General features: G+C 63.8%; 116 protein-coding genes, 1 tRNA gene and 3 pseudogenes (1 of these 120 cut by a window edge). 38 read left to right on the top strand and 82 right to left on the bottom strand.

What is annotated here, in order from left to right; genetic code table 11:
• Positions 1-393, bottom strand: partial view of an ABC transporter ATP-binding protein gene (locus tag AC58NV_RS06955; protein WP_497226478.1) — the 5' portion only. 720 nt of this gene lie to the left of the window's left edge; the window shows 393 of its 1,113 coding nt (coding positions 1-393); its start codon is at positions 391-393; the stop codon falls past the left edge of the window.
• 156 nt (positions 394-549) lie between these two features.
• Positions 550-1,674 carry an extracellular solute-binding protein gene (locus tag AC58NV_RS06950; RefSeq protein WP_497226477.1) on the bottom strand — a complete coding sequence of 375 codons (1,125 nt, stop codon included), beginning with the start codon at positions 1,672-1,674 and terminating at the stop codon, positions 550-552.
• Positions 1,675-2,178: 504 nt separating this feature from the next.
• Here AC58NV_RS06950 and AC58NV_RS06945 point away from each other — a divergent pair.
• The 3 genes and pseudogenes from AC58NV_RS06945 to AC58NV_RS06935 all read left to right on the top strand — a co-directional run bounded on the left by AC58NV_RS06945 (position 2,179) and on the right by AC58NV_RS06935 (position 4,611).
• Positions 2,179-2,940: pseudogene (locus AC58NV_RS06945) on the top strand (NAD(P)/FAD-dependent oxidoreductase).
• Positions 2,941-2,964: 24 nt separating this feature from the next.
• On the top strand, positions 2,965-4,452 hold the full coding sequence (locus AC58NV_RS06940; RefSeq protein ID WP_497226476.1) for a hypothetical protein: 1,488 nt from the start codon (positions 2,965-2,967) through the stop codon (positions 4,450-4,452).
• 9 nt (positions 4,453-4,461) lie between these two features.
• Positions 4,462-4,611, top strand: a complete 150-nt coding sequence (locus AC58NV_RS06935; protein ID WP_497226475.1) for a glycine cleavage T C-terminal barrel domain-containing protein — start codon at positions 4,462-4,464, stop codon at positions 4,609-4,611.
• Between the two features lie 68 nt (positions 4,612-4,679).
• On the opposite strand, the gene AC58NV_RS06930 is transcribed toward AC58NV_RS06935, so the two are convergent.
• From AC58NV_RS06930 to AC58NV_RS06920, 3 genes are all read right to left on the bottom strand, one after another.
• The gene (locus AC58NV_RS06930; RefSeq protein WP_497226474.1) at positions 4,680-5,945 is read right to left on the bottom strand and encodes an ABC transporter permease; all 1,266 of its coding nucleotides are present in this window, start codon (positions 5,943-5,945) and stop codon (positions 4,680-4,682) included.
• Complete coding sequence (locus AC58NV_RS06925; protein WP_366660730.1) at positions 5,942-6,748, bottom strand: taurine ABC transporter ATP-binding protein; 807 nt, start codon at positions 6,746-6,748, stop codon at positions 5,942-5,944. Before AC58NV_RS06925 ends, AC58NV_RS06930 begins: the two co-directional genes overlap by 4 nt.
• Positions 6,749-6,848: 100 nt before the next feature.
• On the bottom strand, positions 6,849-7,844 hold the full coding sequence (locus AC58NV_RS06920) for a taurine ABC transporter substrate-binding protein (protein ID WP_497226473.1): 996 nt from the start codon (positions 7,842-7,844) through the stop codon (positions 6,849-6,851).
• A 207-nt stretch (positions 7,845-8,051) separates the two neighbouring features.
• Between AC58NV_RS06920 and AC58NV_RS06915 the strand changes: the two genes are divergently transcribed.
• Together AC58NV_RS06915 and hisD are read left to right on the top strand one after the other, a co-directional pair.
• Positions 8,052-9,023, top strand: coding sequence for a LysR family transcriptional regulator (locus tag AC58NV_RS06915; RefSeq protein ID WP_174145828.1), 972 nt, complete (start codon positions 8,052-8,054; stop codon positions 9,021-9,023).
• Between the two features lie 147 nt (positions 9,024-9,170).
• Positions 9,171-10,448, top strand: a complete 1,278-nt coding sequence (gene hisD, locus AC58NV_RS06910; RefSeq protein ID WP_497226472.1) for a histidinol dehydrogenase — start codon at positions 9,171-9,173, stop codon at positions 10,446-10,448.
• A 21-nt stretch (positions 10,449-10,469) separates the two neighbouring features.
• Here the strand turns inward: hisD and AC58NV_RS06905 are convergent, their stop codons facing one another.
• The 11 genes from AC58NV_RS06905 to AC58NV_RS06855 all read right to left on the bottom strand — a co-directional run bounded on the left by AC58NV_RS06905 (position 10,470) and on the right by AC58NV_RS06855 (position 21,781).
• The gene (locus tag AC58NV_RS06905; protein ID WP_497226471.1) at positions 10,470-10,988 is read right to left on the bottom strand and encodes a nitrous oxide reductase accessory protein NosL; all 519 of its coding nucleotides are present in this window, start codon (positions 10,986-10,988) and stop codon (positions 10,470-10,472) included.
• Complete coding sequence (locus AC58NV_RS06900) at positions 10,985-11,806, bottom strand: ABC transporter permease (RefSeq protein ID WP_497226470.1); 822 nt, start codon at positions 11,804-11,806, stop codon at positions 10,985-10,987. Before AC58NV_RS06900 ends, AC58NV_RS06905 begins: the two co-directional genes overlap by 4 nt.
• On the bottom strand, positions 11,803-12,699 hold the full coding sequence (locus AC58NV_RS06895) for an ABC transporter ATP-binding protein (protein WP_497226469.1): 897 nt from the start codon (positions 12,697-12,699) through the stop codon (positions 11,803-11,805). The genes AC58NV_RS06900 and AC58NV_RS06895 overlap by 4 nt, the downstream gene beginning before the upstream one ends.
• Positions 12,692-13,960, bottom strand: coding sequence for a nitrous oxide reductase family maturation protein NosD (locus AC58NV_RS06890; RefSeq protein ID WP_497226468.1), 1,269 nt, complete (start codon positions 13,958-13,960; stop codon positions 12,692-12,694). The genes AC58NV_RS06895 and AC58NV_RS06890 overlap by 8 nt, the downstream gene beginning before the upstream one ends.
• A gap of 2 nt (positions 13,961-13,962) precedes the next feature.
• Positions 13,963-15,870, bottom strand: a complete 1,908-nt coding sequence (gene nosZ, locus AC58NV_RS06885) for a TAT-dependent nitrous-oxide reductase (protein WP_497226467.1) — start codon at positions 15,868-15,870, stop codon at positions 13,963-13,965.
• Between the two features lie 11 nt (positions 15,871-15,881).
• The gene (locus AC58NV_RS06880) at positions 15,882-18,071 is read right to left on the bottom strand and encodes a 4Fe-4S binding protein (protein WP_497226466.1); all 2,190 of its coding nucleotides are present in this window, start codon (positions 18,069-18,071) and stop codon (positions 15,882-15,884) included.
• A complete protein-coding gene (locus tag AC58NV_RS06875) occupies positions 18,062-18,448 on the bottom strand; it encodes a hypothetical protein (RefSeq protein WP_497226465.1) in 387 nt (128 codons plus the stop codon). Before AC58NV_RS06875 ends, AC58NV_RS06880 begins: the two co-directional genes overlap by 10 nt.
• 217 nt (positions 18,449-18,665) lie before the next feature.
• A complete protein-coding gene (locus AC58NV_RS06870) occupies positions 18,666-19,427 on the bottom strand; it encodes an ABC transporter permease (protein WP_497226464.1) in 762 nt (253 codons plus the stop codon).
• Positions 19,424-20,170 carry an ABC transporter permease gene (locus AC58NV_RS06865; protein ID WP_497226463.1) on the bottom strand — a complete coding sequence of 249 codons (747 nt, stop codon included), beginning with the start codon at positions 20,168-20,170 and terminating at the stop codon, positions 19,424-19,426. Before AC58NV_RS06865 ends, AC58NV_RS06870 begins: the two co-directional genes overlap by 4 nt.
• Before the next feature lie 9 nt (positions 20,171-20,179).
• Positions 20,180-20,944, bottom strand: a complete 765-nt coding sequence (locus AC58NV_RS06860; protein WP_366660743.1) for a transporter substrate-binding domain-containing protein — start codon at positions 20,942-20,944, stop codon at positions 20,180-20,182.
• A gap of 39 nt (positions 20,945-20,983) precedes the next feature.
• Complete coding sequence (locus AC58NV_RS06855) at positions 20,984-21,781, bottom strand: ABC transporter ATP-binding protein (RefSeq protein WP_497226462.1); 798 nt, start codon at positions 21,779-21,781, stop codon at positions 20,984-20,986.
• A 97-nt stretch (positions 21,782-21,878) separates the two neighbouring features.
• Here AC58NV_RS06855 and AC58NV_RS06850 point away from each other — a divergent pair, with 97 nt between their 5' ends.
• Genes AC58NV_RS06850 through AC58NV_RS06835 form a run of 4 tightly spaced genes read left to right on the top strand, consistent with a single transcriptional unit; the run spans position 21,879 to position 26,096 of the window.
• Positions 21,879-22,526 (top strand): TetR/AcrR family transcriptional regulator, encoded by a 648-nt coding sequence (locus AC58NV_RS06850; RefSeq protein ID WP_497226461.1) that lies wholly within the window; start codon positions 21,879-21,881, stop codon positions 22,524-22,526.
• Entirely contained in the window at positions 22,523-23,707 is a 1,185-nt protein-coding gene (locus AC58NV_RS06845; RefSeq protein ID WP_497226460.1) for a pyridoxal phosphate-dependent aminotransferase, read from the top strand. The genes AC58NV_RS06850 and AC58NV_RS06845 overlap by 4 nt, the downstream gene beginning before the upstream one ends.
• On the top strand, positions 23,704-25,308 hold the full coding sequence (locus AC58NV_RS06840) for a 5-guanidino-2-oxopentanoate decarboxylase (RefSeq protein WP_497226459.1): 1,605 nt from the start codon (positions 23,704-23,706) through the stop codon (positions 25,306-25,308). Before AC58NV_RS06845 ends, AC58NV_RS06840 begins: the two co-directional genes overlap by 4 nt.
• A 5-nt stretch (positions 25,309-25,313) precedes the next feature.
• Positions 25,314-26,096 (top strand): arginine deiminase family protein, encoded by a 783-nt coding sequence (locus tag AC58NV_RS06835; protein ID WP_497226458.1) that lies wholly within the window; start codon positions 25,314-25,316, stop codon positions 26,094-26,096.
• A 119-nt stretch (positions 26,097-26,215) separates the two neighbouring features.
• Here the strand turns inward: AC58NV_RS06835 and AC58NV_RS06830 are convergent, their stop codons facing one another.
• Positions 26,216-26,671: a MarR family winged helix-turn-helix transcriptional regulator gene (locus tag AC58NV_RS06830; RefSeq protein WP_497226457.1), complete on the bottom strand. Its 456-nt coding sequence runs from the start codon at positions 26,669-26,671 to the stop codon at positions 26,216-26,218.
• A gap of 340 nt (positions 26,672-27,011) precedes the next feature.
• Between AC58NV_RS06830 and AC58NV_RS06825 the strand changes: the two genes are divergently transcribed.
• The 5 genes and pseudogenes from AC58NV_RS06825 to AC58NV_RS06805 all read left to right on the top strand — a co-directional run bounded on the left by AC58NV_RS06825 (position 27,012) and on the right by AC58NV_RS06805 (position 30,375).
• Positions 27,012-27,263, top strand: coding sequence for a GNAT family N-acetyltransferase (locus AC58NV_RS06825; RefSeq protein ID WP_497227034.1), 252 nt, complete (start codon positions 27,012-27,014; stop codon positions 27,261-27,263).
• 589 nt (positions 27,264-27,852) lie between these two features.
• Positions 27,853-28,017, top strand: coding sequence for an aminotransferase class III-fold pyridoxal phosphate-dependent enzyme (locus AC58NV_RS06820; protein WP_497226456.1), 165 nt, complete (start codon positions 27,853-27,855; stop codon positions 28,015-28,017).
• A complete protein-coding gene (locus tag AC58NV_RS06815) occupies positions 28,014-28,370 on the top strand; it encodes an aminotransferase class III-fold pyridoxal phosphate-dependent enzyme (protein ID WP_497226455.1) in 357 nt (118 codons plus the stop codon). The genes AC58NV_RS06820 and AC58NV_RS06815 overlap by 4 nt, the downstream gene beginning before the upstream one ends.
• A 147-nt stretch (positions 28,371-28,517) precedes the next feature.
• Positions 28,518-28,910, top strand: a pseudogene (locus AC58NV_RS06810) (ectoine synthase).
• A 31-nt stretch (positions 28,911-28,941) separates the two neighbouring features.
• Positions 28,942-30,375, top strand: a pseudogene (locus tag AC58NV_RS06805) (amino acid kinase family protein).
• Positions 30,376-30,571: 196 nt separating this feature from the next.
• On the opposite strand, the gene AC58NV_RS06800 reads toward AC58NV_RS06805, so the two are convergent.
• The 14 genes from AC58NV_RS06800 to AC58NV_RS06735 form a co-directional block, all read right to left on the bottom strand.
• A complete protein-coding gene (locus tag AC58NV_RS06800) occupies positions 30,572-31,357 on the bottom strand; it encodes an SDR family NAD(P)-dependent oxidoreductase (RefSeq protein WP_497226454.1) in 786 nt (261 codons plus the stop codon).
• On the bottom strand, positions 31,354-32,304 hold the full coding sequence (locus tag AC58NV_RS06795; RefSeq protein WP_497226453.1) for a phosphotransferase enzyme family protein: 951 nt from the start codon (positions 32,302-32,304) through the stop codon (positions 31,354-31,356). The genes AC58NV_RS06800 and AC58NV_RS06795 overlap by 4 nt, the downstream gene beginning before the upstream one ends.
• Positions 32,301-33,596, bottom strand: a complete 1,296-nt coding sequence (locus AC58NV_RS06790; RefSeq protein WP_497226452.1) for an aspartate aminotransferase family protein — start codon at positions 33,594-33,596, stop codon at positions 32,301-32,303. Before AC58NV_RS06790 ends, AC58NV_RS06795 begins: the two co-directional genes overlap by 4 nt.
• A gap of 14 nt (positions 33,597-33,610) precedes the next feature.
• Positions 33,611-35,098 carry an aldehyde dehydrogenase gene (locus tag AC58NV_RS06785; RefSeq protein ID WP_497226451.1) on the bottom strand — a complete coding sequence of 496 codons (1,488 nt, stop codon included), beginning with the start codon at positions 35,096-35,098 and terminating at the stop codon, positions 33,611-33,613.
• A gap of 4 nt (positions 35,099-35,102) precedes the next feature.
• Positions 35,103-36,629 carry a tripartite tricarboxylate transporter permease gene (locus AC58NV_RS06780; protein WP_497226450.1) on the bottom strand — a complete coding sequence of 509 codons (1,527 nt, stop codon included), beginning with the start codon at positions 36,627-36,629 and terminating at the stop codon, positions 35,103-35,105.
• Positions 36,630-36,636: 7 nt separating this feature from the next.
• Positions 36,637-37,176, bottom strand: coding sequence for a tripartite tricarboxylate transporter TctB family protein (locus AC58NV_RS06775; protein ID WP_497226449.1), 540 nt, complete (start codon positions 37,174-37,176; stop codon positions 36,637-36,639).
• A gap of 60 nt (positions 37,177-37,236) precedes the next feature.
• On the bottom strand, positions 37,237-38,166 hold the full coding sequence (locus AC58NV_RS06770; protein WP_174145780.1) for a tripartite tricarboxylate transporter substrate-binding protein: 930 nt from the start codon (positions 38,164-38,166) through the stop codon (positions 37,237-37,239).
• Between the two features lie 37 nt (positions 38,167-38,203).
• Complete coding sequence (locus AC58NV_RS06765; protein ID WP_497226448.1) at positions 38,204-39,445, bottom strand: Tm-1-like ATP-binding domain-containing protein; 1,242 nt, start codon at positions 39,443-39,445, stop codon at positions 38,204-38,206.
• A gap of 24 nt (positions 39,446-39,469) precedes the next feature.
• On the bottom strand, positions 39,470-41,932 hold the full coding sequence (locus AC58NV_RS06760; RefSeq protein ID WP_497226447.1) for an FAD-dependent oxidoreductase: 2,463 nt from the start codon (positions 41,930-41,932) through the stop codon (positions 39,470-39,472).
• 164 nt (positions 41,933-42,096) lie between these two features.
• Positions 42,097-42,858 (bottom strand): IclR family transcriptional regulator, encoded by a 762-nt coding sequence (locus AC58NV_RS06755; protein WP_497226446.1) that lies wholly within the window; start codon positions 42,856-42,858, stop codon positions 42,097-42,099.
• 888 nt (positions 42,859-43,746) lie between these two features.
• Positions 43,747-43,823: transfer RNA gene (locus AC58NV_RS06750), tRNA-Arg, on the bottom strand.
• Positions 43,824-43,923: 100 nt separating this feature from the next.
• Positions 43,924-45,309 carry a sensor histidine kinase gene (locus AC58NV_RS06745; protein ID WP_497226445.1) on the bottom strand — a complete coding sequence of 462 codons (1,386 nt, stop codon included), beginning with the start codon at positions 45,307-45,309 and terminating at the stop codon, positions 43,924-43,926.
• 15 nt (positions 45,310-45,324) lie between these two features.
• Positions 45,325-46,743 (bottom strand): dihydrolipoyl dehydrogenase family protein, encoded by a 1,419-nt coding sequence (locus AC58NV_RS06740; protein ID WP_497226444.1) that lies wholly within the window; start codon positions 46,741-46,743, stop codon positions 45,325-45,327.
• Positions 46,744-46,745: 2 nt separating this feature from the next.
• The gene (locus AC58NV_RS06735; protein WP_497226443.1) at positions 46,746-47,531 is read right to left on the bottom strand and encodes a TVP38/TMEM64 family protein; all 786 of its coding nucleotides are present in this window, start codon (positions 47,529-47,531) and stop codon (positions 46,746-46,748) included.
• 365 nt (positions 47,532-47,896) lie between these two features.
• Here AC58NV_RS06735 and rpmH point away from each other — a divergent pair, with 365 nt between their 5' ends.
• The 3 genes from rpmH (at position 47,897) to yidD (ending at position 48,842) form a co-directional block, all read left to right on the top strand.
• Positions 47,897-48,031 (top strand): 50S ribosomal protein L34, encoded by a 135-nt coding sequence (gene rpmH / locus AC58NV_RS06730; RefSeq protein ID WP_008554144.1) that lies wholly within the window; start codon positions 47,897-47,899, stop codon positions 48,029-48,031.
• A 23-nt stretch (positions 48,032-48,054) separates the two neighbouring features.
• Complete coding sequence (gene rnpA, locus AC58NV_RS06725; RefSeq protein WP_497226442.1) at positions 48,055-48,480, top strand: ribonuclease P protein component; 426 nt, start codon at positions 48,055-48,057, stop codon at positions 48,478-48,480.
• Positions 48,481-48,554: 74 nt separating this feature from the next.
• A complete protein-coding gene (gene yidD / locus AC58NV_RS06720; RefSeq protein WP_497227033.1) occupies positions 48,555-48,842 on the top strand; it encodes a membrane protein insertion efficiency factor YidD in 288 nt (95 codons plus the stop codon).
• A 6-nt stretch (positions 48,843-48,848) separates the two neighbouring features.
• On the opposite strand, the gene AC58NV_RS06715 is transcribed toward yidD, so the two are convergent.
• On the bottom strand, positions 48,849-49,421 hold the full coding sequence (locus tag AC58NV_RS06715) for a DUF3833 domain-containing protein (RefSeq protein WP_497226441.1): 573 nt from the start codon (positions 49,419-49,421) through the stop codon (positions 48,849-48,851).
• A gap of 157 nt (positions 49,422-49,578) precedes the next feature.
• Here AC58NV_RS06715 and ttcA point away from each other — a divergent pair, with 157 nt between their 5' ends.
• From ttcA to AC58NV_RS06680, 7 genes are all read left to right on the top strand, one after another.
• Positions 49,579-50,466: a tRNA 2-thiocytidine(32) synthetase TtcA gene (gene ttcA / locus AC58NV_RS06710; RefSeq protein ID WP_497226440.1), complete on the top strand. Its 888-nt coding sequence runs from the start codon at positions 49,579-49,581 to the stop codon at positions 50,464-50,466.
• A gap of 66 nt (positions 50,467-50,532) precedes the next feature.
• Entirely contained in the window at positions 50,533-52,077 is a 1,545-nt protein-coding gene (locus tag AC58NV_RS06705; protein WP_497226439.1) for a putative bifunctional diguanylate cyclase/phosphodiesterase, read from the top strand.
• A 133-nt stretch (positions 52,078-52,210) separates the two neighbouring features.
• The gene (yidC, locus tag AC58NV_RS06700) at positions 52,211-54,019 is read left to right on the top strand and encodes a membrane protein insertase YidC (protein WP_497226438.1); all 1,809 of its coding nucleotides are present in this window, start codon (positions 52,211-52,213) and stop codon (positions 54,017-54,019) included.
• Entirely contained in the window at positions 54,016-54,768 is a 753-nt protein-coding gene (locus AC58NV_RS06695) for an MOSC domain-containing protein (protein WP_497226437.1), read from the top strand. The genes yidC and AC58NV_RS06695 overlap by 4 nt, the downstream gene beginning before the upstream one ends.
• The gene (yihA, locus tag AC58NV_RS06690; protein ID WP_019298036.1) at positions 54,768-55,415 is read left to right on the top strand and encodes a ribosome biogenesis GTP-binding protein YihA/YsxC; all 648 of its coding nucleotides are present in this window, start codon (positions 54,768-54,770) and stop codon (positions 55,413-55,415) included. Before AC58NV_RS06695 ends, yihA begins: the two co-directional genes overlap by 1 nt.
• 6 nt (positions 55,416-55,421) lie before the next feature.
• Positions 55,422-55,787, top strand: coding sequence for a DUF2946 family protein (locus AC58NV_RS06685; protein WP_497226436.1), 366 nt, complete (start codon positions 55,422-55,424; stop codon positions 55,785-55,787).
• A gap of 70 nt (positions 55,788-55,857) precedes the next feature.
• The gene (locus AC58NV_RS06680; RefSeq protein ID WP_497226435.1) at positions 55,858-57,255 is read left to right on the top strand and encodes a PepSY-associated TM helix domain-containing protein; all 1,398 of its coding nucleotides are present in this window, start codon (positions 55,858-55,860) and stop codon (positions 57,253-57,255) included.
• Between the two features lie 238 nt (positions 57,256-57,493).
• Here AC58NV_RS06680 and AC58NV_RS06675 read toward each other — a convergent pair whose 3' ends face one another.
• Positions 57,494-58,222, bottom strand: coding sequence for an SDR family NAD(P)-dependent oxidoreductase (locus tag AC58NV_RS06675; RefSeq protein ID WP_497226434.1), 729 nt, complete (start codon positions 58,220-58,222; stop codon positions 57,494-57,496).
• Positions 58,223-58,356: 134 nt separating this feature from the next.
• Here AC58NV_RS06675 and argB point away from each other — a divergent pair, with 134 nt between their 5' ends.
• Entirely contained in the window at positions 58,357-59,217 is an 861-nt protein-coding gene (argB, locus tag AC58NV_RS06670) for an acetylglutamate kinase (RefSeq protein WP_226431678.1), read from the top strand.
• Between the two features lie 101 nt (positions 59,218-59,318).
• Here the strand turns inward: argB and AC58NV_RS06665 are convergent, their stop codons facing one another.
• Positions 59,319-59,651, bottom strand: a complete 333-nt coding sequence (locus tag AC58NV_RS06665) for a GYD domain-containing protein (RefSeq protein ID WP_366662133.1) — start codon at positions 59,649-59,651, stop codon at positions 59,319-59,321.
• 172 nt (positions 59,652-59,823) lie between these two features.
• Between AC58NV_RS06665 and AC58NV_RS06660 the strand changes: the two genes are divergently transcribed.
• The 4 genes from AC58NV_RS06660 to AC58NV_RS06645 all read left to right on the top strand — a co-directional run bounded on the left by AC58NV_RS06660 (position 59,824) and on the right by AC58NV_RS06645 (position 62,480).
• Positions 59,824-60,618: a sterol desaturase family protein gene (locus tag AC58NV_RS06660; RefSeq protein WP_497226433.1), complete on the top strand. Its 795-nt coding sequence runs from the start codon at positions 59,824-59,826 to the stop codon at positions 60,616-60,618.
• Between the two features lie 108 nt (positions 60,619-60,726).
• On the top strand, positions 60,727-61,428 hold the full coding sequence (locus AC58NV_RS06655; RefSeq protein WP_497226432.1) for a ferredoxin: 702 nt from the start codon (positions 60,727-60,729) through the stop codon (positions 61,426-61,428).
• Positions 61,425-61,922, top strand: a complete 498-nt coding sequence (locus AC58NV_RS06650) for a SixA phosphatase family protein (RefSeq protein ID WP_497226431.1) — start codon at positions 61,425-61,427, stop codon at positions 61,920-61,922. Before AC58NV_RS06655 ends, AC58NV_RS06650 begins: the two co-directional genes overlap by 4 nt.
• Before the next feature lie 105 nt (positions 61,923-62,027).
• Positions 62,028-62,480 carry a DUF411 domain-containing protein gene (locus AC58NV_RS06645; protein ID WP_497226430.1) on the top strand — a complete coding sequence of 151 codons (453 nt, stop codon included), beginning with the start codon at positions 62,028-62,030 and terminating at the stop codon, positions 62,478-62,480.
• Between the two features lie 100 nt (positions 62,481-62,580).
• Here AC58NV_RS06645 and AC58NV_RS06640 read toward each other — a convergent pair whose 3' ends face one another.
• From AC58NV_RS06640 to crcB, 8 genes are all read right to left on the bottom strand, one after another.
• Positions 62,581-63,372 carry an amino acid ABC transporter ATP-binding protein gene (locus AC58NV_RS06640; protein WP_366662128.1) on the bottom strand — a complete coding sequence of 264 codons (792 nt, stop codon included), beginning with the start codon at positions 63,370-63,372 and terminating at the stop codon, positions 62,581-62,583.
• A 12-nt stretch (positions 63,373-63,384) separates the two neighbouring features.
• Entirely contained in the window at positions 63,385-64,683 is a 1,299-nt protein-coding gene (locus tag AC58NV_RS06635) for an amino acid ABC transporter permease (RefSeq protein ID WP_497226429.1), read from the bottom strand.
• A 3-nt stretch (positions 64,684-64,686) separates the two neighbouring features.
• Entirely contained in the window at positions 64,687-65,919 is a 1,233-nt protein-coding gene (locus AC58NV_RS06630) for an amino acid ABC transporter permease (RefSeq protein WP_497226428.1), read from the bottom strand.
• Positions 65,920-66,045: 126 nt separating this feature from the next.
• Positions 66,046-67,062, bottom strand: coding sequence for an amino acid ABC transporter substrate-binding protein (locus AC58NV_RS06625; protein WP_366662125.1), 1,017 nt, complete (start codon positions 67,060-67,062; stop codon positions 66,046-66,048).
• Positions 67,063-67,294: 232 nt separating this feature from the next.
• Entirely contained in the window at positions 67,295-67,999 is a 705-nt protein-coding gene (locus AC58NV_RS06620) for an ATP12 family chaperone protein (RefSeq protein WP_497226427.1), read from the bottom strand.
• 3 nt (positions 68,000-68,002) lie between these two features.
• Entirely contained in the window at positions 68,003-68,671 is a 669-nt protein-coding gene (locus AC58NV_RS06615; protein ID WP_497226426.1) for an HAD family hydrolase, read from the bottom strand.
• Complete coding sequence (locus tag AC58NV_RS06610) at positions 68,668-69,714, bottom strand: RluA family pseudouridine synthase (RefSeq protein WP_497226425.1); 1,047 nt, start codon at positions 69,712-69,714, stop codon at positions 68,668-68,670. The genes AC58NV_RS06615 and AC58NV_RS06610 overlap by 4 nt, the downstream gene beginning before the upstream one ends.
• Positions 69,711-70,091: a fluoride efflux transporter CrcB gene (gene crcB, locus AC58NV_RS06605; RefSeq protein ID WP_271906644.1), complete on the bottom strand. Its 381-nt coding sequence runs from the start codon at positions 70,089-70,091 to the stop codon at positions 69,711-69,713. The genes AC58NV_RS06610 and crcB overlap by 4 nt, the downstream gene beginning before the upstream one ends.
• A 123-nt stretch (positions 70,092-70,214) precedes the next feature.
• On the opposite strand from crcB, the gene AC58NV_RS06600 reads away from it, so the two are divergent.
• Positions 70,215-70,604 (top strand): hypothetical protein, encoded by a 390-nt coding sequence (locus AC58NV_RS06600; protein ID WP_222508048.1) that lies wholly within the window; start codon positions 70,215-70,217, stop codon positions 70,602-70,604.
• Between the two features lie 67 nt (positions 70,605-70,671).
• Here the strand turns inward: AC58NV_RS06600 and AC58NV_RS06595 are convergent, their stop codons facing one another.
• The 13 genes from AC58NV_RS06595 to rplO all read right to left on the bottom strand — a co-directional run bounded on the left by AC58NV_RS06595 (position 70,672) and on the right by rplO (position 84,511).
• The gene (locus AC58NV_RS06595) at positions 70,672-71,994 is read right to left on the bottom strand and encodes a replication-associated recombination protein A (protein WP_497226424.1); all 1,323 of its coding nucleotides are present in this window, start codon (positions 71,992-71,994) and stop codon (positions 70,672-70,674) included.
• A complete protein-coding gene (locus AC58NV_RS06590) occupies positions 71,994-73,400 on the bottom strand; it encodes a trypsin-like peptidase domain-containing protein (protein WP_497226423.1) in 1,407 nt (468 codons plus the stop codon). The genes AC58NV_RS06595 and AC58NV_RS06590 overlap by 1 nt, the downstream gene beginning before the upstream one ends.
• 158 nt (positions 73,401-73,558) lie before the next feature.
• Complete coding sequence (locus AC58NV_RS06585; protein ID WP_497226422.1) at positions 73,559-74,608, bottom strand: TauD/TfdA family dioxygenase; 1,050 nt, start codon at positions 74,606-74,608, stop codon at positions 73,559-73,561.
• 141 nt (positions 74,609-74,749) lie between these two features.
• Positions 74,750-75,829: a 3-deoxy-7-phosphoheptulonate synthase gene (locus AC58NV_RS06580; RefSeq protein ID WP_497226421.1), complete on the bottom strand. Its 1,080-nt coding sequence runs from the start codon at positions 75,827-75,829 to the stop codon at positions 74,750-74,752.
• Positions 75,830-76,127: 298 nt separating this feature from the next.
• Positions 76,128-78,551, bottom strand: a complete 2,424-nt coding sequence (locus AC58NV_RS06575; RefSeq protein ID WP_497226420.1) for a CHASE3 domain-containing protein — start codon at positions 78,549-78,551, stop codon at positions 76,128-76,130.
• Between the two features lie 171 nt (positions 78,552-78,722).
• Positions 78,723-79,151 (bottom strand): 50S ribosomal protein L17, encoded by a 429-nt coding sequence (gene rplQ / locus AC58NV_RS06570; RefSeq protein WP_019298015.1) that lies wholly within the window; start codon positions 79,149-79,151, stop codon positions 78,723-78,725.
• Between the two features lie 173 nt (positions 79,152-79,324).
• Entirely contained in the window at positions 79,325-80,341 is a 1,017-nt protein-coding gene (locus AC58NV_RS06565; RefSeq protein WP_019298014.1) for a DNA-directed RNA polymerase subunit alpha, read from the bottom strand.
• Positions 80,342-80,454: 113 nt separating this feature from the next.
• Complete coding sequence (gene rpsK, locus AC58NV_RS06560; RefSeq protein WP_065268163.1) at positions 80,455-80,844, bottom strand: 30S ribosomal protein S11; 390 nt, start codon at positions 80,842-80,844, stop codon at positions 80,455-80,457.
• 14 nt (positions 80,845-80,858) lie between these two features.
• Positions 80,859-81,227 carry a 30S ribosomal protein S13 gene (gene rpsM, locus AC58NV_RS06555; protein WP_019298012.1) on the bottom strand — a complete coding sequence of 123 codons (369 nt, stop codon included), beginning with the start codon at positions 81,225-81,227 and terminating at the stop codon, positions 80,859-80,861.
• Positions 81,228-81,453: 226 nt separating this feature from the next.
• Positions 81,454-81,849 (bottom strand): hypothetical protein, encoded by a 396-nt coding sequence (locus AC58NV_RS06550; protein ID WP_497226419.1) that lies wholly within the window; start codon positions 81,847-81,849, stop codon positions 81,454-81,456.
• Positions 81,850-81,920: 71 nt separating this feature from the next.
• Entirely contained in the window at positions 81,921-82,568 is a 648-nt protein-coding gene (locus AC58NV_RS06545; protein ID WP_497226418.1) for an adenylate kinase, read from the bottom strand.
• Positions 82,565-83,929, bottom strand: a complete 1,365-nt coding sequence (gene secY / locus AC58NV_RS06540; RefSeq protein WP_497226417.1) for a preprotein translocase subunit SecY — start codon at positions 83,927-83,929, stop codon at positions 82,565-82,567. Before secY ends, AC58NV_RS06545 begins: the two co-directional genes overlap by 4 nt.
• A 111-nt stretch (positions 83,930-84,040) precedes the next feature.
• The gene (rplO, locus tag AC58NV_RS06535) at positions 84,041-84,511 is read right to left on the bottom strand and encodes a 50S ribosomal protein L15 (RefSeq protein WP_019298008.1); all 471 of its coding nucleotides are present in this window, start codon (positions 84,509-84,511) and stop codon (positions 84,041-84,043) included.
• Positions 84,512-84,704: 193 nt separating this feature from the next.
• Here rplO and AC58NV_RS06530 point away from each other — a divergent pair, with 193 nt between their 5' ends.
• Positions 84,705-85,292, top strand: a complete 588-nt coding sequence (locus AC58NV_RS06530; protein WP_497226416.1) for a hypothetical protein — start codon at positions 84,705-84,707, stop codon at positions 85,290-85,292.
• Positions 85,293-85,873: 581 nt separating this feature from the next.
• Here the strand turns inward: AC58NV_RS06530 and AC58NV_RS06525 are convergent.
• The 16 genes from AC58NV_RS06525 to AC58NV_RS06450 form a co-directional block, all read right to left on the bottom strand.
• Positions 85,874-86,089 (bottom strand): DUF1127 domain-containing protein, encoded by a 216-nt coding sequence (locus AC58NV_RS06525; RefSeq protein WP_174148067.1) that lies wholly within the window; start codon positions 86,087-86,089, stop codon positions 85,874-85,876.
• Between the two features lie 268 nt (positions 86,090-86,357).
• A complete protein-coding gene (locus AC58NV_RS06520) occupies positions 86,358-86,570 on the bottom strand; it encodes a DUF1127 domain-containing protein (protein WP_497226415.1) in 213 nt (70 codons plus the stop codon).
• A gap of 259 nt (positions 86,571-86,829) precedes the next feature.
• Complete coding sequence (locus tag AC58NV_RS06515) at positions 86,830-87,750, bottom strand: hypothetical protein (RefSeq protein WP_497226414.1); 921 nt, start codon at positions 87,748-87,750, stop codon at positions 86,830-86,832.
• 179 nt (positions 87,751-87,929) lie between these two features.
• Positions 87,930-88,118, bottom strand: a complete 189-nt coding sequence (rpmD, locus tag AC58NV_RS06510) for a 50S ribosomal protein L30 (protein WP_019298002.1) — start codon at positions 88,116-88,118, stop codon at positions 87,930-87,932.
• Positions 88,119-88,131: 13 nt separating this feature from the next.
• The gene (rpsE, locus tag AC58NV_RS06505) at positions 88,132-88,701 is read right to left on the bottom strand and encodes a 30S ribosomal protein S5 (RefSeq protein WP_065268166.1); all 570 of its coding nucleotides are present in this window, start codon (positions 88,699-88,701) and stop codon (positions 88,132-88,134) included.
• A gap of 118 nt (positions 88,702-88,819) precedes the next feature.
• Positions 88,820-89,179, bottom strand: coding sequence for a 50S ribosomal protein L18 (rplR, locus tag AC58NV_RS06500; RefSeq protein ID WP_174148065.1), 360 nt, complete (start codon positions 89,177-89,179; stop codon positions 88,820-88,822).
• Positions 89,180-89,190: 11 nt separating this feature from the next.
• Positions 89,191-89,724, bottom strand: a complete 534-nt coding sequence (gene rplF / locus AC58NV_RS06495; RefSeq protein ID WP_039191295.1) for a 50S ribosomal protein L6 — start codon at positions 89,722-89,724, stop codon at positions 89,191-89,193.
• Positions 89,725-89,736: 12 nt separating this feature from the next.
• Positions 89,737-90,129 carry a 30S ribosomal protein S8 gene (rpsH, locus tag AC58NV_RS06490; protein ID WP_019297998.1) on the bottom strand — a complete coding sequence of 131 codons (393 nt, stop codon included), beginning with the start codon at positions 90,127-90,129 and terminating at the stop codon, positions 89,737-89,739.
• Positions 90,130-90,142: 13 nt separating this feature from the next.
• Entirely contained in the window at positions 90,143-90,448 is a 306-nt protein-coding gene (rpsN, locus tag AC58NV_RS06485) for a 30S ribosomal protein S14 (protein WP_019297997.1), read from the bottom strand.
• 20 nt (positions 90,449-90,468) lie between these two features.
• The gene (gene rplE / locus AC58NV_RS06480) at positions 90,469-91,032 is read right to left on the bottom strand and encodes a 50S ribosomal protein L5 (RefSeq protein WP_019297996.1); all 564 of its coding nucleotides are present in this window, start codon (positions 91,030-91,032) and stop codon (positions 90,469-90,471) included.
• Entirely contained in the window at positions 91,032-91,337 is a 306-nt protein-coding gene (rplX, locus tag AC58NV_RS06475; protein ID WP_019297995.1) for a 50S ribosomal protein L24, read from the bottom strand. The genes rplE and rplX overlap by 1 nt, the downstream gene beginning before the upstream one ends.
• Before the next feature lie 2 nt (positions 91,338-91,339).
• A complete protein-coding gene (gene rplN / locus AC58NV_RS06470; protein WP_005621870.1) occupies positions 91,340-91,708 on the bottom strand; it encodes a 50S ribosomal protein L14 in 369 nt (122 codons plus the stop codon).
• A gap of 99 nt (positions 91,709-91,807) precedes the next feature.
• On the bottom strand, positions 91,808-92,038 hold the full coding sequence (rpsQ, locus tag AC58NV_RS06465; protein ID WP_005621877.1) for a 30S ribosomal protein S17: 231 nt from the start codon (positions 92,036-92,038) through the stop codon (positions 91,808-91,810).
• An 11-nt stretch (positions 92,039-92,049) separates the two neighbouring features.
• Positions 92,050-92,250, bottom strand: a complete 201-nt coding sequence (rpmC, locus tag AC58NV_RS06460) for a 50S ribosomal protein L29 (RefSeq protein WP_019297994.1) — start codon at positions 92,248-92,250, stop codon at positions 92,050-92,052.
• Between the two features lie 198 nt (positions 92,251-92,448).
• The gene (locus tag AC58NV_RS06455) at positions 92,449-93,492 is read right to left on the bottom strand and encodes a succinylglutamate desuccinylase/aspartoacylase family protein (protein WP_497226413.1); all 1,044 of its coding nucleotides are present in this window, start codon (positions 93,490-93,492) and stop codon (positions 92,449-92,451) included.
• A 455-nt stretch (positions 93,493-93,947) separates the two neighbouring features.
• Positions 93,948-94,568, bottom strand: a complete 621-nt coding sequence (locus tag AC58NV_RS06450) for a 2OG-Fe(II) oxygenase family protein (protein ID WP_497226412.1) — start codon at positions 94,566-94,568, stop codon at positions 93,948-93,950.
• 207 nt (positions 94,569-94,775) lie between these two features.
• Between AC58NV_RS06450 and AC58NV_RS06445 the strand changes: the two genes are divergently transcribed.
• On the top strand, positions 94,776-96,938 hold the full coding sequence (locus AC58NV_RS06445) for a methyl-accepting chemotaxis protein (protein ID WP_497226411.1): 2,163 nt from the start codon (positions 94,776-94,778) through the stop codon (positions 96,936-96,938).
• A 61-nt stretch (positions 96,939-96,999) separates the two neighbouring features.
• Here the strand turns inward: AC58NV_RS06445 and AC58NV_RS06440 are convergent, their stop codons facing one another.
• Positions 97,000-97,332, bottom strand: a complete 333-nt coding sequence (locus AC58NV_RS06440; protein ID WP_497226410.1) for a hypothetical protein — start codon at positions 97,330-97,332, stop codon at positions 97,000-97,002.
• Positions 97,333-97,437: 105 nt separating this feature from the next.
• Here AC58NV_RS06440 and AC58NV_RS06435 point away from each other — a divergent pair, with 105 nt between their 5' ends.
• The gene (locus tag AC58NV_RS06435; RefSeq protein WP_497226409.1) at positions 97,438-98,271 is read left to right on the top strand and encodes a DUF2711 family protein; all 834 of its coding nucleotides are present in this window, start codon (positions 97,438-97,440) and stop codon (positions 98,269-98,271) included.
• A 63-nt stretch (positions 98,272-98,334) separates the two neighbouring features.
• On the opposite strand, the gene rplP is transcribed toward AC58NV_RS06435, so the two are convergent.
• The 8 genes from rplP to AC58NV_RS06395 all read right to left on the bottom strand — a co-directional run bounded on the left by rplP (position 98,335) and on the right by AC58NV_RS06395 (position 104,381).
• The gene (gene rplP / locus AC58NV_RS06430) at positions 98,335-98,748 is read right to left on the bottom strand and encodes a 50S ribosomal protein L16 (RefSeq protein ID WP_019297988.1); all 414 of its coding nucleotides are present in this window, start codon (positions 98,746-98,748) and stop codon (positions 98,335-98,337) included.
• 12 nt (positions 98,749-98,760) lie between these two features.
• Complete coding sequence (gene rpsC, locus AC58NV_RS06425; protein WP_019297987.1) at positions 98,761-99,471, bottom strand: 30S ribosomal protein S3; 711 nt, start codon at positions 99,469-99,471, stop codon at positions 98,761-98,763.
• On the bottom strand, positions 99,471-99,851 hold the full coding sequence (rplV, locus tag AC58NV_RS06420; RefSeq protein ID WP_008557868.1) for a 50S ribosomal protein L22: 381 nt from the start codon (positions 99,849-99,851) through the stop codon (positions 99,471-99,473). The genes rpsC and rplV overlap by 1 nt, the downstream gene beginning before the upstream one ends.
• Before the next feature lie 3 nt (positions 99,852-99,854).
• Positions 99,855-100,133, bottom strand: a complete 279-nt coding sequence (gene rpsS / locus AC58NV_RS06415; protein WP_008554066.1) for a 30S ribosomal protein S19 — start codon at positions 100,131-100,133, stop codon at positions 99,855-99,857.
• Positions 100,134-100,136: 3 nt separating this feature from the next.
• Positions 100,137-100,979, bottom strand: coding sequence for a 50S ribosomal protein L2 (gene rplB / locus AC58NV_RS06410; RefSeq protein WP_019297986.1), 843 nt, complete (start codon positions 100,977-100,979; stop codon positions 100,137-100,139).
• Between the two features lie 309 nt (positions 100,980-101,288).
• The gene (locus AC58NV_RS06405; protein ID WP_497226408.1) at positions 101,289-102,329 is read right to left on the bottom strand and encodes an ABC transporter substrate-binding protein; all 1,041 of its coding nucleotides are present in this window, start codon (positions 102,327-102,329) and stop codon (positions 101,289-101,291) included.
• On the bottom strand, positions 102,326-103,717 hold the full coding sequence (locus AC58NV_RS06400; protein ID WP_497226407.1) for a sensor histidine kinase: 1,392 nt from the start codon (positions 103,715-103,717) through the stop codon (positions 102,326-102,328). The genes AC58NV_RS06405 and AC58NV_RS06400 overlap by 4 nt, the downstream gene beginning before the upstream one ends.
• Positions 103,710-104,381 (bottom strand): response regulator transcription factor, encoded by a 672-nt coding sequence (locus AC58NV_RS06395; protein WP_366663070.1) that lies wholly within the window; start codon positions 104,379-104,381, stop codon positions 103,710-103,712. The genes AC58NV_RS06400 and AC58NV_RS06395 overlap by 8 nt, the downstream gene beginning before the upstream one ends.
• Positions 104,382-104,538: 157 nt before the next feature.
• On the opposite strand from AC58NV_RS06395, the gene AC58NV_RS06390 reads away from it, so the two are divergent.
• The 3 genes from AC58NV_RS06390 to AC58NV_RS06380 all read left to right on the top strand — a co-directional run bounded on the left by AC58NV_RS06390 (position 104,539) and on the right by AC58NV_RS06380 (position 107,588).
• Positions 104,539-105,516 (top strand): Bug family tripartite tricarboxylate transporter substrate binding protein, encoded by a 978-nt coding sequence (locus AC58NV_RS06390; protein WP_497226406.1) that lies wholly within the window; start codon positions 104,539-104,541, stop codon positions 105,514-105,516.
• Positions 105,517-105,605: 89 nt separating this feature from the next.
• Positions 105,606-106,037 carry a tripartite tricarboxylate transporter TctB family protein gene (locus tag AC58NV_RS06385; RefSeq protein WP_174145711.1) on the top strand — a complete coding sequence of 144 codons (432 nt, stop codon included), beginning with the start codon at positions 105,606-105,608 and terminating at the stop codon, positions 106,035-106,037.
• Between the two features lie 12 nt (positions 106,038-106,049).
• Complete coding sequence (locus AC58NV_RS06380) at positions 106,050-107,588, top strand: tripartite tricarboxylate transporter permease (RefSeq protein ID WP_366663068.1); 1,539 nt, start codon at positions 106,050-106,052, stop codon at positions 107,586-107,588.
• Positions 107,589-107,726: 138 nt separating this feature from the next.
• Here AC58NV_RS06380 and AC58NV_RS06375 read toward each other — a convergent pair whose 3' ends face one another.
• Positions 107,727-107,897 (bottom strand): hypothetical protein, encoded by a 171-nt coding sequence (locus tag AC58NV_RS06375; protein WP_497226405.1) that lies wholly within the window; start codon positions 107,895-107,897, stop codon positions 107,727-107,729.
• On the bottom strand, positions 107,894-108,232 hold the full coding sequence (locus tag AC58NV_RS06370; protein ID WP_497226404.1) for an oligopeptide/dipeptide ABC transporter ATP-binding protein: 339 nt from the start codon (positions 108,230-108,232) through the stop codon (positions 107,894-107,896). Before AC58NV_RS06370 ends, AC58NV_RS06375 begins: the two co-directional genes overlap by 4 nt.
• A 158-nt stretch (positions 108,233-108,390) precedes the next feature.
• Here AC58NV_RS06370 and AC58NV_RS06365 point away from each other — a divergent pair, with 158 nt between their 5' ends.
• Both AC58NV_RS06365 and AC58NV_RS06360 read left to right on the top strand, forming a co-directional pair.
• Positions 108,391-109,110, top strand: coding sequence for a recombinase family protein (locus tag AC58NV_RS06365; RefSeq protein ID WP_497226403.1), 720 nt, complete (start codon positions 108,391-108,393; stop codon positions 109,108-109,110).
• 17 nt (positions 109,111-109,127) lie between these two features.
• The gene (locus AC58NV_RS06360; protein WP_497226402.1) at positions 109,128-109,643 is read left to right on the top strand and encodes a hypothetical protein; all 516 of its coding nucleotides are present in this window, start codon (positions 109,128-109,130) and stop codon (positions 109,641-109,643) included.
• Positions 109,644-110,266: the final 623 nt, after the last annotated feature.

Here is a 110,266-nt window from a genome sequence, read left to right as displayed (position 1 = left end):
GTCGCCCTGCCCTGGCAACGCAATCATGTCCAGAAGCTCATCGGCACGCTTGCGGCGCTCCTTGGCAGAGGCGCCCTTGATCTCCATCGAGAAGGTGATGTTCTCCCAGATCTTCATCAGCGGGAACAGCGCCAGGTTCTGGAAGATCAGCGCCGTGGGGCGCTTGTTCGGCCCGATCCCCTTCATGTCGTTGCCGCCGATCAGCACCTTGCCGTCGCTTGGCTCCAGAAAACCCGAAACCGCGCGCAGAATCGTCGTCTTGCCGCAGCCCGACGGGCCCAGGAAGGAGAAGAAATCCCCCCCATTGATGTTCACATTGGCATCGCGCACGGCGACAAAGTCACCGAAGCGGATCCAGAGGTTCTCGAGATCAACGCCGACCCCAGCACTCATTTGGCTTCTCCCTAAGGTACAGGTCCCCATTCCGGTGGCATGCCACCGGCCCCGCTAGGCCTGCTTCCTATTTCTGTTCGTGTTTGATTGCGCCGGACGGCACATGACTGGCCCCCGGAAAAATCCCGGGGGCCAAGTGTTTCAGGCGCTTAGGCTTCAAGCGCTCTTGAATTTGTTGACGAACTCAGTGCGCACGTCGGCATACCAGGGCGCCTCGGCCGGCCAGGGGTTCAGGTTGGCCAGTGAATTGCCAGGATAGGCCTCTGCAAAGTTTTTCTTGTAGACATCGCCCGAGAAGCTGTCGGCACCCAGCACCGGCGAATTGTAGCCGTGGCTGTCAATCGCCTTGCCTGCCGGCTCCTGCTCGTAGGCATAGGAGATGAAGGCGTAGACCTGCTCTTCGTTCTGCGCACCCACTGGCATCGACATGCCGTCGACCCAGGCCATCGCCCCTTCGACCGGCGCCTGGTAATGCACCGGCTCGCCGGCGGATTTCAGGGCCAGCGGCGGGCCGTCCCAGGTCTGGCCGACCACCACGCCTTCGTTCAGCAGGCCGTTCTTCTGAGTGTCGGCATCGTTCCAGATCAGCTTGATCCGGTCCTTGCGCGCCACGCACCAGTCGGTGACCTGGCCCCAGACCTTGCGCATGGTTTCCTCGTCGTCATAGGCGGCCCAGATCGAACCCGGCTCCATTTCGCCCGAGGCTTCCATGTAAAGGCCTGCACCCAGCATCATCGAATGTGCCCGGCCCATGGTTTTGCCGGCATTCTCTTCCGACCAGACATCGCCATAAGACGGCGCATCACCTTCCGGCAGCCACAGGTCGGTGCGGTAAGCGATGCCCTCGGTGCCCCAGATGTGCGGCAGCCAGTGCACGCCTGCACCGCCGAAGTTCCAGGCATCGGTGCCGATCTTGGCCATCGCCGGGTTCACTGCGTCGATGCTGACCTTGCTCATGTCGAAAGGCTTGAGCAGTTCCAGCGGCCCCCACTGCAGCGAGCGGTTGTTGGTCGGCGAAACGATGTCGAAGCCCTGGCCTTTGGTGGCCTTCATCTTGTTGATGATTTCTTCGTTCGACCCGATGCCGGTGTAGTTTACCTTGATGCCGGTCTTGGCTTCAAAGCCCGAAATGAACTCCGGTGGCAAATAGTCCGACCACATCAGGATGTTGATCTCGCCCGAAGACGCCAGCGCGCTTTTTGAGTAGAGCGGCGCCGCCAGTGCAGCGGCGCCGGCACTCTTCAAAATGCTCCGCCGCGTCAGCTTACCAGTGTTTGTCATTGATCCAATTCTCCCTTTGGACTGCAAATTGTTATTCTTGTTGTTTCAACGGTGAAACCTTGCGAAGGCTTGCCCGCATCCAACAGTGACAGTTTTAGAAAACGATAAGACCAGATCACCCATCAACCTGCGCAACATGGTGCCAGTTTTGGCACAGTTTGAGAACTCCCGCGACAAAATGCGATGAGAAACTATTCCTTTAGCAGCACTGTGCGCGCCGTGGCGCGGGCCGTCAACGCTCCTGCGCCTCCAGCCAGCACAAAGCTGCAACGTACAGTCAGGTAAAACATCGTGACTCAGCTGGGTTTTAACAGACGCCCCCGCAGGTAAAGGCGCATCGGGCGGCCGCCGTTGCCGTTGTTGCTCCCGCCGCCGCGCGTTCCAGCGGCATCCTCGCAATTGGCTCAACCGCGCTTTCGATTTTTTGCGAAATGCGTTCCTCCGTCTTGCCGACGCTGCCATCCCGCCGCTTAGTTAATAGGGAACTGTCAGGAGGTCCGTTTCATGAAATCGCGCACCAAGGTTGTGGTCATTGGCGGCGGCATTGCCGGCTGCTCCACCCCTTTCCACCTCACCCAGGAAGGCTGGAGCGACGTCGTTCTGGTAGAACGCAATGAATTAACCCGCGGTACCACCTGGCACTCGGCGGCGCAGGTCACGAACTTCGGCATGAACCAGACCATGGGCGGTTTGAAAAGCCATTCTATCGCGCTCTACAAAAAGCTGGCTGAAAACCCTAATATCCGATCAACTACCACCACGGCGATGGCGGCATCAGGCTCGCCAACACGCCGGAGCAGATGCAGGGGTACCGCCACTTCGCCTCGATGGCGCGGCATAGAGGTGCATTTTGAGATGATCGACGCGGCAGAATGCGCCCGCCGTCACCCGCTGATTTCAACGGACAATCTGGTGGGTGCTTGGTAGGATCCGCTGGATGGCGACATCGACCCGGCGCAGCTATGCCAGGCGCTGGCCTATCACGCGCGCAAGGCAGGCGCTGAGGTCTACCGCAACACGCCGGTTACGGCCCTCACCCAGCACAAGGATGACACTTGGACAGTGCATAGGGAACACGGCGACATCGACTGCGATATCGTGGTCAATGCCTGCGGCTACCGGGTGAATGAGGTCGGCGCGATGATGGATGTGCACCATCCGGTCGCCTCGATGGAGCATCAGTATTTCCTGACCGAAGACATCCAAGGCATTGTAGAGGCAGGCCACCGGATGCCGCTGATCCGCTGCCCGATCTCAGACTACTAATGCCGCCAAGAAAAGAACGGTCTGTTGATCGGATTCTACGAGCAGGACTGCAAAACGTGGGGTATGGACGGCATTGACCCGAATTTCGTCAATGCCCTTTGCCCCGATGATCTTGAACGGGTGATGGACGTGCTGGAGGGCGCGTTCGAGCGGATGCCTGCGTTGCGCGAAACCGGCATCCGATCCATCGTGAACGGCCCGATCACCTATAACATCGAGGGCGCGCCGCTGATCGGCCCGATCCCGGGCAAGCGCAACGCTTTCTGCGCCATCGGTTTGCGCGCAGGACTGTGTGAAGGCGGCGGTCACGGCTGGCTGCTGGCGCAGATGATCGTGCATGGCGAGGCCTGCTATGACACCTGGTGCATCGACCCGCGCCGCTTTACCGGCCACACCAATGTGGAGCTGACTGCGCTGAAGGCGATCGAGGATTACCAGAACGAATTCCGCTTCCACTTCCCGCATGAGCACCGCCCGGCGGGCCGCCCGGCCAAGACCACGCCGCTCACTCCTGTGCTGGCAGCCGAGGGTGCGGAGTTCACGGTGGTAAACGGCTGGGAAAGGATGGACTACATCAAGCCGTCAACGGACTTCCATCCCACGCTTAGCTTCACCTTCGACGAGGCCTTCGACGTGGTCGCGGCGGAAGTGAAGAACGTGCAGGAGAACGTGGGCCTGACAGAGGCCAACGGTTTCAACCGGTTTGAAATCACGGGTGCGGACCGCAACAGCTTTCTCGACCGCATATTCTGCGGCACCGTCACCAGACGCGCAAACCGCGTGGGTCTTGGATACCTGCTGAACCACCACGGCATGATCAAGTGTAAGGCCATCGTGGCCAACCTCCCCGCCTCGGACCGTGGGCCGGAACCGGTCTGGTACGGCTCGGCCGCCGCAAGCGAATTCCACGACATGGGCTGTCTGCAAGGCCAGATCCGCGCGGATGAGGAGGTTCAGGTCCGCTCCCTCACCAATGACCAAACCATTCTGGTCCTGGCCGGTCCCCGGGCCCGGGACGTGCTTTCTGCCGGCGCCCGGGGCGATTGGTCGGCTGAGGCCTTCCCCTGGCTGTCGGTACGCGAATGCTTCATTGGCTTTGCCCCGGCCACGGTGATGGGCGTCAGCTTCTCTGGCGAGCTGGCGTATGAGATCCACGTCCCCAACGCCTCGCTCTACGCCGCCTATCTGGCACTGCGGAAGGCCGGTGAGGGGCACGGGCTCAAACTCTTCGGCGCCCGCGCGGTCGAGTCGATGCGCATGGAGAAAGGCTTCCTGCATTGGAAGGCCGACCTGATCACCGAGTTCGATCCTTTCGAGACCGGGCTGGACCGGTTCGTGAAGCTGGAAAAAGGCGATTTCATCGGCCGCGACGCTCTGCTGAAACGTCAGTCCGAAGGCGCCCGCAAGAAGCTGGTCACGCTGCAGATCCACGCCACCCACTCCCCAGCCCACGGCGGTGCCTCACTGATGCAGGGCGACAAGGTCGTAGGCACCGTGACCTCGGGCGATTGAGGCCACCGGGTGGGCAAGAACCTGGCCTATGCCTTTGTTGAGCCGGAACTGGCGGCGGAGGGCAGCACCATGCAGCTCGACCTCTGCGGCGATCTGATTGGTGCAACGGTCATCGCCCCCTCTCCCTATGATCCCGGCTTCGACCGCATCCGCGGCTGAGCTCTTCCCAAACAATAAAACGCCCGGGGCTTTCCCCGGGCGTCTTCCTTGCGAAACTCAGCGTCAGATCAGCTGCGGCCCTTCCACGGCACCAGCCAGTTCTCGGCCTTGCGCATCAGGATGTCGATGCCATAGCCGATGATGCCGATCAGCACGATGCCCATGATCACGATATCGGTCAGCTGGAATTTGGACGCGGCAATGATCATCATGCCCGCGCCCTTCTGCGCGGCAACCAGTTCAGCCGCCACAACTGTGCCCCAGCAGACGCCCATTGCAACCCGCGCGCCGGTGAAGATTTCCGGCAGCGAGTTCGGCACGATGACATGGCGCATGATCTGCCACTTGGAGGCGCCCAGCGAATAGGCCGCGTGGATTTTCGAGATGTTCACCCCGGACACCCCGGCCCGCGCCGCAATCGTCATGATCCAGAGCGCCGCCAGGAACAGCAGAACGATCTTGCCGGTCTCCCAGATGCCGAACCAGATGATCACCAGCGGAATCAATGCCAGCGGCGGCACCGGGCGCATGAACTCGACAATCGGATCGAACCAGCCGCGGAACCAGCCGGATAGGCCCATGGCATAGCCCAGCGGGATACCGACTATGGCGCCGGTCACAAAGCCCGCCACAACCCGCAAGAGCGACCAGCCCAAGTGCTGCCACAGCGAAAAATTCTGATAACCCTCGCTGGCAATTTCAAAGAACCGCGCCACGACTGTTTCAGGTGCCGGAAGCCAGATCGGGTTCATCTGCATTCCACCATGCGGGGTAAAACTGATCGCGCCTTTGCCGGTTAGCGTCACGGTGCCATCACCGGTATCCACCGCACCGCCAGCCGCAATCGGCTCGCCGTTGATCGCAACGATCTTTGCGCCATCCCTGCGTTTGGCCTCGTCATTCTTGTCAAACAGCAGCGTGGTAGACCGCCCGGCCTGTGCTGCCAGCGCGTCGTTCATGGCAAAGCCGCCGCCGCCCTCGACCTCGAACTTCTGGACGTCCTCGCCAAATCCGAAGACCCGCACGGTGACATCCGCGTTATCCGTGGCGCCATCGGCGTCTTCCAGCGTGTAGGTGAAGGTGGTCTCGCCGGTGAACGGCCCTGGCACGTGGATCGGGAACAGTTTGGAGCCTGTGAAGGCCGCCCAGATCACAAAGATCACCAGAACCGAGATGATCGAAGCTGCCCGGTCCGGGCTCACGGCGCTTTCGTCACCGAAGGTCACGGTCTTGAGGCTGGTGAAATCCTGACGCGACTGCATCCCCTTACGGATTATCTGCACCAGGAAGAAGGCGCCGGCAAACAGCGCGATATAAAACAGAAGAACGCTCATGCCACTTGCTCCGTCCGGCCCATGATCTCCTCTTCCATTTCCCAGATCATCGAGAGGATCTCATCGCGGGTTTCGGCAAAGCCTTCAGATTTCTTGACGTCGCGCAGGTCTGCATTCACGCCGCGCTCTGCAAAGGGCAGGTTGTATTCGCGGTGGATGCGGCCGGGCCGCGGCGCCATCACGATCAGCCGCTCGCCCAGCAGCAACGCCTCCTCAACGGAGTGGGTGATCAGGATGATGGTCTTGCCGGTCTCTTTCCAAAGCTTCAGCACCAAGCCCTGCATCTTCTCGCGCGTCAGCGCATCCAGCGCGCCCAGCGGTTCGTCCATCAGGATCACGTCCGGCTCATTGGCCAGGCAGCGGGCCAGTGCCACACGCTGCTGCATGCCGCCCGACAGCTCATAGACCGCCTTTTCCTTGAAGTCCTGAAGACCAACGATTTCCAGCAGATGGTTGGAAATTTTCTCCCGCTCTGCCCGGCCCATGCCCTTCATCCGGGGGCCGAATTCGACATTGTCGCGCACGTTCATCCATTCGAAAAGCGCGCCTTTCTGGAACACCATGCCGCGCTCGGCGTCAGGGCCGGTCACCACATGGCCATTAAGCTCCACCTTGCCTTCGGTAGGAGCCAGAAACCCGGCGAGGATGTTCAGCAGCGTGGTCTTGCCGCAGCCTGACGGGCCCAGCACCGACAGCAGCTCCCCCGCCTGCAAATTCAAAGAAACGTCTTTCAGCGCCTGAACCGAACTGCCGTTGGGCAGGTCAAAACGCATGGAGACACTCTTGATGTCCAGTCCCGACATCGCTTCCCCTTCCTGTTAGCGCCCGTTTGCAGCCGGCCTGCAACGGCGGATGCGGACGGCCCGGAATCCGAGCCGTCCGTCTTTGCCAGATCGTTCTGGCTCAGTTCAACGCGGCTGCCAGCGGTGCACTGTCCACAGCGCCGTCATAGGAATCCAGCGCAGCCTCGATGCTTCCTGCGTTCACGAACACATCCGCCACGCCTTTCATGAAGCTCTGAGCGCCGCCGCCCAGCCATTTCTCGGACAGCTGGTCCTCAGCGGAGGGGAAGCTGAAGGTTGCGATGGTGGCCTCGGCATCGGCCAGATCCATGCCCGCATCCTTGGCAATTACCGGCAGCATCTCGTCCTTGCTGTCGCCTGCATTCCACATTGCGTTGGCATCTGCGGTCACCTTCAGGAACTTGCTTAGAAGAGCGCCCTCATCGGCGATAAAGCCCGCCGGCGCGCTGGTTACGTCGAACACCAGAATGCCCAGCTCTTCCTTCTCGGCGCCTGTCAGCAGCACATTGCCGTGCTCCAGCATCCGCCGCAGCGCACCGCCCCAGCCGCAGACCATGTCCAGGTTGCCCTGGGCAAATGCCGCCGCGCCATCCGCAGGTGCCATGTCGACGATCTCCATCGAGCCGACATCAACACCGAAATGCGCCATCTGCGACAGGAAGCCGTAGTGCGCAGCGGTGCCGATCGGCACACCCACTTTCTTGCCAGTCAGCTCGCCGGCGTTGTCCTTGTCGATTTCCAGCGCTTCAGCCACCACGCAGTTGTCGTTGTCGGAGTAGCTGACCGCCACATCTACCGTCTGGATGTCCTGCCCGGCAGAGGTCGCAACCACAAAGGGCGGCACACCTTGGCTTACCGCAATCTGCACATCGCCCGAGGCCATTGCCGCAGACATCGCGGTACCGGTGTCAAAGGAGACCCAGTTGATCTTGACCCCCATTTCTTCTTCATAAGTGCCATTGGCCTTGGCAAACTGGAACGGCATCGGCCATTCCAGGAAATAGGCCACTGTGATTTCATCCAGGGCCGAGGCCTGTGTCGCTGAAAACGCAGCAGCGGCTGCGCAGGCTGTTGAAAGCAGATACTTTTTGATCATATTAATCGTTCTCCCAGTTGTCACGCCTGGCTCGTTCCATGCGGGCCTTAAGGCTCTGATTTTTGCACGGCAAACCTTATCCGGGAAGAGAATTCGCTGTAGAATAAAATTACTCTTGCAGAGAAAGTAAAACTCAGTTTCGATTTTTTCGCATGTATTGGCGCATTTCTGTGGATAGCATAAGCAAACCGCTAGGGAGGGCTGAAAATGCAAAAGACGCTGAGTCTGCGCTGGCTGGAAGTTTTCCAGCTGATCTCGAAGTCCGGGTCGATACAGAAAGTCGCGGCGGAAACCGGGCTCTCGATCAGTACTGTGTCCAACCATCTTCGAAGTCTTGAAAACGCGCTTGGCGTAGACTTGGTGGACCACACCCGGCGCCCGATGGGGTTGACTCCCGCAGGGGTGGTCTTTGCCCGTTATGTCTACGACGGGCTGATGACGCTAAGGCGCGGCGAGGCGGAAATGCGTTCCGGCAGCTGGCAGCATGCTACCGACCTGCGCATGGCGCTGCTGGATGATTTTGACAATGAGGTCGGCCCGGAACTGTTCCAGTTCCTCTCCACTGCTCTGCCGCGCTGCAGTTTCCGGCACTACACCCGCCCCAGCCACGAGATCATCGAAAAGCTGCAGGCGCAGAAGCTGGACGCAGGCGTTGCCACCCGACCGTCAGGGCTGCTGCCCGATCTGATCGAATACCCGCTGATGCGCGACCCGTTCATTCTAGTGGTGCCGGCAGGCTACACAGGCAGCGTCGATGAACTGACCAAACACGGAGCACCGTTGCCCTTCTTACGCTATTCCCGCGATCACACCATCGGCAAGCAGATCGAGACCCAGCTGACCCGGCTCAAAATCGCGCTGCCCAACAGGTTTGAGCTGGAATGCAACCAGTCGATCATCGGCCTGGTGTCCGAGGGAAGCGGCTGGACCGTCACCACCGCCGCCAGCTACCACCGCGCCCAGCGCTTCCACGAAAAAGTCAAAGTGGTGCGCTTTCCGGGGAAAAGCTTTGCCCGAACAGTGTCTCTGTTCACCACCAGCGTCTATCCCGCTGCCACGTCGCAGCTGATTCACGAGGCCCTGCAGAAGTCCCTGCGGCATCACTTTACCGACCCGATCATCCAGCGCTTTCCTTGGCTGGGCGAGGAATTCCGGACGCTGCCCTCAGGCGCAGGCTGACCGCTAGGGCAATTAGAAACAAACATCCGTGTTTTTCGAAACCCTTGGGTCGCGGCTTGACCGTCCGGCCCGCCAGCCGCTGTCTTAGGCGCAATCCGCGCTGTGCGCTTCCCGCGCATCCGGCGGCTGTTCGAGGAATTTGGAAACATGGCAATCACCTATCTGAAACAGGCACCGGCGCGCCCCGCCGCTGAAAGCAGCGACATCCGTGACACCGTCGCCGTGATGCTCGCCAACATCCAGCGCGAAGGCGAGGAAGCGGTGCGCCGCTATGCGGAAAAGCTGGACGGCTGGACCGGCCCGATCGTGGTGACAGACACCCAGCGCCGGGCCGCCTGCAACCGGGTTTCGCAGCAGACCAAGGAAGACATCCAGTTCGCACACGCCAATATCCGCCGCTTTGCCGAGGCGCAGAAGGCCACGATGGGTGAATGCGAAGTGGAAGTGATCCCCGGCCTGATCGCGGGCCAGAAGCAGATTCCGGTGTCCAGTGCCGGCTGCTATGTGCCGGGCGGCCGCTACAGTCATATCGCCAGCGCGCTGATGACCATCACCACCGCCAAGGTGGCCGGCGTGCCGCATATCACCGCGGTCTCCCCGCCGCGCCCCGGCAGCGGCATTCCCGACGCCATCGTCTATGCCATGGACCTGTGCGGTGCTGATCTGGTCCTGAACCTCGGCGGGGTGCAAGGCATTGCCGCCTTGGCCCGGGGCCTGTTTGGCGCCCAGCCAGCCGACATCCTGGTCGGCCCCGGCAATTCCTATGTGGCAGAGGCCAAGCGGATGCTGTTCGGCGAGGTCGGCATCGACATGTTTGCAGGCCCCACCGACTCTCTGGTCATCGCCGACCACACCGCCGATGTGGAAACCGTCGCCTGGGATCTGGTCAGCCAGGCCGAACACGGCGCTGACAGCCCGGTCTGGCTGGTCACCACCAGCGAAGCGCTGGCCAAGGGCGTCATGGCCCGCGCGCAGGCGCTGATTGACCGGCTTCCGGAACCCAACCTCTCTGCCGCCCACCGCGCCTGGCACGAACGCGCTGAGGTGGTCCTGTGCGGCAACCGGGAAGAGGCCGCTCTGGTGGCTGACCGCTACGCGCCTGAGCATTTGCAGGTGCAGGCCGAGGGTCTCGACTGGTGGCTGGACCGCCTCACCGCCTATGGCTCGCTGTTTCTGGGCAAGGAGACCACGGTGTCCTTCGGCGACAAGACCTCAGGTCCCAACCACGTGCTGCCCACCAGCGGTGCTGCGCGCTATACCGGCGGGCTGTCGGTGCACAAGTTCACAAAGACCGTTACCTGGCAGCGCTGCAACGCCGCCGCCTCGCATGAGCTGGCCCAGCGAACAGCCCGCATCAGCCGGATGGAAGGCATGGAGGGCCACGCCATCGCCGCTGAGATGCGGCTGCATCCGGAGACGGTTTGAGGCCCTATAGAGACGCTCGTCTCAGGACGGTGTCTCTAGCTGCTGGTCCAGATCAACCGGCCCCAGCACCGCCTCGTCAGGAATCCCCTCGAACCCGGCGACAGAGCCACCATAGCGCTCAGCAAACCGCGCGGCGCCCTCAGGCGAAGCAAAGGGGACGACTTCCGGCGCCCCCATGCCGCCGGCGACGTTGGAGCCGACCACGAAATGCGCCTGCCTGGCATCGATCCAATTCTTGGTGCCAGGATGTTCCCAGCTTGGTGCCGCACCCATGTCGCTCACGTAGATGGCGGTGATTTCCGCATCGCGCTCCGGGCTTTTCACGTAGGCCGCCAGATCGCGCACCTGGGCAAAGAACAGAGGTGCCGGGAAGCCGTCCAGATGGATTTGCCCCTTCGGGCCGCCGTGTTCAGCGACATTCATCTGGCAGAAGTAACTGAGCGCAACTTCGGTCAGCTCCACCGGCGCAGGCGCCGCTTTTGACTCTTCCTCCTGGCAGGCAGACACCACCAATGCGGCAGCAAGGATCAGACGTTTCATGGCTCCACCCTCCGGAATGCGGCGCAGGCCAGCAGGAAACCCAGCACAGGCCATAACAGGAGCGACAGAGGCGCGGCCCAGCCCGGCAGCGCACTCGCCGCCCCTGCCATGCCGCTGGACAAGGCCACACTTTTCGAGGCCGCTACATTCCACAGCCGGAACGCATCCGCCGGGTTGGCAACCATCACCCACGGGAAAATCTTCTGGGTGAATAGCCCGCCGGTGTCCATCACTACGGCCCCAAGCAGGCCAAGGTCATAGAGCACCACAAACACCAGCCACACGCCTGCCGACAGGCCGGCCGCAGCCGTGGCTCCGCTGGAAAGCGCCGACAAAGCATAGCCCAGCACCAGGAACACCGCGCCCAACAGGATCGAGGTCAGCACCAGCCGCCCCAGCGCCAGCAGGCTCTCGGGACCGGCGCCGCCAAACCAGGCGGCCACGGCTCCGGCTGCGCCAAAACCGATGCACATTGCCACCGCAAGGGCCGCCAGATGCGCCATCAGCTTGCCCAAGAGGATCTCGGCCCGTCCCGCCGGATAGGCCAGGAGCAGGGCAAGGCTGCCCCGGTCCCGGTCGCCCGCCACCGCGTCAAACCCCATCATCAGCGCCAGAAGCGGCGCCAGATAGACTGACAGGGTAGTCATCGAGGCCACCGAGACCGTCAGCATGTCCACCCCCAGCGTCCCCGTCGGCGCAGAGCCGGCAAAGGACAGCGCCAGCGCGAAGGCCAGCATGATCAGCGTCGCCATGACCAGCCAGCGGTTGCGGCGCAGGATCAGCATCTCGGCACGGGCAATGGCAAAGGCACGTCTCATTTGCGGTCCTCCCCTGAATAATGGCGATATAGGTCTTCCAGCCGCGGCGGGACCATGTCGATATCGGCTACTGCGTCACCCATGGCGGCAATCCTGCGCAGCTCGGTCATCTTGTCCTGCGGCGCGCACAGGATTTCGACCGAGGCGCCGTTAATCCGCCGCCCGCCCGTTTCAGTCGCGATCCGGTCAGCTTGCGCGCCGCTGGCCTGCACCCGCAGCTTGACCGGAAGCCCGGCCTGCGCCGACAGGCCCGCCAGCGTGTCGTCCGCCACCTTCACGCCTTTGCGCAGAATCGCGATGCGGTCGGTGCGCGCCTCCACCTCCGTCAGCGCGTGGGAGGCGATCAGCACTGCCGCACCCTGCTCTGCCAGTTCGTTGATGATGGCATAAAGGTCCTGGCGCGAGATCGGGTCCAACCCGCTGGTGGGTTCATCCAGCAGCGCCAGTTTCGGGCGGCCTAGCAACACCTGCGCCAGCCCCAGCCGCTGCCGCATCCCCTTGGAATAAGCGCCGATGCGGCGGTGCATCGCCTCGCCCAGCCCGACCCGCTCCAGGAGGACCTCGATGTCTGCGCGTTCCCCGGCAAGGCGGGCAAACAGCGCCAGCTGTTCATACCCGGTCAGCGCCGGGTGAAAACTGACTGCCTCGGGCAGAAAGGCCGTGGCCGCCCGTGCCGCCGCACTGCCAGGCGCCGCGCCGCAGATGCGGATGCTGCCGCCCTCATGCCGGATCAGCCCCAGCACCGCCTTGATCAAGGTCGACTTTCCCGCGCCGTTGTGCCCCAGCAGCGCCAGCCGCTCACCTGGCGCAATGTCCAGGTCGATGCCATGCAGCACCTGCGTTTTGCCGCGGAATTTGTCCAGCGTGCGGATTTGCAGGGGAGAGTTATCCATCCTGTTCAACCTTTCTGGCGGCCCCGGGCCGCTCTGGCCGCATCAGCGGGTGGCTGTCGATCACCCCGCCGGGCAGCAGCGCGGGAAACGCCGACTGCGACCAGCGCACCAGCTGCACCGCGGGCGATCCCATCAGCAGCTTCGCCGCCGGCTGGGTCCACAGCACGTGGTCCATGCTGTCATTCGGACGGTAGGGCGCATCGGCGATGCCATCCCCGTCCACATCAAAACCTGCGAAATCAGACCAGTAGTTGCCCTGGCCTTCCTCGCTCCATTCCACCCATTTGGTGGAGACGAATTTCACCTGATGCCGGTTGCCGACAAAGGCGTTCCCGACCATCCAGTTGCCGTCGCTGCCTGCGGTGAAGTGAATGCCGATGCCGCAACCCTCGAACCAGTTGCCGGAGAAATCATTCTTGTGCGCGTTATAGAGGAAGGTGCATTTGTCCTTGGCGCCCTTCACATAGTTGCCGCGCACCTCGCCCTGGTTGGCATAGTTCAGCATCACCCCGTGATCGCGGTCATTCAGCGAGACATTCCCGGTCACCTTGACCCGTTTCGAGAACATCACCGCATAACCCAGGTGATTGCCGATCGAGACATTCCCCGACACCTCGGAATTATCGGCATACATGTAATGCACCGCGAAACGCAGATCGCGGAAAGTGTTGTTAGTGAAGCTGTTCTTCTTGGAACTGTTCACAAAGATCCCGTCACGGCCAAAGCGGATGTCGTTGCCGTCCACCACCGCACCCGGCGCGTTCCAGACATAGACCCCGTTGCCGCGGGCATTCATGTGCCGGTCCAGGCGCCCCTCGATCCGGTTGCCCTGCACCAGGCTGTCCCGGGCGCCGTGAATATCCACACCGTACAGGTTGCTCAGCAGCACGTTATTGAGGATCTGCGGCGCCTTTGCGGTCTTGGTCAGCTTAATGCCGCTGTCGATCTCCTGATGCGAAGAGCCGGAGCCAACAACGGTCAGGTTCTGAACGGTCACGCCCGGCCCAGTCACGGTGATCACCGATCCCTTGCCCTGCCCGTCCAGCGTGGCGTGGCCCTGCCCGTCCAGAATGACAGGCCGGTCCAGCACCAGGGTTTCGGCATAGTCGCCGGGGGCGAGGCGGAGGGTGTCGCCATCCGCTGCCTGCGCCAGTGTTTCAGCGATGGCCCCTGCCCGGTTGGGCACATCCCAATCCGCCGCCCAGGCGGGCGCCAGGCCGGCAAGGGCCGCAACCAGAGATATGGGCAGGAGCCGTTTCATGGTTACGCGCTCCGCGGCTCGACCAGCATCCGGCCGCGCATCTCCATGTGTAGCGCGTGGCAGAACCACTGGCAGTAGTACCAGTGCACGCCGGGACGCTCAGCCACAAAGGTGACAGAGGCGGTGGCCATCGGGCCCACTTCCATCGCGATGCCGAAGTTCGACAGGCAGAAGCCGTGGGTCAGGTCGTCAATATCATCCAGGTTGGTGACATAAACGGTGACCTCGTCGCCCTGTTTGACGGTGAACTTCTCAAGGCTGAAGTTCGGCGCCTGGCTGGACATGTAGACCCTTACCTTGTCGCCATCGCGCACGATGGTGTCCTGATAGTCGTCCAGATCGACGCCATCCGCCTCTGCCTGCTTACGAGCGTCTTCCCACATCGGGTCGTTGCGGTCCCAGATGCTGGCCGGGTTCACCTTAGAGCGGTGCACGATGATCGAGTCATGCGGCTCAGCAAAGGTCGGCCCGTCGTGCACCACCTTCATCTTGTCGCCGGAGATGTCGATCAGCTGCTCGTTCTCGGGCTTCAGCGGACCGACGTTCAGGAACCGGTCCTTGGAGAACTTGTTCATAGAAATCAGCCACTTGCCGTCCGCCTCGGCGGTTTCACCCATCGAGGTGGAGTTGTGGCCCGGCTGATACTGCACATCGACCTTGTCGAGGATCGGGTCCACGTCGGCGCCCGCATAGGCCTCGATCGCCTTGGCGATGTCCCATTTCACCACCTGGCTGTCCAGGAACAGGGTGGTGTAGGCATAGCCGCGGTTGTCGAAGGCGGTGTGAAGCGGGCCAAGGCCCAGCTGCGGTTCCGCCACAATTGCCGAGCGCGGATCGGCGTCCGCATCAAACAGCGCGTCCAGCTTCTCGACGTCGATCACCGAAACGGTCGGCGACAGCTTGCCGTTGACGCAGACGTGCTTTTTGTCCGGTGCGGTGTTGATGCCGTGCGGCGAATTCGGGATCGGAATGTAGCGGGTCAGCTTGCCTGGCGCGCCCTTGCGGCCATCAACCACCTTGGCGCCGTTCAGCTCCTCATACTCGCCGGCCTCAATCGCTGCCTCGATGGCTGCGATGTTGAAGACAACAACGTGGTCCAGCTCGTTCTCGGTCATCTCGGCCAGGGTCATACCCATTTCCGAGTTGTAAGAGGTCGAGTAGGCGTATTTGCCCTGATAGTCGCAGTCGGTGTTGTCCAGGTTGCCCGAGACAATCACCTGCCAGGCGACTTCCATGGTGTCGCCATCGATGGCGGAGAAGATGTTCACATACTGCGACGGATCATCCAGGATCTGGCCGTCGTTGATCAGCGGCGCCTCGTGCTCGCCGTTGGCAAAGACATAACCGGTGCGCGGGAATTTCTGCGGGCGCAGGCCGTGGATGTCCTTGGCGTTGGGGATCTCGATGATCTTGTCGCATTTCATCACATCGCAACGCACGCGGGCGACGCGGGTGTTGGCCTTGTCGTTCATGAACAGGTAGCGGCCGTCATAGGTGCCATCGGTGAACGACATATGCGGGTGGTGCAGGTCGCCGTTGTCGTAGGTTTCCTTGCCGTTTGCGGCCAGGAATTCCTTGGTGTCTGGAAGCAGGCCTTCGGTCAGGATCTTCTTGGATTCGTTGGTCTGGCCCCAGCCGGTGGCAGAGCAGCGGTTGAACACCGGGATCCGCATCAGCTCGCGCATCGACGGCACGCCCAGAATGCGCAACTCGCCGGTCTGGCCCGAGGACCAGAAGCCATAATATTCATCCAGTTCGCCTGGCGCCAGGTTGACGCCGGCGGCTTGTGCAGGCTTGGCGCCCAGCAGGGCGGAGCCGGCACCGGTGGCCGCCAGAACGGCACCAGAGGCAGTGGCCCCCAGAAGGCCGCGGCGGGTGACGGGCAGTTTGTTTTTCAGGTCTTCAGACATGATGTCCTCCTTCAGGAAACTTTGATCCTGTTCGCGTTGGGGTGATTGGTCGGCGGTCGGCCCAAAGTTACGTCTGGCGCAGGGCTGCCGGTCTTGGCCCGGCGTTTCAGCTGTTTGATCACAACCGGGCATTTGGCTTCGGATTGATACAGAACCTGGCAATGCAGGCAGTTCACGCATTCGTTCGGGTTGATCTCACCGGTGGGGTGGATGGCCTGAACGGGGCACTCGTTGGCACAGGTCTGGCAGGGGCTGCCGCATTCCTTGTAGCGGCGCAGCCAGTCAAACATGCGCACCCGGGCCGGGATCGCCAGCGCGGCGCCCAGCGGGCACAGGTAGCGGCAATAGAACCGTTCAATGAACAGGCCGGCCAGCAGCAGCACCACAGCAAAGACCACAAACGGCCAGTCGCGCACGAACTTCAGGATGATCGCGGTCTTGAACGGCTCCACTTCGGCATAAGTCTCCGCCAGCGGGATCGAGACCATCGAGATGCCGAACAGACCAAGAAAGATCATGTATTTTGCAGGCCACAGGCGCTCATGCAGGCCCCACGGCAGGGTGATCTGCGGCACCTTGAAGGCACGGGCGATCTTGTTGGTCAGCTCCTGCAGGGCACCGAACGGGCACAGCCAGCCGCAATAGGCGCCCCGGCCCCAAAACAGCAGTGCTGCGGCAACAGCAAACCATTGGATGAAGACCAGCGGATCCAGCAGAAAGGCATCCCAGGAGAAACCGCTGCGCAAGGACCCAGCCAGCGCCATCAGGTTCACCACGCTCAGCTGTGCATTGGCGTACCAGCCCAGGAACACCAGGGTGACGGTCAGGTATCCGACACGGAACCAGTAGAAGGTGCGCGCATTCACGGTCGCCTGGAACTGGAAGAAAAATACCCCCGTCAGCACCAGAAGCATCACGCCCAGCACACCGATCTCGACGGTGCGGTCCTTCCAGATCCGCTGCCACAGCGCCGCCTTGGCCGCAGCTTCGCCGGTGTCGTCCTCCACGACCTTGGGTGCAGGCGCGGCGGGCAGAAGGTACTGCTCCGGCAGCTTGTAGCCCAGGTCAAAGGTCAGGAACGCCCGCTCCAGCGCGCCCACGGACCGCTGCACCAAAAGCTGCAGGCGGAACGGCTCAGCCGGATCGAATTCCGCATCCGCCGGAATTTTGAACAGGTCCAGCTCACCGAAGCTGGGGCTGTCCGCAGTGGCCAGCTCGCCCAGCCGCTTGTGCTGGCGGTCGAAGAAGCGCACCGAAGCATCGCCCTGGATCAGCTGGATGCGGTCAAAGATACCGCCTCGGACATAGCCGGAGCCCTTGAAGCTGTAGCTGCCCCGTCCCAGCACCAGAATGGCGTGCTCGCCCTTGTCCAGCCAGGCCTTGAGGTTCTGGTACTCCGCTTCGCCCAGCAGCGACTTGCCAATCGAGGGCACGGAAACCAGCGCCATTTGCATGTCGATGAAGGTCTCATCCGGCGCGCCACGCTCACGCCGCCGGATCGCGCGCTGATCGCCGGTGGCTTCAAATGCTGCGTTGATCTGGCCAACGTCCAGTGTCATCCGCCGCACAGAGCCGTCGCCGGCCAGCGTGGTCCAATCCGCGACCTCCTCGCGGGCCATGTCGACCTCGCGCTTCGGCCCGTCCGGCTGCACCGGAGACAGCCCGCCCAGCCCCAGCGCGCGGGCCACTTTTATGCCGGCCCGGACCAAGCTGTCGTCGATAACCATGATGGTCACCGTCGCACCCGAGATGATGTCGAGATCATGAGCATCGCCGCCTGCCGCCGCTTCGGCCTTCAGGTCCAGCCCGGCATAGCTTTCGGTCAGCTTGACCATCTTGGAATTGGGGATGCCGATCAGCACGATGGGTTCGGAGTGCTTGACCAGCTTCACGCCCGTCAGCACCGCATCGGTGTCAATCGCCGCTACTACATGGATCGGCTTGCCGCTGTATCCGGTGGTGCCGACAAAATCGGAGGTCAGGAAGGCATAGGCGACCGTTTCGCCTGCCTTCAGCACCGGCGCCACCGGCACATCGGCGCGAACTGGGCCGAACGCCTCGGCGCCGGGCATCAGATCATTGGGTGTCAGTTCTGTCAGGAAGGAGTCGAGGCTGTCTGCCTCAGCCACCGCTGCAAAAAGGGCGGCGAATGTCATCACAAGGGCTGTCAGCCAGCCCCGGAAGGCGCGTGTCAGGACCATGGCGCCTCTCCTTTGTCTTGAGTGGCTGCCACGGACGCGCGGAACGCGCGTTCGGATTCTATCTCTGTCACCAGCGGAGGCCCGCGGCCGTCATGCCAGTATTGCGCAGGATTCGGCTGCACCCCGGTTCCTGCAGGCAATAGCACGGCGCAATCTGCCGCCCGGCTGATGCCGGATGGCTGCAGGCTTACCTTCCCTGCCCCATTTTCTGCCGCGCAGAGGGCGCATGTGCTGCACTTGGGGCAATCCTGCTTTTCTTCGCTGCCCTCGGCAACGACTTGAATCTCCACCACGCCGAATTCGCCGCAAATCTCGATCCACTCGCCACCAGCTGCTGCCTGCCCCGCACTAGGGAAGGCCACCTGCAGCACCAGCATGAAAACCGCGCACATTCCCGCCAGCCGCCGGGCAAACCCGGCGCGACAGGCAGAAGATGTGAAAAGGGTGCGCGGCATCTGTTACAAGATTCTCTTGCTGCATTCGCCGCCGACACTAGAGGGAACGTCAGTGCCGTTATTTGATGTATGTCAGATAAACCTGATTTTTTCTGAACGTTCTCCGGCCGCCCGCAGAACAGCCTAACCCTCCGGCATTTCAGCCTTTCTCAAGCCGCCGGAAGGCCAGGGCAATCACGCCAGCAATCGCCATGTAGACCAGCGCCAGCAGCAACAGCGGTTCATAGACAATGAACGTATCGGCCCGCACGCGCGAAGATACCGCATAGATTTCCATCACCGTGATCGTCGCCACCAGCGGCGTCGCCTTCAGTTGCAGGATAGTCTCGCCGCCCAGGGTCGGCAGCACGTTGCGCACAGCCTGCGGCAGCCAGATCCGGCGGAACATGGTGAAGCGCGGCATGCCGAATGATTTCGCGGCCTCCAGCTGCCCCTTGGCCACGCCGGAAAACGCGCCCCGCATGACCTCTCCCTCATAGCCCGCATAAGACAGCGTCAGCGCCAGCACCGCGTAGGGCCAGGCCTGACGCAGATAGGGCCACAGTTCAGAGGAGCGGATCCAGGGAAACTGCGGAAACAGCGAGCCCAGCCCGTAATAGAGCAGCCAGATTTGCAGCAGCAGCGGTGTGCCGCGGATGATAGTGCAGAAAGTGCGCGCCGGGATCGACAGGTACCATGGGCCAACCGCCTGCGCCAATCCCAGTGGCACCGCCAGCAGGAAGCCCAGAAAGGTCGAGACCGCCAGGATCCAGACCGTGGCCCACAGCCCCTCCAGCGCCAGGGGCGCGTATTTCGGGATCCAGTCCCAGCGCAGCGCAAAAGTGCACCACATCACCAGCGCCGCAAAGCCCAGCATCATCACGATGCGGTGAGGCTGCATCAGGTCCTTCAGGCTGATCATCGCGCGCCCCCCTTCAGCGAGGGCTGGCCGCGCCGTGCCCATTTCTCAACCCGTGCAAAGACCGCGCCGGAGCACAAAGTCACCACCAGATACAGAAAACCCGCCGCCAGGAAGAAGGTGAAATAGGCCCGTGTACTGCTCGCCGCCTGACGGGTCTCCAGGGTCAGCTCATTAAAGCCGACCACCGCCAGCAGCGCCGTGTCCTTGGTGGCAATCAGCCACAGATTCGCCAGCCCCGGCACCGCAAAGCTCATCATCGCCGGGATCGTCACCCGCCGCATGATCATGAAGGCGGGCATGCCATAGGATTTCGCCGCCTCGATCTGACCCACAGGCACCGCCTTGATAGCACCGCGCAGCACTTCGGTGGCATAAGCTCCCTGCACTACACCCAGCACCCAGATGCCGGCCGCAACGCCGTTGATTTCGATCCGGCCGCCGCCCATCGCCTCAGAGATCTTGTTGATGATGTCGCTGCCCACGTAATAGAGGATCAGGATCAGCACCAGTTCCGGCACCGCCCGGATCACCGTGGTGTAGATGGCGAGAAGGTCACGCGTGACCTTCCCGCCGTAGAGTTTGCCATAGGCTCCGAACAGCCCGATCACCAGCCCCAGCCCAAAAGCGCCAAAGGCGATCTGCAGGGAGTTGGCAAGCCCGCGCAGCAGGTTGCCCCCCCAGCCCGACAGCGACAGCAGCTCCGCGCTGGCGCCGAAGCCCAGCAGTTCGAACAGTCCGGTCACGTCAGCGCCTTAGTAGATGCTGGTGGTGAAATATTTGGCAGTGATCTTCTCGTGGGTGCCATCGGCCAGGATCGCCGCGATGCCCTTGTTCAGCGCTTCGCGCAGCGCGTCGTCACCCTTGCGCACGCCAGCACCCACACCGCGGCCCAGGATCGCCGGGTCATCCGCCACCGCGCCCTTGATCTCGCAGCAGCCGCCGGTGTCGGATCCGACGAAATCCGCCATTGCGATGCTGTCCGCCTGTGTCGCGTCGATACGTCCCGCAAACAGATCCTGGTTGGCCTCATCCTGGGTCTGGTAAACCTTCAGCTCGGCATCCTTGAAGTATTCCTGCGCATAGGCCTGGTGGATGGTCGAGGCCTGGATGCCGACAATCTTGCCCGCCAGAGATTCCGGCGTCGGCGCAATGTCCATCGACTTGTCCGCCACGATCACCGCCGGGGTGTTGTAATAGGGATCGGAGAAATCGATTGTCTTCATCCGCTCCTCGGTGATCGACATAGAGGCCATGATGGCGTCGATCTGCTGGCCGGTCAGCGACGGAATGATGCCGTCCCAGGCCACCGGCGTGATCACGCAGTCCAGTTCAGCCGCGGCGCAGACGGCGCCAATCACCTCGACCTCCCAGCCGACCCAGTTGCCGGAGCTGTCGAGCGACGCAAACGGCGGATAGGGTTCGGCAGCGATGCCGATTTTCACTTGTTCAGCAGCAGCCGCACCAGCGGACAGAGCGGCAGCCGCGGTTGCCGCGGCAAGCAATGCTTTCAGTTTCATCTTCTTCTCCCAGTTGGTTTTTATTTTGGTGGTAGTGGATCAGGCAACCGAGCTCAGGAATTGCTTCAGCCGGTCTGATTGCGGATTGCCAAAGACCTCGGCAGGTGGCCCCTGCTCTTCAATGCGGCCCTGGTAAAGGTAGACAACGTGGTTCGCGACTTCGCGGGCGAATTTCATCTCATGGGTCACCAGCAGCATGGTGCGCCCCTCGGCGGCCAGATCGCGGATCACCGTCAGCACCTCGCCCACCAGTTCAGGGTCAAGGGCAGAGGTCGGTTCATCAAACAACATCGCGGACGGGTCCACCGCCAGTGCGCGGGCAATCGCCGCCCGCTGCTGCTGGCCGCCGGACAGATAGGCGGGATAAGTGTCCTCTTTGCCGCCCAGCCCCACCCGGTTCAGCAGCTCATGCGCCCGCGCGACGGCCTCGGCCTTAGGCACCTTCAGCACATGCACCGGCACCTCGATCACGTTTTCCAGTAGCGTGCGGTGAGTCCACAAGTTGAACTGCTGGAACACCATCGCCAGCTTGGTCCGGATGCGTTCGATCTGCTTCTGGTTTGCCGGGCTGCCATCACCCCGCATCGCCACTTCCTCGTCGCCGATCACGATCTTGCCGGAGCTCGGCGTCTCCAGAAAATTGATGCAGCGCAGCATGGTGGATTTGCCGGAGCCGGAGCCGCCGATGATCGCCACCACATCGCCCTGATGCGCGGTCAGATCAACACCCTTCAGCACTTCCAGATTGCCGAACGACTTGTGCAGATCCTCGACCCGGATCGCCTCCCGGCGCGTATCGGTTTCCGGAACTGATGCGGCTGCTGCGGCTGTGTCCATCTTTGCGTCTTCCCGAATTTTCCGATTGCAGTAAGCCGCGACTCGAGTAATTATGCAAGTGTATAATTTCTCCGCCAGCACAAAAACAGGAGCTGAGGTGACCGACGAGCGCCGCAAATTCAAACGCGAATCCGCCGAAGCCCGGAAGGAAGCGCTGATTCTCGCCACGCTGGAACTGGTGGCGGAGAACGGTGTGCGCGGTGCCACGGTGCGGGGCATTGCCGAGCGCGCCGACGTCACCCAGGGACTGATCCGGCACTACTTCAGCTCCAAGGAAGAGCTGATCATCGCCGCCTATGAACATCACATGACCGCCATGACCGATCAGACATTTGCCCCCGCGGCGGGGGTGGACGGCACAGCACTGGCCAGGCTCACCGCCTTTGTGAATGCCTCGCTGACGCCGCCGGTTGTGGATCCGCGGTCCATCGCGCTCTGGGCCAGTTTCCTCAACAAGGTGCAGCAGGACCCGCAGATGAAGGCCACGCACGAACGCACCTATGCCTATTTCCGCGACTTTCTGGAAGGGCTGATCGACGCCGCGCTGGAAGAAGCCTACCGCCCCGCCGCTCCTGCCCGGCTGCGGCAGCTGGCGATTGCCTGCAACGCGGTGATCGACGGGCTGTGGCTGGAGGGCGGCGCCCTTCCGGATGCCTTTGCGCCGGGTGAACTGGCAGACATCGGACGGCAGTCGGTTGCCGCAATCACTGGTTTGAATTTGGAGCAGGAGGCTGAAAAGACATGAGGCTGACAGCAATCACTGAACGGCTGGCCGGACTGGGCGGCGGCAAATGGGAAGTGCATCTGAAGGCCCGGCAGATGGCCGCAGCCGGTGCCGACCTGGTGGAAATGACCATTGGCGAGCCGGACGTGCCCACTCCGCCGGAACTGGTGGAAGCCGCTGCGCAGGCGATGCACGCAGGCCGCACCGGCTATTCCGACGGCCGCGGCGAGGCGCATCTGCGCGCCGCATTGGCTGAATCCTACAGCGCCAGCCGCGGGCGGGATTTCGGGCCGGAAAATATCCTCTGCTTCCCCGGCACCCAGACCGCGCTGTACGCGGTGCTGCAGGGCGTTGCCGAACCCGGCACCGAAGTGCTGGTAGGCGATCCGATGTATGCCACCTACGAGGGCGTGATCCGCGCCTCTGGAGCGGACATGGTGCCGGTGCCGCTGCGCCCGGAAGCCGGGTTCCGGATGCAGGCCAGCGATATTGCCGCCCGCATCACCCCGCGCAGCCGCGCCATCCTGCTCACCACCCCGCACAACCCGACCGGCGCCATCCTGACGCCGCAGGACTTGCGCGAAATCGGCGAGCTGGCAGTGCAGTATGACCTCTGGGTCATCTCCGACGAGGTCTATGAGCACTTGGTGTTTGAGGGTGCGGAATTTGCCTCGCCGCTCTCCGATCCAGAACTGGCCGACCGGGTCATCGCGGTCTCCTCGATCTCCAAGTCCCACGCCGCACCGGGTTTCCGCAGCGGCTGGTGCGCCGGGCCAGAGGCCTTCTGCTCCGCCCTGCTGCCGGTCTCGGAAACTATGCTGTTCGGCAACCAGCCCTTCATCGCCGACATGACTGAAAGGGCGGTGCGCGAGGGCTCCTCGGTGGCCGCGGGCATGGCGTCCCGCTTTGCCGCACGCGCTGCCCTGCTGGAACAGCGCCTGCATGGCGAGACCCGGCTGCACGTCCACCACCCCGAGGCAGGCATGTTTGCCCTAATTGATGTATCCTCAACCGGAATGGACGGCGACGCCTATGCCTGGGACCTGCTGAACAGCGGCGTTGCCGTGATGCCTGGCTCGGCCTTCGGCGAAGGCCTCAAGGACTGGGTGCGCGTTGCCCTGACAATTGATGACGCCAGCTTTACGACCGCCCTCGACCGGATCGTGGCGCACGCAAACTCCAAGGCACGAGGTGCAGCATGACCCGCAAGACAGTTGGCGAAGCCCTGGTCGCAGGGCTGAAGGCGCGCGGTGTTTCCTGCGTGTTCGGCATCCCCGGCGTCCACACGGTTGAGCTGTACCGCGGCCTGGCCGCCTCTGGTATCCGCCATATCACCCCTCGCCACGAACAGGGCGCGGGCTTCATGGCAGACGGCTACGCCCGCGTGTCCGGCCAGCTGGGTGTGGCCTTTGTCATCACCGGCCCCGGCCTCACCAACACGCTCACCCCGATGGCCCAGGCCCGCGCAGATTCGGTGCCGATGCTGGTGGTGTCCGGCGTCAACACCAGCAGCACACTTGGAAGGGGCCACGGCCACCTGCATGAGCTGCCGGATCAGCACGCGCTGGCGAAAACCGTGGCACTGATCTCGGCACACGTTGCCCAGCCAGAAGAGCTGGAGGCCGCGCTCGACCGCGCCTTTGCCCCCTTCTCCGTCGGCCGTCCAGGTCCCACACACGTCCAGATCCCGCTGGACGTGGCAGGCACCACCTCCCAGAACGGCCCCGAAGTTTCGGTCCCCGCCCAGCCGCCGCTCGACCCGGCTCAGATCTCTGCAGCGGCAGGTCGGCTTTCTGCGGCAAGCAAAGTGGTGATCCTTGGCGGCGGCGGCGCCAAAGGTGCTGGCAGGGACTTGCAAGCACTTGCCGAACGCCTCGACGCGCCGGTGGTGCAGACAGTCAACGCCCGCGGGTTGATGCACGGCCACCCGCTGACCGTTCCGGCCAGCCCCAGCCTGCAAGCCGTCCGAGCGCTCATCGAGGAGGCCGATTGCGTGTTGGCCTTGGGAACGGAGCTGGGGCCGACGGACTACGATATGTACGCCACTGGCAGCATGCCAGCCATGGCCGGGCTGATCCGGGTCGACATTTGCCAGGACCAACTGGCCCGCCACGAAACGGAGCTCGCCATCCACAGCCGGGCGGGTGACACCATCTCCGCCCTGCTCGCTACCCTGCCCGCACCCCAGAAGCAAAGCCGGGGCGCGGCGCGCGCTGAGCACACGCGCGCCGCTGCCTTTGAAGAGATCGGAGCGGACTACCGCGCGCAGGTCGAGGTGCTGAACGCCATGCGCGCCGCAGTACCAAATGCTCTAATGGTGGGAGATTCCACTCAGCCGATTTATGCCGGCAACCTCTACTACGACCACGACCGCCCCGGCGGCTGGTTCAATGCCGCCACCGGCTACGGCGCGCTCGGCTACGGCATCTCCGCAGCCATCGGCGCAGCAATTGCAGCCCCCGACACCCCGGTGATCTGCATCGCGGGCGACGGCGGCGCCCAGTTCTCCCTGCCGGAGATCATGGCCGCCGTGGACGAAAACCTGCCCATCACCTTCGTGATCTGGAACAACCGGGGCTACGGCGAAATTGCCACCTCGATGCAGGACGCCGGCGTCCCCGTCGTGGGCTGCGACCCCACCCCGCCGGAGTTCGGCCCCGCAGCCGCCTCTTTTGGAATTCCTTACTCCCGCGTGCCGATGGAGCCTCAGGCAGTTGCCGCCGCACTGCGGGAAACCAGCAAAAGCGGCACACCCTCCATCCTCGAAATCGAAATCACCGGACCCGCTCCGGACCAGGAGTAACCCCTATGCGAAACCCCACCTTCGAATTCACCCGCGCCATCACCCGCCGTCCAGCCTCAACCATCGCTGCTGGCCTTCGTGCCGAGGACGTCGGCAACCCCAACCTCAGCAGCATGCTGCAGGCCCACGCCGGTTATGCCACCGCACTGCGCAGCACCGGCGCCGAGGTGATCGAGCTTGAGCCGCTGGAGGCCTTCCCCGACGCCCAGTTTGTCGAGGACACTGCCCTCTGCCTGCCGCAGGGCGCCATCCTGATGCGACCGGGTGCGCCGTCCCGTCTGGGCGAGGTGGCGGAAATGGCCCCCACCCTGCGCGCCTGCTACGACGACGTCCGCGAAATCACCGGCCCCGGCCATATCGAAGGCGGCGACATCCTGGTGACCGGCAAGGAGATCCTGGTCGGCCGTTCCGACCGCACCGATGCCGCCGGCGTTGCCGAATTGGCGGAGATTGCTGCTGAATGGGGCCACTCCCTGCGTGAGGTTTTCACCCCCGAGGGCGTGTTGCATTTTAAAACTGACTGCTCACTGATGGACGCCGAGACAATCCTGTCAACCAAACGTCTTGGCGCCTCCGGCTGTTTCGAAGGCTACCGGGTGCTGCATGTGGCCGAGGGCGAGGAAGCCGCTGCCAACGCCATTCGCTTCAACAATCTGGTGCTGATGGCCGCCGGCTTCCCCCGTACCGCCGAAATGCTGGACAAGGCGGGATACCAGATCGTCGAGATCGACAACACTGATTGCGCCAAACTGGACGGCGGCATGTCCTGCCTGTCGCTGCGGTTCTGAATCCCCCCTGCCGCGCAGCCGCACCAATGCCGCGCCGATTCTCCTGTATCCACACGACAACTTTGCCACAGGCAACAGCACACTCAGAACAGTCAGCTTCAGGGAGTAGTCAGGGGCTCTCAAGTGACCAGCCCCGGCGCCGCATCAATGTCCGCTGTATCTAGCATGGATGCAACGCGTTCAAGCGCCGCGATCAGCGACGCCTGCTCCCAGCCCTCCATTGACGTAAACTTACGCACGAAACGCTGCTGCAGTGGATCCGGCGACTCGGCAATCGCCTGACGCCCCCTTCCGGTGACAAGGATATTTGTCTGCCGCCGGTCAGTCAGCGACTTCTCCCGCAGCACCATCTCCTTGCGGACTAGCTTGTCGACCAGAGAGGTGACTGTTGCCTGGGAAATCCGCATCTGCTGGGAAATCGCCTTGGCGGTGCAGTTCTCGCTGGCAGCGATGATCTGAAGCACCCGGAACTGCGCTGCAGTCAGCTCAACCGACTGTGATAGCTCTCGGCTAAACAGGTCAGTTGCACGCAGAATACGGCGCAGGGCGATCAGGCTTGCATTAATGCGGTCCATATCCCGGTTCCGATAGAGCGCAACGGGACAGTAAAGGTTTACACACTAATTTAATTCGACAACCAAAATATAAAGCCCAGCGAAATCGCGGCAAAGAACCTCCTTTTGCAGCACGCCACTAAATAAAAGCAAAAACTCCAGACAACTTGAAATTACCTCAACACCAATATGCTTTGATTAGCGAAGCAATTACGGAGGCGCCAGAACACATGCGACATGCATAAGAGTTATGCTGGAAAGCAGCCCCACGCTGCGCGAGCCCGCGGCAAACGACGGCCCCGAAATCTGGGAGCTGGTAAGGGCCTGCAAGCCGCTCGACGAGAACTCAATGTACTGAAATCTGATCCAGTGCGATCACTTCCGGGATACCTGCGTTGTGGCAGAGTTCAATGGCGAGATTGCAGGCTGGGTGTCCGCCAATGTTTTGCCAGAGGACCCGGACACGCTGTTTATTTGGCAGGTAGCGGTGTCGGAAAAGGCCCGCGGCACCGGCCTCAGCTCGCTGATGCTGACCGGACTGCCGCGCCGCAAGGCCTGCGAAATAATCAAACGGCTGCAAACAACCATCACGCAGGAAAACAAGGCATACTGAGCATTGTCCCACAAATTCGCAGCCAACCAGGGCGCGCCGCTGAAGAGCCAGCCCCACTTCACTCAGGGCCAGCATTTCCGGGACCGGCAGAGCACCGAACATATGGTCACGATCGATTTCTCGAAGGCGCCCAGCTGGGCAGCCTGAGGCCGGTTTATCCGATGTGTTGCATGCCTGCTCTGATCTGCACAATTCCAAAAGGACATACGATGCCGACTGACACGTCAGCCAAAATCTCTATTTAAAAACGCCGCGAGTCTGAGGCGCGCAGCTATTGCCACAGCTGTGACACGGTTTTCTCCTAGGCCCAAGGTACCGAGCTGAAAGACAGCCTTGGGCGCTAATTCTGGCCCGCAAGGTGACTGGGCGCAGCAATGTCATCGCCTTCACCAACGGCTTTCACGGCGCCCCCCCTAGGCCCCCTGGCAGCCACCGGCAGCAGCTGCCACCGCGGCGATGCCGGGACTTCGCTGCACGGCGTCACCCGGATGCCCTAGAACGGGTACTTCGGTACGGACACCGATACCGCCCGCTATCTCGAAACTATCCTGCACGACTCCAGCGGTGCCGATGCCCAGCTGCGTTCCTCTTGGAAACCGCGCAGGGTGAAGGTGGCCTGAATGCTGCAAGCCCCGAATGGGTGCAGTGCATTGCCACGCTGGCCAAGGAGCACGGCGCCCTGCTGACCATCGACGAAATCCAGGCCGGCTGCGGCCGCACCAGCGGCTTTTCTCCTTCGAGGAGATGGGAGTGACGCCAGACATCGTGACGATGGCGAGATCGGTTTCGGGCTTCGGCCTGCCGTTAGCGCTGATGCTGGCCCGCCCGCAGCACGACATCTTAGGTCCGGCAGAGCACAACGGCACTTACCGCGGCAACACCCACGCCATCATCACCGCCACCACGGCAATCCGAAAGTTCTGGTCGGACACCGGCTTCCAGCAAAACACCGCCGCCAAGGCCCGGCTGCTGACCGCCGCGCTGGAGGAAATGTCCGGGCTGATCCCTGACTCCAGGCTTAAGGGCCGTGGTATGATGCAGGGGCTGGATGTGGGCTCAGGTGAACTTGCTGCCAGCATCTGGCTCACGCCTTCGACAACGGACTGATCATCAAGACCTCCGGAAACGAGGTTCAGGTGGTCAAGTTTCTGCCCCCTGACCACGCCCCAGGACACCTTCATCAAAGGCCTGAACATCCTGCGCAGCGCAATCCGCGGCGTGACAGTTTCCAGCAAATTTGCTGCGGAGTAAGAAATCAATGTTCGTGACTACAACGACACTATTACAAGTGACCGCAGCCGCGTCGTATAGGACGCAAATTGGTCTTCGGTGCGGATGCTGCTGGCCGAAGACGGGATGGGATTCTCCTTCCACATCACTTTTCTCGAAGCCGGGTCCGAACACACGTTCGAATACAAGAACAACTTGGAGAGTGCCTATTGCATGCAAGGCTCAGGCTCGATCGCAGACCTGGCCACTGGCGAGACGCACTTGATCCGGCCCGGCGTTATGAATGCGCTGGACAAGCATGACTGCCACAACCTGCGGGCCGAGGAAGAGCTGGTCATGGCCTGCGTGTTCAATCCGCCCGTGACCGGCACCGAAGTGCACCGTGATAACGGCTCCTACGCGCTGGAAACCACCTGAAGAGGCGCCAACAGAAGCCGGGTGAAACATTTTGAATTTCTTTGACCACACCGTCCAAAAAATCGGCGTACGTCGACGAGCCGCATCCGCGAGCTGCGAGATACACTCATCATCGGCGGCCGCAACAGCGCGTCGCTCTATCACCTCATATTTGTGATCTCCGCCTTCGGCGGGATCACAAACCTGTTGCTGGAGCACAAGAAGTCCGGCGAACCCCGCGTCTATGCGCTGTTTGCCAATGACGTCAACAACCACGGCTGGCTGGATGCGCTGATCCGCGTGGGTGAAGCCATGACCGAGGCCCACATCGGCGTGCTGGAAAATCAGGAAGACCGCACCCGGGCGAAGGAATTCGTGCGCTACCGCATTGAGGGTACCCGCAGCTGCCTGTTCGACCTGTAGCGCCTGTCCTCCTACGGCCATTTCCGCCTGTCGAGCCAGTTGACGCTGGTGCGCGTGCTGCTGTCCGGCCCGGACAAGGCGCATTCCGCCTTTGTCACCACGCTGTTTCTTCAGCGCGCCGGCGTGAACGCCCGTTTCGTCGACCTCAGCGGCTGGCACTACTAAAGCGAATGCACGCTGGTGGAACGGGTCGCCACCGGCCTGCGCGATCTCGACCTGGCCGCGGAGCTACCTGTCGTGACGGCTATGCCCAGTGCCGCGGGGGGCTGATGCGGGCATACGACCGCTGCTATTTCGAGGTCACCTTTTCCAGCATCGCCGCCTATACCAAGGCATAAGAGGCAATCATCTATAAGGGATTTCACCTGTCTTCCGCCGATCCAGCGATGGTAGCCACAGAAGCCGTGCGCGAACTGGGTCACACGAACTACGACGTGGTCGACCGGCTATCGAACATGGGGATGGAAGCCATCCACCCAATTGCCGCCAAGACCCTGCTTCAGTCAAATGTGGCTCTGCGCGTGACCAACGCCTTCGAACCTTCTGACCCCGGCACCCTCATCTACAGCCAGCCGGCCGATCCCCACGTGTCGAGATCGTGACCAGCATCGATGTGGTGGCGCTGGAGCTGTTCAAACAGGAAATGGTCGGTGTTAAAGGCTATGATGCCGCCGTGCTGAAGCCTCTGCGTCGCCGCCGGGTCCGGATCGTCTCCAAAAGTTCGAACACCAATACCATCACTCACTATGTCGAGGCCTCGCTGAAAACGGTGCGATGTATTGTGAACGACCTAGAGGCCGCCAACTCCTCAGCCCACGTCGGCGCCCGCACGCTCGCCATCGCCTCCGCGATCGGGCAGGATCTATCCGGGATGAACGCCCCTCGCCGCGGCCTTGCTGCCTTTGACTGAGCAAATTTCGATGTGATCGGTGCGGACCAGACGCCGCGCAACGTCGACATCCAGGTTGCGGTTCCGCGGAAGGCCGCAGACGCAGCGGTCTTGGTTTTACACGCACCGCTTATTTCCGGGCTGGACAACTTGGCAGGAGCCAAAGCCACCTGAACCGCTGCCCCGGAACTTGGACCTGCTTTACCCGCAACCAGTCTGATACGCGTAGCACCATGAGCGATGAAGGATCCTAAAATTATACTGCCGTTAGCTAGCAAGATCCGGGCTGCGATGCCGGCCCGGCACAGCACCCATTCCATACGCTCCGTATCTGAACCAGCGGCGCAACAGGCCTGCAAGCGGACCGGTGCTAGAACGCCAATGTCGGGACATCGACAATCGTCGCACCGCCATCGACCGTCAGAGCGGCCCCGGTTATCATGGCAGCCTCCTGCGAGCAAAGGAACGCAACGGCGGCGGCAACCTCTTCGCCCGTGGCCGGGCGGCCCAGCGGCACGTCGCGCGTGACCAGGCTGTAGGCGTCCTCGATGGAAGCAAGACCCCGGCGCTCCACCAGCTCTGCCATCTCGGCATCGGCCATTTCGGTGCGGACCCAGCCGGGGCAGATCGCGTTGCAGCGCACGCCGTGCCTGCCATAGTCGCGGGCAATCGACCGGGTCAGCCCCAGCAGCCCGTGTTTCATGGTGACATAGCCGCAAGCCTCTGGCCCGGCCGCCAGGGCAGCTATCGACGCCATCATCAGGATGCTGCCGCGCCGTTCCCTCAGCGCCGGCATGGCGGCGCGGGCAGAAACCATTGCCGTGTTCAAATTAGCCTGCACCGCGGCGCCCCAGTCTTCATCACTGATCCCGGTGAGGGTGCCGAAGCCAAAGCCGCCCGCATTGCAGACCATCACGTCCAGCCCGCCCCATTGGTCGCGGGCCAGCTCCACCAGAGACTCCATATGCTCTGCACTGGCGGCATCTCCTGCCACGGCAATGCCGCTGCAGCTGTCCGCCACTTTTTCGATCGGCTCCAGCCGGCGGCCGGTCAGGATCACATTGCCGCCCTCGGCCGCAATCCGGCGGGCGGTGGCGGCACCGATGCCTGTGCCCGCGCCGGTGATAATCGCGGCCTTGCCTTCAAAGCGCGTCATGGCTGGATACCCTTTCTTGCCAGATATTCCTGCGCCAGCGTCCGGGTGGACCTGATGAACCGCTGATTGCGATCGGCGGCTCCGGGTTCGTCCATGCGGGTAATGATCCAGCCCGCATAGGTTGCCGAGCGCAGCACGATGAACAGATCGAGCGCCGCCAGGTCGATCGCCCGTTCCGACAGGTAACCGGCAATCAGCGCGCCGCGCAGCGCCGGGTAGTCGGCCTCCCGCATGTTCTTGAGCAGCGTGGTGGCCAGATCGAACAGCCGGAAACCGAAGCCGCTGTCGTCAAAGTCGATCAACTGCAGCTTGTCGCCGTCCGCCATCACGTTTTCGCGCACCAGATCGGCGTGGATCAGGCCATAATCAAGTTTGCCCTCCAGCTGCTGCAGCTCGGCACCGGCTTCCCTGCGCAGGGCAAGGAACAGCGCGCGGTCCTCTGCCGTCAGAGAAGGGTTTTCCCAGAACCGGCCCCAGACCGGGTTTTCGCCAAGCAAGCCGTCCCGGTCCCAGGACCAGCGGCTGAAGCCCTCTGGCGGCGTCCAGCGGTCGGAGACCGCGTGCAGCCGCGCCATCTCCCGGCCGATGCCGTGCAGCAGCCCGGCGCGGTCGGCTGCGGCCAGATCCTCGCCCGTCTTGCCAACCGGGGCGCCGGAGAGCCAGGTCAGCACATCGACCTGGACTCCGCCGGCCACGTGCAGGAAGCCACCCGAAGCCGAGGGGATTGGGGCGGGCACATTCAGGCCGCCCTCCGCCGCGGCGTTCATCCACTGCAGTTCCGACCACAGCTCTGCGTCCGTCCGGTAGCCGGGGCGGTGCAAGCGCAGCGCATAAGACCGGCTGCCGTGATCCACCCGGTAGACCTGGTTTTCGCGGGTGGCAATCAGGCGGGCAGCCGCGCCCTCCATCCCCCATAGCGCCAGGGATTTCTCCACTGCGGCGGTCACGGCTGTACCGGGATTTCGGCCAGAACTTCGTCCAGCGTATCGAACAGCAGGTCGGCGTTTTCCCTGGAGAACGGCATCGGCGGGCGGATTTTCAGGGTGTTCTTGTGGCGGCCCAGCTTGGAATGGATGATGCCACGGTGGCGCATGGCGTTGATCACCCGGTCGGTGAAGGCGCTGGCCGGCTCCTTGGTGGCGCGGTCCAGCACCATTTCGGCACCAAACACCATGCCGGAGCCGCGCACATCGCCGATGACATCATATTTTTCCTGCAGCGCTGTAAGCCGGGCGCGGGCATGGGCGCCGACAGCCTCGGCATGGGCCAGCAGGTTCTTGTCCTCGATCTCCTCCAGCACCGCCATCGCCGCGGCACAGGACACCGGGTTGCCACCGAAGGTGTTGAAGTAACGGTAGCCCGAGCGGAAGGTTGCCAGGATTTCACCGCGGGTGACGACACCGCCGACCGGATGGCCATTGGCCATCGGCTTGCCCAGCGTCATCACATCCGGCACCACACCCATCTTCTGATGCGCCCACATATGGGTGCCTGTGCGGCCAAAGCCGGACTGCACCTCGTCGCAGATCAGCAAGCCGCCAGCATTGCGCACCACCTCTGCCGTGGGCTTCAGCCATCCGCCGGGATGGTTCGGGAAGCCCTCGTTCAGGAAAAAGGGGCAGATCACCAGCGCGGCAAAGCCGGTGCCCGCCGCTTCATGCGCGGCGATCTGTTCCGCCACGGCGGCGGCGAATTTGGTGCCGTCCGGATCCGGGTTCCGGTAGCTGTCCGGCGCCTCGGCAAAGCGGAAGTACTGCGCCAGCCCGAACCCGACCGTTGGCGTGTTCGAGCAGCTGAGCTGGCTGACCAGCGCAGTGTTTCCGTGATATGTCGCGTCGGTTGCCACGATGCCACGCTTGCCGGTCATTGCCTCGGCCATGCGCAGGGCAATGTCGTTGGCCTCCGAACCCGTGCAGGTCAGGATGGCGGTGTCGAGCGAGGCATCCATGGTAGCGGTCAGCTTCTCCGTGTAGTCGAGAATGCCATCGTGCAGGTAGCGCGTGTGGGTGTTGAGCGTGGCTGCCTGGCGGCAGATCGCCTCCACCACCCGCGGGTTGCAGTGGCCCACATGCGGCACGTTGTTGTAGCAGTCCAGGTATTTGCGCCCCTCCGCATCCCACAGCCAGACGCCCTCGCCCCTGACGATATGCAGCGGCTCATCATAAAAGGTGGAGACATTCGGCCCCAGCAGCCGGGCGCGCCGGTTGATGAGATCCTGGGATCTGGGGGACAGTGTCATGGCGTTTCCTCGTGTCAAAGCTGAATCCAGGCGGACTTGAGGTCGGAATATTTCTCCAGAGCGTGCAGGGATTTGTCATGGCCGTTGCCGGACTGCTTGACCCCGCCCAAAGGCACCGTCAGGTCAGAGCCGCCGTAGGTGTTCACATGCACGATGCCGGCGCGGATGCCCGAAACCATCCGGTGCGCCCGGCTGAGGTTGGCGGTCCAGACCCCGGCGGAGAGGCCGTAGGTGGTGGCATTGGCGAGGCGGACCGCTTCCTCTTCATCCTTGAAGGTGGTGACGGCCAGCACCGGGCCGAACACCTCATTCTGGAACAGATTGTCCTGCGGTTTCACCCCGGCCATGATGGTGGGCTGCATGTAGAAGCCGCCGGTCTCTTCCAGGATGCGCTGGCCGCCGCTGCGCAATTCGGCCCCCTCAGCCTCGGCGCGGGCGGCGAACTCCAGGTTGGCCTCCAGCTCCGCCAGCGAATGTACCGCGCCGATCTGGCTGGCGAGATCGAGCGGGTCGCCGACGCGGAAAGCCTCGGCATGGCGGGCCATTTCTGCGATGAAATCCTCGGCGATGTCTTCCTGCACCAGCAGCCGCGACCCGGCCACGCAGACCTGGCCAGAATTGCGGAAGATGCCCGCTGCCGAAACCTTGGCCGCCTCGGCCAGGTCCGGCGCATCGCTGAAGACGATGTTGGGGGATTTGCCGCCCAGCTCCAGATAGCAGCGCTTGAGGTTGGAGCGCGCCGAGTATTCCAGCAGCCGCCGCCCGGTGGCGCCGGAGCCGGTGAAGACCATGATGTCCACGTCCATGCTGAGCGCCAGGGTTTCGCCAACCACGCTGCCCTTGCCGGTGACCACATTGAAGACGCCCGGCGGCAGGCCGGCCTCGACCGCCAGTTCGGCGATCTTCAACAGGCTGAGCGAGGCGCTTTCAGCAGGTTTCAGGACAATCGAGTTGCCCGCCGCCAGCGCCGGGGCGACTTTCCAAGCGCCGATCATCAGCGGAAAGTTCCAGGGCACGATGGCCCCCACCACCCCGACCGGCGCGTGATGCACCAGGGCCAGCACGTTCTCTGCCGTGGGGGCAACCTGGCCATAGACCTTGTCGATTGCCTCGCCGTAGTAGCGGAAGGTGGCGGCGGCCGACAGCGCTTCGGCCTTGATCGCCATGCTGATTTCGGTGCCGTTGTCGCGAACCCCCAGAACCGCCAGCTCCAGCGCCCGGTCCTCGATCAGGTCGCCCAGCTTCATCAGCACCTTCTTGCGGGCAGCAGGGGCCATGCGGGACCAGCGGCCCGCCTCAAAGGACGCCCGGGCGGAGGCGACGGCACGCTCCATATCGGCAGGGGTTCCTTCGGCCAGGAGGGTCAGCGGCCGGCCGTCAATCGGGGAAATCACCTCCAGCGTGCCGCCGGTCAGAGATGCCTGCGGCCCGCCATCGATGAAATGGCCCTGCGCCAGCACCTCCAGCTGGCGGAGGGCGTTGATATCGTTCTGGTTCAGCATGCTGTTACCCTTGCTGGCTGGAATGTTCGTAGTCAGGCCCGACTGGCTCCGGCTTTTGCTTGGCCTTCTGCTCACGGATCAGGGTGCGGACGTGCAGCACCAGGATCCCGATGATCATCACAAAGATGATCGCGGCGATGGGGCGGCTGATGAAATCGATGGGGGTTTTCACCGCCGCCATCGCGGCGCGCAGCTTGACCTCCATGATGCCGCCCAGAACCATGCCCAGGATGATCGGCACGATCGGCAGGTTCAGCCGCTTGAGGATCAGCCCGAACACGCCGAAGCCCGCGGCGATGGCGCAATCCGTGATCGAATTGCGCAGCGAATAGACGCCGATGAAGGACAGCGTCAGGATCATCATGCCCAGGAAACGGGTCGGGATCTGAATGATCTTCAGCAGCAGGTTGGTGGAGAACAGCAGAAACACAAGCACGATCACATTGAGCAGGATCAGCGCCAGATACAGTGCCATCACGAAATCCAGCTGGGTTTCGAACAGCTGCGGCCCCGGGATCACGTTGTGCACATAGAACACCGACAGCATCATTGCGGTCAGCGCCTCGCCGGGGATGCCCAGCGCCAGAAGCGGGATCATTGCCGCACCTGGAACAGCGTTGTTTGCTGCCTCAGATGCGACAAGGCCTTCGGGAGAGCCGTTGCCGAAGGCGTCCGGGTTTTTCGAGGTTTTCTGCGCATAGGTGTAGGAAAGGAACTGCGCGGTGAACTCGCCGACGCCGGGGATCATGCCCATCAGCACACCAAGGGAGGAGGAGACGGTGGCAATGCGCTTGATCCCCAGCAGCTCTTTCATGCCCGCAAGCATGCTGCCCTGCACATGGGCATCGCCGGGGGCATGGTCTTTTTCGATCAGCAGCAGGAACGCCTGGCTGAGGGCAAAGAGACCCAGCACCACGACAATCAGGTCAAATCCGGAAGACAGCCAGGACTGGTCGAAGGTGAAGCGTTTGGTGTATTTTACCGGCTCCAGCCCGACGGTGTTCAGGAAGATGCCGAAACAGGCCAGCATGCCGGCGGCAAAGGTCTGACCGCGGTGCGCAACCACCACCAGCAGGATGCCCATGAACGCGGCGAGAAAGATCTCGCGGCTGCCGAAGTGCGGGGCAATCACCGCCAGCAGCGGCGACAGCAGGATCAGGCAGATGACAGAAAAGATGCCGCCGAAGAACGACGCCGTATAGGCCAGCGACAGCGCCCTGTGGCCCTCCTTGCGCCTGGTCATCGGGTAGCCGTCATAGGTGGTCAGCGCATTGACCGGCGTGCCCGGGGTATTGATCAGAATGGCGGGAATGGCACCGCCGTACATCGAGCTGCCGTAAATACCCAGCAGCAGGGTCAGCCCGACGATGGGCTCAAAGGCAAAGGTGGCGGGCAGCAGGATGGCGATGGCGACTGCGGGTCCGACCCCCGGCAGCGCGCCGATGATGACGCCGCCGATGGAGCCGATGGCCAGCGCCATCAGGACTTCCCATTGGGCCAGGATCTGAAAACCGGAAAGAAGCGTGTCCATGGCGGCCTCACAAATAGGTCAGCGCAAAGGCGCGGATCGCCTCGGGCAGATACTGGTAGATTTCGCCTGCAGGGATCTTCACCTGCAGGAACCCGCGGAAGATCAGCGCGACGCAGACAGCAAACAGCGCAGCAAGCGTCAGGTGCTGCAGGCGGCGGAAGCCTGCGCGCAACGTCAGGAACAGGGCAAACAGGATCGTTGACGGCAGGTAGCCGCAAAGCGGGACAATGGTGACATAGGCCAGGAAGTACAGGACGTACTCAAGCGATCGCAGCCAGAACACGACTTCCTTCAGCCGGCCGTAAATGCGCGGAGAAACGATCGAGCCCAGCAAATGGAAGGCGCCGAAGATCACCATGCCCCAAACCGCAATGCCGGGCCACAGCGACGGCTGTCCGAACCATTTGGTGCGTTTCACCCATTTGGTCTGCTCGCCCAGCTGGCTCAGCAGGAACAGCGCGAACAGCAGGAACACCACGGCAAAGACCAGGTCGCCGGGCCGCCGGTAACGCTGAAACAGCTCCTGAAAATACTTGATGCGTGTCATCGCAGCGCCCTCCTCAAGCCGCGGCGGTTGCCGGGGCGCAGCGCGGCGCCCCGGTCCCTGTTATTCGCCGACCAGCGCGTTGACCTCGGCCAGGTCGGTGATGTCCTTCTCGATCTGGCTGGCAGAGGCCTCAGCGTCCTTCCAGTAGAGCAGCACACCGGTTTCCTTCATCAGGTTCTGCGCGGCTTCGGTCTCCAGCGCAGCCTGGGCGGCGGCGGCGATCTTTTCGCGCGCATCCGCCGGGGTGTCCTTGTGCACGAACAGCCCGTTCCACAGCGACAGCTCCAGGCCCGGAACAACCTCGGCCATGGTCGGGACATCCGGGGTGAGCGCAGTGCGCTCGGAACCGATGCTGGCCAGGATCTTGATGCTGTCCATACAGGGCAGCAGGGTCTGCAGGGTGCCGTTCACCACATCCACGTCGCCCGAGGCCAGCACGTTGCAGTCCAACAGGTCGTAGGCCGCTTCGCTGGTGAAATCGAAGCCGGATTTGATGGCCGCGGCAAAGGTCACCTTGGTCGGTGCCAGGAAGGAGCCGTAGTGGCCCAACGAGACGTCATTCTCCGCGCCGTAGGCCGACAGCTCTTCCCAGGTGTCATAGGGCTTGTCCGCCAGGGTCGCGACCACAAACGGATAGGTCAGGAAGATGCCGACAGGATCAAAGGGGTTCGGGCTCAGCTCCGGAATGCCGATCTCAGGACCGACCACGGGCACCCCGATCACGAAGGAGCCGACCGTATAGCCGTCCGCCGGTGCGTTGGCCACTTCGACAGCGCCGGGGAACGGGCCGCCGCCGCCGCCCGGCTTGTTCACCACCGCCGCAGGAACGCCGTACATTTCCTGGAATTTGTCGGCGATCATCCGGGTCAGCACGTCCTCGAGGTCGCCCGGCGGCCAGGGCACCACGAAGGAAACCGGTTTTTCCGGATACTCCGCCATGGCGGCGGTAGCACTGAGTAAGGCCGCAGCGGCTGCTAGTTTGAGTTTCATTTGGTCCTCCCTTTTGATGTTTATTTTGTTCGGCCGGTTATGCCTTGCCCGGCGGGACAGTCCCTTCCGCCACCCAGCGGTCGAGGATCTCCAGCGCTGTATGCGCGAAGGCAGTGTCGTTGATGTGGGCATCCAATCCGGTTGCCTGAACAGAGGGCGCCACAGTGGCGCTCAGCTCGCTGATGAAAGCTGCCAGCCCTTCAGGGTCGTGGCAGTCGCCGCCGGGGCGGTCCCATTCCTCGATCCCGCCCTTGGGGATGATCAGATGCGTCGGGAATTTGCTTTCGCCCAGCCGGCGGTTCAGTTCGCGGGCGATCTCGCGGCGCTCTTCGGCATTGTAAAACGTGTTCTTGACCAGCTTGTTATGGGTGTGGATCGGGCGGCCCTCGAACTGGGCCGGGATTTCCTGCCAGCCGGCAAAGTCGATCAGATCCATGCAGCCAGGCGCAACGATCTGCGGGATGCCTGCACGGCCTGCCGACAGGTGCCGGTCACGGCCGGCGTTGACCACCGAACCGGCCATCAGGTTGCCCAGTTCGCAGCCGGCAAAATCCATCACGCAGACAAAGCCGTTCTGCGCCGCAATCTGCTCGAACGCCACGCCGCCCATGCCCATGGCGTGGAACACCGCCACCTCGTAGCCGCGCTGCTCCAGCTCCGGTTTCAGGATCTTGATGTACTTCAGGCAGGAGGTGCCGAGCGATGTGACGCCGATCACCGGCCGCCCGCTGACCGCAGGTTCGGCAGCCCGCGCAGCACCCAGCACGGCCCCCGCCGCCTGGGCAAGGGAGGACCGGCAAATGCTGTTCAGCCCGTAGAGACCGCCTGCCCAGAGGATCATCTGGATATCCGGCGACAGCCGTTCCGCCGGGATCAGCGCCGAGAAGGAGACGGTGGAAACCACATATTTCGGCACCCCGACCGGCAGCGCCTGGCAGACATCCAGCGCCAGGTCGGTGCCCATGGTGCCGCCCAGGATGATCACCCCGTCGATGCCGCCGTCACCGTGCAGCTCCCGGGCCAGCGCGCAGGCGCCTGCCGACATGATGTTCATCGCCACATGCTCGCTGCCGCTGTCGATCGCAGCCTGGATAGAGCTGCCGCCGGCCCTGGCCACATCATGCTTGGAGAAGTCGGTGGGCTGCTCCGGGTCGCCCAGCACGCTGACATCCAGGGTCAGAACCCCGCCGCCCAGGTCGCGGATCTTATGTGCCAGAAATTCCAGCTCGGCGTTCTTGGTATCATAAGTGCCGATGACCAGAATGGTCTTGTTGGTCATGTCGTCTTCCCTCCCAGTCGCGGCTCAGCCCCGCATGATCTCGCCCCTAGGGTCATAGAAAGGTGCCAATTGCACCTTCAGCGGGTACATCCTGCCAGCGATCTGCACCTCGAATCCACCCTCGTCGATCCAGGACCTGCTGACGCCGCCCTCACGGTGGAGGCTTGCCAGCCCCACCATTGCCTGCAGACGGAACCCCCAGTCGCCCGAGGTAACATGGCCCACGATCCCGCCATCCTTCCACACAGGTTCATTGTGGATCAGATAGGGCCCGTCCTTGGCGCCGACACCTTCGGCGATGCAGGAGACGGTCCGGTAAGGCGTTGCCGGGCCGGCTGCCTTCTGCGCAGCGAGCCTGGCTTTGCCGAGGAAATCGTCGTCCTTGCCAAGCGCCACTGCAAAACCGAGCCCGGTTTCATAGGGGGTGTCGTCCTCGCCGATGTCGTGCCCGAAGTGGCGGAAGCCCTTTTCCAGCCGGCAGGCGTTCATCGCAAACATGCCCATGTGCCGCAGGCCCAGCGGTTCACCCGCCTCCATCAGCGCCTCATACACGCCTGCCACAAATTCGGTCGGCATCATCAGCTCATAGCCCAGCTCGCCCAGGAACGACCGGCGGATGGCCCAGCCGCGGGCATAGCCCATGTCGATCTCCTGCGCCGCGCCAAAGGGGAACGCCGCGTTCGACAGGTCGTCGCCAGAAATCGCGGACAGGATTTCACGCGACTTCGGCCCGTGGATGGAGATCAGGCCATAAGCAGAGGTGGCGTCGAAGATCTCAAACCGCCACTCCGGGTCGGCGTGGTCGCGGATCCAGGCCTGATCGCGGATCTGGCTGGGGTGGCCGGTGATCACCATGAAGCTCTCCGGCGCAGTGCGGGTGATGGTGACATCGGCCTCAATACCGCCGCGGCTGTTCAGGAACTGGGTATAGACAGAGGTGCCGGTATCCACGTCCATCTCGGCGCCGCAGACCCGGTTCAGAGCGCGCACCGCACCGGGCCCCTGGACCTGGATCTTGGCGTACATCGACTGGTCGATCAGCACTGCCGCGTCCCGCGCCGCCAGGCATTCCGCCTCGACATGCGGCGACCAGTCCTTCCACCACAGGTTCGGCTCTTCGTTCCAGCCCTTCTGGTCCGGATCGTAATACATGGGCATTTCCCAGCCGATCCGTTCGGCAAACGTGGCGCCGGCGGCCTGCAGGCGGTCATGCAGCGGCACCCGGCGCACGCCGCGGGCGCTGTAGACCTGGCGCCCCGCCCAGGAGACACCGTAGTGAAAGCCCACCGATTCCGCGCTGCGGTCGTGGTTGTATTTCGTGTTGCGCTGGAACGGATGCGCCCGCCGCGCCAGCATCGGCCCCATGCCGCGGGACGGCTCGCCGCCGGTCATCCATTCCGCCATCGTCAGCCCGACGCCTCCGGAATTGAGGATACCGTTGGAGTTCATCCCGGCGGCCACATACAGCCCCTTGATCTCGCTGGCCGGCCCCAGGTAGGGGCGGCCGTCGGGGGTGAAGCTTTCGGGGCCGTTAAAGAAGGTCTGGATACCCATCCCGCCCAGCGCCGGCATCCGTTCGAACATCTTCTCCAGGTTCGGCTCCACATGCTCCATGTCGAAAGGCAGCTCGTCGAATTCGAAATCCTCGGGGATGCCGTCAGCGCCATAGGGCTTGCCGTGTTTCTCGAAAGAGCCGATCAGAAGCTTGCCGGTGTCTTCCTTCCAATAGGTCCGCTCCTCGGCGATGTTGAGTATCGGCTGATCCTTCGGCAGCGCGTCGACCGGCTCGGTCACGATGTAGAAATGCTCGGTTGCGTGCAGCGGCACGGTGACGCCATGCGCCTTGGCAAACAGGTGGCTCCACATGCCGCCGGCCAAAAGCACCTTGTCCGTTGCAATCACGCCCTGATCAGTTTCAACGCCTGCGACCTTGCCGCCGCGGACAACCAGCTTCGTGACCTTGGTGTCCTCGAACAGCCGGGCGCCCAGAACCTTGGCGCCCTTGACCATGGCAACGGTCACGTCCAGCGGGTTCACCTGGCCGTTGGACGGCACGAAGAACGCGGATTTCACGTCTTCGGTTTCGATCCAGGGCCATTTCTCCTGCAGCTCTCCGCGGGACAGCAGGAAGCTTTCGATCCCCATGCGGACGGCGTGGTCGTGGCTGCGCAACAGCTGCTCGTGCCGGACGTCACCGATGGCCAGGTTGATGGTGCCGTTGGGCTTATAGCCGGTGCCCTGGCCGGTTTCCTCCTCCAGCTCGCGGAACAGCCGGGCCGTGTATTTGCCCAGCTCGGTCTGCGCGGTGCTGTCGCGCAGCTGGCCGACAATCCCTGCCGCGTGCCAGGTGGTGCCGCTGGCGACCTTGCGCCGTTCGATCAGAACAGTCGGCACTCCGCGTTTCGCCAGGTGGTATAGCGTCGAGACACCGATGATACCGCCGCCGATGATCACCACAGGGGCGTGGTCCGGGAGTTTGTGAGCCATCAAATCTCTCTTTCAGCCCGCCGGTGCAGGCGATCCGCAGGTTTCAGACCGGAAGCAGGAAAGCACTGCGGGGGCAGGTTTCAGCCGCTCAGCTGCAGATCTTGTGACAGAGAGAATCGGTTTCCCAAAATTTTCCGCACCAATGGTGCGTTTATTGCACCATCCTAGACAGCTTGACCGGAAGGTGCACCCGTCAATGCGGTCTCCAGTTTCCCGATGGCCGTTCTCAGCAGCCCGGCCAATTCCTCCTGCCGGTCTTCGTCCAGGTTCAGGGCGGGAACCGCGATGGCAACGGTGCCGGCCGGGTCCTTGCCGCCGGTGAAAAACGGCATCGCAACGCTGGCGACCCCGATCTCGACCGTGTTGCGGGCACAGGCATAGCCGCGGCTGCGGGTTTCACGGATGACATCCCTCAGTTCGTCTTCATCGGTCACCGTGAACCGCGTCAGCTTCTCCCGTTTCAGTTTCAGCAGCCGTTCGCGGGTTTCCGAAGAACAGAACGACAGGAACGCCAGCCCGGATGAGGAAGAATGGTACGGATAGGTTTCCGCAGGCCTCAGGTTGATCACGTTGCCCCGCGCAGGCAGGGTGAAGGAGGCCGTCGCCAGCCCGGTTTCGCCGGGGATGCCGACATGCACGGTTTCATTTGCCTGCGCCGACAGCCACTGCGTCACCACTTGGGTGGCCTTGACCATCGGCACCGTCGCCTCGCGCAGCCGCGCCAGCGCCAGGAACTCGTGCCCCAGCCGGTATTTCCGGGTTTCCGGGTTCTGCTCAATGAACCCGTGCTTGCTCAGAGCCAGCAGCAGCCTGCGCGTCACCGCCTTGTCCTGCCCGGTGGCGCGGGCCAAATCGTTCAAGCCGATTTCCAGGCTCTCCAATGAAAACTGGCGCAGCAGCAGCATCGCCTTGTCTACGGTTTTCATGGCCCGGCTCCTCTGCCTGATTGTGGCGCCGGCGGATTGGCCAGTGCCCGGTGTCTTTTCCGGGCGTACCATATTACCCCCAAAACCGCCCTGAATATTGCACCCCAAGTGCATTTATCGCACCACCTCCGGGCAATGCACTATCTTCGCATATGCCATCTTAGGGCAATTCCCATTGGAAGGCCTGATGGGAAGCAGGCTTGGACGCCACGGTGCCAGACCGGTCTTTGGCAAACTGTTAGACTATCTCGTCTTGACGCTCTGTCCCCGGAAAGCCGCTGTTGCCGCATGCATCCAGTATATGGCGCCGTACCGCCGCAACTGCGGAGCGGCCAAACGCTCTGGGCGGCAAAGCAAAGTCAGTGACACTGGCTCGGCAGACCAGTCAGAAATCAGGCATACGAGATTGCCTGCCTGGACATTCTCCTGTGTCGGCAAGGACGGTAACAGGTCCGCTCCTTGCCCCGCCAGGACGGCCGCAAAGGCAAGCTCCATCGCCTTGACGCGCAGGCCGATCAGCGGCTCGACAATCTGCTGTATCCCTTCCTTGTTCCGAAACGCCCATTTACCGGGTTCTTGCGCTCAAAACAGCGGGCAACCTGGCCAAGTCAGCAGGCCGGGAGAGAGGGGCATCCCTTCCGCAACGGCCGGATTGGCATAAGGAGCGCGCTTGTCTGGCGCGGGTCCCTCCCAATTTCACCGCTCCGGCCCCGTGTGTCAGATCACCGTCCGGCCGCAGTCCGGAAGACACGAGGTCTTCCGAAGTGAAAATCAGGGAAGGCTTCGCCACTGGCGGAACAGGAGGCGCGAGCGGGGATGTTGGAGACACGAAAAAGGAAAGGTTTTGTCGCAAATGGCAAAACTATGTGTCGCCCGACATTTGGGAAGTGGCGGACCGAGGAGGATTCGAACCCCCGACCCCTTGATTCGTAGTCAAGTACTCTATCCAGCTGAGCTATCGGTCCACTGCGGCGGGGTTTAATCATAGCATCGGGGAGTCGCAACCCCAAAAACAAAAATAGTGCCACCCGCCTGCTGCTTTCCTGCGCCGGGGCTCCAGCGGGGTCAGAGCGTGCCGTCGCCCTTGGGCAGGCAGATCTCGAACACGGTGCCTTCGGGGCCGGTTGCCTGCAGCTTCACGGTGCCGCCGTGTCCGCGGGCAAGCTCGCCGGCAATCGCCAGCCCCAGACCGGAGCCGCCTTTGCGGGCGCCGCCCTGGAACGGGGTGAACAGGTTGTCCTGCGCCTTCTTCGGCAGGCCCGGTCCGGTATCGGCCACGGTGATATACCAGGCATCGTCCTCTTCGCGCGCGTCCACCGTGATCCGCCCGGGCTGGCCGGCGGCGGCAATCGCCTGGCGGGCATTGCGCACTAGGTTCAGGACGATGCGGAACAGCTGCTCCGGATCGGCGCGCAGCATCATCGGCTTGGGCACCGCGTTGACGATCTCCACGTTGCCGCTGTCCGCCGCCAGCAGCTCGCTCTCGGCGATGTCGGCGGTGATTTCATGCAGGCAGACCACGCCGAATGTGGGCGACGGCTCCTCCGCCTTGCCGAACGCCAATGTGCCCTCGCACAGGGACACCGCACGGGTTATCGAATTCACCAGCTTCGGCGCCAGGCGGCGCACCAGCGGGTCCTCGCTCATCTCGATGCGGTCGGTGAACAGCTGCGCCGAGGTCAGGATGTTGCGCAGGTCGTGGCTCACCTTGGCCACCGCGCCGCCCAGCTGTGCCAGCCGCTCGCGCTGCTTCAGCGCCTGGGTCAGTTCTGTCTGCAGCTGCATCAGCGCCTCCTCCGCCTCGCGCAGCTCCACCACGCTGGAGCTGGGATGGATGATGCCGCGCGCATCCTCCGGCGCCGCCGCATAGCGCTGCATGTAGCCGACCACGCTCTTGATCGGCTTCACCAGCACGATCCGCACCGCCCCGAACAGCAGCACCGCGGTAATGATCGAGATCACCGCGGAGAGAATCAGGATCCGCACCCCGTAGTCGATCATCGCCGTCCGCAGCGGTGCGGTTTCCATAGTGACCTCGATCAGCAGCCCGGCCTCGCGCACCGGCGCGCCGATCACCCGGATGATCTCATTCTCCGGGCGGGCCAGCCGCAGCATCGCGTCGCGGATCAGGGTCATCGCACCTGCCATGCGCAGATCATAGGTGCCGGTGATCTCCCGCGGGATCGGCGAGGCCAGCATCAGCTGGCGGATCTCGTCGCGGCGCAGCACCACGTTGTAGACGCCTGCGTTCTCCAAGAGCTCCGCTTCCAGCTCGGTCTCCAGCATGTCATCGGCCAAGAGCGCCAGCGACGCGATCTGCGCCCGCTCCAGCCGGTCGGCCAGGTAATCCTCGCGGAACCGCGCAATCGACGGCACAAAGATCAGCACCTCGGCCAGCATCACGAAGACCGTGGTCAGGATCAGAAATCGGCCCGAGAGCGTGTTGAGCATAAAGCGGCCTTCAGTTCATGAAATCCAGCGCTGAACAAAGCGCACTGCGCGTTTAACAAGGCTGCTTTCAAACAGCCGCGGAGAGAAATAGGCCCCTGCCGCCCGTTTGTTAATCTCGCTGATCGAGGGATAAGGTGCAACCATTGCCGCCACTTGGCTCATTTTCAGATTGCTGGCGATGGCCATCGACCACAGCCCGATCAGCTCGCCCGCCTGATGGCCTGCAATGGTGGCGCCGACCGGGCGGCCCTTGACCACCATCACCTTGATGAAGCCCCTGGTCTTGCGCTCGGCAATGGCGCGATCGTTGTGATGATAGTCGAACCGCGCCACCTCCAGCTTGACGCCATAGCGGTCGCGCGCCTGCAATTCAGTCAGACCCACCTGCGCCAGCTCCGGGTCGGTATAGGTGACCCAGGGGATATGGGCGGTCTTCGCCTTCGACGGCAGGCCGAACAGGGCGGAGCGGATGATGACGCTGGCGTGGTAACCCGCCACATGGGTGAACTGCATGCCCCCCGCCACATCGCCGATGGCATAGACGCGCTTGTTGGTGGTCAGCAGGCTCTCATTCACCTTGATGCCGTTGCCTTGCGTGTCAATTCCCGCCGCAGCCAGGTTCAGCCGCTCCGTATTGGCCTTGCGCCCCACCGCCATCAGCAGGTGGCTGCCCTTGAACCGGCTGCCATCCTTGGTCTCGACCTCGATCGCGCCCGCCTGACCGGAGACGCGGGAGACCATGGCGCCTTCGACAATCTCCACACCTTCGGCGCGCAGCGCATCCAGCACCAGCGCCGCGGCCTCGGGATCATCCTTGCCCAGCGCCTTGTAGCCCTCGATCACGGTGACCTTGCAGCCCAGCCGCACATGCGCCTGCGCCATCTCCATGCCGATCGGGCCGCCGCCGACGATCAGCAAATACTCCGGCTTCTCGCGCAGGTCGAACAGCGTCTCGTTGGTCTCATAGGGGACCTTGTCCAGCCCCGGGACCGGCGGCACCAGCGGCGCCGAACCGGTGGCAATCACCACCCGCCGCGCTGTGATACGGTAGTCTCCGGCGGCCACCTCGGTTTCCGAGACAAAATGCCCGAACTCGCGGATCACCCGCACACCCAGGCCCTCGAACCGCTCCTGGCTGTCCACCGGGGCGATGGTTTCGATGACCTGATGCACATGATCCTTGGCCGCCGCGTAATCCGCCTGCGGCACCTGGTCCGCCACGCCGAACGCCGCCGTGTGCGCCTGGCCATAAGCCGCCTTGCCGCTCGCCAGCAGCGCCTTGGAGGGCACACAGCCGTAGTTCAGGCAGTCGCCGCCCATCTTGTGGCCTTCCAGCAGCACCACGTCAGCCCCCATCTGGCTGGCCCCTGCCGCCACCGACAGCCCGCCGGAGCCCGCTCCGATCACCAGAAGATCGCATGTGATGCTGTTCATGTTCAGCTGTCCCTCTTCGCTTGGCCGCGCAGGTTGCCGCGCACCGCTTTCACCAGGATCGGCATCGCCGCCAGCACGCACAGTCCCAGGATCGGCCCGATCACATGCGGCTCCCACAACAGGCTCAGGTCGGGATCGCCGCCGCGGTCAAAGACAGAGCCGACGCCCACGCCGATCCAGGTAAAGACAATGGCCCCGGGGATGATCCCCGCCGCGGTGGTCCACAGGAAGTTGCGGAACTTCACGCCGACCAGCGCCGGCAGCAGGTTCGCCACGAAAAACGGCACCGCCGGCACCAGCCGCAAAAGCAAGAGCACCTCGATCTCGTTTTCCCGCAGCGCCTGTTTCAGCATCCGCACCCGGCCCTCGGCGGCCTCGATTCGTGCCGTCAGAACCGCCCCCAGCCCCATGCGCGCGGCCAGAAAGATGCCCGCCGCGCCGATGGTGGCTGAGACCACATTGAACGCGGTGCCCGCTGCCAGTCCGAACAGGAAGCCGCCGGTGACAGAGGCCACCGCCGCCCCAGGCAGCGAAAACACCACAATCACGATGTAAATCCCCATGAACAGCGCCACCAGGCCCGGGTAATTCTGGTCCCGGAACGCCATCAGCGCCTCGCGGTTGTCGCGCAGCGTGTCAAAGGTCAGGTAATCCTTCAGTACCACCGCCCCGATCAGCGCCACCGCCACCACCGCAACCAGCGGCAGATGCCGCGCAACGCCCGGTTTTCCGCCGTCCTGTTCCCTGGCCTCGGATTCTGTTTCCGGTGTATCTGTCATGCCGCCCATCTGGTCCGTGTCTGTTCCGCTCTGTCTGTTGCTACGTGTTAAATGGCTCTTTCGCGAGGGCGGTTCCGCCCGCCTCACAGGCGCTTGATCGCAACTGCGGATTCCGTGAGCTTTATGGCAGAATCACCGCCCCCGTGTTACAGCCGCTCTGTCCGGACAGGCCGTCCGGGGGCAGTTTTCGGCAGAAATGTTGCATATTGCCCAGGGCTGCCATCATAGCTGGGTATGATTTTTCACCTCAAAAGGTGATTTCCCGCCCCGCAGGGTTTGACTTACCCGCCATTCCCTCCTAAAGACCGGGCTTCGAGATAGACCCCGGGCGGGCGATTCCGCGCACCCGAAGAAAAAATGTGGAGACCGGAGCGATGAAACGCACCTATCAGCCTTCGAACCTGGTTCGCAAACGCCGCCACGGCTTCCGTGCGCGCATGGCCACCAAGGCAGGCCGCAAGATCCTGAACGCACGCCGCGCCCGCGGCCGCAAAGAACTGAGCGCATAAGCTCAGTTCCCGTTCTGACGGACATGACACCGCCGGAGGCCCCCAAGGACGGCAACGCTGCCCGCGGGGACACGCCTCCGGCGGTGTCCGTTTGCGCATCGGATGCGCAAAAGCTTGAGGTCATGGCCAAGCGCCGTGATTTCCTCGCCTGCGCCCGCCCGCCTGCCCGCAAGCAGGGCACCAAGGCGATGATGGTGCAGGGCCGCAACCGCAAGGACGATGGCGGCATCCGCATCGGCTTCACCTGCTCCAAGAAGGTCGGCAACGCGGTGGCCCGCAACCGCGCCAAGCGCAGATTGCGCGAGGCCGCCCGGATGATTCTGCCAGCCCATGGCCGCCCCGGCTGGGACTACGTGCTGATCGGCCGCGCCGTGGAAACCGCCCAGCGCCCCTTCGAGGAGCTGAAGCGCGACCTGATCTACGCGCTGAAAAAGATCCACGGGCAGTAAGGCGGGGCAGCGCTTTCGGCGTGTTCCGGGCCTTGTCCATTGCTCAACAGCCGCCCTGCCCCTATCTATCCGCCATGACCCCGCTGGCCCATATCTTTGCCTTGCCTGTGCGCGCCTACCGGCTGCTGTTCTCGCCCTGGGTCGGCTTCAACTGCCGCTACCAGCCCACCTGCTCGGCTTATGCCTTGGAAGCGCTGGAGAAACACGGCGCCATCAAAGGCGCCTGGCTGACCGCACGGCGCATCGGCCGCTGCCATCCCCTGGGCGGCGACGGCTATGACCCGGTGCCTGGCTGCGACCCGTCCCATGACCACGCCAAAGCCATCCGTAAAGACAGCGCGCAGGACCGCCCGGGCAGCTGAGCCCCGCTACTTCTTCTCAAAAAAGATCGTGACCTCCCCCAAGGTCACGCCAAAGCGGCTCATATAGGCCTTGTTCAGCAGGCGGCCATCCTCCAGCAGCCACATCCAGTCATCAAAGGACACCCGCATGGTGCCGCCCCGCGGCACCGGCAGGTCGATAGTGTAGGCCCAATTGAAGGTGTCGCCGCGCTCCTCCCCGCGCGCGACCCCCTGCACGCCGTCTGCAGCGCCTTCCCAGGTGTCCTCGCCGGTCTTGGTCAGGGTCCAGATCCGCTGCTCGGTGGTGCCGTCGGAATAGCGGAAATCCTCCGTCAGGGTCAGCCTCTCACCATCCCATTCACCGGTGATATCCACCACAAACCGCCGCCGCACGGTGCCGAAGCGGTCCGCGAACTGCCCGTATGCCACCGTGCGCCCGTCGAAAAACTCCTCGAGGTTCAGGCTCCTGCTGCTCAGCTTGCCGTCCGACAGGCTGGGCCGCCCGCAGGCAGTCAGCGCCGAAAGCCCCGCTGCCCCGACCCCAAGTGCTGCCCAGCGCACCCACCGGCGCCGGGTTTCGGGTTTGTTTGCAGCCGTCATCCCACGCCCCTTTCTCCGCGATTTTTATTTTGCATCTCCCATCAGCTACGCAGCCGCCGCAGGTTTGGATGACTTTGCATGCGCGGTGCACGGCCCGGACCGCCGCCGCACGCCTTTTTTCCTTGGCAAAACGCCCGTCCTCGGCTAGGGCGCGCCCATGCTTGATGATGATCTGGACGAAATCCATCCACTGTTTGCCGGCGCCCCCGCGACCACCGAGTTCAAGAAGCTCCGCAAGCGCATCGTGCGCTATGCCCGCGAAGCGATCGAACAATACGGCATGGTCGAACGCCGCGCGGACGGCAGCACGCCCAAGTGGCTGGTCTGCCTGTCGGGCGGCAAGGACAGCTATACCCTGCTGGCGGTTCTCTATGAACTGAAGTGGCGCGGCCTGCTGCCGGTGGATCTCTTGGCCTGCAACCTGGATCAGGGCCAGCCCGGCTTCCCGGCGACAGTGCTGCCGGAGTTCCTGGAAAAAATGGGCGTGCCGCACCGGATCGAATACCAGGACACTTATTCCATTGTCGTCGACAAGGTGCCGCAGGGACGCACCTACTGCGCGCTGTGCTCACGCCTGCGCCGCGGCAACCTCTACCGCATCGCCCGCGAGGAAGGCTGCTCGGCGGTGGTGCTGGGCCATCACCGCGACGACATCCTGGAAACCTTCTTCATGAACCTGTTCCACGGCGGCCGCCTGGCGACCATGCCGCCCAAGCTGGTGAACGAGGAAGGAGATCTGTTCGTGTTCCGCCCGCTGGCCCATGTGGCAGAGGCAGATTGCGAAAAGTTCGCGCGTTCCATGAATTACCCGATCATCCCCTGCGACCTTTGCGGCAGCCAGGACGGGCTGCAGCGCCAGCAGGTGAAACAGATCCTGGATCAGTGGGAATCAAATTCGCCCGGCCGCCGCCAGGTGATGTTCCGGGCGCTGATGAATGCGCGGCCTTCGCATCTTCTGGACCCGAAACTATTCGATTTCGCGGGTCTTGAGCTGAAGAATGCCGATTCCGCGGGCGAAAAACCCGAAATTCCCCGGCTGCGTTAACTCCCGGGTTATATCAGGGCCTTAGTCTCATGCCGGAACGAACGGCTGCAGACGAAAGGTCTGGGAATGACAAATACGGGTTCAGGCTTTCTGGCACGCCTCCGGCGGACCCTTGCCCCCGCGCTTGCGGGGCCGCCGATGCTTGCCTTTCTGCCTGCCCTGACCCTCGCCACTTTCTGGCTCGGCGGCGAAACCGCGCTGCTGGCCGTTGCCCTGGGCCTGCCGGTGCTGATCGCCGCGGCCGGCGGCTTCAGCAAACTGGGCGGCAGCGCCGTGCCGCGCGACGCCGTCACCGGCATGATGCTGCGCGACGGGTTTGAGCGGGAGGCCGCCCGGATCTTCGGCGAATGCAGCGAGGCCGGATTGCGCTCTGCCGTGTTCGTGCTGGAGCTGGATGAGTACAAGGAACTGACAGACCGTCACGGCCAGGAAGCCGGCGACCGTGTCATGCAGCATTGCGGCGCGCAGATCGTGTCGGTGCTGCGCCAGAATGACACCATTGCCCGGATCGGCGACGGCCGCTTTGCCGTCTGCCTGGCGCCGACCCTGCAGCTGGACCTTGAGCTGTGCATTCAGCTGGCCGGACGGATGCAGGCCGCAACCGAGGAACCGGTGGCGCTGGACGGCACCACGCTTTACATGACCTCCTCGATCGGCTTCTGCCAGCAGGGCCGGGCGCCCGGCGGCTCCAGCGCTGAATGGTTCAGCGCCGCCACCGCCGCCCTGTCGGAGGCGCAAAGCAACGGACCCGGCGGCATCCGCGCCTATTCCGCCGACATGCCGGGCCACGCCGGCACCCGCTCCAACCTGCGCGACGAAGCCGCGGCGGCGCTGGAAAACGGCCAGATCCAGGCCTGGTTCCAGCCGCAGATCTGCACCGACACCGGCCGGGTCTCGGGGTTTGAGGCGCTGGCGCGCTGGCTGCACCCGGTGCAGGGGCTGATCCCGCCCTCCACCTTCCTGCCCGCGCTCGAGGAGGCCGGGCTGATGGACCGGCTCAGCCAGGTGATGCTCTATAACTCAATGGTCGCCGTCAGGGCCTGGGACGAAGCCGGGGTGAAGGTTCCCTGCGTCGGCGTCAACTTTGCCACCCAGGAACTGCGCAACCCGGGGCTGGCCGACCGCGTCAAATGGGAGCTGGAGCGTTTCGGCCTGCCCGCGGACCGCCTGTGCGTGGAAATCCTGGAAACCGTGATGACCGACCAGCCCGACGACGTGGTCACCCGCAACATCCTCGCCCTCAGCGAGCTGGGCTGCCCGATCGACCTGGATGACTTCGGCACCGGCCACGCCTCGATCTCTGCCGTTCGCCGCTTCAGCATCTCCCGCATCAAGATCGACCGTTCCTTCGTGATGAAGGCGGACCAGGATCCGGAACAGCAGAAACTGATCTCCGCCATCCTGACCATGGCCGAGCGGCTGGAGCTCGACACCCTGGCCGAAGGGGTGGAAACCGCGGGCGAGCATGCGCTGCTGGCGCAGCTGGGCTGCGGCCATGTGCAGGGCTTCGGCATCGGCCGCCCGATGCCGTTCGACCAGACGCTGGACTGGATCGCCGCCCATGAGGCCAAGCTGCAGGATGCCCCGGTGATCGGCCGCCAGACGCCCTGAACGCTCAATTCCTTTGATTTTCTGCCGCACCGGGACCGCATGACGCCCCGGTGCGCCGCGATTCTGCTTGACCTTTGCGGCCCACCTCTGTTGAACCCCTCGTGTCCTTCCCTACACGAGGTGGCAGTCCCCAATGGACGATCAGAACAAAAATCTTATTCTCGCAACCGTACTCAGCTTTCTGGTGATCCTCGGGTGGTATACCTTTTTCCCGCCGCCGGAACCGGAACAGGCGCCGGAGACCGCGGTCACTGAAACCGCCCCGGCCGGCGACACCGCCGCTGCACCCAGCGCCGCCGGCGCCGATGCAGTTGCCGATACCGCGCCGGAACAGGCCGCCGCGCCGGACGCGCCGCGCGTCGCCATCGACACGCCGCGGGTCACCGGCAGCATCTCGCTGCAGGGCGGCCGGATCGACGACCTGTCGCTGAAGGACTACCGCGAGACGCTGGATGAAGATTCCCCGATCGTCAAACTGCTGAAACCGGTGGGTGAGGCCGGCGCCTATTACGCGCTTTACGGCTGGGCCCCGGGTGCGGGCCTGACGCTCAGCGACGTGCCGGGCGCCAACACCATCTGGTCTGCCCCGGACGGCGCCACCCTGTCCCCGGACAGCCCGGTCACCCTGACCTGGGACAACGGCAAGGGCCTGACCTTCTCCCGCACCATCGCGGTCGATCAGGACTACATGTTCTCGGTCACCCAGTCGGTTGCCAATGCCTCCGGCGGCACCGTGTCGCTGGCGCCCTACGGCACCCTGGCCCGCCACGGCCAGCCCGAGGGCCTGAAGAACTTCTTCATCCTGCACGAGGGCCTGGTCGGCATGACCGACGGCGAGCTGGCCGAGACCGACTATGACGACATGGCCGACTTCGACCCGGACCCGCGCGACGGCTCCAAGTCCAGCGTCAAGCAGGTCGAAGCCAACGGCTGGATCGGCTTCACCGACCACTACTGGATGTCCACCCTGGTGCCCGCGCCGGGCCAGGGCTTCCGCTCGATCGCCAAGTTCGACGAGCGCCGCGAGATCTACCAGACCGACATCGTGCTGCCGACTGTCACCGTGGCAGAGGGCCAGTCGTCTGAAGTCACCACCCAGCTGTTTGCCGGCGCCAAGGAATGGGAAGCCATCCGCGGGTACGAGAAGGCAGGCATCGAGGGCTTCCTGGACGTGATCGACTGGGGCTGGTTCTTCTTCCTGACCAAGCCTATGTTCTGGCTGCTGCACAACCTGAACGTCCTGATCGGCAACATGGGCTGGGCGATCATTGGCCTGACCGTGGTGATCAAGATCCTGGTGTTCCCGTTGGCCTATAAATCCTATGCCTCGATGGCGAAGATGAAAGAGCTTCAGCCGGAGATGGAGAAGCTCAAGGAGCGCGCCGGCGACGACCGCCAGAAGATGCAGAAGGAGATGATGGAGCTCTACAAGAAGGAGAAGGTGAACCCCGCCGCGGGCTGTCTGCCGATCCTGATCCAGATCCCGATCTTCTTCTCGCTCTACAAGGTGATCTTCGTCACCCTGGAACTGCGCCACGCCCCGTTCTTCGGCCCGTTCCAGGACCTCAGCGCGCCGGATCCGACCTCGATCATGAACCTGTTCGGCCTGCTGCCCTTTGCGGCCCCGGCGCCGGAAAGCATCCTGGCCCTGGTCTTCATCGGCATCCTGCCGATCCTGCTGGGCGTCTCGATGTGGCTGCAGCAGAAGCTGAACCCGGCGCCCACCGACCCGACCCAGCAGATGATCTTTGCCTGGATGCCCTGGGTGTTCATGTTCATGCTCGGCGGCTTCGCCTCCGGCCTGGTGGTCTACTGGATTGCCAACAACACGATCACCTTCACCCAGCAGTATCTGATCATGCGCAGCCACGGCTATACGCCGGACGTGTTCGGCAACATCAAGTCGAGCTTCAAGAAGAAGCCGAAAGCTGAGAAGGAATGACCGCACAGGTCACAGACATCTGGCGCCACCCGCTCAAATCCCATGGGCGGGAGGCACTGGATAGCGTCACCATGATCGCCGGGCAGACCATGCCCGGCGACCGCGTTTGGGCGGTTGCAAACGCGCAGTCCAAGGCCGACGGCAGCAAATGGGTGGTCTGCGGCAACTTCTCCCGCGGGTCGCAGTCCCCCGCCCTGATGGCAATCGACGCGCGGCTGGACGACGCCACCGGACTTCTCACGCTAACCCACCCGCAACGGCCCGAAATCACGTTTGCCCCCGATGACCCGGCGGACCTGCAACGCTTTCTCGATTGGGAAAAGCCGCTGCTGCCCAGTACCGCGCGGGCCTCAGCCCGCATCATCCGGGTGCCGGGCCGCGGCATGACCGACACCGATTTCCCCTCCGTCACCCTGTGCAACCGGGCCTCCCACCGCGCGGTGGAGCAGGCCATCGGCCATGACCTCTCCCCCCTGCGCTGGCGCGGCAATATCTGGTTCGACCTGGATGAGCCCTGGGCCGAAAACGAATGGATCGGCCGCGAGGTGCAGATCGGCGAAGCCGTCTTTGCGGTGCGCGAGCGTGTGGTGCGCTGCAAGGCGACCACTGCCAACCCCGAAACCGGCGAACGCGACGCCGATACGCTCAAGACCCTCAAGGACACTTGGGGCCACCAGGATTTCTCGGTCTACGCCGAGGTGGTGCGCGGCGGCGAGATCCGCCTGGGCGACGCGGTAAAGGTGCTGTGATGCAGATGCAATTTTCCCTGGCCGAAGCGCCGGACGACATTTCCGCCGAGAAGGGCCGCAAGCTGTTCGCGGGCGAGACCGAGTTCCTCAAGGGCGTGGTGGCGATGAACGGCCTGCCGGACGCCGACCGGGTGGAGGTCTGCTTTGCCGGCCGTTCCAACGTCGGCAAGTCGAGCCTGATCAACGCGCTGACCGGCACCAAGGGCATCGCGCGGGCCTCCAACACCCCGGGCCGCACGCAAGAGATCAACTTCTTCACCCAAGGGCCGGAGCTCTATCTGGTCGACCTGCCCGGCTATGGCTATGCCAACGCGCCGCTGAAGGTGGTGGAGCAATGGCAAAAGCTGCTGAAACGCTATCTGTCAGGCCGCCAGAACCTGCGCCGCGCCTTTGTGCTGATCGACAGCCGCCACGGCGTGAAGGCGGTGGATGACGAAATCATGAAGCTCCTGGACAGCTCCGCCGTCACCTTCCAATGCGTGATGACCAAGGCCGACAAGGTCAAGGAAAAGGACCGCGCCAAGGTGCTGGAGCAGGTGAAGGGCGCGCTGGCCAAACACCCCGCCGCCTACCCTGAGATCGTGCTGACCTCCTCCGAGAAGGGTGACGGCATCGCCACCCTGCGCTCGATCATCGCGGGGCTCTGAACACCCGTGCTCAGCCGCCTGCCCTCCCTGCTGGTTGTGATCGCCCTGGCCGTCGCCGGGCTGATCCCATCCGGCTGGATGCCGGGCACGGCGCAAGACGGCAAGGTGCTTCTGGTGATCTGTACCGGCCACGGGCCGGTGGAAACCTGGGTCGATCTGGACAGCGGCGACCCCCATGCGCCCGCCGAGCAGATGGAGGACCGCAGCTGTCCTTTCGCCGCGCTTAGTGCCGCGGCGCTGCTGCCGGACAATCTGATTGATCTCGACCTGAACGAACCTCTTAGCGACCGCTGGTCGCGCGAGGCCTTCACCCATCACACCGCAGGCTTCCACTGGCGCTATGACGCCCGCGGCCCGCCCGCACTCTCCTGATTTTCCGAACAAACTGACATTTCCGCCGGCGCCCCGCGCGTCCGGCCCCGTTCCGGTATGGAGAGACCCAATGGCAACCAGCCAACCGCATTCCGCGGACCAATCACGTCCGCTTTCCCAAAAATTTTACGCCGCCGTCTGGCGCTGGCACTTCTATGCAGGCCTGTTCGTGATCCCCTTCCTGATCATGCTGGCCGTCACTGGCCTGATGATGATGTTCATCACCCAATTCGACGGCCGCGACGGCGAAAAAATCACCGTCACCCAAGGCGCAACCGAGCTGAGCCTGCCGGAGCAGGAGGCCGCCGTATTGGCCGCGCAGCCCGGCACCATCGCTGAATGGATCGGCCCCAAGGCCCCCGATCTGGCCGCCGTGTTCCGGGTGAAAACCGATGACGGCCAGCGCCTGGTAGCGCTGGACCAGTACAGCGGCGAGGTGATCGAGGTCTGGGACCGCCGCGCAGGCTGGTACGATCTGGCCGACAACATCCACTCTACCCTGCTGATCGGCGACACCGGCGACCGGCTGATCGAAATCGCCGCCGGTTTGGGCATCGTGCTGGTGCTGACCGGGCTTTACCTGTGGTGGCCGCGCGGCAATGCCGTCAGCGCCTTTGTCCCCAACCTCCGCGCCCGCGGCCGCGCCCTGTGGAAGAACCTGCACGCGGTGACCGGCTTCTGGATGTCGGCGCTTTTGGTCATCTTCCTGATCTCCGGCCTGTCGTGGACCGGCATCTGGGGCGGCCAGATGATGCAGGCCTGGAGCACCTTCCCGGCAGCAAAATGGGACAACGTGCCCCTGTCGGACGACATCCACGCCAGCATGAACCACGGGTCCACCAACGATGTGCCCTGGGCGCTGGAGCAGACGCCGATGCCCGCCTCCGGCTCTGACGCAGGGATCACCGGCACGACCGAGGGCGCACCCGTGGATGCTGCAAGCCTGATTGCCCTGGGCCGCGCCTTGGGGATGGAGGGCCGCTTCCGCCTCGCCTACCCGGGCGGCGAAACCGGCGTCTGGACCCTCAACCGCGACAGCATGAGCGGCGACGGCGACAGCCCCTTCATCGACCGCACCGTGCATGTCGACCAGTACAGCGGCAGGATCCTGGCCGACGTGAAGTACGAGAACTACTCCTGGGCCGGTAAGGCGATGGCCGTCAGCATCCCCTTCCACATGGGGCTGATGGGCACCTGGAGTTTCATCCTGAACGTGGTGTTCTGCATCGCGGTGATCTTTGTCTGCATCTCCGGCCTGGTGATGTGGGTCAAGCGCCGCCCCGCCGGTGCCGCCCGCCTGGCCGCGCCGCCGGAACCGGCAGAGATGCCGTTCTGGAAGGGCGCTGCACTGATCGCCGTTCTGGTCTCGCTGGCCTTCCCGCTGACCGGCCTGGCGCTGCTGGCCGCGCTAGCGTTCGACGTGCTGCTGCTCGGCAACTTACCGGTGCTGAAACGCGCGGTCTCCTGATCACGGGATCAGATGCCCGCCAATCCCTCACCGGTGGGCATCTGGCAGGCATGTGCTGCGGATTTGCGTCCCTGCCCCCGGCCAACGGCTCTTTCTTGTCCTGAGGAAGCCTGCGGACGGCTAAGGACCGCGGTACATGCCCCTAGTCCGGCCTTGTCCCGTCTTTGGCGAGGCCGGCACCTGCGCGGTGCCCCTTGCGTCCTTTGAGGCGCCGCGCAGCCTTTACCTTAGCCCCCCCCTAGACGTGCTGCGCGCCGTTCACCTCTATCTCGGCGCCCGAGATGTAGGAACTGCCCTCCGAGCACAGGAAATAGATCGCCGAGGCCACCTCCTCCGGCTGGCCCAGCCGCTGCATCGGCAGCTTCTCGACAATCTTCTCGGTGCCGGGCGACAGGATCGAGGTCTCCACCTCCCCCGGCGCAATTGCGTTGACCCGCACGCCCATCGGCCCGAAGTCATGCGCCATCTCCCGCGTCAGCGCCGCCAGCGCCGCCTTGGAGGTGGCATAGGCTGCGCCCGCAAAGGGATGCACCCGGCTGCCCGCGATCGAGGTCACGTTGACCACCGACCCCTTGGCCGCTGCCAGTTCGTCCTTCAACCCGCGCGCGAGCACCACTGAAGCAAAGAAATTCACGTGAAACACCTTGCCCCAGTCCATCAGGTCGGTGTTGAGCGTGCTGAGCCGCTCCCCCTCCGGACCCTTGGGCGAAATGCCTGCGTTGTTGACCAGGGCGTCCAGCCGCCCGTCCAGCATCTCCTGGATCCGGCCCACCGCGTTGATCGTGTCCGACGGGTCCGACAGGTCCAGCTGCACATGGTTCTCCTGGCCGCCGCCCCAGGGGCATTCCTGCGGGATCGGCTGGCGCGAGCAGGTGATGACCCGCCAGCCCTCGGCGTTGAAACGGCGCACGGTGGCATGGCCGATGCCGCGGCTGGCGCCTGTCAGCAGTAATGTCTTCTGGCGCATGGCGCCCTCCTGATGAGAGAATCTGCGCCGAGCCTAGCATCCGCGCCGCCATCTGCAACGGGCTGCGCCAAAGCCTCCCCTTGGCAGCGGCGCCGGAACCCCGTAACACATTCTGACCAAGGGATGATGCAGCAATGAAGAAACAAGACATGAACCGCGATTGGATTGCCACCGCCGAAACCCTCTCCAGCGCGCTGCCGTATTTCCAGCGCTTTGCAGGGGCGATTGTCGTCATCAAGCTGGGTGGCCACGCCATGGGCAGCGACGAGGCGATGGAGACCTTTGCCCGCGACATCGTGCTGATGCGCCAGGTGGGCGTAAACCCGGTGATCGTGCATGGCGGCGGGCCGATGATCAACGCGATGCTGGAAAAGCTGCAGATCAAGTCGGAATTCGTCAACGGCAAGCGGGTGACCGATGCCGCCACCATGGAAGTGGTGGAGATGGTGCTGTCCGGCGTCGTCAACAAGCGCATCGTGCAGGCGATCAACAGCCAGGGCGGCCGCGCCGTCGGCCTGTCGGGCAAGGACGCCAACCTGATCACCTGCGACCAGGCCGACCCGGACCTCGGCTTTGTCGGCGCGCCGGCCGAAATGGACCCCAAGGTGCTGCACGGGCTGTTCGAGAAGAACATGATCCCGGTGATCGCCCCCATCGGCGCCGGCCGGGGCGGCGAGACCTACAACATCAACGGCGACACCGCCGCCGGCGCCATTGCCAAGGCGCTGCAGGCCGACCGCCTGCTGCTGCTGACCGATGTGGCCGGCGTCAAGAACGCCGAGGGCGAAGTGGTGACCGAGCTGAAGGCGGCGGATGTCGAGGAAATGACTGCCAGCGGCGTCATCGCCGGCGGCATGATCCCCAAGACCGAAACCGCGCTGGACGCGGTCCGCGGCGGCGTGCGCGCCTGCATCATCGTCGACGGGCGGGTGCAGAACGCGGTGCTGCTGGAACTTTACACCGACCACGGCGCAGGCTCGATGATCCGCGCCTGACGGCGCGGCAGGCGGGACTCAAGAGGGGCGCCGCCCCTCTTGGCTCTCCCGGGCCAATCCGCCTCGGGATATCTTCAGTCAGAAGAACGGGAATGCGCCCGTCAGCTTCCCGGCGCCTTGTAGGCGCCTGCGAACCGGCCCGCTTTCTCCTGCATTTCCTTGAATTCATCCGCGGTGAACGCCCGGATGGTCTTGAGGTTGCTGACCGCGCCGCTGGCGCCGGTCGCCAGCAGGGCTGCCAGCAGGTTGGAGACGTCGTCAATCGTGACCTTGATCGCGAAATCATGGTCCCCCGTGGTCAGATAGAAGCTCTCCAGCGTGCCGCCTGCCGCTTCGACAAGGGCACGGGCCGCGGCCTCGCGGTCGCTGGGGCTGTCGATCATCGCCTTCATCGCAGAAGACGTGTAGTTCCCGGTCACGATAAATCTTGGCATTCAGTCTCTCCCTGGGGCGGAAGATGCAGGCCGGCTGCAGGCACGATGCCGGATATTCCGGCCTGCATGCCCCGCGCGGATCATAGCATGGATCACGCTTCCGGCATATGAGGAAGCCCGGCCCGGCCTGCGGGGGCTTGCCTTTGGCCCGATATTGCGCATCGCTGGCGGTATGGAGCATGAAACCCTGATCCGCCTGGGGGTCTTCCTGGGCCTGTTTGCGCTGTTCGCGGCGGCCGAGGCCCGGGCGCCGCGGCGCGCCCGCAGCCTGCCGCGGCAGCGGCGCTGGCTGACCAACCTGTCGATTTCGGTGCTCAACACGCTGACCCTGCGGGCGCTGGCGGTTGGGCTGCCGCTGCTGGCGGTGGGCGCAGCGCTGGATGCGGCAGAGCACGGCTGGGGGCTGCTGAACGCGGTGCGCTGGCCGGCCTGGGCAGAGGTGCTGCTGGCGGTGCTGGTGCTGGACTTCGCAATCTGGCTGCAGCATCTGATCACCCACAAGGTGCCCATCCTGTGGCGGCTGCACCGGGTGCATCATGCCGACCGCGACATGGACGTGACCACCGCGGTGCGCTTCCACCCGGTGGAGATCGCGCTGTCGATGCTGGTGAAATGCGGGCTGGTCTATCTGCTGGGGCCCTCGGCCCTGGCAGTGGTGCTGTTCGAGATCCTGCTGAACGGCACCGCATTGTTCAACCACGCCAACCTGGCCCTGCCCCGCAGGGCGGACGGGCTGCTGCGGCTGCTGCTGGTGACACCGGACATGCACCGGGTGCATCATTCGCAGCTGCGGGCCGAGCATGACAGCAACTACGGCTTTGCGCTGTCGGTCTGGGACCGGGTCTTCGGCACCTATACTGCCCAGCCCGGCCAGGGGCATGACGGCATGACCGTGGGGCTGGAGTGGCAGGACAGGCGGCCCGCACGGCTGGGCTGGAGCCTGCTGCTGCCGTTCCGCCGCCGCTGAGATCCGGCAGCAGGAAGACGCCGGCAGGCCAGAGTCGGGCGTTTTTGCCCTGCGCCGTCCCCGGCCGGCTGCTAGGCTCGCCCCAAGCCACCACACCGGACGCCGCACATGACCCTGACTGACCTGCCAGACCATCCTGCCCCGGATGCGCATCTTTACTCACGGATCGAGGACGGGGCCGCGCAGGCCGGTCTGGCAGTTCAGGGTGCGCTGCACCCCGCCCGCCAGCCGGTCAAGGCACTGGACGGTGGAACCCTGCTGCTGCTGGGAACCTCTGGCGCGTTCTGGCCGCTGTTCCAGTCCAGCCCGGAATTCCTTGACGGGGCCCCGGATCCGGTCGACCGCTGGTCCGTGCGGGTGATTGGCGCGCTGGCGGAGACGCTGGGTGGCACCCCCTATTTCCCCTTTGGCGGGCCGCCCTACACCCCCTTCATCAACTGGGCGCTGGCCTCGGGGCGGTTTTTCACATCGCCGTCACAGATGCTGGTGCATGATAGCGCCGGCATGATGATTTCCTTGCGGGGGGCCATTCATTTCAAACAGGAATTTGACATTCCCCCTCCGCCTTTGGCAGAGTCGCCCTGCGACAGCTGCCCCTCGCGTCCCTGCCTTGCCGCCTGCCCCGTCAGCGCCCTGGCCGACGGAGGCCCCTACGACCTGGCGGCCTGCCATGCGTATCTCGACACCAGCGCAGGCGCCGGCTGCATGTCCGGCGGCTGCCTTGCCCGGCGGGCCTGCCCGCTGAGCTTCGCCGCCAGCCGCGACCCAGACCAAACCGCACACCACATGAGGCATTTTCACCCGCAATGACCTGCACGCTGATCCTGACCCGCCACGCCAAATCCGCCTGGGACACCAATGTGCCCAGCGACCACGCCCGCCCGCTGAACAAGCGCGGGCGCCGCTCAGCTCCGGCCATCGCCGCCTGGCTGCGCGAATGCGGCTACCTGCCGGACCAGGTGATCTGCTCCTCTGCCCAGCGCACCCGCGAAACCTGCGAGCTGATGGATCTGGGGGTGCCCGCCAGATTTACCGAGCGGCTCTATCACGCCAATTCCGACATCATGTTCAAGGAACTGAGCGCGGCGGAGCAGAACCGGGTCATGCTGATCGGCCACAATCCCGGCATTGCCGCCTTTGCCCATTCCATCGTCGCCAGCCCGCCGGACCATTCCCGGTTCGACGATTATCCCACCGGCGCGACGCTGGTGGTGGAGTTCGATATCAGCAGCTGGAAAGATCTGGCCTGGAGCAGCGGCAAGGCCATCGACTTTGCCGTCCCGCGGGAGCTTCTGGGCGAATGATCCCTGCGGCAAGCTGGCGCATCCCGCGCGGGAGGCCTCTGGCGCCCGCGCGAAGGCGTGACTAGATAGTCAGCCGCACAGACATTTGCCGGACTGGAGACCGTCATGCACCGCCGTTCACTGCTGCTGGCCGCAGCCGCCCTGCCCCTCACCGCCCTGCCAGGTTTCGCCGCGGCACCGGAGGCCATCCGGATCATGAAGTCGCCCACCTGCGGCTGCTGCACTGCCTGGGCCGATCACCTGGCCGCCGCCGGTTTCCGGACCGAGGTGCGCAATGTGCCGAACGAGGATCTGTGGGCGATGAAGGAGCGGCTAGGCGTCACCGGCGATCTGGCCTCCTGCCACACCGCAATGGCCGGGCCTTACGTGATCGAGGGGCATGTGCCCGCCGCAGACATCCAGCGGCTGCTGGCGGAACAGCCCGCCGCGCTGGGGCTGACCGTGCCGGGCATGCCGGTCGGCTCGCCGGGGATGGAAATGGGCGATGAGCGCGAGGCGTTTGACACCCTGCTGATCCTGGCAGACGGCACGACAGAAGTGTTCGCCAGCCATTCCTGACCGAGACCCCTGGAACAAAAAAGGCCGGGCGCAGTGCCCGGCCTTTCTGTTTTGCGGTGTTCCGCAGGGGCGGCGTTTGCGCCCGCCGCCAAATGGGGCTTCAGTGACCCAGGATCTGGCTGAGGAACAGCTTGGTGCGGTCGCTCTTCGGGTTGTTGAAGAACTCTTCCGGCTCGTTCTGTTCGACGATCTGCCCCGCGTCCATGAAGATCACCCGGTTCGCCACCTGGCGGGCAAAGCCCATCTCGTGGGTCACGCAGAGCATGGTCATGCCTTCCTCGGCCAGTTCGATCATGGTGTCGAGCACCTCCTTGATCATCTCCGGGTCGAGCGCCGACGTGGGTTCATCGAACAGCATGATGCGCGGCATCATGCAGAGCGAGCGCGCGATCGCCACACGCTGCTGCTGGCCGCCCGACAGCATGCCCGGGTACTTGTGGGCCTGCTCCGGGATTTTCACCTTCTCCAGGAAGTGCATCGCCCGCTCTTCGGCTTCCTTCTTGGGGGTCTTGCGGACCCAGATCGGCGCCAGGGTGCAGTTCTCCAGGATGGTCAGATGCGGAAACAGGTTGAAGTGCTGGAACACCATGCCGACCTCGGAACGGATCTTGTCGATGTTCTTGAGGTCGTTGGACAGCTCGGTGCCGTCCACCACGATCTTGCCCTGCTGGTGCTCTTCCAGCGCGTTGAGGCAGCGGATCAGGGTGGATTTGCCGGAGCCGGACGGGCCCGCGATCACAATCCGTTCGCCGCGGTTGACGGTCAGATTGATGTCGCGCAGCACGTGGAAGGACCCGTACCACTTGTTCATGTTGTTGATTTCAATGGCGACCTCGTCGCTCACGGTCATCTTGGAGCGGTCGATTGCGCGGTCGGACATAAGTTCAGACATATGTTGAACTCCTTAACGGTGGTCGGTGGCGAGACGGCGCTCGAGCCACTGTGAGTATTGAGAAATGCCGTAGCAGACGACGAAGAACAGAAGCGCGGCAAAGCCCAGAAGCTCCCAATAGACCCCGTTCCACTCGGTGGAGGCGAGGATCGGGCCGCGGATCATGCCAACCAGGTCGAACATCGAAATGACCGAGACCAGGGTGGTGTCCTTGAACAGGCCGACGGCCACGTTCACGATGCCCGGGATGGAGATCTTCAGCGCCTGCGGCAGGATGATCAGACGCATCGCCTGGGGATAGTCCAGGCCAAGGCTGTCAGCTGCTTCGTACTGTCCCTTCGGCAGGGCCGCGAGACCGCCGCGGATCACCTCGGCGATATAGGCTGCCGAGAACATGGTGATCATGATCACCACGCGCAGGAACAGGTCGACGGTGCTTTCCGGCGGGAAGAAGTAGGCCAGCATCACCGATGCCACGAACAGCAGGGTGATCAGCGGCACGCCGCGCACGAACTCGATGAAGATCACGCACATCCACTTGATCAGCGGCATGTCCGACTGGCGGCCCAGCGCCAGTGCGATACCCAGCGGCAGCGACAGCGACACGCAGGTCACGCCCAGCATCATGTTCAGCATGAAGCCGCCCAGATCGCGCGAAGGCACCGGGGACAGCCAGGCATCCTCCGACGCGCCTTCGGGGATCAGCTCGCCGCCGATAACCCAGACTGCAAGCGCCACTGCGATCGCCCCGAAAAAGCCGATGGCAAAGCTGCTCTTGCCGTACTTCTGGAACACGGCCGCGGCCGCGACGAAGCCCAGAAGCGCCACCACCGGCACCATCAGCGTTCCGCCCCAGATCAGCCAGAATGCCAGGAAGGGGTAGACAGCGGTGAAGGCCAGCAGTTTGCGCGGCAGATCGAAGAACAGGACCGGGGCCGCAGCGACGAGGAAGAGCACCAGCGCCAGGTTCGGCCGCCAGTACTGGTCCCCCGGGTACTTGAAGCCGTAGAGAAGCTGGTTCCAGCGCTCGGTCAGGACCGAGAAACAGGCCCCGATCTTGCCCTGCAGCACTTCGCGGCACTCGGCCAGCGAGTTGGTGGTCCAGACCCCGTTCAGCACCCAGGGCAGGATGTTGCTCAGCACCATGTATATCGCGGCCAGCGCCACGATGGTCAGCGCGGAGTTCGCGGCGTTGGAGAACAGGTTCTCGCGCAGCCATTTCACCACGCCTGTTTCCGATGCCGGCGGCGGGGCCGGCGGGATCTCGGTTTCGCGGACAAAGGCGACGGTGTGTGCGTGTGTATCGCTCATGCCTCAGCGCTCCTTCAACTTCACAGATGCGTTGTAGACGTTCATCACCATCGAGATCACCAGCGAGGCGGTCAGGTAGAACAGCATCAAGAGCAGCACGCACTCGATGGCGCGGCCGGTCTGGTTCAGCGTGATGCCGCCCAGGGTTGCGGTGATATCCGCATAGCCCACGGCGATGGCGAGCGAAGAGTTCTTGGTGATGTTGAGGAACTGCGAGATCAGCGGCGGGATGATGACCCGAAGCGCCTGCGGCAGAACCACCAGGTTCATCACCCGGCGCGGGCGCAGGCCCAGCGCGGATGCCGCCTCGGTCTGGCCCTTGGACACCGCCTGGATGCCGGCCCGGACGTTTTCCGCGATGAAGGCGCCGGTGTAGATCGACAGCGCGAACCACAGCGCGATCAGCGGGCCGCCAACCTTGATGCCGCCACTGAAGTTGAAGCCCTTCAGTTCCGGGTATTCCCAGGTCAGCCCCATGATCAGTGTCAGCGCCAGGAACGGCACCAGCCAGGCTGCGAGGATCGGCAGCAGGGTCTTGGGGCGGACACCGGTGGCTTCCTGCTTGTGGCTGGCCCGAACGTTGATCTGATGCGCCACAATCCAGGACAGCGCGAAACCGGCCAGGATCAGCAGCCAGTTCATCGCGGTGCTGGCAAAGATGCCGTTCTGGAACCAGGGCATCGGCGTGTAGATGCCGCGATTGGTGAAGGCGAAGGAGTCAAACAGCATGCTGGCGGTGGCATTGTCGCCGCGGAACGCCCGCGGGCCCGGCAGCACTGCCGTCATGATGGTGAAGATGATGATGATCCAGATCAGCACCGGGATGTTGCGGAAGATCTCCACATAGGCCGCCATCAGCTTGGAGACGAGCCAGTTGTTGGAGAGCCGCAGAACCCCGGCGATCACCCCGAAGACGGTGGCGGTGATACAGGCCAGGAAGGCCACCAGCAGGGTGTTCAGCAATCCGACCAGCGCGGCGCGCGCGTGGCTGGACTGGCTGTCGTATTCAACCAGGGTCTGGTTGATGTCGTACCCGGCCGAGTCGCCAAGGAAGGTGTAGGAAATATTGAGCCCGGCAGCGCGAAGGTTCTGGATCAGGTTGTTGCCCAGATACCAGATACACAGGGCCAGAACGATCGCCGCAATCACCTGGAAGGTCAGGGAACGATAGCGGGTATCGTTTATGAGCATAGACAGCCGAAAGCCTTCGGCCGGCGGGTCAGTAAGCGTTGACATATATTGTGATCCCCTGACTCCGGCGTCCTGATCCTGGCGGGGTTGTCCCCGCTCCGCAGCTTGCCGGAGCTTTTTTCAGATAGGAAAAGGGCGCAGGAATGTCCTGCGCCCCTCCCGGTGGTGTGGTTAGCGGAACGGCGGAGCGTACAGCAGGCCGCCTTCGGTCCACTGGGCGTTCAGGCCGCGGGCCAGGCCGACCGGAGTGTCTTCGCCGATGTTCTTGGCAAAGATCTCGCCGTAGTTGCCCTGAGCGGCAATCGCGTTCTTGGCCCAGTCAGCCGACAGGCCCAGCATTTCGCCCAGGGTGCCCTCGGTGCCCAGCAGGCGGTTGATTTCCGGGTTCTCGGTGCCGGCTGCCATTTCGCCCAGGTTGGCCGAGGTGATGCCCAGCTCTTCTGCCGCGACCAGCGCGTTCAGGCTCCAGCGGACAACGTCGCCCCACTCGTGGTCGCCGTGGCGGACCAGCGGGCCCAGCGGCTCCTTGGAGATGATTTCCGGCAGGATCACGTGGCCGGCCGGATCGTCGAAGGTGGCGCGGGTTGCGGCCAGGCCGGAGGCGTCGGTGGTGTAGACGTCACAGGCGCCTGCCAGGTACTGCTGCTGCGCTTCGGCGTTGGTTTCGATCGGAACCGGCTCGTAGCTGATGTTGTTGGAGCGGAAGAAGTCCGCCAGGTTCAGCTCGGTGGTGGTGCCGGTCTGGATGCAGACGGTGGCGCCGTCCAGTTCCTTGGCCGAGGACACGCCCAGCTCTTTCGGGACCATGAAGCCCTGGCCATCATAGTAGTTGACGCCCACGAATTCGAACTTCAGGTCAACGTCGCGGCTGAAGGTCCAGGTGGTGTTGCGGGCCAGCATGTCGATCTCGCCCGATGCCAGCGCGGTAAAGCGGGTCTTGCCGGTGGTCGGCACGAATTCGACAGCATTGGAGTCGCCCAGCACGGCTGCAGCCACAGCACGGCACACGGCAACGTCAAAGCCTTCCCATTCACCGTTTGCATTCGGGGCCGCAAAGCCGACCAGGCCGGTGGTGACGCCGCAGTTCAGCTTGCCGCGGGCCTTCACGTCGTCCAGCGTGCCGGCGGATGCTGCGCCAGCCGCAAGACCGGCAAAGGTCATTGCGCCCAAAATAACGGATTTTTTCATATTTACCTCTTCCTGATAGCCCGCCATTCGGCGGTTCTTATTTTCCGGCGATCCCCCGCCGGATATGAGACTGAAGAAGGGTTTACCCCTAATTCGTCGCTGAGTTTGGGCGCATTCATCAGCAAACGTCAAGTGTGCTATCAGGAATTTCGATGTACGAATTCCGCACGCGGGGCTTGCGCGCGGAATTTTGTTTCGGGTTCCCCCTGTGGAAAAGTAATTTCTTGTCCTCTCAGGAAAAATCGTAGAATCGCTTGGCGTGCAGGAATTCCTGCCGTTTCACTTCCGCGGCAGCCTGGGCTTCCTCGTCCACGCCCCACTGCTCTTCCTGCCAGCGCTCATCCAGCCGCGACAGCAGCCAGATCTCCTCGGCGCTTCGCCAGCCCGATGCGGCCGCAAACCCAAGGATCAAAGAGCCTGAAATGCCTACCAGATCGTGAAATGCGGCCAGCTGGAACGGCGTCATCGCGCGGGTTTTCTCTGCCAGAACCGCCAGCGCCGCCGCCTCCTGCGGCTGGTGCAGAACCCCGGTCCGGGGCTGCAGGCGCACGCCCAGTTCCGCCTCTGCCCAGTCCAGCACCGGGTCCCATTCGGCGGCCTGCCGGGCCGCCAGTTCAACCGGAGACCCGGCCCGGTAGCACAACAGATCGCTGTCGCCGTATTCGGCCAGCATCGCCGCCACTTCGCTGTGCTGATGTGTCACCTTGTCAATCGCGGCATTCGCCGAGCGGGTGCAGGGCATGGTTTTCGGATCAACTGATTCGGTCTGGGCGTCCCATTCCGCGGCAATCGCCTCTGCCATGGCGCGGGTCGGCACCGCCAAAGGCGCCTTGGCCGGGGTCTTGACCCGGCGGCCGTCCAGCTCCACCGCAAACCCGTCTGCGGTCTCCGCCACGGTGACCGCTTTCCAGAACCGTTTCTGTGCCCAGCCGCTCATCTCTTAGCCTTTCCAGATCTCTGCCAGCAGCGGGCGCAGCTCCGCGAAATCGCGGATCAGGTAATCGGCGCCCAATGTCTCTGCCGGGTGATAGCCCCAGGGCACGGCGATGGTGGTGACCCCCGCTGCGCGCCCCATTTCAATGTCAAACCGCGTGTCGCCGATCATCACGGTGCTGTCCCGGTTCACGCCCGTCTCCGCCATCGCTGTCAGAACCATAGACGGATGCGGCTTCGACGGGTGATGATCCGCCACCTGCCGGGTCACGAAACAGCTCAGCCCGTGCGCCGCGATCAGCGCCTCGACCCCGCGCTGGGATTTGCCGGTGGCGACCCCCAGCAGGTATTCCGGCACCTCGTTCAGCTCCGCCAGCATCTCCCGCGTTCCAGGGTAAAGCGGCGAATGCGCCGCCCCCGCCGCCTCGCGCGCCAGCATGTAGGAGGATTTGTAGCCCTCCACCAGCGCCTCCAGCGTGGCGGCGTCCTGATCCGGCGCCAGCTCCGCCATGGCCAGCGGCAGCGACAGGCCGACGATGGACAGGATTGCGTCGCGGGGCGGCGTTTCCAGCCCGGCGCCTTCGAACGCCTCCGCCATCGCGCCGGTGATCGCGCCCTGGCTGTCCACCAGGGTGCCGTCAACGTCAAACAGGATCAGCCGTAGCTCTGCGCTCACTTCAGGTCCTCGAACGGGTCATCGGCGGCCAGGTCCTCGGTCCACCCGAAGGTGTCCCAGCTTTCCTTCATATGCTCCGGCAGCGGCGCCACCACGGAGATTTCCTTGCGGGTGACGGGGTGCTCAAACACCATCCGGCGCGCATGCAGGTGCAGCTTTTTGGAGATCACCCCGCCGATCTGCGCGCCCCAGCCGTCGCCCAGGTTCTCCTGCCCGGAGCCGCCGTATTTGCCGTCGCCCGCAATCGGATGCCCCATGCCGGACATATGCGCCCGCAGCTGGTGGGTACGGCCTGTAATGGGCTCCATCGCCACCCAAGCGGCGCGGGAGGCGACGCGGTAGAGCGTGGCATACAGCGTGTGCGCCCGCTTGGCGCCGGGGGTATCGTCGATGTCGTGCGGATGCACGTTGATCATCTTCTCGCCCTCGCCGGACTTGCCGTGGCCCGGCGCCTTCACCAGCCCGTTCTTGATCTCGCCCAGGTACGGCGTCGGCACGCCGGCCACCAGCGCCCAATAGATCTTGCGGGTGTTCTTGTGGCGGAAGGCGGCGGTCAGCCCCTGCGCCGCCTTCCGGTTCCGCGCCAGCACCAGCACGCCGGAGGTGTCCTTGTCGATCCGGTGCACCAGCTTGGGCTTGTCCTCCAGCCCGAACTTCAGCGCCTCGGCCAGCCCGTCCACATGCTTGGTGGTGCCGGAGCCGCCCTGCACCGCCAGTCCTGCGGGCTTGTTCAGCACGATCACATCATCGTCGCGGTAGATCACACAGGCCTGGATCATCTTGGCATCGGCATCCGAGATTTTCATCTCGCGCGGCGCAGCCGGTTTCAGGTCGCTGTCCGCCAGCGGCGGCACCCGCACCACCTGCCCCGCCTCGACGCGGGTATTGGCCTTGACCCGGGTGCCATCCAGCCGCAGCTCGCCCTTGCGGCACATCTTCTCGATGCGGCCCTGGTTCACATGCGGAAACAGCCGCCGCAGCCAGCGGTCGATGCGCTGGCCGCTGTCGTCTTCGCTGACGGTAATCATCTGAACGCCGCTCATGCGAACACTCCTCTTGCTGCCATCAGGCCCAGAAACAATCCGCCGACCGACAGGCCCACGGACAAAGCTACATACAGCGCCGCCTGCCCGAAGGCGCCGCGCTCGATCAGGTTGGCGGTCTCCAGCGAGAACGCCGAGAAGGTGGTGAACCCGCCCAGCAGCCCGGTCATCACCAAGGGGCTGAGCCAGGTCAGGTCCCGCAGCGCCGCCGCCACCACGAACATCCCCATCAGGAAGGATCCGAGGATGTTCACCGTCAGGATCGCCACCGGAAAGTCATGGTGCCCCAGGACCCGGATGATGCCCAGCCCGGCCAGATAGCGGCACACCGCCCCGATTGCGCCGCCAAGGGCCACCATGGAAACCGAAGAAATCATCCCCGTCCTGTCGCGCGGGCGGGGTGTATTGTCAAGTTTTCGCCGCCATGCGTTCTTAGCATGGCGCTGAATTAAGTCTCTACAGCTTCACACAGGGCAAACCGAGGTTTAGGAGCACACAATATGGATGCCAAAGCTTACAATCATTGCTGCGCCCTGTTGAGACAAGGCGAACTGGAAAAACTCTCCGAAATCCTTCAGCCACTCGTGGAAACCGGAGATCAAGACGCCCTCTATCTGAATCTTATGTTTTCCCTCGAAGAGAGCGGAGCGGATTTTGACAAGCGCCGGACTGAGGGTCTGAAGGCGCTTGCCCGACTGAAACACAAACGCGCTGTCTTTGACTTGGCATGGCTCTACCGGCACGGCGATGATGGAGTTGAACAGGACGAGCTCAAATTCCTGCAATTACTGACTGCATCAGCCTTCATGGGGGACGAAAGCGCTTCGAAGCTGCTCAAAGCCTATTTAGCTGCAGAGCTGGATTGGGATTGTTTTCCAAAAGAAGCCTAGTTGCCCGCCCTTTCATCTTTCCCCAAATACTCGCGCCGCAGGCAGCGGCTTTGCGGGCAAAGCCGCTTCACTTGTTCCGCTTCAGCCGCAGGTTCGCAAAATAGTCCGTGCGCCGCTTCAGCTCGCGCTCGAACCCCCGCTCCACCGGCTGATACAGCACCGGCCGCTTCACCCCGTCTGGGAAGTAGTTCTGGCCGGAGAACCCGTCCTCGGCGTCGTGATCATAGGCATAGCCATCGCCATAGCCCTGCTCCGACATCAGCTTGGTCGGCGCGTTCAGGATGTGCTTGGGCGGCGGCGCGCTGCCGGTTTGCTTGGCCAGCCGCCGGGCTGCTTTGATGCCGACGTAGACCGCGTTGGATTTCGGCGCCAGCGCCAGATAGACCGCGGCATTCGCGAGCGCCAGCTCACCCTCGGGGCTGCCGAGGCGCTCGTAGGTCTGCCAGGCATTTAGGCAGACCGTGTTGGCCTGCGGATCGGCCATGCCGATGTCCTCGGTCGACATCATCGTCAGGCGCCGGGCCAGGAACCGCGGGTCCTCGCCGCCCTCCAGCATCCGCGCCAGCCAGTAGAGTGCTGCATCCGGGTCGGAGCCGCGGATGGATTTGTGCAGGGCGGAAATGAGGTTGTAATGCTCGTCGCCGGACTTGTCGAACTTGGCCGCGCGGCGCATCAGCCGGCTGGACAGCGCCTCCCGCCCCAAGGGTGCCTCCACCTTCCAGGCGGCAACCTGTTCGATCAGATTGAGCAGCGCCCGGCCGTCGCCGTCGGCCATCTCGTGCAGCGCATCGCGGGCATCCCCCGTCAGCGGCAGGGCGCGGCCCAGCTCCTTCTCGGCGCGCTGGGTCAGGCGCTCAAGATCGGCCAGCGACAGCCGTTCCAGCACCAGCACTTGGCTGCGGCTGAGCACAGCGGCGTTCAGTTCAAACGAGGGGTTCTCCGTCGTCGCCCCGACCAAGAGGATGGTGCCATCCTCCATATGCGGCAGGAAGCCGTCCTGCTGGGCCTTGTTGAAACGGTGGATCTCATCCACGAACAACAGCGTGCCCTGGCCGTTCTGGCGGCGGATTTTTGCGGCCTCGAACACTTTGCGCAGCTCCGGCACGCCGGTGAAGATGGCCGAAATCTGCACGAAATGCAGGTCGGTCTCCTGCGCCAGCAGCCGCGCGATGGTGGTCTTGCCCACCCCCGGCGGCCCCCAGAAGATCAGCGACGACAAAGACCCCGAGGCCAGCATCACGCCCAAGGGCGCCTCCGGCCCCAGAACCTGTTCCTGGCCGATCACATCCGCCAGCGACTGCGGCCGCAGCCGGTCGGCCAGCGGCCGGTTGGGCGCGGGCTGCTGCGCATCGCCGCCCGCGGGCGCCGGGCTGCCGAACAGGTCCGCCATCAGGTGCGGAACCGCAGAGTGACGTGCTGGCCGCGGCGGTTCAGGTCCAGCTGGATCCAGCGGCCGCTGCCCGCCAGGAATGCGTAAACATCATCGGTGCTGGTCACCGGCTGGCCATTGACCGCCAGCAGCGCATCGCCGGGCCGCACCCCGCCGCGGCCCGCATAGGGGCCGGGATCGGTGACCACCACGCCCTCCGCCGACAAGGGCAGGCCGAGGCGGGCAATCACCTGCGGATTGATCTGCGCCACGGTAAGGCCGGGCAGCGCGGTCTTTTCATCCAGCTGCACCGGGTTGGCGGGCGGCTGGTCCGGCGCGGTGATCATCGGCACTGCGACCACCTCGCGCTCGGTCCCGCGCAGGCGGGTGATCTCAGCTGTGCCGCCGAGGCCGGAGACCGACATGCGGAACACCATCTCGGAAGGAGAGTTCACCACCTCTCCATCCACATGGGTGATCACGTCGCCCACCCTGAACCCCGCCTTGGCAAAGGGGCTTTCGCGGTGCAGGTCGGAGACCACCATGCCCTCCGGCAGCTCCATCCCCATCGAGGCCGCCAGATCCGCATCCACCGGCTGCCCGGCCATGCCGGCCCAGGGGCGCTTGAACTCCTCAGCGCCGTTTTGCGCCTGCTCCACGAATTGTTTGACCAGGTTGGCGGGGATTGCAAAGCCGATGCCGTTGGAGCCGCCGGAGCGGGACAGGATGCGGGTGTTGATGCCGATCAGGTCGCCATTCACATCGATCAGCGCGCCGCCGGAGTTGCCCGGGTTGATCGGCGCATCGGTCTGGATGTAGTAGCCGAACCCGTCGCCCGCCCCCATGCCGGTGCGCGCCAGGCCCGAGACAATGCCGCTGCTGACGGTCTGCCCGACCCCGAACGGGTTGCCGATCGCCAGCGCCAGCTCGCCCACCTGCACCTCGTCGCTGTCGCGCAGCGTGAGGTGCGGCAGGTCCGCGGCCTCTTCCAGCTGCAGGATCGCCAGGTCGCTGGCCTTGTCGCCCAGGATCACCCGGGCATTGTACTCACGCCGGTCATTGGTCACCACGCGGATTTCGGTGGCGCTGCCGACGACATGGTAGTTGGAGACCACGATGCCGTCCGCCGACAGGATCACCCCGGAGCCGAGCGAGTTCTCCACCCGCGGCTGCGGCTGGGCAAAGCCGCGGAAGAAATCGTCGAAGAACGGATCGTTCATGAACGGAGAGCGGCGGCGCTGCTGCACCTGGCGCACCACCTTGGCATAGATGTTCACCACCGCCGGCGAGGCCTCCTTGACCAGCGGCGCAAACCCCAGCGCAATCTCCGCCTGGCTCTGCGGCACCCGGGTTTCGGCGGCGGCGGGCAGCGTCAGGGACGGCAGGGCAAGACACAGGGCAATGGCGGTCAAGGCAGGACGGATCATGGGCTCTCCAGCAGCTGTTGCCCGAAGGATATGCGGAGTGCGCTGGCGGAATGCAAGACGGGAGCGCCCCAAGGGGCGGAGGGGCGCTGCCCCTCTTGGCCTGACGGCCGGTTCACCCCGGGATATTTCCGGCCAGATGAAGGTAGGGCCGGCAGGGCTCAATCCAGCGGCGCGTGCAGCCTGGTGCCCCTGGTGACGATGCCGCCGCGGCAGCCGGGGGTGATGCTGCCGTAGCGCTGCTTGAAGCACTCCGGCAGTTCCCGGTCGCCCTCCGGCGACAGCCACAGGCGGAACAGGTGGCGGCGGCGCGCGGGCTCCGGCCAGTCGGTGAAGCCGGTGCGGTCATGCAGCTGGGAGTGGTTGTAGACAAACTGCATGTCGCCGGGCTGCAGCCGCATGGTCAGGTGCAGCGCCGGGTCATTGGCCAGCGCGTCGAACATATCGAGGGCCGCAACATGCTCCGGCGTCAGCCGCATCGCTTCGGGGAACCGCTGGGCGCTGTCGATATACTGGCGCTGGTAGAACACGGTGAGCCTGCCCTCGTGCCAGCTGAGCGGCGGGATGGTCATGAAGGGCTGCATCCCTTCCGGCACCTCGCCGCGGCGGTCGGTGGCAATCGGGTCGAACAGCCGCGCCAGCAGGTCCGGGCGTTCGGAGCGCATCCGGTTATAGATCGCCTCGGCGCTGACCAAGAGCGAATCGCCGCCCTCCTTCGCCTCCTGCAGGCACAAGAGGCCCACCACATCGGCGCTGTCGGTGTGAAAGGTCTGGCGCGCATGGGTCTGGTAGATGCGGGTGTTGGGGTCAGCGGCATCGGCGCCAATGTCGCGCACATGGCCCAGGATATGGCCCGCCGCGTTCTGCGAGCGCGCGGAGCCCAGATGCGCCCCCACGCCGCAGAAGATGGCCGCCGCCATTTCCTGGCTGCAGCCCGCCACCGGCAGGCCGCGCAGCACCTCGAACCCGATGCCGTGCAGCAGCTTGTCCTTCAGCGCCTCCAGATGGGCTGCAAAGCGGGTCAGCGGAAAATCCGCCTTGGTGATCTCCCCGATGCCGCGGCCCAGGCTCAGGTAATTGCGCGCGGCCTGTTCCAGGTCGGCGATGTCCTCCGGCGTCAGCTGCACCAGCCAGCGTCCGGGATGCGCCTGCATGTCCTGCCCGGTCCATGCCGCCGGGCCTTCGATCCGTTCCGGCAGTTGTTCCAGCATGCTGTTCTCCCCCGCTGCGGCGCCGCTGCCCCAAGGATGCGGAAGACGCGGCGGCATGCAACAGAAACTGCAGTGCCGCCGTGCACGCCCTTGTCCGCGCGAGAGGGGCACGCGCCGCGGAGCGCGCGCCCCTGGCAGGCCTCAGGCTTCAGCCGGCTCCGTTTGCGCCACCGCTGCGCGGCGTTTGGCAACCGCCTCGGCCAGATGCTCCAGCTCTGCCACGGTGTCCTCCCAGCCCAGGCAGCCGTCGGTGATCGACTGGCCGTAGGTCAGCTCGCCCTTGCCCAGGTCCTGGCGGCCCGCCACCAGGTGGCTTTCCACCATCACGCCGGTGATGCGGCTGTCGCCGCCGGCGATCTGCGCCGCCACATCGCGCAACACCGCGGGCTGCTTCATCGGATCCTTGCCGCTGTTGGCATGGCTGGCGTCGATCATCACATGGCCGCGGATGCCGTCCTTTTCCGCAAGCTGGCAGGCCGCATCGACGGAGGCCGCGTCGTAGTTGGTGCCGCCGCCGCCGCGCAGGATCACGTGGCAGTCCGGGTTGCCGCTGGTGGCCGCGATTGCCGCCCGCCCCGACTTGGCCAGCGCCATGAAATGATGCGGGTGGGCGGCGGAGCGCACCGCGTCCACCGCGATCTGCACATTGCCGCGGGTGCCGTTCTTGAAGCCGACCGGGCAGCTGAGACCGGAGGCCATCTCGCGGTGGATCTGGCTTTCGGTGGTGCGGGCGCCGATGGCGGCCCAGGCGACCAGGTCGGAGATGTACTGCGGCACCGCGGTGTCCAGGAACTCGGTCCCGACCGGCAGGCCCAGGGCGTTGATGTCCAGGCACAAGCGGCGGGCCAGACCCAGCCCTTCGTTGATGCGGAAGGAGCCGTCGAGGCCGGGATCGTTGATCAGCCCCTTCCAGCCGCTGATGGTGCGGGGTTTCTCGAAATAGACCCGCATCACGATCTCCAGCTCGCCTGCCAGACGTTCGCGCAGCGGCGCCAGGCGCTCGGCGTATTCCATCGCCGCCTTGGGGTCGTGGATCGAACAGGGGCCGACCACTGCGATCACCCGGCCGTCACGGCCGTGCAGCACGTCCTGAATGGCGGTGCGGCTGGCCAGCACAGTATCCGTGGCCGCCGCCGTCGAGGGCAGCTGCGCTGCAAGATCCTCGGGCGAGATCAGTTCCTGCATGCCGGTGATGCGGAGGTTTTCGGTCTGGGGTGTCATGTTTCAGCTTCCTTGGCGGGAGGCCCTTGGCGCTGCGGCGGATACGAAAAAACCGCCTGCGGGCTGCGGGCGGTTGGTGGTATCCTGGTGCTTTCCGGTCTCTTAACCCGGGAATGCGCTGACCCCTCCGTCCGCCATGTGGCGCGGATAAAAGAAATACCAGAATGCGGCATAGGTACGGGTCATGGCCCGGACGCTAGCGGAGATTCGCAGGGCTGTCATCCCGTAAATGCGCCCACGGCACAGTAAAAGGCCCTCCCGTGAGGGAGGGCCCTTGGCGTTTTCCTGGAGGCAGCGGTTAGAAGTCCTGCCACAGATCGCGGGCGGCATTGCCATCGCCCGCAGGCACCGCAACCGGCGCCGGGCTGGCCTCCACCTCCCAGTCGCCGCTGCCCCAATCCTCATCGCCATGGGCAGAGGGGAGAGCGTCTGCGACCGCCGCCGGAGCTGCAGGCGCAGCCGTGCTACCGTCCACCTGGAACCGCGCCACCAGCTCGGCGAGCTTCATTGCGTCGGTGTTCAGCATGTGGCCCGCCGCGGTGGCTTCCTCCACCATCGCCGCGTTCTGCTGGGTCACCTGATCCAGCTGGGTCACGCCGGTGTTGATCTCATGCAGGCCGGTGGACTGTTCCTCCGCGCCCTCGGCGATTTCGGAGACCAGCTGCGAGATATGGCTGACGCGGCCCACAATTGACTGCAGCGCCTGGCCTGCGCGGCCGACCAGATCAACCCCCTGATCCACCTGGCGGGAGCTGTCGGAGATCAGCGTCTTGATTTCCATCGCCGCATCCGAGGAGCGCTGCGCCAGCGCCCGCACCTCGGAGGCCACCACGGCAAAGCCGCGGCCTGCTTCGCCCGCACGCGCGGCCTCCACCCCGGCATTCAGCGCCAGGAGGTTGGTCTGGAAGGAAATGTCGTCGATCACCCCGATGATCTGGCTGATCTTGCTGGAGCTTTCCTCGATCCCGCCCATGGCGGCGACCGCATCCTGCACCACCTCGCCGCTGGTCTCGGCTTCCTGACGGGCTTCGCGCACGGTGTTTTCCACGTTGCGGGCGCCTTCGGCTGCCGATTTCACGCTGGCAGTCAGTTCATCGATTGCGGCCGCGGTTTCCTCCAGCGTCGCAGCCTGACTCTCGGTCCGGTGCGACAGGTCGTCGGAGGCCTGGCTGATCTCGGCGGCGCCGTTGCGGATGCTCGAGGACGCCTCGATCACCTGCTGCACGGTGGCGTTCAGATTGTCGATCGAACCGTTGAAATCGGCGCGCAGCTGTTCGTATTCCTCCGGGAACTCCTCGGCGATGCGGACGGTCAGGTCGCCCTGCGACAGGCGCGACAGCCGCTCGCTGAGCTCGCGCACCACGCCGGCCAGCTCTGCGTCCTTGCTCTCGGCCTTCTGCTGTTCGGCCTCCTGCATCCGCACCAGCTCATCGCGGAACTTCTCCAGCGCGCGGGCCATGTCGCCGACCTCATCACCGCGGTTCTGGCCGCGGATCTCAACCGCGTTGTTGCCCTCGGCCAGACCGCGCATCGACACCACGATGCGGCGGATGCCCGAGGCGATGCCGGAAGCGATCAGAAGCGCCAGGATGCCGCCGATCAGGATCGCGCCGCCGATGGCAGCGGGGATCATGGTGCGGGTCTGGGCGCCCAGTTCCTCGTTGGCGGCCCGGCGGCTGGCCATGGCCTCTGTGCCTGCCGCCTGCAGCGCGGCCATAGTGGCGCGGAAGCTGTCGAAATACTCCTTGCCGCGGCCCTCGGCCACCAGGTCGGCCATGTTGTCCATGGTGGCGGCGCTGCCGATCACCCGGCGCAGCTGCAGCATCGGCACAACTACGTCATTGCGCCAGTTGTCGATGATCTTGGCCACGGCATTCAGCCGGTTCGTCTGGATCAGGTTGTCGGCCAGCGCCAGGCGGAGATCGGCCATCACCTCGTTGAAGCGCCCGTTGCCCTCCATATACGGATCGAGGAACGCCCGGTCGCCTGCCAGAAGGAACCCGCGCATGCCGGTTTCCATGTCAACGGCGGCGGCCAGAAGGTCCTTGGCCCGGCTGATCACCTTGTGGGTCTCCTCCACCGCCTGCAGCGAGGTGTTCAGGTAGTCCGCATCGGCAATCCCGGCATTGACCAGCGACATAAAGGTGTTCCGGCGGTTGTTGAGCTCGACTTCCTCCTCCTCGATCACCTTAGTGATCTCGGTGCGGAACTCCTCGAAATAGACCCGGCCCTTGGATTTTTTCACCTCGGCGGCCATGTCGTTCATGGTCATGGCGTCGCCGATCTCGCGGCGCAGCTCGATGGCGCCGACCGCCACGTTTTCCTGCCAGCCGGTCAGGATCTGCTCCGCCTCGTCCAGGGTGGCCAGCATGTCCGCATCGCCCGCTGCCAGGCCGCGCAGGCTGGAAAGGGTTTCCGCCACCTGGCTCTTGCCCTCTTCAAAGGGGACCAGGTACTCCTCCCGTCCCGCCAGCAGGTAGCCGCGCAGGCCCGCCTCCATCTGCGAGGCCGCCTCCGCCAGGGACTGCGATCCGGTCAGGATCTCCTGGGTGTGGTCCACCGCTTTGGCCGATTGCTCCATCCGGCCCAGGTTGAAGACCGCCAGCACCCCTACGCCAAGCACCAGCAGCAGCGGCAGCACCGCAACGGATACGATTTTCACCTTGGTGCTGAGATTTGCCAGTGAGAACCGCCTGGCCGCGGACGTCTTCTTCTTTGCCATCACATCTGTCCCGGAAATTTCGGATGACAACGTTAAGGCAGAAGAAAATTACGATTCCCTTTCGCTTGGAAAGTGAATCCGGAACGCCGGGAGCTGCCGTGGCGTAAAGAAAAACCCCCGCTCCGGTCGGAGCGGGGGCGAGACAGGTGAACCCGAAAGGTTCAGCGCGTCTTATTCGTCTGCTTCAGCAGCTGCTTCTTCTGCTTCCAGGCGGGCCTTGTCGGCAGCACCTTTGGCGGAAACGTCGCGGTCGACGAACTCGATGATCGCCATCGGAGCCATGTCGCCGTAACGGAAGCCGGCCTTCAGGACACGGACATAGCCGCCCTGACGGTCCTTGTAGCGCGGGCCCAGAACCTCGAACAGTTTCGCGACGTCCTTGTCCTCTTTCAGCTTGGAAGCTGCCTGACGGCGGGCGTGCAGGTCGCCGCGTTTCGCCAGAGTGATCAGTTTTTCAATGATCGGGCGCAGTTCTTTTGCTTTGGGCAGGGTGGTCTTGATCTGCTCGTGCTCGATCAGCGAGCCGGCCATGTTGGAGAACAGGGCCTTGCGGTGCTCATGAGTACGGTTCAGGCGGCGGTAACCACGTGCGTGACGCATTTTTCAATTCCTTATCTTGCGTTTTGCTTTGTCAGGCGGCTGATGCGTGTCAGCCGCTCACCTTGGGGCGGGTGCCCATTCAAGCTCGAAACGCTCCACTGGAGCCTTTCTCACTCTCATTCCCCGGCAGTCCCGGGCATTGAAGAGGAGGGCCGGAGCCCTCCTCGAAACCTTTAGAAGCTGTCTTCGAACTTCTTGGCCAGATCTTCGATGTTGTCCGGCGGCCAGTCCTCGACGTCCATGCCGAGGTGCAGGCCCATGCCCGACAGAACCTCTTTGATCTCGTTCAGCGACTTGCGGCCGAAGTTCGGGGTGCGCAGCATCTCCGCTTCGGTCTTCTGGATCAGGTCGCCGATATAGACGATGTTGTCGTTCTTCAGGCAGTTTGCCGAACGGACAGACAGTTCCAGCTCGTCCACTTTCTTCAGCAGCAGCGGGTTGAACTCCAGACCATCGTCCTCGTCCTGGCGGCCGGCCGATTCCGGCTCGTCGAAGTTGACGAAGATTGACAGCTGGTCCTGCAGGATGCGGGCAGCATAGGCCACAGCATCGTCAGGAGAGATGGAGCCGTCGGTTTCCACCTTCATGGTCAGCTTGTCATAGTCCAGCACCTGGCCCTCACGGGTCGGCTGAACGTCATAGGAGACCTTCTTGACCGGCGAGTAGATCGCGTCGATCGGGATCAGGCCGATCGGTGCGTCTTCCGGCTTGTTCTTGTCTGCCGAAACATAGCCTTTGCCGGTGTTCACGGTCAGTTCCATGAACAGGTCGGCGCCGTCGTCCAGGTGGCAGATCACGTGGTCGCGGTTCAGAACCTCGATGCCTGCGGTTTCGGCGATGTCGCCAGCGGTGACAACTGCCGGACCCTTTGCATTGATCGACAGGCGCTTGGGGCCTTCGACTTCCATGCGCAGGGACACGCCCTTGAGGTTCAGGATGATGTCGGTGACGTCTTCACGGACACCGGCCACGGACGAAAACTCGTGCAGGACGTTGTCGATCTGCACGCTGGTGATGGCCGCGCCTTGCAGCGAGCTCATCAGGACGCGGCGCAGCGCGTTGCCCAGGGTCAGGCCGAAACCGCGTTCCAGCGGCTCTGCGACGACAGTTGCCTGGCGTGCAGGATCGTTGCCCGGCTTCACTTCCAGCTGTGCCGGCTTGATCAGCTCTGCCCAGTTCTTATGGATCATGCGTTCCCTCCATTCCTGTCCCTGCCCCATGTCCGGAAGGCCAAGGACGCCCGAGGTTTAAATGACGCACTGGGGCCCTGCGAATCAAGCGGGGCCCCAGCAAAAAATTCGAATTAGACGCGGCGGCGCTTCGGCGGGCGGCAGCCGTTGTGCGCGATCGGGGTCACATCACGGATCGAGGTGATGTTGAAACCGATGGCGGCCAGAGCGCGCAGAGCCGATTCACGGCCAGAGCCGGGGCCCTGAACTTCGACTTCCAGGGTCTTCACACCGTGTTCCTGGGCTTTCTTGCCCGCGTCCTCAGCAGCCATCTGAGCCGCGTAAGGAGTGGATTTCCGGGAGCCTTTGAAGCCCATGGTGCCGGCGGACGACCACGAGATCGCGTTGCCCTGCACGTCGGAGATCAGGATCTTGGTGTTGTTGAACGAAGAGTTCACGTGAGCAACGCCGGAGGCGATGTTCTTGCGCTCTTTACGCTTAATGCGGGTTTTATCGCGTGCCATTGATCAAGCCCCCCTTACTTCTTCTTGCCGGCGATCGGCTTCGCCGGGCCCTTGCGGGTACGGGCGTTGGTGTGGGTACGCTGACCGCGGACCGGCAGGTTGCGGCGGTGGCGCAGGCCACGGTAGCAGCCCAGGTCCATCAGGCGCTTGATGTTCATGGTCACTTCACGGCGCAGGTCGCCTTCGACGGTGTAGTTGGCGTCGATGTGCTCGCGCACGGCCAGAACTTCAGCGTCGGACAGTTCGTTCACACGACGGGTTGCGTCGATGCCCACGGCTTCGCAGATCGCTTTGGCCGAGGTGTTGCCGATACCGGTGATGTAGGTGAGGGCGATGGGAACCCGCTTTGCAGTCGGGATGTTAACGCCGGCAATACGTGCCACGTGTCACTTTCCTTTTCGTTGCGGTTCCGTAACGCCGGAACCTTTTTTCACAACACTTGACCGTGGCAGTGTGGCCAGAGGGTCCAGCATTTCGAGGTGGTAAGGCAGACAGACGAATCCATCCGCCGGGAATCATTCCCAGAAGGGATGGGGTTGCCTATGTGGAATTGCCGCGGGGGTCAACCCGTGATCTGAGAAAACGCGGGGCACGCCGCCCCCTGCCCCGTCAGCTGCTGCAGGCAAAGAACTGCAGCGGCTCGGCCTCACCCATCCAGATGGATACAGTGCCCGGTTCCTCAGGGTCCAGAACTATCGTGAACAGCTGCGGGAAATACTGCGGGCCGGGCAGCTCGCAGCGGCCCGTGTGGTCGGTTGCGCTGTAGCTGCGCTGGCCGAACCGGATCGGCGGCTGGAAGCTGCAGAAATACTCCAGAGAGTTGAAGCCGCTGCTGTTCAGGATCAGCCCGCCCTCCGCAGCATAATCCAGTATGCCGTCCTCGCTGATCAGCACCCGGTCGCAGGCAGCGGCGTCATCGAGATAGAGCTGTTGCGCAGACAGCGGGCCGGACAGGGCTATCATCGCGGCACATGCGGCGGGCAGTTGCAGGCGGGGTGCGGGCATCGGGGCCTCCGGAAATGAAAATGCCCCGCGCTTATGCAGCACGGGGCACTTCGATCCGGTAAACGGGCGGCTTATTCGCCCATGATCCAGGCCATGCTCTTGCGGACTTCCTCGATCGAGGCGAGGCCGTCCAGGCGCTGGAGGTTGCCCTTGGCGTAGTAGTAGCCAATCAGCGGCGAGGTCTTTTTGTAGTATTCCATCAGGCGGGTCTTGAGGCTGTCCTCATTGTCGTCCGCCCGGCGCTGCACATCGGCGCTGCCGCAGTTGGCGCATTTGCCGTCGGCCGGCCAGGGCTTGGTCTGATCATGGTAGACCTCGCCGCAGCCGCCGCAGGTGGAGCGGCCGGTGATGCGGGCAACCAGCGCGTCGTCGTCGACCTGCATCTCGATCACGGCGTCGAGCTTGAGGTCCATCTCCTCCAGCAGATTGGCCAGCGCGTCGGCCTGGGCCAGGGTGCGCGGGAAACCGTCGAAGATGAAACCGCCCTCGGCGCCGCCCTGCAGCTTTTCGCGGATCAGGCCGATCACGATCTGGTCGGTGACCAGCTTGCCCTCAGCCATGATGGCGGCAACTTTCTTGCCCATTTCGGTGCCGGAGGTCTGGGCCTCCCGCAGCATGTCGCCGGTGCTGAGCTGCACCATGCCGCGGGATTCAACCAGGTAGCGCGCTTGCGTACCTTTGCCCGCACCAGGCGGGCCAAGGAGAATAATGTTGGTCATCGGCGAGAGGGTCCCCGTTTTGTCCGTTTCTTGTTGCGCCCGCGCAGCTGGCTCTTCTCGATAAGGCCCTCATACTGATGCGCGAGGAGGTGGCTTTGCACCTGCTGAATGGTGTCCATGGTGACGGATACCACAATCAGAACGGACGTGCCGCCAAAATAAACCGGGATGGCGAATTGGCCGCGGAGGACTTCCGGCAGCAGGCAAACCAGCGCCAGGTAGCCGGAGCCCAGAACCAGCACGCGGTTGACCACATACTCGATGTATTCGGCGGTCTTCTTGCCGGGGCGGATGCCGGGGACAAAGCCGTTCTGGTTCTTCAGGTTGTTCGCCACGTCCTCCGGTTTGAAGGAGACGTTAAAGGTGTAGAAATAGGCAAAGAACACGATCATCGCGACGAAGAACAGCAGGTACAGCGGCTGGCCGGGGCCGAAGTTCGCCAGCAGCCAGGACATCACCGGACCGGTGGCCGCGCCCGAGGAGAACGCCGAGATGGTGGTCGGCAGCAGCAGGAGCGAGGAGGCGAAGATCGCCGGGATCACGCCCGCCGGGTTCACCTTGACCGGCAGGTGCGAGGAGCCGCCGTCATAGACCTTCATACCGACCTGGCGGCGCGGGTACTGGATGTGGATCTTGCGCAGCGCGCGTTCCATAAACACCACGAACATGATCACCGCAATCACCATCAGGATCACACCGATGATCACCGCCGGGCTGATCGCGCCGGAACGGCCGGAGGCGAAGAACTGGGCAATCGCTGCCGGGACCTCGGCGATGATGCCGACGAAGATGATCAGCGAGATGCCGTTGCCGATGCCGCGCTGGGTGATCTGCTCGCCCAGCCACATCAGGAACATGGTGCCGCCGACCAGGGTGATCATGCACGCCATGCGAAAATACATGCCCGGATCGGTCGCCAGGTCACCCTGCTCCAGCGACACGGCAAGGCCATAGGCCTGCGCGGTCGCCAGTGCCACGGTGCCGTAGCGGGTGTACTGGTTGATCTTCTTGCGGCCCTGCTCGCCCTCTTTCTTGATCTGCTCAAGCGAAGGCACCATCGAGGTCAGAAGCTGAACGATAATGGAGGCGGAGATATAGGGCATGATGCCGAGGGCAAAGATCCCCATGCGGCCAAGCGCGCCGCCGGTGAACATCGACACCATGCCGCCGATGCCCTGGCCTGCCTGTTCCATGAACTGGCGCAGGGCGGCTGCGTCGATGCCGGGAACCGGAATGAAGGTGCCCAGGCGGTAGACGATCAAAAGGCCGATGGTGAACAGGATGCGGTTGCGCAGATCCGTAGCTTTGCCAAGGGCAGCCCAGCTGGTGTTTGCCGCCATTTGTTCTGCTGCTGATACCATGAAAAGGTCTCTTCTTTAGCGAAACGCCGCCCGGAACCGTTTTCCGGCTCGGGCGGCGTTCTAGGAAAACTCGGAGACTATGTAAGCGGCATTGGCGCCGCTCACAAGCCGTTACTCTGCGGCGGCGGGGGCTGCCACAGTCAGAGTGCCGCCAGCTTTTGCCACGGCGTCAACAGCAGCAGCGGATGCGCCGGTGACAGCGATGGTTGCTTTGGCGGTGATTTCGCCTTTGGCCAGGATGCGGACGCCGTCCAGCTTGCGGCGGACCAGGCCGGAGGCAACCAGCGAATCCTCGGTGATGGAGGCTGCGTCCAGCTTGCCTGCGTCGATGAATTTCTGGATCAGGCCCAGGTTCACAACGGCGTATGCCTTGCGGTTCGGCTTGTTGAAGCCGCGCTTGGGCAGACGCTGGTACAAGGGCATCTGGCCGCCTTCGTAGCCGTTAATCGAGACGCCCGAACGGGATTTCTGGCCTTTGATGCCGCGGCCGCCCATTTTGCCTTTGCCGGAACCCGGGCCACGGGCCACACGGGTGCGTTTCTTGGCGGCGCCTGCATTGTCGCGCAGTTCGTGAAGTTTCATGTCGCTTCTCCTTGCCGGATGTGACCCCCGAAGCGGAATGGGCCAACCGCGGCGTTTCTTGATTGGTGATTCCGTGGCGCAGAACGCCACCGGGTGCCTATAGACGGGTTGGGGGTTGGGATCAAGAGGTGCCTTGATCAGCTCACCTCAATGGCGAATAACTTTCGCGAACAATCCTAAAAAGGTCACCGGCATGAACAAAGTGAAACGTCACATTATAGATCAAGATCGCCTTCCATCAGGGTTTCCATGCCACCTACTTACCGATGAACACTGGTGCCTTTTGGGTAAAACCGTAGCAAGTTTTGGAACCTTAGAGTACTTTTTAGGACGTGCGATCTTCGCTCTTACCGCAACTAGATCTTACCCAGAGGACGAAATCGAAAAAGAGTACGAGAAGTGGCTCAAACAGCTCGAACGCTCTCTCTACAACCCGCTAAAGCCGCTCGTTGATGAGTTCATCGCCGCCGCGAAGAGGCATCCGGACTTGTCGATAGTCGACATCGACGTGCTGAAAGCCGAGCTTGAGCGCGCAGCGGAGATGAGAAACGTTTTGTGCCACGCCCATTGGCCAGCGCCTGACTCCTTCGGGAAGGTCACACCGTTCTATGTCAACAAAAGACTAGAAGTTTGGGACGGTCCAGTTGATGTAGATTTTCTTCGGACAGTTCAGGTTGCTACGGCTGAGCTATGCGTCGCAGTAGTAAATGTTGTTACTCACATGGGTTATCAGTTTCCGGGCTCTAATGGACCTGGGATGGCGATCTTCGCGCGAAAGTAGCCCTGTGAGGAAAAAGCCTAGATTCGATCTATAGTTTCTCGACACGTCTTCGCTCCCCGCCAAGGCCCCTGCCCTGCCGGTTGCGCATCCTGCCGTCTGTCTCTCTGTTCCGTTCCGCTGCTGGCCGTCCGTTAAAGGGTGGCGGCGCCGCCGGGGTGGAGTTGGGATGGGGTTGCCCCCATGCGAAAACGCGTCTGCGCGCTCCGGGTGCCAGACCGGAGCCCAGTTCCAGGTGCCGGGGGTGTCAGGCCCGGCGGGTGATCATGACCGGGGATGAGATTGCCAGAGCCGGGTTAAAACGCAGTAGGCGGTGCGTACGGTGGATGCGCAACAGGCCAGTACACCCCGGGTCTGAAGGCCGCTGAGAGCAGCGGCCGGACCTCGGGGCGGGTGCTGAAAGCGCCCTCCCGTTTTGCCAGAGGCAAACCTTCGGTTTGACGGGGGAGGTCCGGGCGCTGCCCGGCCTGCCGGCCGGGCGGGGTGCTGAACCTGAAAACAAAAACGCCCCCGCCGGATCGGCAGGGGCGCTTTGGGGCCGGGCTTTCGGAGAGGGAGGAGGATCCGTCAGCCGGCCAGGGAGATCACTTGCCGTAGACGTGCTCGCGGGCGGCGCCCGGGATGGCGCAGCGGCTGAGGCCGATGTCGGCCAGATCGCGGGCCGAGAGCGCGCGCAGCGCGTGGACGGTCTGCCGGTATTCGCGGCGCAGCTGCCAGTTCCGGATCAGGCCGGACACAATGCCTGCCAGGCGGGCGGGGATGCCGGCGGAAACCGGCGCGGTGAGAGTCGAATAAGCCATTGTTCTTGTTCCTTCGCTGCGCTGCCGGAGCGTGCCTCCGGCGCGTCGCTTGATCTGTTCGTCTGAGGTGAACGGGAAATAAGGATGGCCCGGCGGAGGTGCAACGGGCGCTTTGGTCTGGCGGCTATGCCGGGCACGCATAGCACAAATGCGTGAGGGATCTTGAAAGCCGGCAAAAGAAAACGCCCCCGCCCCGCGTGGGGCAGAGGCGCTTTGGCCCGGGCTTTGAAGAGGAGGAGGAGAGGAGCGCCCGGGAGAAAGGGAATTCTTAGCCGTAGACGTGCTGGCGCGCGATGTCGGCGATATCGCTGCGGCGGACGCCGATGTCGGACAGCTCGTGGTCGCTCAGCGCGTCCAGCTCGTTGTAGGTGCGCTGGAATTCGCGGGCTTTGGCCCAGGAGTCGATCAGCCCGTCAACGGTTGCGCGGATGCGGGCAGTGAGGCTGTGGCCGGTGTGTGCAGCGGAGATAACATGTGCCATCGTTCAGGTCCTTGTCTGTTGCGGGCCGGGCCTATTCCCGGCGGTCCGTTTTTGGTCGTTTGCTGTGACACCGAGATAGGACCAGGGGATGAGTCGAACAACTGACGCAACCGGCAACCCGCTATGCATGCGCTGCAAGGGGCCTTGCAGGCCGTTCAGCCGTCCTGCCCCTGCTCAATCCTCCGCGCTCAATGGGAAGGTCCGCGATCTGCGCAGGCCTGCCAGGCCGGCCGTGCAAGTCCCGTTCGGGGTATCTGCTTCAGGCCCCGGGACGCTGAACGGCCCTGAACAGCGTCATGGCCCCCCACAGCAGGAAGACCGGCAATACAAGCATGCGGAGCGTGAAGATGCCGATGAGTGTCAGGGATGCGCGAAGAATAGAGTCGGCCTCCTCCACAAAGACCTGCGCCGCCTCGAGATACCGGCCGCTTTGCTCAAAGACACCGCTTATTCCATCGCTGACGCCGGCGATCTGGCCGCTCAGCCATCCCAAAACCCCGGCCTCCCTGTCCTCTTCCCGGGACGTCTCCGCCGCTTCTGCTTGCTCTGCCCCGATGAGAATTTTCGCCTGCTGCGCGACACCGTCAAGCTCAGCCATCGCAGCGCTCATCCGGGCTCCGGTGGCGCGCTCTCCGGCCCAAACACCGATGGCAAAGACCAGAGGCATGGCAAGGCCAACTGCAAAGCCGAAAGCAATCCCCCGATTGCAAAACGGTGTCACCGGTCCGGCGAGACCGGGGTAAAATCCGGCGGCGCCCCGGCCCAACAGTCCGGCGCCGAGAACAACAAGCCCGACAGAAACCACGGGCGCCAAACCGACAGTTGCCAGTGCGGCCCCGGCCGCAACGAGAAAGACGGCATCGGCCACGCGTTCCACCGTATCGTCAACGGGTTCCAGTACCTTCAGCGGCTGAAGGCTCGCCTGCCCGACGACCGACGCGCCCACCTCGATCTCCTGAGCGGTGGACAGCGCAGCATTGATCGCGCGCAGCGAGACATACACGGCCACTGAGGACGTCGCGATATCCTCCGCTGTCCGCTCCGCCGCCGAGACAAGCGGGTTCCATTCGCTGCGCCCGAAGAGGCCGAAACCCCCGGCGCATAAAAGGAACAGGCCCAAAATCGCCCAGGCCGCCGATCTGGCGCCTTTTCTCACTGGATCGCGAGCCGGTCTGGTCATTGCTGTTTCACTGCTGCTGGCTGGAAGGTTGCACACACGCATACCACGTAAAGGCTGCGGCACAACACTTCTGCACCGTCCGGAACCAGCCCGGGCCGGTATGCGGACCGTTCCCGCACAACGAAAAACGCCCCCGGCGGAGCGGAGGCGTTTTCCAAAGTCAGTGCTCGAAACGGGGCTTAGCCGCGCTCTTCGATGATCTGAACCAGGTGCGGGATCGAGTTGACCATGCCGCGCACGGAGGGGGTGTCCTCCAGCTCGCGGGTCTTGTGCATCTTGTTCAGGCCCAGGCCAACCAGGGTTGCGCGCTGTTTGGCGGGGCGGCGGATCGGCGAGCCGATCTGCTTGACGACGATGGTTTTTGCCATGTCTCTCTACTCCTTACGCTTCAGCTTCGGCAGCTGCCGGTGCGTCGTCCCGCTTGGGCAGGATGTCGGCGACCTTTTTGCCGCGGCGCTGAGCCACCGAACGCGGGCTCTGCTCTTTCTGCAGGCCGTTCAGGGTGGCGCGGATCATGTTGTAGGGGTTCTGCGAACCGATCGACTTGGAGACCACGTCCTTGATGCCCAGCATCTCGAACACGGCACGCATCGGGCCGCCCGCGATGATACCGGTACCTTCCGGTGCGGTCCGCATCACAACTTTGCCTGCGCCGTGACGGCCGGACATGTCGTGGTGCAGGGTGCGGCCCTCTTTCAGCGGCACGCGGATCATCTGGCGCTTCGCCTGCTCGGTCGCCTTGCGGATCGCCTCGGGCACTTCTTTCGCCTTGCCCTTGCCAAAGCCGACGCGGCCTTTCTGGTCGCCAACGACAACCAGGGCTGCGAAGCCAAAGCGCTTGCCGCCTTTTACGGTTTTCGACACGCGGTTGATCGCGACCAGGCGATCTGCAAATTCCGGTGCCTCTTCACGCTCGCGGCGGGGGCCGCGGCGGTTTTCACGTTCTGCCATCAGACATTCCTTTCAGTGCGGCGCTCAGGCGCCTGTTCTATCAATCCTTGGTGAGAACCGGCCCAGAGGCCGGTCTCCCGGATCATCGGGGCGGCCCCGAGAGGCCGCCCGCATGGGATTAGATCTTCAGGCCGCCTTCACGCGCAGCGTCGGCCAGAGCCTTCACTTTGCCGTGGAACAGGAAGCCGCCGCGGTCGAAATAGGCTTCGCTCACGCCAGCCGCTTTCGCGCGCTCGGCGATTGCTGCACCCACTTTGGTTGCCGCTTCGATGTTGTTCTTGCCGACAACACCGAGATCTTTTTCCAGGGTCGACGCCGCTGCCAGGGTCACGCCGCGCAGGTCGTCGATCAGCTGAACAGAGATGTTCTTGTTCGAACGGTGCACGGACAGACGCGGACGGCCTGCGTTCACTTTGCGAAGCTTGTTCCGGACGCGCAGCCGGCGCTTCAGAAACAGGGTACGTTTGCTGTTTGCCATTTTGCTGGTCCTTACTTCTTCTTGCCTTCCTTGCGGAAGATGAACTCGCCCTTGTAGCGGATACCCTTGCCTTTGTACGGCTCGGGACGGCGCCAGTCGCGGATTTTCGCCGCCACTTCGCCCACCTGCTGCTGGTCGATACCTTCCACAACGATTTCGGTCTGCTTCGGTGCGGTGATGGTGATGCCATCGGGTGCAACGAAGTCGACGTCGTGGCTGTAGCCCAGGTTCAGCTTCAGGGTGTTACCCTGCATCTGCGCCCGGTAACCCACACCCTGGATCTCCAGCTCTTTCTTGAAGCCCTGGGTCACGCCGGTCACGAGGTTGGCCACCTGAGTGCGGGACATGCCCCACTGCTGACGGGCACGCTTGGACTTGCCGCGCGGCTCGATGGTGACAACGTTGTCGTTCACGGAGAGGGTGACGTCGTCGGTTGCGGTGAAGGTGCGGGCGCCTTTCGGGCCTTTCACTTCGATGGTCTGGCCGGACACAGAGGCGGAGACGCCGCTGGGCAGTTCGACCGGTTTCTTACCAATACGGGACATTGCGAGGCCTCCTTAGAAGACGGTGCAAAGCACTTCGCCGCCAACGTTGGCTGCGCGTGCGTTTGCGTCCGACATCACACCCTTGGGGGTGGAGACAATCGACACGCCCAGGCCCTGACGGACCGACGGGATGTCATTGACGCCCATGTAAACGCGGCGGCCGGGCTTGGAGACCCGCTTGAGCTCGCGAATGACAGGTTCGCCGTCGAAGTACTTGAGGCTGATTTCGATGGCCGGGTGGCCATTTTCACCAGTCATCTTCTCATAACCGCGGATGTAGCCCTCGTCTGCCAGCACGTCCAGCACCCATGCCCGCAGCTTGGAAGCCGGGGTCATGACGGTGGATTTGCCGCGCATCTGAGAGTTACGGATACGGGTGAGCATATCGCCGATAGGATCGTTCATATCAGTCTCTCCCTTACCAGCTCGATTTCACCAGGCCGGGGATCTGACCAGCAGAACCCAGCTCGCGCAGCGCAATACGGCTGACCTTCAGCTTACGGTAGTAAGCGTGCGGACGGCCGGTGAGCTGGCAGCGGTTGTGAAGACGGGTTGCCGACGAGTTGCGCGGCAGTTTCGCCAGTTTCAGACGCGCCTTGAAGCGCTCTTCCATCGGGCGAGATTCGTCGTTTGCGATTTCTTTCAGCTCGGCGCGCTTTGCGGCGTACTTAGCCACCAGGCGCTCGCGCTTCTTCTCGCGTTCGATCATGCTTTTCTTAGCCATGGTCTCTATCCTTCCCGCGCTTAGCTGTTGAAGGGCATGTTGAAAGCTTTCAACAGCGCCTTTGCTTCCGCGTCGGTTTTCGCGGTGGTGGCGATCACGATGTCCATGCCCCAGGCTTCGTCGATCTTGTCAAAGTCGATTTCCGGGAACACGATGTGCTCTTTCAGGCCCATGGCATAGTTGCCGCGGCCGTCGAAGGAGGTGCCCGAAACACCGCGGAAGTCGCGGATACGGGGCATCGCAATGGTGATCAGACGGTCGAGGAATTCGTACATCCGGTCACCGCGCAGGGTCACCTTGGCGCCCATCGGCATGCCTTCGCGAACGCGGAAGCCGGCGATGGAGTTCTTTGCCACGGTGGTCAGAGCCTTCTGGCCCGCAATCGCGGTCAGGTCGGCCTGGGCAGATTTGGCTTTCTTGCTGTCTTTGACAGCAGCACGGCCGCAGCCGATGTTCAGAACGATTTTCTCCAGCTTGGGGAGCATCATCTCGTTCTTATAGCCGAACTCTTCTTTCAGGGCGCCACGGATGGTGTCCTTGTAGAGAGTTTTCAGGCGCGGGGTGTAGGTTGCAGCGTCAAGCATCAGACAGTCTCCCCGGTGGTCTTGGCGAAGCGCACCTTCTTGCCGTCTTCCTCGCGGAAGCCGACGCGGGTTGCTTTGCCGTTGCTGTCCAGCAGTGCCAGGTTCGACAGGTCGATCGGCAGTGCCTTGGGCAGACGGCCGCCCTGGCTGTTTTGGGTCTGGCGGGTGTGGCGGATGGCCATGTTCACGCCTTCGACGACGGCTTTGCCGGCTTTCGGGTCAACGGAAGCAATGGTGCCTTCCTTGCCCTTATCGCGGCCTGCCAGCACGACGACCTTGTCGCCTTTACGGAGTTTCGCAGCCATGATTACAGCACCTCCGGAGCCAGCGAGATGATCTTCATGAAGTTCTTCGCGCGCAGTTCACGAACAACCGGGCCAAAGATACGGGTACCGACCGGCTCGTTGTTGTTGTTCAGGATGACAGCTGCGTTCCGGTCAAAACGGATCGCGGTGCCGTCTTCGCGGCGGACTTCTTTGGCGGTGCGCACGACAACGGCCTTACGGACGTCGCCTTTTTTCACGCGGCCGCGCGGGATGGCTTCTTTAACCGAGACGACGATGATGTCGCCAACGGAAGCGTATTTACGCTTGGAGCCACCCAGAACCTTGATGCACTGAACTCGGCGGGCGCCGGAGTTGTCAGCAACATCCAGATTTGTTTGCATCTGGATCATGTGGTTTCTCCCGACCTATGGGGCAGCGATGCGTGCTGGTATCCCCCAGGGTTTCGACTGACTGTTAAGTCTAGCCGCCAGGAGTCTCGGATGAGACTCTTAGGCTTCCAGAACTTCCCAGCGTTTCGTTTTCGATTTCGGCGCGCATTCGATGATGCGTACGGAATCGCCGACCTTGAAAGCGTTCTTTTCATCGTGAGCCCGGTACTTCTTGGACTTACGGATGGTTTTCTTCAGAACCGGGTGCGTGAAGCGGCGTTCAACCGAGACGGTGACGGTCTGGGCGTTTGCGTCGCTGGTCACAACGCCTTGCAGGATACGTTTGGGCATTGTGTCGCTCCTTATTCGGCTGCTGCTGCAGCTTTTTCGTTCAGGATGGTCTTGACGCGGGCAGCGTTGCGGCGGGCCGCTTTGATGCCGGAGGTCGATTCCAACTGACCGGTTGCCTGCTGAAAGCGCAGGTTGAAGCTCTCTTTTTTCAGGGATGCGAGCATATCGCGGAGTTCATCCACGGTCTTCTCGCGCAGATCATTGGCGTTCATCGCCTTTGTTCCTTGTCCAAAGCACCAGAAGGCCCCGAGGGTCACCTTGTTACCTGGTGGGTTATGTCAACCGCCCGGAACGGGCAGCAAAAAGAATCACTTGCCCCTGATCCATGCCGGACCGGGCACAAGCGATGGGTCCCTATAGAGGAGAAGGGGTGCAGGGGCAAGGGAAAGATTGGACGCCACCGGGGGCGGTCAGATGATCTCATCCTCATCGAACATCGCGGCACCGTCCAGCTGGGCGTTCAGGCTTTCGATGCGGCTTTCGGCCTCTTCCGGCGTCGCCACTTTGGCGATGTGGAACAGGGCGTCGCCCTCGTTGACGATGGGCATGTTGGCGCGGCCGATGATCAGGCCCGGCTGGCTGGCGGTCAGCTCCATCTCCTCCTCCCCGAAGGGGTCGGCGACGATACCCAGCACATCGCCCTCCTCCACCATCTCGCCGGTGCTCTTGAAGGCGCGCAGCAGGCCGCCTGCGGGGGCGCGCTCCCAGCTGCTGTCGCTGGCCTTGACCGGCACAGCCTCGGCCAGCGGCACGCCGTCCTCGGGGATCATGCCCAGGGCATGCATCACCCGCAGGATGCCAGCCACGCCGACGCGGGCGGACTGCTCGTCAAACCGCAGTCCCTCCCCCGCCTCATAAAGCAGGATATCGACGCCGGCCTTCTGCGCCTCCTTGCGCAGAGAGCCATCGCGCAGGGAAGAGCGGATCACCACCGGCGCGCCGAAGGCATCGGCATAACCCAGCGTCTCCTGCGACTTGGGCGACACCCGGATCTGCGGCATGTTGGTGCGGTGGATGGCGGCGGAATGCAGGTCGATGCCCAGATCGCAGCGCGCCACCACCTCTGTCATGAACAGATGCGCCAGGCGGCTGGCCAGCGAGCCGCCCTCGCTGCCCGGGAAGGAGCGGTTCAGATCGCGCCGGTCCGGCAGGTAGCGGGAGTGGTTGAGGAAGCCGAAGGTGTTGACGATCGGCACCACGATGAGCGTGCCCTTGAGCCGCGAGAACTGGCGGCTGCGCAGCAGGCGGCGGGCGATTTCCACCCCGATCACCTCGTCGCCGTGGATCGCGGCGGAGACAAACAGCGCGGGCCCCTCCTCCGCCCCATGGATCACATGGGCGGACATGGTGACCGGCGTGTGGTCCGACAGCACGCTGACCGGCATATCCACCGTGCGGCGGGTGCCGGGCGGAATGTGAAAGCCGCCGATTTCAAAAGGAGAACGCCGCGCCATAGATACCTCCCGTAGAACCGTTCCGGGACGCTATGCGGGTTTGGGGACTTTTTCAATTGCCGCACCCTGTTGAGGATGGTTTCGAACTGCCAGCCGTCCGGGAGGCGGGGGAGCCAGAGGCGGGGCCCTGCCGCATGGATCATCATGGCGCCGCGGAAGGTCCTGAGACGCTGAATGTCTTTGATGGCGACCTCACCGAATGCGCCCTGTTTATCAACCGCCAAAACCCGACGGGTGGTGATCACGTAAGTGGCTGAGCGGAAAGCCCGGTGAACAAACAGCCAAATTACCAGTGCAACCGGCGCGCAAAGAACAACAACCAGAACCTCGGTCAGCGTGGGTGCAATGCGCGAGTGGACCGCAAAAACAAGCTGCTCGTCTTCATGGAGCACGATCGGCGCATGGTCATACACGGGCGATGGTCCATGAGCAGGCGGGCGGCATTGGAATACTGATCAGTCCCAGCGGTAGTTGAAGCTGACGCTGATCCGCTCTTCCTCGGCCATGTTCATCGGCACCTCGTGGCGCAGCCAGCTTTCCCACAGCAGCACGTCGCCCACATCAGGCTTCATGTAGATGAAGGGCTGCAGCTCGCGCCGGGCGTCCTTGGTGCGGGTGGGCGCCGCCATCATCCGGGCCGAGCGCGGGTCCTCCAGCTTGAGCGCCGAAGCGCCTTCGGGCATCGACACATAGGTGGTGCCGGAGATCACCGAATGCGGGTGCAGATGGCTGGAATGGGTGCCGCCCTCGGGCAGGATGTTGATCCAGAGGTCCTCCAGCTTCAGTTCGCGCCCGTCCAGATCGAACTCCAGATCCTTGGCAAAGGCGGCGACGTGCTGGTCCAGCGATTTCACCAGGTCGGCAAAGATAGGAAAGCGCCAGGGCAGATCGGTGAGCGAGGCATAGGAGGTATAGCCGGGATAGCCGTTGTCCTCGCACCAGTCCTGGCCGGCATCGTCGTCGCCGGCGATGACAAGGCAGGAGTTTTCCAGTTCCTGCGCGTCAATCATGGGTCCGTATTCAGACAGTTGCGCGCGGTAGAGGCGGGTCACGAAGAGCGATTCAATCTGGGCCATGGCGCCGTCTTAGCGCAGCCCGCAGCCAAGCGCGAGCCCCTCTCCGAAGCCGGCTCCGGAAAGGCATCCGGCCCGCCTGTCGGGCCAGAGCTGCTGCCGCGCAGAAAAGTTCGATTTTCAATCCTAAAGCTCACGCTGCTTTAACGATTGCGAGCCATCGTGGATCAAAAAACCACCTCCAAAACCACAGAGAAATGGCCCAGTCGCATGAAGCTCAAATTTGCCGTCAGTACTGCTATCCTCTCCATCATCGCCCTGGCCGGAGGCCTGATGGCCGTCCTGGCCGGCCTCCTGCTCTATTCGCACAATGTGCGTGACGGGATGCAGCAGCGCGTTGCCGCAATCGAGGCGGTCTACCTGACCCTTGACGAAATCGAACTTGATTTCCTGATGGCCCGTCGCGCCGAGAAGGATTTCCTGCTGCGCCGGGACGAGAAGTACACGGCCCGCCACTCCGAAACGATGGCCAGGATCAGGACGTCATATGAAACCCTTGACCGGCTGCTTCCGAAAATTGCGGAACTGTCCGGGTCGGCCCGGCAGCTGAGTGGCATCGGCACCGCTATTGATGCCTATGAAGCCAGCTTCGGCGCATTGGCCGGCAGCAACATCCGGCTGGGGCTGGATGAAAACAGCGGCCTGGAGGGGCAGCTGCGCACCGCAGTCAAGAATGCCGAGGGCACGCTGAAGACGCTGGATCAGCCGGTCATGCAGGTGAAAATGCTGATGATGCGGCGGCATGAAAAGGACTTCATCATGCGCCAGGCGCCGAAATACCTGGACCGCCTGAACGCCCGGGTGGAAGAGTTCCGGGCCTTTCCGGCCAGCTATTATGACAGCGCCGCCCAGCAGAAGGAGATCCTGGGGCTGATGGAAACCTACCAGAGGTCCTTTGCCGCCTATGTCGCGGAGTCGCTGCAGGAAAAGCAGCTGCGCAAGGAGGTGTCCGGCCACTATGCCGATGCCGAGCCGATGCTGGCTGCGGTCCATGAGGAGGTGCGCGCGCTGCTGGATCAGGTGCGGGCCCAGGGGGAGACCGTGAGCGCAGAGGCCCGGTCCAACGCCCTGCGGGCGGCCATCGGCGGTTCGGTGCTGTTCGTGGCGGTGGCCTTGCTCATGGCGCGCAGCATCGCCCGGCCGCTCAAGCGCGTTGACATCGCTCTGAAGAAAATGATGCAGAACGATTTCAGCGCCGAGATCCCCCAAACCCGCCTCCGTGAAATTTCGGCAATTGCCGGCGCAGTCGGCGATTTCCGCGATGCGGAAGCCGCCAAACGGCAGCTGACAGAAGAGATTTCCGGCGTCATCGCCGCCTGCGGCCGGGGCGACTTCTCGCGCCGTATCGCGGCCGGCGGCGGCCGGGACGGCGGGCTGGGCAACGGCGTCAACATGATCGGCGAAGTGGCCGAGAAAGGCTTGGGCGATGTTCTGACAGTGCTGGATGCACTCGCCGAGGGCGATCTGACCCGGCGCATGCCGTCCGGCCAGCAGGGTGTGTTCAAGGATATCTCCGCAGCCATCGACAATCTTGCCGGCAGCCTTGACGCCATTGTCCGGCAGCTGGCCGGCAGCAGCGAGACGCTGAACGACACCTCGCAGGAAATCGCCTCTTCGGTCGCCGATGCGTCGCAGCGCGGCGAATCCTCTGCCGCGGCGCTGGAGGAAACCGCGGCGGCGCTGCAGACGGTGCACGACACGGTTCAGGATACCGCTGGCAGCGCACAGGAGGCCCGCCAATTCGTCAATGACGCCCAAACCAAGGCGGAAGCCACCCGCGAAGTTGCCGAACAGACCGTCGCCGCCATGCAGCGCATCAAGGACTCCTCCGATGCCATCTCGAAGATCACCAGCCTGATCGACGACGTGGCCTTCCAGACCAACCTGCTGGCGCTCAACGCGGGGGTGGAGGCCGCTCGGGCGGGCGAAGCCGGCCGCGGGTTTGCGGTGGTCGCCTCGGAAGTGCGCGCGCTGGCGCAGCGGTCCTCGGACGCGGCCAAGGAAATCAGCGCGCTGATCAACAGCAGCCAGGCCGAAGTGACCGGCGGGGTGGAGCTGGTGGATGCCGCGGGCGAGGCGCTGGCGGCCATCCTTCAGACCGTTACCCAGGCGGCAGAGAAGGTGAACGAGATCGCCGAGAACACCACCGAGCAGGCCAACAGCATTTCGGAGGTCAATGTGGCGCTGGAAGCGCTGGACAAGGATTCCCAGCGCAGTGCCGCCATGCTGGAGGAGACCGCAGCGGCAGGGCAGATGCTGCGGGACGAGGCCGCCAGCCTGACCCGCGCCGTCGCCGGTTTCCGCCTTGCCCCCGACGCGCCGGCGGCGGCGGAAACGGGCCTGGCCGCCGCAGACCCGGCCCGCGCCGCCTGACACGCCCCCTGCGCCGGGCCCGCGCGGGTCCGGTGCAGCACGCCTGCCAGGGGAGCCTGTTTCAGCCGTCGACCACCGTCATCGGGCAGCCCCGGTGCGCATTCGGCATCCCCACATGATGCGGGTTCTGAACCAGGTACCAGACCGGCGCATACCCCGGCGCCTGGGTGCGCGAATAGGTGCAGCCGTCCGGCGAGGTCCAATGCGCCGCCCGGCCGTCGCGCGACACGCTTCCCTGAGAGATGAAACTGTTCACAATTTCCCGTTTCGCCACCGGGTTCCGGTAGTTGGTTGCGGGGCCGTACATATTCGACAGGTCGTTGCGGTCAAATTCCACTGCACCGCAGGCCGGCAGGCCCAAGCACAGGGTTACAGGCACAATCAGACGTAACATTGGCTGTCCTCGCACTGAAATCACACACCAGTCCGGCCTGCGTCAGCAACGCAATCCTCCACCCCAAGAGGAAGGAGACGCGCCGGAACAATCACAGGGTAATGATTGGAACAAAGCCTGTACATTCGATTAACATCCGGCAATCGCCTAAAATCCAAGGCACTTCGCCAGGAATGCGGGCCGCTTGCAGGGCAGATTGCCGCCCGCTACCGTCGCCCCGTTGCTTTAAGGCTGATTGACTTGGAAAAACCACCGTTCTTTTACCCTGATAAGGACGAGACACCCTACCGGCAGTGGTTCTCCGGGGCGTTTGACCCCGTCTTTGTCGCCCTGAACCCCTTTTTGAAGCTTCCCGGCCACCCGCCCTGGAAGAACGGCGACTGGACACCTGAGAGCGCCGTTAAGACCGCCAAGATGCAGGGGCCATCCTGCGGCGTGTCCTGGCAGGAGATCGCAGATCACTGCGGCTTCCCCTCCATCCGCCACGTCAACCGCGCGCTCGGCCTCACCGGGTCAAGACGCCTATCGCCTGAATTCGCTTGCCCCGGCGACACTGAAAGGATGCTGGAGGTCTGCGCCTCCCGCAGCATCTACCCGCCTGATGAGGGCTGTGCATCACCACTGCTCGAGCTTGCCATGGGCACCTTCCTCCGAGTGCTTGGCCACGAGCACGTCACGGCTGCCGGTCACTTCGGTGTTTCCCGGTCCTCGCTGCTGGCGCGGGACCTGCTGGACAGGCAGCAGGAGTGCGATTGGGTCGAATTATGGCCGGAAGACCGGTCGCTCTACTGCACGATCTACATCGACTATCATTACTACCTGATCTGCCAAACCCGCGGGAGCTGGCAGCAAGCCAGGCCTGAAGACTACTTCGAAGGCTTTTATGCCGACGCAGAAACCTGTGACTTCTGGGGCGTTGGGGATTTCACTTCTCCCTGACCGCACAACGAAAAACCCCCGCCGATTGCTCAGCGGGGGTCTTTGATCTTGTCAGAACCGGGCTTACCAGTCTTCGCGGACCACGACGCGGGTCTTGACCGGCAGCTTCATCGCCGCCAGGCGCAGGGCCTCGCGGGCGATTTCATCGCTGACGCCGTCGATCTCGAACATCACGCGGCCAGGCTTAACCTTGGCTGCCCAGTAGTCCACGGAGCCTTTACCTTTACCCATACGGACTTCGGTCGGCTTCGAGGTCACCGGAGTGTCCGGGAAGATACGGATCCAAACACGGCCCTGACGCTTCATGTGGCGGGTCATGGCACGGCGGGCAGCTTCGATCTGGCGTGCAGTCACACGCTCAGGCTGGGTCGCCTTCAGGCCATAGGTGCCGAAGTTCAGGTCGGAACCGCCTTTTGCCAGGCCGTGGATCCGGCCCTTGTGCATCTTGCGGAATTTAGTGCGCTTTGGCTGAAGCATCTCAAATCCTCCTTAGCGACGGCCGCCACCAGCACCACGGGGTGCAGGGCCGTCCTGGATTTCTTGTGCTTTACGGTCACGCGCCGAAGGATCGTGCTCCATGATCTCGCCTTTGAAGATCCAGACCTTGATCCCGATGATCCCGTAGGGGGTCATCGCTTCGGAGTGTGCGTAATCGATGTCGGCACGCAGGGTGTGCAGCGGCACGCGGCCTTCACGGTACCATTCGGTACGCGCGATTTCCGCACCGCCCAGACGGCCGGCGACGTTCACCCGGATACCCAGGGCGCCCATGCGCATGGCGTTCTGCACGGCCCGTTTCATGGCACGGCGGAAGGACACACGGCGCTCCAGCTGCTGGGCGATCGACTCGCCGACCAGCTGAGCGTCCAGTTCCGGCTTGCGCACTTCAACGATGTTGAGGTGCAGCTCGGAGTCGGTCATCTTGGCGATTTTCTTGCGCAGGACTTCGATGTCCGCGCCTTTCTTGCCGATGATGACGCCCGGACGGGCGGTGTGAATGGTCACGCGGCATTTCTTGTGCGGGCGTTCGATGATGACGCGCGCAATGCCAGCCTGCTTGCATTCTTCCTTGATGAACTCGCGGATTTTCAGGTCCTCGAGCAGCAGATCACCGTAGTCTTTGGTGTCGGCGTACCAGCGGCTGTCCCAGGTGCGGTTGACCTGAAGGCGCATGCCGATCGGATTGACTTTCTGACCCATTAGGCTTGCTCCTCAACTTGACGCACCTTGATGGTGATCTCCGCGAACGGCTTCAGGATTTTGCCGAACCGGCCGCGGGCACGCGGACGGCCGCGCTTCATGGTCAGGTTCTTGCCAACCCATGCCTCGGCGACGATCAGTTCATCGACGTCCAGGTTGTGGTTGTTTTCAGCATTCGCGATGGCGGACTGAAGGCATTTCTTCACGTCCTGCGCGATCCGCTTGTTGGAGAAAGTCAGGTCGGTCAGGGCCTTCTCGACTTTCTTGCCGCGGATCATCTGAGCCACCAGGTTCAGTTTCTGCGGGGAGGTACGGAGCATGCGCAGTTTTGCCATTGCTTCGTTGTCTGCCACGCGGCGGGGGTTCTTTTCCTTGCCCATGACTTACTTCCGCTTCGCTTTTTTGTCTGCGGCATGGCCATAATAGGTGCGGGTCGGCGAGTATTCACCGAACTTCTGACCGATCATGTCTTCCGAGACGTTGACGGGGATATGCTTCTGGCCGTTGTACACACCAAAGGTCAGGCCGACGAACTGCGGCAGGATGGTGGAACGGCGCGACCAGATCTTGATCACTTCATTGCGGCCCGATTCACGCGCTGCTTCGGCCTTTTTCAGGACGTAAGCATCAACGAAGGGGCCCTTCCATACGGAACGTGCCATGGATTAGCGGCCTTTCTTCTTGGCGTGGCGCGAGCGGACGATGAGCTTCTGCGACGCCTTGTTTTTGTTGCGGGTCCGTTTGCCCTTGGTCGGTTTGCCCCAGGGGGTCACCGGGTGGCGGCCACCGGAGGTCCGGCCTTCACCACCGCCGTGGGGGTGGTCGATCGGGTTCATGACGACACCACGCACGGAAGGACGCTTGCCCTTGTGGCGCATACGGCCGGCTTTACCGAAGTTCTGGTTCGAGTTGTCCGGGTTCGACACGGCACCGACGGTGGCCATGCATTCCTGACGGACCAGGCGCAGTTCGCCCGAGGACAGGCGGATCTGAGCGTAACCGCCGTCACGGCCAACGAACTGAGCATAGGTACCGGCTGCACGGGCGATCTGGCCGCCTTTGCCGGGCTTCATTTCGATGTTGTGAACGATGGTACCGATCGGCATGCCCGAGAACGGCATTGCGTTGCCCGGCTTGATGTCGGCTTTTGCAGACGCGACAACCTTGTCGCCAACAGCCAGACGCTGCGGCGCCAGGATGTAGGCTTGCTCGCCGTCTTCGTATTTGATCAGCGCGATGAATGCGGTCCGGTTCGGGTCGTATTCGATCCGCTCAACGGTGGCCGCTACATCAAATTTGTTCCGTTTGAAGTCAACGATCCGGTAGAGGCGCTTTGCGCCGCCGCCACGGCGGCGTGCAGTGATCCGTCCGGTGTTGTTCCGGCCGCCCGATTTGGTCAGGCCCTCAGTGAGGGATTTGACCGGACGCCCTTTCCAAAGCTCCGAACGGTCGATCAGAACCAGCCCACGCTGGCCCGGCGTCGTCGGTTTATACGACTTGAGTGCCATGCTTTCTGTCTTCCGTTTAGCGTGCCAGGCCTTAGGTTCTTGTCTTTGGCCCAGCTATGTTGAAAGCCCCCCGAAGGTGGCCGATTTATAGGGCCCCGAAGGTCCCCGAGTTCGAACATCCTGACAAACATAAGGACCCCGGAAACGAATCCGGGGTCTTCAGGATGGATGGCGTTTAACAGACACGCCGGGGGGTGGCAATGACAGAGTTTCAGCTGTCCGGCAAATGCCGCGATGGCAGCCGCCGCGGCTTGGAAGCGCGTTCCGGGAACCGGCTGAAGCTGCCGTGTGAACGGCAACAGGCCGCGCTCAGCGACCGTCGCCGCGCCCGAAGGTGTCGCTCCAGAATTTGAGCAGCAACGCCCGCCTGTTGGGATCAAGCGCAACCAGCAGCGAAGGGGCAAGCGGGATCGACCGGCGGGCGCTGGGAGCCAGGCCGGAGTCCGCTGCCGCAATCTCGGTGACGAGGCCCGCCTTGGCCAGCAGCTCCTGCGCGTCCGGGCTCAGCAGGAAATCGAGAAGATCCACAGCCGCTGCCTTTTGCCGGGCCTTTGCGGGGATCATATAGGCGCGCGACAGCACAAGGGTGTAATCCTCGGGCAGAATGGTGCCGACCTCGGGGGCGGAGGCACTGGCGACATAGGACCCCAGCACGTTGTAGGCGATCAGGAAGCGGCCATCCGCCACGCCGGCGATGATCTCGGCGGAACAGCAGGTGGCGACGGCGTCGACACGGGCAAAGCCTTCCATCAGGGCGCCGAAGGTCGTGGCCTCCAGGCTGTCGCTGTAGGCGAACAGGTAGCCAAGGCCGGAGGCGGCGATGTCATAGGTGGCGATCCTGCCGCGGTAGAGGCCGGGTTCGGCGCGCAGCGCGTCGAGCAGGGCAAAGCGGCTGCGCGGCACATCGGCGCCGTCAAGCAGCTGCTTGTTGTAGACGATCACCGCGGGCTCGGTGGTGATCCCCCAGAGTTCATCGCGCCATCGCCGCGACGGCGGCAGCGCCAGCGCAGCGGGCGAACGGTGCGGATGGGCGCAGGCCGCGTTGACCAGCCAGACCATCTGCTGCACCGCGGAGGACAGGACCGCATCGGCAGGCGGTGTGCCCTGCTGGCAATCGGCGCGGCTTTGGGCAAACAGCGCATTGGAGCCCCATTGCTCGTAAGTGATCGTCAGCCGCGGGTTCAGTTCCGCAAAACGTTCGATAACCGGGCGGATGATGCTGTTGTCGGTGGTGGAGCGCAGCAGGAAAGGCACCGGGCCGCTGCCGTACTGATGGGTCGCCTCCTGCGCGGCGGCCGCGGCAGGACACAGCGCGGCAAGCAACATCAGCAGGCGCCGGATCCGCATCATGCCCCCTCCTCCGCGGCGGGCAAGACCAGCGCCGCGCGAAAACCGTCCTCTTCGCGCGCCATCTCCACCCTGCCGCCAAAGGCAGCCGCCACGGAGGCCACGATCGACAGGCCGATGCCGGTGCTGTTTTCCTGGGTCCCGGCGCTGCGGTTGAACCGGCTGCCCAGCTGCGCCGTGACCGCAGGCGCCGGGCCGGGGCCGGCATCGCGGACCCATAACACCGCGTCGCCGCCGCGCTGCTCCGCGCCGATGGCCACCGGCGGGGTGCCGTGCCGCAGTGCATTGCCCAGCAGGTTGCTGCCGGCCTCGCCAAGGGAAAAGGCATCGGCACGCACCATCACGGGATCCTCGCCGATTTCCAGCCGCAGGTCGGTGCCGGGCGCCAGCAGCGCGTGATCGTTGCGTTCCATGATTTCGAGCGCGACTTCGCGCAGGTCGACGGGCAGCCGCGGGGCGCTGTCGGTGCGGTGCACCACCAGTGCCCGGCTGAGCAGCTGCTCCAGCAGGGTGCCCAGCGACCGGGTGCGTGCCAGCAGCCGGTCCATGGCCCGGCGGCGGGCCGCTTCGCCGGGTTCGGCAACGGCGGTTTCCGCCTGCACCCGGATCGCGGCCACCGGGGTGCGCAGCTGGTGCGCAGTGTCGGAAATCAGGTTGCGCATTGCCTCGACCTGCCCGTCCAGCCGCCCCATGAAGCGGTTCATGGCGCCCAGCACCACCTGCAGCTCCCGCGGCAGGCGTCCGGTGGCGATCGGGGTCAGGTCATAGGGATCACGGCGGGCCAGATCCTCGGTGATCGCGTCAAGCGGCCGCAGAGCCGTGCGGATGACCAGCCAGGCCATCACCATCAGCGCCAACCCCGCCGCCGCCATCGGCAGCAGCGCGTCCAGCATCAGTTCCGCCGTCATCGCCTTGCGCGCCCGCAGGGTCTGGCCGACCACAACCTCGACCAGGCCGGAGAAATCGCGTTCCGCAAAGCGGCGGGTGACCCGCACGAACCGGGCAGGCTCGCCATTGAGTTCGGCTTCGAAATACTCCGGCCCGCTGCTGCCGGGTGCGGGCGCGTGGATTCCGGTTCCGGGGTCAACGCCGGTGATAAACACCTGACCGGGTCCATGCACCGCGTAATAGATGCGGTCTTCGGGCGCCTGCGCCAGCAGCTGGAAGGCCGAAACCGGCAGATCGGCGACCGGGGCGCCCGATTGCACACGGACCGACTCCGCGATGTCGCTTGCCGCGCCCAGCAGGATCCGGTCATAGGCCTGGCGGGCTGCCTGCTGGCCGTTCAGCCAGGCAGAGCCGGAGACCAGCAGCCCGCCCAGGAGCAGGATCAGCAGCACCGCCCCCAGCACCCGGGCCGCCAGGGTGAGCGGCGGGCGCGGCTCAGCCATTCAGATGCAGCCGGTAGCCGACCCCCCGCTGGGTGGCGATGCTGACGTCGCTGCCCGCGATCTTCTTGCGCAGGCGCGCGATATAAAGCTCGATCGCATTCTCACCCACATCGGCATCGTCAAATCCATAAAGCGAGTCATAGAGCCGGGTTTTGGAGAGATAACGGTCCTGGTGGCGGATCAGCATATCCAACAGCGCCGCCTCCCGCCGGGTCAGTTCCAGCAGGCGCCCGTCCAGCCGGGCGCTGCGGTCGCTGGGGGCAAACACCAGCGAGCCAAGGACGATCTGTTCGTCCTTGCGGTCTGCCTGGCGCCGCACCAGCGCCCGCAGCCGCGCCTCCAGCTCGCGCTGGTCGAAGGGCTTGCCCAGGTAATCATCCGCCCCCTGGTCCAGCGCCGCCACCCGGTCATCCACCGAGGTCAGGGCGGTCAACATCAGCACCGGCGCCGGGTCGCCTGCCAGGCGCATTTCGCGCAGCAGCGACAGACCGGATCCGTCCGGCAGGTTGATGTCGAGGATCACCGCGTCGTATTTCTGCACGGCGCGGCAGTCGCGGGCGCTTTCGATGTCCGGCGCCAGATCGCAGACAATGCCGCAGCGGGCCAGATGAGCAATCACGCCCTCGGCCAGATCCTCTGCATCCTCGACCATCAGGACCCGCATCTTATGGCACTCCGCGTTGCTGAAACCGGCGACAGGTTGGTGACAGCTTCAATGGGTAAACATGTCTAACCCGCAGGAAAGGGGCTGCCAAAGCGATTTCTTGCAGAGGAATTTCCGGCGCTTGGGAGTGCGCCGGCCATGACCTGAGGAGGAACATATGAAATTCACCGTCACCCGCGGCCTGGTTGCCGCTGCCGCCCTGTCACTGTCTGCCATTGCCGCCGGCGCGCAGGAAAACCCCGAGTGCATCGCCCCGGCCAACCCGGGCGGCGGCTGGGACTTCACCTGCCGCCAGGTCGGCAAGTCGCTGCAGGATCTGGGGCTGATCGACAAGACCATGCAGGTCGTGAACCTGGCCGGCGGCGGCGGCGGCGTGGCCTTTGCCGAGGTGGTCAACAAGCGCGTGGACGATGGCAACCTGATCGTCGCCGCCTCCAGCGCCACCGCAACCCGCCTGGCGCAGGGCGCCTATCCGGGCAACAGCATGGACCAGGTGCGCTGGCTGGCCTCCATCGGCGCCGACTACGGCGTGATCGCGGTTGCCGCTGACAGCGGCATCGAGACGCTGCCGCAGCTCTTGGACACCATCAAGGCCGATCCGTCCTCAGTCTCTGTCGCCGGCGGCTCTGCGGTTGGCGGCTGGGATCACCTGAAGGTGCTGATCGCGGCCAGTGCCTATGGCATCGAAGATGTGCGCACCGTGAAATACATCGCCTTTGACGGCGGCGGCGAGGCCGTGACCCAGCTGCTGGCCGGGTCGGTGCAGGCCTTTACCGGCGACATTTCCGAAGCGAAGGGGTTCGTGGATTCCGGCGATATCAAGGTGATCGCGGTGCTGTCGCCAGAGCGCCTGCCGGGTGAGTTCGCGGATTTCCCGACCGCCAAGGAACAGGGCGTTGAAGCCATCGGCGCCAACTGGCGCGGCTTTTATGCGCCGGGCGGCATGTCGGACGAGGCCTATGAAGCCTGGGTTTCCAAGATCGGCGATCTCTATGCCTCTGACGAGTGGAAAGACGTAATGGCCGCCAACGGCCTGGCGCCGCTGGACCTGCAGGGCGCCGCGTTCCAGGATTTCGTGGCCGGTTCGGTTGCGCAGATCCAGTCGATTTCCAAAGAGATCGGCATCATCAAGTAACCTGCGCCGGGCCAGCCCGGGGGAGGCCGCGCAGCCATGCGGCCCCTTCGGCGGGCTGGCCCCGCCTGACACCTGAACTGGAGACCGCCATGAGCGATCGTATCTTCGGTGTCTTCGGCATGATCCTTGCCGCCGGCTATGTCTTTGCCGCGCTTGCGATCGAGGAAAGCTTTCTCTCCGATGCCGTCGGCCCCAAGGCCTTTCCCCTGATCATCGCTGCCATCCTCGGCCTGTCGAGCGCCGTGATCGCGCTGCGCCCGGACCCGGAACCGCATTGGCCCGCCCTGGGACGGCTGGCGGAAGTGGCTGCCGCGGTGGTGGTGCTGATCCTCTATGCCGAGATGCTGCCCGTCGCGGGTTTTGTCATCGCCACCGCCTTTGCCGCCGCCTATCTGGCCTGGCGGCTGGGGTCGGGACCGCTGGAGGCGGCAGCCGTGGGCGCGGGCACTTCCGTTGGCATCTATGTCACCTTTCACCTGATCCTGGGCCTGTCGCTGGCCAAGGGTCCGCTTGGCTTCTGAGGAGGGCGGAACATGGAGCTTCTCGCAAATCTTGGCGACGGCTTTGCCATCGCGCTCAGCTGGCAGAACATAGGCCTGGCGCTGCTGGGGTGTTTCCTGGGCACCATCATGGGCGCGCTGCCCGGACTGGGGCCGTCGAACGGGGTCGCTATCCTGATCCCGCTGGCCTTTACCATGGGGCTGGGGGCGACGCCCTCGCTGATCCTGCTGACCAGTGTCTATTACGGCGCCATGTACGGCGGGCGCATCAGCTCGATCCTGCTGAATATTCCCGGCGACGAGCCGGCCATGATGACCTGCCTGGACGGCCACCCGATGGCCAAGAAGGGGCTGGCGGGCGAAGCCCTGTCGCTGTCGGGCATCGCGTCCTTCGTGGGTGCGTTCCTGGCCACCTGGGGGCTGATCCTGCTGGCGCCGCAGCTGGTGAAGATCGCCCTGCTGTTCGGCCCGGCCGAGTATTTCGCCCTGTTCGCGCTTGCTTTCATGACGCTGGGCGGCGTGTCCTCGACCAACCAGGCGAAATCGGCCTTTGCCGCGGCGCTGGGGCTGGGACTGGCAACCATCGGCGTCGATACCCAGACCGGAGTGCCGCGGTTCACCTTCGGCGAGGTGCATCTGTATGACGGGCTTGACTTCCTGGTCGCCATCGTCGGCCTGTTTGCCCTGTCCGAGGTCTTCATCTTCCTGGAAACCCGGCACGGCGGATCGGACGCGGCAGGGCGCAAGCTGACCATCGGCAAGCTCTACCCGCCAATGGCGATGATCCGGCAGACCACGCCCACCATGCTGCGGACCTCCTTTTTGGGCTTCATTGCCGGGGTGCTGCCCGGCGCCGGCGCTTCGCTGGGATCGTTCATCTCCTATTCGATGGAAAAGAAGCTGGTCGACAAGGAGGGCACCTTCGGCACCGGCGACCCGCGCGGCGTGGCGGCGCCCGAAGCCGGCAACAATGCCGCGGCCGGCGGAGCCCTGGTGCCGATGCTGGCGCTGGGGGTGCCGGGATCGGGCACAACCGCAGTGCTGCTGGCGGTGCTGCTGGCGCTGAACATCACGCCGGGTCCGCTGCTGTTCAGCCAGAACCCGGACGTGGTCTGGGGTCTGATCGCCGCCCTGTTCATCGCCAATATCATGCTGCTGGCGATGAATATCCCGATGGTGGGGCTGTTCACCCGCGTGCTGATGATCCCCTCGCGCATCCTGATGCCGATCGTGGCGATGGTGAGCTTCGTCGGCATCTACGGCATTTCCGGCAGCACCTTCGACCTCTTGGTGATGATCGGCTTCGGGGTCATGGGCTGGGTGCTGCGCAAGCTGGATGTGCCGCTGGTGCCGGTCATTCTGGGCACGCTCTTGGGCAACGCGATGGAGAACAACCTGCGCCGTGCGGTGACCATCGACAACGGCAACTGGTGGACCCTTGTGGACAGCCCGCTGTCCATCGCGCTCTGGGCGATAGCGATCATCGGCTTTGTGCTGCCGCTGATCGTCGGTGCGCGGGTAAGGGCCAAGATGCACCAGCGCCAGGACGAGGAAGGCGCGATCAGCGACTGACCCCGCAAACCGCCATCCCGGTCCTTGTTCCGGGATGGCGGACATGGGCCCGCGCCTGCCTGCGCTGCATTGCCCGGATAGCGCCCAGACAGGCGAAAGCGCAAACGGTTTGGCGGCTGATCGTCACGGCGGCTTGGTTTACAACGGCAAATGATCGTTGCCAGGCCTTTCGCCCCGCTTGATGTCAAAGCTTGCCCCGTCCACCGCGCGCAGCATCTGCACTTCGGTTTTGAACAGCGTGCGGGTCTTGAAAGGGAAATGCACCGCTAGATCCTTGACCTCAATCAGCGAGTCCTTGTGCTTGCTCATGCTGTGCTCCGGCCCTTGTTTGTGTGCAGCCAGCAGCGCACCGCGCGGCCGGGTATTGTTGAGGTTTCCGCCGGCTCCTGCGCATCACAGGTGCCCGCGATGGCTTGGGCGCAGCGGGTGTGGAACGGACAGCCCCTCGGACGCGCCGTGGGACTGGGAAAATCGCCAGGCACCGGCTTCAGGCGGTCGTACAGATGATCCAAGCTGGGAATCGCGGCCAGCAGCCCTTGGGTATAGGGGTGCTGCGGGTTGCGGATCACTTCTTTGGCAGGGCCCCGCTCTACGATTGTACCCAGATACATCACCGCCACGTCATCGGCGATCTGTGCAATCACGCTATTGCCATGAAGGCCCACCGCGGCCTCAAAGGGCGTGCGTTGGCGGGCAAATCCGCAAGCGGCAAGGCTTCGGCTACAATCTGAAGCCGCAACTCACAACAAGCGGCGACCAGATCCGCGGGGAGCGCGAGATCAACCCGGAGGAGGCCGCGGTCGTGCACAGGATCTTCCGGGATTATGCCAAGGGCCTGCCCCCCAAGAAGATCGCAGAAGCGCTCAATACTGAAGGCGTGCCGTCCCCGCCCGGCCGCCAATGGGGCGCCTCCACCATCCATGGCAACCGCCGGAGGGGCACCGGCATTCTGAACAATGAGCTCTATGTCGGGCGCATGGTCTGGAGCCGGCTGACCTACGACACCAACCCCGACACAGGGAAACGGCTGTCCCGCCTCAATCCGCCGGAAGACGGGATCACGGAGGATGTCCTCGGCCTGCGTATTCTGGATGACCAGCTCTGGCAGGCGGTGAAGACGCGTCAGGGTGAGGTGCGGCAGGCGATGAACCCGGCGGGTGTTCTGACGGAACGGCCGAAGCTTGAACGCGCGCGCCGCCCAACCTATCTGCTGTCAGGCCTCTTGCGCTGCGGCTGCTGCGGCGACGGCTTTGCCAAGATCTCCAAGGACAGCTACGGCTGCGCTGGTGCCCGGAACAAGGGCGCTGCGGTCTGCACCAACCGCGCCACCATCGGCCGGACAGAAGTGGAAGAGCGGGTGCTTTCCGGGCTGAAACAGCGCCTCCTGGCACCGGACCTGCTGGCGCAGTTTGCGGAGGAATTCCGCAAGGCGTTCAACGACGCCGCCGCGGGGCCTGCCAGGACCGGCAGAAGGCCGAACACTCCCTCAAGAAGGTGGAAAGCCGGATCGCAAACATCCTGACAGCTATCTAGGACTGCATGTATACCGCATCGATGAAGGACAAGATGTCTGAGCTGGAGGGTGAGAAGGCCCGCCTTGAGGCGGTCATCGCGGACAATCCGGAGCCCCCTGCCCTGCGGCTGCACCCGGGCCTGTCGGCGCGGTACCGGGAGCTGATCGAGGATCTTGCTGGCGCTCTAAATGCACCGGAAGTGCGGCGGGAGGCGTCGGCGTCGCTGCGGGTGCTGATTTCGGAAGTTCGGATGGTTCCGGACGCGGATGCGCCGGGCGGGCATCAGCTTGAACTTGTTGGGGAATTGGCGGGGCTGATGGCTTTGGGGAGCCCTGAATCGAAAGAGCCCCCGCTGGCGGCGAGGGCTTGGTCGGAAACGTTGGTTGCGGGAGCGCGCATTGGACTTTGGCGAAAAGAAAGATCTTCGCCCCTGTTCGCAGGTAAGATACACCGCATACCGGAGTCGCCCACCACAGGACCGACAGGCGCATGTCAGTTAGTCGAGGCCGTTTCCGGCGAAGCGCCGTCGGTGGCACCCTGACCGTATTTGCCTTGGCTCGATGCTGCGGCCAACTCCTCTGCGTCCGCAGCCGCCTCGGTCTCCTCTTCTTCGGCGTCCTCATGCATCTCATCGACGACCTCCGGCCGCAGCGGATGGGTAGAAATCCGAGGCCGTTGCCGGCCGGGCCGCAGATGAGCTGCATGAGCTCGTCGAGCGTGTGGTGGTGCATTGGGACGAAGAGGCGCCGGGCCACTGGCTCTCGATCGAGGGCAACCTGCTGGAGATGCTACGCAAATCGGCGCCGAGGGATCTCGACGCCGTGCGTGGTGCGATTTTCGCGGAAGTTGGTTGCGGGAGCACGCAGCCAGCGTTGCAGAACTCGGCTGAGCTGTCGTATTTAACCAACAAAGCTTGGTGAGAGCTCGCAGCTACCTTTGCCGGTCTTTACCGGGAGCAGGTCGCCGGTCTTACCGCCGCACTGAACGATCCTGCCACCAAGAGCGAAGCTGGCACGATCCTCCGCAGCCTCCTGTCCGAGGTGCGACTGATCCCGGAAGATGGTTCTCTGGCCATTGAACTGGTTGGCGAACTTGCGGGACTGATAGCATTGGGGCAAACAAAAACGGCCCTTGAAGCAGGTGCTTCGGGCCGTTCTCTATCGC

It is taken from the genome of Leisingera sp. ANG49 (assembly GCF_059694505.1).
Note: the sequence above shows the minus strand (reverse complement) of the source record. Positions and strands in the feature narration are given on the sequence as shown.

Excerpts from the sequence above, each read along its gene's own strand:
- AC58NV_RS06950 (WP_497226477.1), bottom strand. The coding sequence starts at position 1,674 with ATGACAAACACTGGTAAGCTGACGCGGCGGAGCATTTTGAAGAGTGCC.
- AC58NV_RS06930 (WP_497226474.1), bottom strand. The coding sequence starts at position 5,945 with ATGAGCGTTCTTCTGTTTTATATCGCGCTGTTTGCCGGCGCCTTCTTC.
- AC58NV_RS06925 (WP_366660730.1), bottom strand. The coding sequence starts at position 6,748 with ATGTCGGGACTGGACATCAAGAGTGTCTCCATGCGTTTTGACCTGCCC.
- AC58NV_RS06920 (WP_497226473.1), bottom strand. The coding sequence starts at position 7,844 with ATGATCAAAAAGTATCTGCTTTCAACAGCCTGCGCAGCCGCTGCTGCG.
- AC58NV_RS06915 (WP_174145828.1), top strand. The coding sequence starts at position 8,052 with ATGCAAAAGACGCTGAGTCTGCGCTGGCTGGAAGTTTTCCAGCTGATC.
- hisD (WP_497226472.1), top strand. The coding sequence starts at position 9,171 with ATGGCAATCACCTATCTGAAACAGGCACCGGCGCGCCCCGCCGCTGAA.
- AC58NV_RS06905 (WP_497226471.1), bottom strand. The coding sequence starts at position 10,988 with ATGAAACGTCTGATCCTTGCTGCCGCATTGGTGGTGTCTGCCTGCCAG.
- AC58NV_RS06900 (WP_497226470.1), bottom strand. The coding sequence starts at position 11,806 with ATGAGACGTGCCTTTGCCATTGCCCGTGCCGAGATGCTGATCCTGCGC.
- AC58NV_RS06895 (WP_497226469.1), bottom strand. The coding sequence starts at position 12,699 with ATGGATAACTCTCCCCTGCAAATCCGCACGCTGGACAAATTCCGCGGC.
- AC58NV_RS06890 (WP_497226468.1), bottom strand. The coding sequence starts at position 13,960 with ATGAAACGGCTCCTGCCCATATCTCTGGTTGCGGCCCTTGCCGGCCTG.
- nosZ (WP_497226467.1), bottom strand. The coding sequence starts at position 15,870 with ATGTCTGAAGACCTGAAAAACAAACTGCCCGTCACCCGCCGCGGCCTT.
- AC58NV_RS06880 (WP_497226466.1), bottom strand. The coding sequence starts at position 18,071 with ATGGTCCTGACACGCGCCTTCCGGGGCTGGCTGACAGCCCTTGTGATG.
- AC58NV_RS06875 (WP_497226465.1), bottom strand. The coding sequence starts at position 18,448 with ATGCTGGTGCTGCAGGTGGCCTTCCCTAGTGCGGGGCAGGCAGCAGCT.
- AC58NV_RS06870 (WP_497226464.1), bottom strand. The coding sequence starts at position 19,427 with ATGATCAGCCTGAAGGACCTGATGCAGCCTCACCGCATCGTGATGATG.
- AC58NV_RS06860 (WP_366660743.1), bottom strand. The coding sequence starts at position 20,944 with ATGAAACTGAAAGCATTGCTTGCCGCGGCAACCGCGGCTGCCGCTCTG.
- AC58NV_RS06855 (WP_497226462.1), bottom strand. The coding sequence starts at position 21,781 with ATGGACACAGCCGCAGCAGCCGCATCAGTTCCGGAAACCGATACGCGC.
- AC58NV_RS06845 (WP_497226460.1), top strand. The coding sequence starts at position 22,523 with ATGAGGCTGACAGCAATCACTGAACGGCTGGCCGGACTGGGCGGCGGC.
- AC58NV_RS06840 (WP_497226459.1), top strand. The coding sequence starts at position 23,704 with ATGACCCGCAAGACAGTTGGCGAAGCCCTGGTCGCAGGGCTGAAGGCG.
- AC58NV_RS06835 (WP_497226458.1), top strand. The coding sequence starts at position 25,314 with ATGCGAAACCCCACCTTCGAATTCACCCGCGCCATCACCCGCCGTCCA.
- AC58NV_RS06830 (WP_497226457.1), bottom strand. The coding sequence starts at position 26,671 with ATGGACCGCATTAATGCAAGCCTGATCGCCCTGCGCCGTATTCTGCGT.
- AC58NV_RS06800 (WP_497226454.1), bottom strand. The coding sequence starts at position 31,357 with ATGACGCGCTTTGAAGGCAAGGCCGCGATTATCACCGGCGCGGGCACA.
- AC58NV_RS06790 (WP_497226452.1), bottom strand. The coding sequence starts at position 33,596 with ATGACACTGTCCCCCAGATCCCAGGATCTCATCAACCGGCGCGCCCGG.
- AC58NV_RS06785 (WP_497226451.1), bottom strand. The coding sequence starts at position 35,098 with ATGCTGAACCAGAACGATATCAACGCCCTCCGCCAGCTGGAGGTGCTG.
- AC58NV_RS06780 (WP_497226450.1), bottom strand. The coding sequence starts at position 36,629 with ATGGACACGCTTCTTTCCGGTTTTCAGATCCTGGCCCAATGGGAAGTC.
- AC58NV_RS06775 (WP_497226449.1), bottom strand. The coding sequence starts at position 37,176 with ATGACACGCATCAAGTATTTTCAGGAGCTGTTTCAGCGTTACCGGCGG.
- AC58NV_RS06770 (WP_174145780.1), bottom strand. The coding sequence starts at position 38,166 with ATGAAACTCAAACTAGCAGCCGCTGCGGCCTTACTCAGTGCTACCGCC.
- AC58NV_RS06765 (WP_497226448.1), bottom strand. The coding sequence starts at position 39,445 with ATGACCAACAAGACCATTCTGGTCATCGGCACTTATGATACCAAGAAC.
- AC58NV_RS06760 (WP_497226447.1), bottom strand. The coding sequence starts at position 41,932 with ATGGCTCACAAACTCCCGGACCACGCCCCTGTGGTGATCATCGGCGGC.
- AC58NV_RS06755 (WP_497226446.1), bottom strand. The coding sequence starts at position 42,858 with ATGAAAACCGTAGACAAGGCGATGCTGCTGCTGCGCCAGTTTTCATTG.
- AC58NV_RS06745 (WP_497226445.1), bottom strand. The coding sequence starts at position 45,309 with ATGCTCAACACGCTCTCGGGCCGATTTCTGATCCTGACCACGGTCTTC.
- AC58NV_RS06740 (WP_497226444.1), bottom strand. The coding sequence starts at position 46,743 with ATGAACAGCATCACATGCGATCTTCTGGTGATCGGAGCGGGCTCCGGC.
- AC58NV_RS06735 (WP_497226443.1), bottom strand. The coding sequence starts at position 47,531 with ATGGGCGGCATGACAGATACACCGGAAACAGAATCCGAGGCCAGGGAA.
- rpmH (WP_008554144.1), top strand. The coding sequence starts at position 47,897 with ATGAAACGCACCTATCAGCCTTCGAACCTGGTTCGCAAACGCCGCCAC.
- rnpA (WP_497226442.1), top strand. The coding sequence starts at position 48,055 with ATGACACCGCCGGAGGCCCCCAAGGACGGCAACGCTGCCCGCGGGGAC.
- yidD (WP_497227033.1), top strand. The coding sequence starts at position 48,555 with ATGACCCCGCTGGCCCATATCTTTGCCTTGCCTGTGCGCGCCTACCGG.
- AC58NV_RS06715 (WP_497226441.1), bottom strand. The coding sequence starts at position 49,421 with ATGACGGCTGCAAACAAACCCGAAACCCGGCGCCGGTGGGTGCGCTGG.
- ttcA (WP_497226440.1), top strand. The coding sequence starts at position 49,579 with ATGCTTGATGATGATCTGGACGAAATCCATCCACTGTTTGCCGGCGCC.
- AC58NV_RS06705 (WP_497226439.1), top strand. The coding sequence starts at position 50,533 with ATGACAAATACGGGTTCAGGCTTTCTGGCACGCCTCCGGCGGACCCTT.
- yidC (WP_497226438.1), top strand. The coding sequence starts at position 52,211 with ATGGACGATCAGAACAAAAATCTTATTCTCGCAACCGTACTCAGCTTT.
- AC58NV_RS06695 (WP_497226437.1), top strand. The coding sequence starts at position 54,016 with ATGACCGCACAGGTCACAGACATCTGGCGCCACCCGCTCAAATCCCAT.
- yihA (WP_019298036.1), top strand. The coding sequence starts at position 54,768 with ATGCAGATGCAATTTTCCCTGGCCGAAGCGCCGGACGACATTTCCGCC.
- AC58NV_RS06680 (WP_497226435.1), top strand. The coding sequence starts at position 55,858 with ATGGCAACCAGCCAACCGCATTCCGCGGACCAATCACGTCCGCTTTCC.
- AC58NV_RS06675 (WP_497226434.1), bottom strand. The coding sequence starts at position 58,222 with ATGCGCCAGAAGACATTACTGCTGACAGGCGCCAGCCGCGGCATCGGC.
- argB (WP_226431678.1), top strand. The coding sequence starts at position 58,357 with ATGAAGAAACAAGACATGAACCGCGATTGGATTGCCACCGCCGAAACC.
- AC58NV_RS06665 (WP_366662133.1), bottom strand. The coding sequence starts at position 59,651 with ATGCCAAGATTTATCGTGACCGGGAACTACACGTCTTCTGCGATGAAG.
- AC58NV_RS06660 (WP_497226433.1), top strand. The coding sequence starts at position 59,824 with ATGGAGCATGAAACCCTGATCCGCCTGGGGGTCTTCCTGGGCCTGTTT.
- AC58NV_RS06655 (WP_497226432.1), top strand. The coding sequence starts at position 60,727 with ATGACCCTGACTGACCTGCCAGACCATCCTGCCCCGGATGCGCATCTT.
- AC58NV_RS06650 (WP_497226431.1), top strand. The coding sequence starts at position 61,425 with ATGACCTGCACGCTGATCCTGACCCGCCACGCCAAATCCGCCTGGGAC.
- AC58NV_RS06645 (WP_497226430.1), top strand. The coding sequence starts at position 62,028 with ATGCACCGCCGTTCACTGCTGCTGGCCGCAGCCGCCCTGCCCCTCACC.
- AC58NV_RS06640 (WP_366662128.1), bottom strand. The coding sequence starts at position 63,372 with ATGTCTGAACTTATGTCCGACCGCGCAATCGACCGCTCCAAGATGACC.
- AC58NV_RS06635 (WP_497226429.1), bottom strand. The coding sequence starts at position 64,683 with ATGAGCGATACACACGCACACACCGTCGCCTTTGTCCGCGAAACCGAG.
- AC58NV_RS06630 (WP_497226428.1), bottom strand. The coding sequence starts at position 65,919 with ATGTCAACGCTTACTGACCCGCCGGCCGAAGGCTTTCGGCTGTCTATG.
- AC58NV_RS06625 (WP_366662125.1), bottom strand. The coding sequence starts at position 67,062 with ATGAAAAAATCCGTTATTTTGGGCGCAATGACCTTTGCCGGTCTTGCG.
- AC58NV_RS06620 (WP_497226427.1), bottom strand. The coding sequence starts at position 67,999 with ATGAGCGGCTGGGCACAGAAACGGTTCTGGAAAGCGGTCACCGTGGCG.
- AC58NV_RS06610 (WP_497226425.1), bottom strand. The coding sequence starts at position 69,714 with ATGAGCGGCGTTCAGATGATTACCGTCAGCGAAGACGACAGCGGCCAG.
- crcB (WP_271906644.1), bottom strand. The coding sequence starts at position 70,091 with ATGATTTCTTCGGTTTCCATGGTGGCCCTTGGCGGCGCAATCGGGGCG.
- AC58NV_RS06600 (WP_222508048.1), top strand. The coding sequence starts at position 70,215 with ATGGATGCCAAAGCTTACAATCATTGCTGCGCCCTGTTGAGACAAGGC.
- AC58NV_RS06595 (WP_497226424.1), bottom strand. The coding sequence starts at position 71,994 with ATGGCGGACCTGTTCGGCAGCCCGGCGCCCGCGGGCGGCGATGCGCAG.
- AC58NV_RS06590 (WP_497226423.1), bottom strand. The coding sequence starts at position 73,400 with ATGATCCGTCCTGCCTTGACCGCCATTGCCCTGTGTCTTGCCCTGCCG.
- AC58NV_RS06585 (WP_497226422.1), bottom strand. The coding sequence starts at position 74,608 with ATGCTGGAACAACTGCCGGAACGGATCGAAGGCCCGGCGGCATGGACC.
- AC58NV_RS06580 (WP_497226421.1), bottom strand. The coding sequence starts at position 75,829 with ATGACACCCCAGACCGAAAACCTCCGCATCACCGGCATGCAGGAACTG.
- AC58NV_RS06575 (WP_497226420.1), bottom strand. The coding sequence starts at position 78,551 with ATGGCAAAGAAGAAGACGTCCGCGGCCAGGCGGTTCTCACTGGCAAAT.
- rplQ (WP_019298015.1), bottom strand. The coding sequence starts at position 79,151 with ATGCGTCACGCACGTGGTTACCGCCGCCTGAACCGTACTCATGAGCAC.
- AC58NV_RS06565 (WP_019298014.1), bottom strand. The coding sequence starts at position 80,341 with ATGATCCATAAGAACTGGGCAGAGCTGATCAAGCCGGCACAGCTGGAA.
- rpsK (WP_065268163.1), bottom strand. The coding sequence starts at position 80,844 with ATGGCACGCGATAAAACCCGCATTAAGCGTAAAGAGCGCAAGAACATC.
- AC58NV_RS06550 (WP_497226419.1), bottom strand. The coding sequence starts at position 81,849 with ATGCCCGCACCCCGCCTGCAACTGCCCGCCGCATGTGCCGCGATGATA.
- AC58NV_RS06545 (WP_497226418.1), bottom strand. The coding sequence starts at position 82,568 with ATGACCAACATTATTCTCCTTGGCCCGCCTGGTGCGGGCAAAGGTACG.
- secY (WP_497226417.1), bottom strand. The coding sequence starts at position 83,929 with ATGGTATCAGCAGCAGAACAAATGGCGGCAAACACCAGCTGGGCTGCC.
- rplO (WP_019298008.1), bottom strand. The coding sequence starts at position 84,511 with ATGAAACTTCACGAACTGCGCGACAATGCAGGCGCCGCCAAGAAACGC.
- AC58NV_RS06530 (WP_497226416.1), top strand. The coding sequence starts at position 84,705 with ATGAACAAAGTGAAACGTCACATTATAGATCAAGATCGCCTTCCATCA.
- AC58NV_RS06525 (WP_174148067.1), bottom strand. The coding sequence starts at position 86,089 with ATGGCTTATTCGACTCTCACCGCGCCGGTTTCCGCCGGCATCCCCGCC.
- AC58NV_RS06520 (WP_497226415.1), bottom strand. The coding sequence starts at position 86,570 with ATGGCACATGTTATCTCCGCTGCACACACCGGCCACAGCCTCACTGCC.
- AC58NV_RS06515 (WP_497226414.1), bottom strand. The coding sequence starts at position 87,750 with ATGACCAGACCGGCTCGCGATCCAGTGAGAAAAGGCGCCAGATCGGCG.
- rpmD (WP_019298002.1), bottom strand. The coding sequence starts at position 88,118 with ATGGCAAAAACCATCGTCGTCAAGCAGATCGGCTCGCCGATCCGCCGC.
- rpsE (WP_065268166.1), bottom strand. The coding sequence starts at position 88,701 with ATGGCAGAACGTGAAAACCGCCGCGGCCCCCGCCGCGAGCGTGAAGAG.
- rplR (WP_174148065.1), bottom strand. The coding sequence starts at position 89,179 with ATGGCAAACAGCAAACGTACCCTGTTTCTGAAGCGCCGGCTGCGCGTC.
- rplF (WP_039191295.1), bottom strand. The coding sequence starts at position 89,724 with ATGTCCCGTATTGGTAAGAAACCGGTCGAACTGCCCAGCGGCGTCTCC.
- rpsH (WP_019297998.1), bottom strand. The coding sequence starts at position 90,129 with ATGAACGATCCTATCGGCGATATGCTCACCCGTATCCGTAACTCTCAG.
- rpsN (WP_019297997.1), bottom strand. The coding sequence starts at position 90,448 with ATGGCTAAGAAAAGCATGATCGAACGCGAGAAGAAGCGCGAGCGCCTG.
- rplE (WP_019297996.1), bottom strand. The coding sequence starts at position 91,032 with ATGCTTGACGCTGCAACCTACACCCCGCGCCTGAAAACTCTCTACAAG.
- rplX (WP_019297995.1), bottom strand. The coding sequence starts at position 91,337 with ATGGCTGCGAAACTCCGTAAAGGCGACAAGGTCGTCGTGCTGGCAGGC.
- rplN (WP_005621870.1), bottom strand. The coding sequence starts at position 91,708 with ATGATCCAGATGCAAACAAATCTGGATGTTGCTGACAACTCCGGCGCC.
- rpsQ (WP_005621877.1), bottom strand. The coding sequence starts at position 92,038 with ATGCCCAAACGTATCCTGCAAGGCGTTGTGACCAGCGACGCAAACGCC.
- rpmC (WP_019297994.1), bottom strand. The coding sequence starts at position 92,250 with ATGAACGCCAATGATCTGCGCGAGAAGACCGTGGATGAACTCCGCGAT.
- AC58NV_RS06455 (WP_497226413.1), bottom strand. The coding sequence starts at position 93,492 with ATGGCGCGGCGTTCTCCTTTTGAAATCGGCGGCTTTCACATTCCGCCC.
- AC58NV_RS06450 (WP_497226412.1), bottom strand. The coding sequence starts at position 94,568 with ATGGCCCAGATTGAATCGCTCTTCGTGACCCGCCTCTACCGCGCGCAA.
- AC58NV_RS06445 (WP_497226411.1), top strand. The coding sequence starts at position 94,776 with ATGAAGCTCAAATTTGCCGTCAGTACTGCTATCCTCTCCATCATCGCC.
- AC58NV_RS06440 (WP_497226410.1), bottom strand. The coding sequence starts at position 97,332 with ATGTTACGTCTGATTGTGCCTGTAACCCTGTGCTTGGGCCTGCCGGCC.
- rplP (WP_019297988.1), bottom strand. The coding sequence starts at position 98,748 with ATGCTTCAGCCAAAGCGCACTAAATTCCGCAAGATGCACAAGGGCCGG.
- rpsC (WP_019297987.1), bottom strand. The coding sequence starts at position 99,471 with ATGGGTCAGAAAGTCAATCCGATCGGCATGCGCCTTCAGGTCAACCGC.
- rplV (WP_008557868.1), bottom strand. The coding sequence starts at position 99,851 with ATGGGCAAGGAAAAGAACCCCCGCCGCGTGGCAGACAACGAAGCAATG.
- rpsS (WP_008554066.1), bottom strand. The coding sequence starts at position 100,133 with ATGGCACGTTCCGTATGGAAGGGCCCCTTCGTTGATGCTTACGTCCTG.
- rplB (WP_019297986.1), bottom strand. The coding sequence starts at position 100,979 with ATGGCACTCAAGTCGTATAAACCGACGACGCCGGGCCAGCGTGGGCTG.
- AC58NV_RS06405 (WP_497226408.1), bottom strand. The coding sequence starts at position 102,329 with ATGATGCGGATCCGGCGCCTGCTGATGTTGCTTGCCGCGCTGTGTCCT.
- AC58NV_RS06400 (WP_497226407.1), bottom strand. The coding sequence starts at position 103,717 with ATGGCTGAGCCGCGCCCGCCGCTCACCCTGGCGGCCCGGGTGCTGGGG.
- AC58NV_RS06395 (WP_366663070.1), bottom strand. The coding sequence starts at position 104,381 with ATGCGGGTCCTGATGGTCGAGGATGCAGAGGATCTGGCCGAGGGCGTG.
- AC58NV_RS06390 (WP_497226406.1), top strand. The coding sequence starts at position 104,539 with ATGAAATTCACCGTCACCCGCGGCCTGGTTGCCGCTGCCGCCCTGTCA.
- AC58NV_RS06385 (WP_174145711.1), top strand. The coding sequence starts at position 105,606 with ATGAGCGATCGTATCTTCGGTGTCTTCGGCATGATCCTTGCCGCCGGC.
- AC58NV_RS06380 (WP_366663068.1), top strand. The coding sequence starts at position 106,050 with ATGGAGCTTCTCGCAAATCTTGGCGACGGCTTTGCCATCGCGCTCAGC.
- AC58NV_RS06375 (WP_497226405.1), bottom strand. The coding sequence starts at position 107,897 with ATGAGCAAGCACAAGGACTCGCTGATTGAGGTCAAGGATCTAGCGGTG.
- AC58NV_RS06360 (WP_497226402.1), top strand. The coding sequence starts at position 109,128 with ATGTATACCGCATCGATGAAGGACAAGATGTCTGAGCTGGAGGGTGAG.